The sequence below is a fragment of the Clostridium neonatale genome, assembly GCF_001458595.1.
In the GTDB taxonomy this organism is placed as follows: domain Bacteria; phylum Bacillota; class Clostridia; order Clostridiales; family Clostridiaceae; genus Clostridium; species Clostridium neonatale.
Genome location: NZ_LN890328.1, coordinates 2,724,959 through 2,840,301 on the forward strand (window position 1 = coordinate 2,724,959; position 115,343 = coordinate 2,840,301).

A 115,343-nucleotide genomic window follows, 5' to 3' on the forward strand; every position below is an offset into this window, starting at 1 on the left:
ACTCTATCAACTATCGGATTTGCTTCAATATTTAAAGGATCAATTTTGCTTGTATCCCCAACCAATCCTAAAATTTTAATTTCTTTACCTTGGACCGGACTTATTGTAACACCCTTTGCTTCAATTTGTTTTATTAATCTTTCTACGTCTTGTTCACTTGCTTTTTGTTTTAATATTACTACCATTTATTTTGCCCCCTTGCAATTATTGTTATTAATTATAAAAAAATAGAGCTCATTATATTAATGAGCTCTATAATATATCGAAAAATATTAATTTCATTTATCAAAAAACTTTATAAAGACTAAGCACTCATTAAAAAGGTTTTATTCAGTTTTTTGCAAAATAAATAGCCAGCGCTAAAATAAAAGCCCCAGATTATAAAGTAAAAAAAGCTATAAAATTTTTGCATAACTGTTATTTTATTTCCCTTTTTCATGCTTTTGGTTTCCCTTCAATATATTTTCTTGTTATCATTATAACAAACCCTCATACTTTGTCAATGTTTATTAATAATTTTTTGTTTTTTTATTGTGTTATATAACATTTCAATAATGCTAAAAAATCAATTACATTATTAATCAAATATTCCATTATAATTTCAATTAAAATTACTGTCCCTCTATCATTTTTTGAATAAGCCTCTAAAATTAACAAAACCTATATATTATTAATATTAATTTAGGAGGTAGTCTTTATGAAAAGTTTCAGTAAAAAATTTTTCATCCTAATATTTACTTTACTTTATACAATTACTTTTATACCTTATCCAGCACAAGCTTCTACTTCTAAAGATATCCATATTATTCAGGACTCTGAATCAATCTCAGACTTACCACAACATTTTCGTAAAACTAATAATATAAACGATATAGCTAAACTAAAATCTCTAAATTTAATTGGTATGGATAAACTAAATATTTCAGGAAGCGGACAATTTACTGAATTTAATCTTCCATTAATACAAAAAGAAATAGGTAATGACTTTTCTATAATTGATGTAGATTTGAGAGAGGAATCTCATGGATTCATAAATGGTATTGCTATTAGCTTTGCTAACTCAAAAAATAATGCTAATAAAGGATTAAGCTATGACGATATTATTGCTACAGAAAATAAAAATTTAAGTTCTATAAAGATTAATGAGCCATTAACTATTTTCAATACTAATAAAACAATTACTCCAATTAGGGTAGAAAATGAGAATCAGCTTGTTACAAATAAAAATATCTCATACCTAAGAATTCCTGTAACAGATGGGGAGTTACCTAATGATGATATGGTTAAATATTTTGTTGATTTTGTTAACAATCAGCCTGAAAATACCTGGCTGCATTTCCACTGCAAAGCTGGTGTAGGAAGAACTACAACATTTATGATAATGTATGACATAATTAAAAATTGTAATCAAGTAAATTTAAATGATATTATTGCACGTCAAGTTCTACTATCTAGAATTCGATCTAGAAATGCTGTAGACTTTTTTATAGGCAAAAGATATAAATTTCTTAAAGATTTTTATAATGACTGCAAAAATAATTGTTTAGAAACATGTTCTCTAAATATGACTAATGATTGCATTAATCCAATTAATGAAAATAGTGATATTTATATAAAAAATTCTATAATTCCAAAAACACTTTATATAATTGATGAAAATAATATGACTAAAGCTGAGCAAACTATGATATCAACACTCCAGGGACTTATTGCTTCAAAAACTGACACGCAGATTTATGTTTTGACTTCCAGCGAACCGGACTATAAAATCTGGCTTAATGATTTGAAAAATGATTATAAAATTAAATATAAAATAATAAAAAATCCTTGGAAATTAGTAATGAAATTTAAATCTTACGTTAATGGTTATGTATTATATAGTACTTCAAACCCATCTTCAATTAATAATGCTTGCACACTTGCTTCTTTAGAAGACTCCCTTGCTATTGATGAGTCTATAGAATTGATCTTAAATAATCATGGAATTAATAACTTAGTTAAAGATTGCAGAGATACAGATAAATATTGGGCCTACAACACTCTTTGGAATTCTGGATTAAATCACTCCACAGTAATAGAATTATCGCCAGACAAATATGTCCCTTTAAGAGATTATGCAATGATATCTAAATCTTTAATTTTCTATGAAGATGATGTAACTGATTATGATTTAAGAGAAAAAATATTTAGTTCAATGGATGATAATGGACATATTCTAGGCTGGGGGCCTGATGAACATGGTAATGTTTCACTTGCTTCAAAATATGGCGTAAATATGGTTGCTTCCGATTGGTCTTATAATCTTTCTGTTTTAAGCTCTTTTCCACTTAAATCTCAAACACAAAAGGCTAAAGCAGATATTGAAAAAGATGGTTTTCATTATGTAACATTCATTATGTCTGATGGAGATAATGCACAATGGCTTCTTGGAAGTAATTATAATAATAAAAATTGGTTTGGTTCTCCATATAGAGGCAGATTCAATTTAGGATGGTCTCTAAATCCTTCTCTATATTATCTAGCTCCTACTGTTTTTAATAAATACTATGAAAATGCATCATCTAAAGAATATAATGATAATTTTGTAGTTGCTCCTTCTGGGAATGGCTATATATACCCAAGTAAATTTCCATCTGATGAACTAGATAATTATACTAAAATACTAAACGATTATATGGCAAAAGTTGATCAACATAATGTATTGATCCTTGATGATGAAGCCTTTTATAGAAAAGATTTGTGGGATAAGTACACATCTCATACTAATATAGAAGGCCTTCTTTATCTTAATTATGATAAAAACAACAGTTATGAAGGTAAAATAATATGGTCAAATAATAAACCAGTAGTTTCTTGTAGGGATTTACTTTGGTCCGGATTAGAAGATGAAAATCAGCTTATTTCTAATATAAATAATCGAATTAACTCTGGGTATACTAGCATAAATGATCCTAATTCTTATACATTTGTTTATGTTCATATTTGGAGTAATACTATGGATAATGTTTATGATGTAGTTAATAAGCTAAATAAAAATCCAAAGGTAAAAATCGTAACTCCTGATAATTTTATGAGATTAATTCAAATGAACTTGGCTGAAAGCCAGCCTTTCTAAATATAATACTAATACTTAAACATATTAGAACTTGAACTGTAAGCAACTTATCAAGAACATTATCAATATCTAATCCTAAATATCTAAATTTTACTTTTTGCAACTTACCAACATACTTTAATAAATCTATATTCAAATTCATCACTGCAATTATTTATCTTAATGCTTGAATTTCCTTTTTATATTCACATAATATCTAAATCAAATCATCTGAAGGGAGGATATTCCTATAGAATATATTTTATCAGGAATTTACTTGATTACTTATTCAAAATTTCACAGCTCTTTCTTTCAACTAAAGTAACTGGTATTACATAATTAGCTGAAAATTTCACATCTTTTTCTATAGATGTAATAATCGACTTTGTTGCTATATCTGCCATTTCTACTAACTCCATTTTTATTGAAGTAAGTGGTGGGTTAAAATATTTTGATGCCTCAATATCATCAAATCCTATAACAGAAATATCCTCTGGCACTTTGAGTCCTTCTTCTCTTATGGCCTTGACTGCACCAAATGCTATTTTGTCATTACTAGCGAAAATAGCTGTAAACTTAATGTTTCTACTTAATAATTTCTTAGTAGCATCATATCCACCTTTTTCAACAAATTCACTATTTATGATTAAGTTCTTATTCACTTTTATTCTAGAATCTTCTAGTGCCTTTTTATATCCTCTAATTCTGTCATTGGAAGAAAATTTAGCTGTACCTCCTGTGATATGTGCTATTTGTGTATGATTCATATCTATAAGATATTTTGTAGCATTATAGGCACCATTGTAGTTGTCAGCATTTACTATCATGCACTTGTTGTATACAGCATCATCAGGTTTAATTGACTGATCAACTAATACAACCTTATAACCTCTATAAATTATTGTTTTTATTGATTCATCATCATCATTCTGCCCTATGAAAATACCTCCGGAAATAGTCTTGTTATAAAAACACTCTTTAATTTTCTCGTAACCTTCAACAGTATGTATTATATGAACAAGAACTGTATATCCCATTTCACTGGCAGTTTCTATTACTGAACTAGTAAATTCTAAATAATATGGACTTTTTGTAATTCTACTTTTAAGCCCATCTTCTTTATGTACCAAATCTATAATAAATAAACCGATGACTCTGTTTTTACTTCCAGCAAGCATTCTTGCTGAAGCATGTGGTACATAATCATATTCCTTAATCACCTTTAAGACTTTTTCTCTTGTTTCTTCCGGAACATTTGAATAATTATTTATAACTCTAGATACAGTACTACGTGATACTCCTGCAAGTTTTGCAATTTCACTGCTATTCATAAAAACTTATCCCCCTATTACTCATAAACTCGTGTTTCTACTATAATACTATATTATCTACTTTTGTTTTTCAATATTTTTATTATTTATAAACATAAAGAATTACCTATATTCTAAACACTTTTTCTGCATTTATATATAGGTATCCTTATAAATATATTTATTTATTTAACTTATTTATCATTTAACTGCTTGAACATTTCTATCATTTCTTCAATTAATGATTTAATTGTCTCAGCTGCCATCATTTGATCTTCTGCATGCATTATTATTAATGAAAATTCAACTTTTTCTCCAGCTGCTTCTTTTTGTATCAATGAAGTATGTGCATGATGTCCTTTTACAAGACATTCAGATGCTTCATTCATCTTCTTTTCTGCTTCATCATACTTTCCTTCTCTGACATCTCTTAATGCCTCAACAGCTAATGATTTTGCCATTCCAACATTACTAATTATATCAAAAGCTATTAATTCAATTCCTTCCATTTGTAAATCTCCTCTTCTCAATCCATAAACTTTTTAATTTATTATCCTGATGCAATAAAATTCTTTAACATACTCCATCAGCAGTTATATTATTAGATTGATTCTGCTATTTCATTTTCTGCTTCAACAATTGCAGCTTTATTTGCTGCTATTACAAAAGGTGCATATATTAATACACTCACTGCAAGACATATGAATCCTACAATTAATGCTGTGATATTTCCGCCTGTTCCTAAGAAAGGCATTAATGGTCCTGGAGTTGTCCAAGGAATACCAATTACTACTGGTGGCATAATCTTAAGAACCATAACTGCTATATAACCAATCATTATATTTACAATTGGTGTTAATATAAATGGAATTATATAAATTGGATTTAAAACTATTGGTAAACCGAATATAACCATTTCATTTATATTGAATATTCCTGGTGCTAAAGAAAGTTTAGCTATACTCTTTGATTCCTTTGTTTTACAGAATATTAACATAGCTATAATTAAACCTAATGTACATCCTGAACCTCCATATTCAGAGAAAGCACTTGCTAAACCACTGTATGTTATTGGATAAGGAGCCCCCCATGCAGTAGCGTGATTAGCAACGTATAAAAGGTTTGCATTACCTGCTTCTGAGAACATAGTATCTCTTATTGCTGCTATAGTATTTGGTCCATGTATCCCCATAACCCAAAGTGATTGAGATAAGAATGATAATATAAGTACTGAGAATATGCTTTGACTCATTTTAGTTAATGGAGTTTGGATTATGTTGTAGATTAATTCATGTAATCCACCTGGCGCAACCATCTTAACAAAGTAGTTAATAACTGAGAAGAATATAGTTGTAATAATAATTGGTAGCAATACCTTGAATGATCTTGCAACTGCTGGTGGTACTTGTTCTGGCATTTTAATTTCTAATTTATCAGAATTTGATAATCTAGACATTAATTCACCAACTAATAAGCCAACTAAGATTGCTACAAATAATCCCTGAGCACCTGTATATCTAGTTGTAAGATAATTTACGCCTTCATTGCTAAAATAATCAGGATAGATTATAAAGTAAACAGAAATTCCTGTTAATCCGGTCAATAAATCATCACCCTTAAGTGATTTTGCAAGGTTTCTGGCTATTAAAAATACTATTAGTATTGAGAAAATATCAGCTGAACCTTTAACAACTGGAGCAAATACAGACTGGAATTTAACTATGCCAGGACATATTTTGCCAAATTGTAATATTTTAAACATAAATCCATCTGCTGATAAGAAAACATTATTAAGTAATACCATTAAAGATCCTGCCATAGTTAATGGGAATGATAATATAAAGGCATCTCTTACTGCGCATACATGTCTCTGTGCATTTAATTTTGACGCTATAGGTACTAATATTTTTTCAATAGAACCTTGAAATTTTTCCATAAAACTCATTGTATTCAACCTCTTTTCTTAATTAATCTTGTTTAGTGCATCTTCTAAAATTGCTTTTCCATTCATAGTTCCATATAATCTCATGTCAATTACTTCTACTGGTATTCTGCCATTTACAAGTTTTTCAACAGTTGGTTTTTGGAAACGTACTTGTGGTCCTAAAAGAACTATATCTACACTTTCAACAGCGGTACTGCATTCTGCTACTGGAAGAGCATCTATCTCTACTTCAATTCCTTTTGCCTTTGCTGCTTCTTTCATTTTAGTTACAAGTAAACTTGTAGACATTCCTGCTGAACATACTAATAATATTTTTTTCATTGTTTATCACTCCTTAAATTTTTGTAATTTATATTAATTGATTATGAGCTAAATTTATAATTCTTCTCCATTAGTACTTATAACATTCTTGTACCAATAGAAACTGTTCTTTTTAATTCTCTTTAAATCCTTTTCATCATTTTCATCTCTATCCACATATACGAATCCGTAACGTTTCTGATATCCATTTAGCCAGCTTAATAAATCTGTAAATGACCAAGTGCAGTAACCTAAAAGATCAACACCATCTGTTATTGCTTCTTTACAAGCCTTAAGATGTGATCTTAGATAATTAATTCTGTAATCATCGTTTACAACATCATTTTCTTCAAGCTTATCGAATTCTCCAAGGCCGTTTTCTGTAATAAGTATAGGAAGATTATATCTACTTGTTAATCTTCTTAATCCAATTCTTAAACCTGCAGGATCAATTGCCCAGTCCCAGTTTGTTGTTTCTAAATATGGATTCTTTGCGTTTTTATAAACTCCAGGTAGTCCACTTTCTTTAGTAGTTCCTTTTTTACCTGTATTATTCATACCTTCAGATGCTCCCACTCCATCAAGTGGATTCATTGCAACTGTACTTGTTTGGTAATAATTTATACCTATAAAATCTGGTTTTGCTCTTTCTAATAATTCAAGATCACCCTCTTCAATAGTTGGTGCTATTCCAAGTCTTTCATAATATTTGAATGCGAATGCTGGATATCTTCCTTTGCAGTAAACATCAAGCCACCAGTTGCAGTTTAAATCCTCTGCATTTTCTGCTGATAAAACATCACTTGGATTGCAGCTGAATGGATAAACAGGTCCAAATGCAAAGCTTGGGCCAATCATACCATCAGGCACGTAAGTTTTAAACGACTCAATTACTGTAGCATTAGCTAAGTTTGCAATATGATTTGCATTAAGCATTCTCTTTTGATCTTTAACGCCTGGTGGGTGCATAGCTGTTAAATAACCCAATGTTAAGAATACATTTTGTTCATTTAATGATACCCAGTGCTTAACTTTATCTCCAAATCTCTTGAATAGTGTTATACAGTATTCATTAAAATCATTAATTATTTCTCTTGATTCCCATCCACCGTATAAATCTTGAAGATGCTGAGGTAAATCCCAGTGATATAATGTAATTATTGGTTTAATATCATTTGCTATAAGTTCATCTATTAAATTTTCATAGAACTTTAAACCTTCTTCATTTATTTCTTTTCTTCCATTAGGATATATACGTGTCCATGCAATTGAAAATCTGTAGGCTTTTAATCCCATTTCAGCCATTAAAGCTACATCTTCTTTATATCTGTTGTAATGATCTACTGCAACATTACCATTTGTATTTTTAAAAGTTGTTCCAGGTATTCTTGTGTATAAATCCCATATACTTTCTCCCTTCCCATCTTTGTCCCATGCACCTTCAACTTGATACGCTGCTGATGCTGATCCCCATAGGAAATCATCTTTGAATTTATCTAGCTTTTCGTATATCACTATATCCACTCCTTCACATTAATGTAAATTAATTATTTGATATTAACCTATATATAAATTTATTTTTAAACTATTTCTTTCTGAAACAAAACACTCTATTTTTTTATAGAAGCATTTATAATTGCACCTAATATGTTGGCATCGTTATTGTACTTGCATCTATCAATTTTAGTAGTAATGAAATCTGCTTCAAGATATTCAATGCAGGTCTTCTTATACTGTTCCTCTACTTTATTGATAAACCAATCTTCTTCTGATATTCCTCCACCTATGCATATAACTTCTGGATTATAGAAAACTGTAATTACAATTAATTGAGCTACTATGTTTATTATCCACTCATCTACTGATAATTCAGCTGTTTTGTTTCCATCTAAGTACTTCTTGCATACTTCATATCCATACTGTACCTGCTCATCCATGTCAGCTTTGCTGTTATATATATTTATCAGCCCAGTCATTGATGCATAATCACCCATCTTATCAAGGCCACCTATCTCATCGTTTACAAAAGGCATATTATGAAACTCTCCTGCAAATGCATCTTTTCCATATACAACTCCATTTTCATCACATATGCATCCGCCAGTTCCCGTTCCTATGATTAAAAATGCTGAAGATTTGCTTCCTTTTGCATTTCCTATTTCAAATTCACATAACCCTGCTGATTTTGCATCATTAATTGATGACACTTTTTTATGTGTTCTTTTCTTGATTTCATCGTTTATATTTGTGCCATACATAATGGCTACGTTAGGGGCAGCATATGATTTAACATTTGAATCTTTATCAATGAGCCCTGGTGCACTTATACCGATTACATCAATTTCATCAATTAATTTTATGTTTGAACATATATAGTCATAAAATTCATCTGCAGTATCGTATTTAATAGTTTCAATTTTCCACTTGTCTTTAATGCGGTATCGCTTGTCCATCAAGGCATATTTAATGAATGTTCCTCCTATATCTATTCCTAAATTAAATTTTTCCATAACATCTCTCCTTAAAATAAAGGTCTTATAAATTACCTGCTTATAATACAATAATGAATCAATTTTGTGAACCCGCGTTTATTTTTTGTTAAAAAATAAATCCATACATTCTTTTTTTGATTCGTTTTACTCTTATACTTTTTATTCAATCTTTTAATTCATATAATCTACACGTATCATCACTCTATAGATATTATTTCAATTTATTAATCTAAAAAATCATGAATAATGCTTTATCTTTTATTTATCAACTATATGGTTTAACTGTCTTACATCTGTCTAATAAATGGCTTTCCTATTAATTTATAAATACTATAATCTATAACTCTGTAAGTTATTACTATATGAATTATTAGTTACGCATTTATAACTTTGAATTATATCAGTTTATAATATCTAATATAACTTCATCATAAGTATAACTATAATTTATAAATACTTTTTCTGTAAGATAAAACGCTTAGTGAACTCGTGTTTATATATATAATACAATAAAAACAATTACATTTCAATATCTTTTTTAATTTTATATATTTTAATCCAATTTTTTTTCAAAGCCCTGCCATGCCTTACTTATCTTATAAGTTTTTATTTTTTGTGTCATCAAACTAAGTCCAGTACACTTGCCAGCAAGTCAGGAACTAAATCACTGAAATAAAAATTACTAAATATAAATTAGCATAATAAAAAAGTGGCTGTTATAAAACTAATGTTCCATATGAAAAAGGCTAGGAAGCTTTTTAAGTACCCATTGGTATCTGTAATTATTATAGTAATCCATATAATCATCTATTATTAATTATAGTTGTACAGTTTTTTAAGTCTATCTCATCTTGGTCTTATGTCAATATATTGTACATAAAAATTGAAACTTTTTTATAATGCACTTCTAGCTAATAATTCACATTGATCCGAATTTATATAATTAATTGAAAAGTATGTAAATCATTCTTCAGAAGACTCCCTTGCTATTGATGAATCTATAGAATTGATATTAAATAATCATAGAATTAATAAATTGGTTAAAGATTGCAGATATACAGATAAATATTGGGCCTATAATATGGTAAAAATTGATCAACATAATGTATTGATTCTTGATGATGAAGCCTTTCATAGAAAAGATTTGTAGGATAAATACACATCTCATACTAATATAGAAGGCCTTCTTTATCTTAATTATGATAAAAACAACAGTTATGAAGGTAAAATAATATGGTCAAATAATAAACCAGTAGTTTCTTGTAGAGATTTACTTTGGTTAGGATTAGAAGATGAAAATCAGCTTATTTCTAATATAAATAATCGAATTAACTCTGGGTATACTAACATAAATGATCCTAATTCTTATTCATTTGTTTATGTACATGTTTGGAGCAATACTATGGATAATGTTTATGACGTAGTGAATAAGCTTAATAAGAATCCAAAAGTAAAAATAGTGACTCCTGATAACTTCATGAAATTAATTCAAAGGAACTTGGCTGAAAATCAGTCTTTATAAATCTAATACTAATACTGAAACATATTTTGAATGACGCTGATATTAGGATTACGCATATAATATTAAATTTTAAAAAACCTTAATATATATCTTAATATATATTTAATAGGAATGATTAAACTTAAAACATTTAATCATTCCTATATAAAAAGTATTCGTCTAATATATCATCTTTAATAAAATTTAAGCTTTTTACTTTAATCTCCTATAATAGATTCATGTTATCATTCATATATGCCTATAATCCCAACTAAGCTATAATGTGCTCATATTATTTATAAAAATTATATTAAAAATAGTCCTTTTTCAATATAATCTATTGAATTTTTTCCAACCATTATTGAAACTTCTCCAGGCTCTACTCTATTTTCTAAATTATAATCCCATATAGAAAGTTCTTTAAATCCAAGTTTAAATTCTACATCTACTTCTTCACCTGATTTTATAAATACCTTTTTAAATCCCTTAAGCTCCTTTACTCTTCTTGTTATACTTGATTCTTCATCTCTAATATATAATTGAGCAACTTCATATCCATCAAAATCACCACAATTTTTAATGTTAACATGTATAGAAACTTCTTTACCTTTTAATAAATCCTCTATTGTAACCTCATTATCAACTCTTAATTTATCGTATACAAAATTTGTGTAACTCAAGCCAAAACCAAATGGGAATAATGAAAGACCACTCATATCTAAATAATCTATTTTAGCACCACTATCTTTTGCATTATAATAGCAAGGTAATTGCATTGATGAAACAGGTATTGATACAGCTAATTTTCCATTTGGATTGTTAATTCCAAATATCGTTTCTGCTATTGCTTCTCCTCCCATCTTTCCCGGATACCATGCACATAATACTGCATCACTAGAATCCAATATATTTTCTATTGAGTGAGGTCTTCCTTGAATTAGAACAACTATTACCTTTGTTCCAGTTTTACTTAACTCTCTTACTAGCTCCACCTGTAACCCATCTAAATCTAAATTAGCAAGATCAACATTTTCACCACAATTTACATCTTTTTTAGTATCATCAATCAATGCTGCACCATTATTCTCAAATTTCAGATCAAAATCCCTTGCACTAGATCCTCCAATTGCTACTATTGTATAGTCTGAATTTTTTGCTAAATTAATAGCTTCTTCAAATCCTGATCTACTAATGTCTCGAATACTACATCCTTTTGAATAATTTACAGTTATATTATTGGATTCAAATTTCTTAATTCCGTCTAATACTGTACTAACTGCATTTTTACGTTGTGGAGATGTATAATCTCCAAGTTGATTATATGGTGTATCAGCATTTGGTCCTACAACAGCAATTTTCTTTTTTTCTTTACTAAGTGGTAATACTCCATTATTTTTAAGTAATACTATACTTTCACTAGCTGCCTTCTTGTTTATTATAGATGGATCTATATATGATTTTTTATTTCGTTTTTTCTTATCAAATAAGCCTAATTTAAATTTAACATACAATACTCTTCTAACTGCATCATCTATATACAACTCATCTATTATTTTATTTTCAACTGCTCTATGAAGATTTGTATATATATCATCCCAAAGACTTATATCTACCCCTGCTTCTATAGCTAGTTTCCCTGCTTTTTCTTTATCTCTAGTCATTATAGTTAACCTATCAAGTGCACAACCATCAGCCATTACAATGCCATTAAATTGATATTCATGTCTCAAAATATCATTCAACAGTTTTTTGTTAACATGGCATGGTATTCCATCTATCTCATTGTAAGCTGCCATAAATCCTATGGCACCTCTTCTAGCCCCTGATTCTACTGGCGGCAAAAATATTTCTCTAAGTTCTCTTTCTCCTATATTAGCAGCACCTGAATTATGACCTCCAACAGCCGCTCCTTGAGCACATAAATGTTTTAATACAACACCTACATTATTTTCAAAATTATTTTTTTGATATCCATCAACTATTGCTTCTGTATACTTAGCACATAAATATGGATCTTCACTAAAACACTCTTCTGATCTCCCCCATCTTGGATCTCTGAGTAAATCCAAAGTAGAAACTAGCGCTAAATTTGCACCCTTTTCAGATAATTCATCTGATATACATTCTGAAACTTCTTTTATAAGATCTAGATTCCATGTTGATCCAATTGCTATATTACATGGAAACATTTCTCCATCTAAAGATTGATGACCATGAGGGGACTCTTCTGAAAAAATTGCTGGAATTTTCATTCTTGTATTTTCTTTTATATACTCTTGAATCATATTTATTACTTTAAATGAATCTTCTTTATCTATTCCATTTTCAAAATTAACTTTTGACCAAGGATCTGCCCTAAATAGTCCATAAATTGCTCCAATTCCTCCCCATCTTTTAACCTCTTCTTTAAATGTATCTGTTAATTCATATCCAGTCTTGGTTTTTTTATATATTTCCCATCCATAAAGTCTTTGATTTAATTGTCCAACTTTTTCTTTTAAAGTCATCTTTGATAATAATTCATCTATTTCTTCTTTAAAATCACTTACACTATTCATAATTAGTCTCCTTTTCAAAACGTTATGTTAAGTTATCTAAACATTACTCTTCTCAAACAAAAGAAATACAATGTGTTTCATTAGAATACAACATCCTTTCCATGGAAGGATAAGTTTATATGTTTTTAAAGAACAAGTAATTCTACAAAATGTTAAGCTATTTTTTTCATAGCAGCCTAACAGAATTCGATCTTCATATAAACATTCGTTTTTAGTTTTTAATTAAAAGCTAAAAACGAATAGGACTGTCGCATGGAGAAAATTTTCTACAAGATAATGTGTTTATAAATAATAGATATTTACAACATCTTGTGGGGTTTTCTCTTAGTGCGACAGTCCCATTACTTTTAACAACTATATAAAATATACTAGTATATACCCTACTGTTCTAACAATGTTTCATAAACAAAATTTGCAAACATAGAATTTGACCAAGCGAACCATTCCCTTGTAAATTCATGCGAATCATCACAATTAAATCCTTCATGCATCAACCCTTTGCCTCCATCAGTTGAAATTAAAGTTTTTAAAAGCTCCATCTTCTCTTGCTTACTCTCCGTTGTTAAACCTTGAATTGAAAGTGCAATATGCCAAATATAATTTTCTGGAGTGTGTGCACTACCTATTCCCCTTGCATCTTTTCCCTCATAATAATATGGATTGTCTTTACTTAATATAAACTTCCTAGTATTTTGATATATCTCATCATCATATGTTCTATACTCAATATAAGGAATAGAAAGAAGGCTTGGAACATTTGCATCGTCCATAAGAAGGGCATTTCCTCTTCCATCTACTTCATAAGCATATATCTTTCCATATTTTTCATGCTCAACAACTGCGAATTTGTTAATTCCATCTTCAATTTCATTACTTAACTTCTTTGCACTCTCCGCTAATTTATGATCATAATATATCTTTTCTGCAATTTCTTCAATATACCTTAAAGCTACAACAGCAAACATATTTGACGGCACTAGATATCCATATTTACAAGCATCATCACTTGGTCTAAAACCAGACCAAGTCATTCCAGTATATGAAACTTCATTTCCTAATCCATTATTGTGCAATGTATCTTGATAAGGGCAATTTAGTCTAGTAAATCTATAATCTGACTCTTCAAAGTGTCTTTGCTCTTTTTTGAATTGACTTATGATTGTCTTAAATACATCTCTTATATCTTCATTAAAAAAGCTCTCATCAGAACTCTTCTTCCAATATTTATATATCATTCTTACTGTATAACACATTGAATCAACTTCATATTTTCTTTCCCATACCCATGGACTATCCTTTGTGATATCATTGTCCCACTTATTTCCATTATCTTCAATGTTGAAAGCATTAGCATAAGAGTCTATCTTTATGCAGTGTATGTGCCTATTAATAAGGCCTCTAAACATTTCACCTAATAAAGGGTACTCCTTTACAAATGGTAAATAATGTTCTATTTGTGAAGTTGAATCTCTAAGCCACATAGCAGGAATATCTCCAGTTATCACAAATGTATCATTGTCTCCAATATTAACAGTAGTATCTATTGTATTTACAAAGCAATCATAAAACATATTTTTTAATTTTTCATCTTGTAACTTATCACATAATTTTTTTCCTATTTTATGTATAATCTCTTTTATTTCTTCTAGTTTTATATTATTCTCCATTTTCAACTCTCATTTCTAGTACTCTGAATTTTTTCAATTATTCTTTTAGTTAAAAAATTAACTGCCAAATGGACATGTAATCTTGTGTCCATATCTATTCCTTCTTCACTTACTTTTGCCACTGTTATTTTGTGATCTGCAAGCCTTCCAATGGTTGAACTTCCAACTTCTCCTATATAAACAACAGTAACTCCGTTTATCTTTATATTTTTTACGATATCAACAAGATTTTTAGTTTCTCCACTTTTAGAAAGTATAATAACAAGGTCTTCACTAGTTAAATTTGAAGTTTCAAGGTACATAAGCCAATTATCATCTCTATATTTGGCATCAATATTACACAAGTTTAATTTAACTTCAAGAATTTCGCCTATATAGTTATTCATTCCACTTCCACACACCATTACTCTTCTTGCTTTTAAGATATCATTTACAATATCATCTACATTAATCTCCCTAAGTAGTGATATAGTTTCAAATATCTTTTCTTCCATATAATCTAATGTTTCTTTTTCTTTTTCTCCATCTGGAATTTTATCTCTCTTGGCATATATCAAATCAAATCTAAAATCTTTAAAAGAATCATATCCTAGGTTTTTTATCATTCTAAAAATTGTTGTAGTTGAAACGCTTGTATAATCAGCTATTTTTTGTAGTGTTATATCAGCTGTTATTTGCTTACTTTTTAATAAAGTTTCAAAACAAAATTTTTCTGTTTTTGTCATATATTCTTCATTATCCTGATACTTCTTTAGCAAACTCATATATTCTACCTATCTTCCCATATTATTGAATACTTTAATTATACTAAAATCAGGAATTTATTCAAATTTACCATTGTAAAATATCACTTTTATTATATATATGTTGCAATAATAAAATTTCATTAAAAATATTTATAGACTAAGTAAATACCAGTATATAAAAATGTATAAAAGTAATTGCAACATATATATTCTAATTTAACATATTAATATAGTAACAAAACTTCTATCCTTTATTTCAGGAATTATAATAGTTCCATCTTTCATAGGTAATTCTTCTTTGGGCTCTTCTTTAAGTGTAGATAAATATGCCTTGTTTCCTAGGAACTTAGTTTTAATTTTAATATCATTCAACTTCGTATTTGATGGATTTAATAATCTGATCACGTAGCCATCTTTAGATTCAGCCACTTTAAATGCTATAATCTCAACTTCTTCTCCAATTTCCATTATAGAAGTCTCCCATGGTTTATCTTCATGCTTTTCTCTTGTAAATATATTAAGTTGTCTTGAAGGTACCGGAACTCTTAAGATATTAGCTTTTCTTGTTAATTCTGATATATTTTCTTCATTTCCAAGATAAAGTGAGTACTCAAGTTCCAATTTCTGAATTAATTGAGATGATGGTGCATCCAATCTATATCCTGAGCTTCTTCCCGGTCTTATCAACAAATCAGCTTTTCCAAGTTTACCAACGGATCTAAATAAAGTAAGCGCTATTTCCTTATTGTTATATATCATATATTCACAAGGACCTTGAGTTAAAACTGCAAAAGTATTTTTTGTATTATTTAATTTAACCCATCTTTGCATTGGATAAATTGGTAATTCTTCTTCTGTTGCACCATTTTTTAATCCCACTTGACTTAATATTTCGTTATTCCTTATAATAGTTCCAAAATGATCTTCTGAAATATTTTTAGAACTTTCTTCTTTATCTTCAAAGATTGCTTTAAGTATATGGTCTTTAGCTTTATTATTTATAATAGTTTTAAAATCAATTGTTTTGCTGTTATCTTTTAAAGATACTTCACTTTCAATTGTCCATTCTACTCTTTCAGCAGTTCTCTTGTGATCTACACATTCAAGTGGTGTATTCATATTATATATAATTTTATATTTTATTTCATAAGGTGAATTTTCCATTAATTCAACTATTGGCTTCATATTCTTTGTAACTATTACTTCATCACCAACTGGAGGAGAAAAATTATATTCATCTCCATCATCACCTTTTTCTTCAAAGTAATGTACATTATTATATTCTTCATTATTTTCTTTGTTTAATATATTTAATGTTCCATTTTCATTAATATTTACTCTTAAGAAATTATTTTCGAAAGTTTTATCTTTGATTAATTTTACATTTCCACTTAATTTTCCAGTGTATGGCTTGCCATAAGTCACTTTAAGAACCTTATATCCCATTGTAGGAAGTATATCTGCCTTTATTTTCACTTGAATATTATACTTAGTTCCTTCTAGTATTTCTCCAGCATCGTGGAAATTATTAGAACCATTAAAATCTTCAATTTCAGTATTTATTTCTCTTTTACAATTTACTATTACATAAGGGATTATATTATCATCCTTATCTCTTAAAATAAATTCTTTTTCCTTAGATATGAAACTTAATAAAACTAAATCATCTCTTTTATACGGCAATGTATTAAACATTACTACAGCTTCTTCATTTTCCTTTAATCCTGTAAAATCAAGTTTATCTTTTAGGCTTCTTATATTTAACCATATAAGCTCATTTAAACCATGCCTTAAATTTAATAATCTATTTTTTACAGTCTGATTTATAGAGTCAGGTGATGATGAATAAATGGAATCGTGGAATTGATTTTTAAATATTGTTTTCCAATAATAGTTGGATATATCTTGATCATATTTTCCACCTATTGTTTTGCTTATTATAGACATTGGTTCAACAACTAATGGTAATAAGCTTTCATATTTTTTCATCTCACTTTTAATATCCATTCTAGTTGAAGTAATTCCAGCATGTATTCTTCCAAGGGCTGCTGACTTTGCTTCCCCTTTATATACTTCAAGTGTCCTGCTACTCTTTCTTATACTTTCTTTAACTGCATCAGTGAATATTTCAGGATTTGATTGTTTTATAGTATATCCTTTACCTTCCATATCTGCTTTAATATCTTTTAATGTTTTAGCAATACTTTCTTGTGGTTTAGTATGATCACTTCCACCCATTAAAAGTATTTCTCCATCTTTAAATCTATTTTCAATCTTTTCAGTGAATCCAATAATATCACTAACTGCATTATCTTTATTTTCTGGTAAATATCTGTAGTATCCGTATCCAAGAGGGAAATGAATTGTTAATAGGGAATCTCCATTTGGTGCTTCCCACAAAAACACTGAATCATTAGTATATTCATAGTTAAATCCCCTCCATGCAAATATAGATTTCATTCCTAGTTCTTTAAATATTTGTGGAGTACTTTGTATTTGTCCAAATGCATCTGGTATCCATCCGCATTGCATACAATGCCCTAAATCTTCAGCTATATTACTTCCTATTATAAGATTTCTAAGTAATGATTCACCACTTACTAAAGCTAAATCTGGCTGAGTATACCATGGGCCTATTAATATTCTTCCTTCTTTAACGTATTTACTTATTATTTCCCTATTCTGTGGTCTTATTTTGAGATAATCATCAAGTACAGCTGTTTGTCCATCATAAGTAAAATATTTATATTCATCATTTGATTTAAGTATTTCTATCAACAAATCAAACATATATACAGACCTAATTCTGTAGGTATCTGAACTTCTTAGCCATTCTCTATCCCAATGAGTATGATTAATATAATGTATATTTTTCACGACATTCACCCTACCTAGTATTTTAAAATTTTGTTTTACGCATTCTCTTGTGTTTTATTTTGTTTTAATTGTAAGCTTAAAAATGGTGCATAAAGGAACATATCTAATATGAATAATACTCCATATAATATAACTGGTGACCATCTAAATCCTGCTAATACAAGTACATTTAAAAATACTGGTTCTGCACCTGAATTTAAAACTACCAAAGGAGTAACCAAACCTGAACTAATTGCAAAATATGCTACTACAGCATTAATAATTGGTACCATAACAAATGGTAAAAACATAGTTGGGTTTAAAACTATTGGTAACCCAAATGATACTGGCTCATTAATTCCAAATAATCCTGGTATTAATGCAACTTTTCCTACTGCTCTTTCTGATGATCCCTTAGGTGCCATAATAAGCATTAGCACTACTAATGCAAGGGTCGAACCAGATCCTCCTATCATTGCATAAACATTACTTAAGGTATTTGGAGCAACATGTGTAATTGTTTCCAAGCTTCCTGTTTTCATATATATATCAATATCTTTCATAAATATTGGCATCCAAATTACTGAAATTAATCCCCACATAATTGAGAATCCGTGTATTCCAAAAAACCAAAGTAATTGCATTATTAATATTACAATAATTACTGCAGGCAAGCCTGTACCAACATTAGATAAAGGAGCAACTATAAATTGAGCAATTAATTTTTGAATTGATTCAAATCCAAAAGATTCAACTACTACTCTAAGTGTTGAAAATATTAATAATACTCCAGAAAATGGTATGATTGCTTTAAATGAATTAAATACCATTGGTGGCACTGTATCTGGAAGCTTAATTGTGAATTTTGATTTCATAAACTTTGCATAAAGATATGTTGTTACAAGTCCTACTATAAGAGCTGTAAACATAGCTTCATAATTGAAAAAGTTTATTGTATATGCTGATGCTGACTCTGATCCAATAGTTATCTTATCTGGAATTGTTACAAAATAAGTTACAAAAGCTATTATTGAAGCAGTCATTGGCATAACATCTTTATTGTCCTTAGAAAGATGTTCCGCATAATAATATGATGATGATAAAACTATTATTACTCCAACTAATCCCATGGCTACAACATTTACATTTCCAAATATATTTAATATTTTTCCTAATATACCATCTAACGAAACTCCCCATTTAGCAAACCAAAAGTCTCCTTGTGATTTAACAAGACCAGTTAATGATCCTACAACTGTAAATGGCATACTTAAAATGAAAGCATCCTTTATAGCCATCAAGATGTAATTTCTTGATACCATTGCTGCTATAGGTGATAAATATTTTTCTAACATGTCCAAAAATTTTTTATACATTTCATATCATTCCCTTCACTTTTTTATGTCCTAATTATATTTGATATCATTTACAAAGTGAATTACTAAGTACGTAAAATTTATACTTTAAGCTACACATAATCTATTGCAAAACATTCCTTTTTTATTAATTAATATACAAAAAATAGTAGTGTAATGTTATTGTGTAACATTACACTACTATTTAAAATTATTAATTTCTAATCTTATTCTATTTACTTCATCAGCGATTTCTTCAATAATATAAATTACTGGAACTTGAGTTGCTGAACTAAAATAGAATTTATCACGCTTACTTGGAACATAATAGCCTATACTATAATCTGCCATTTTTGCTGATTGAGAATTTTCGCTGTTTGAAATAACAACAACTTTAACCCCGCTAGCTCTTAAATTTAAAATAACTTTATTAGTTTCTTCCGTATCTCCTGATACAGTTAATATAATTGCTAAAGTTTTAGAATCATAAATATCTTCTACCCTCCAGCTTATATCATCAATAAATGAGCTCCTTATTCCTTTACGATTTAATAGTAAAGCTCCATATTTAGCCAATGCACCTGATAAGCTTAATCCAAAAAATAATACTTCATCACTATCAACAATTTCTTCTGCAATTTTTTTTATTACTTCTGATACTTTTTCACCTTTTGCTCTTTGAAAATAATCTAATAAATATGCTATCTTATCATATTTTACATCATTACTTTTAGATTCATTAAATCTTAAATGTAACTTATATTCACTAAATCCATTAAACCCAAGCTTCTTGCATACACGAGTGACCATTGCTGGTGATACATGTAGTTCTTCAGCTGCTTCTTTAAGTTTTAAATTTCTTATTTTATTCTTATCTTGACTTAAGTATAAATATATTGAATATTCTAATTCATTTAGTGTTTTTATTTTATATAAATTATCCATTATAATTAAATTTCTCCCCGATTATTTAATGATATAAAATATTATAATAGTACATCTATTATAAACTAATAAATATTATTTTAAAAATTATTTTTTGATTTTGTTGATATTATATTAAAGCTTATAAAAATAAACAAGCCCTATTATGTTTATTTACAAAATTAAACATAATAGGGCTTGTTTGTAATATATTAGTCTTTATGAAGTTTTAAGTTTTCTAACCATAAATCTTCTTATAATTTGCTAAAGCTCCAATTAAATTAGAATCATTAAAGTATTTACAATTTACTATGTTTACTCTTGGAATTGGTATAGGCATTTTAGAGTAAAATTTATCTAATGATTTATTTATATATTCTATTAATATAGATTGCTGACTTATTCCGCCACCTATTGCAATTTTGTCTGGATCAACAGTTGCCTGTATATTCCATAGTCCCATAGCTAAGATATCACAATATTCACTTAAAGCCTTTAATGCCTTTTGGTTTCCTTCATTACAGTATTTAAAAGCCTGTGGTCCATCTAACTCTTCTTTAGTTATTCCCAACTCTTTAGCTATCATTTCTATTAAATTAAATGCTGCATTCTCAACACACCATTTACTGTTAAAGCCTTCATAATCCTTCCATTTTGTTGATAAGTAGCTAAATTCACCTGCAAAGCCATGGCTGCCTGATAGAACATTATCTCCTAGTGTTATGCCTCCTCCAATTCCGCTACCTATAATACAAACTGCACCTACACTTGTACCTTTTAAACTTCCATATATCACTTCACAAAGTGCTGCACATTTTGCATCATTTTCAATTGTAAATCTATCTGTAGTTACAGATTTTAACTCTTTCAATATATCTACACCTAAATTATACTCTAGTTTTCCAGGAATCTGCATTTTATTTGTCTGTTTGTTTATTAATCCCGGCAGTGACATAGCTATACCATCAACTTCATCTTTATATTTTTCATAGATATCCTTTACAACGTTTTTAAAGCTATCTAATGAATCCATTGGTGTCTTTACACTTGATTTTTCTATCATTTCTAATGAATCATTCATTAGAGCATACTTTATAGCACTTCCTCCAACATCCATAACCAAATAATTCATATCCAAAATCTCCTTATCCATAAATAATTTACAAGTATATTTTAATCAAATAACTGTATTATATCTAGTCTTTTAACAAATTGACCAAATGATATTCTAATCAAAATCAAATTATATATTAAGATTAATAGTATAAATCAAATGCAATATTTAATCATCTGATCTATACTATTATATTATTTTCTAAGCTGCTATTAATTTGCTCTTAGATTTATATTTAATTACTCTTGTACCTGAAATAACATCATGTATGGCTCTTCTTGATTTTAGTAAAATAACTAAAATTATAGAAATTGCGGTTATAAAAAGGCCAATTCGACTATATATAGTTGTAATCTTAACTCCAGAAAATACATTAAGCACTTGATGAAGCATATTGCTTGAAGTAAATAGGCTGCCTTCTAAAAGTAAAATTACTACAAATTGTCTTATGAAAACCTGTCTCCTTGAAGCTTTTAGGTTATCATTACTCATAATCTTTAAACTAGCTATCTTTTTCCCAAGTGTCTGCCCTTCATAAATATACATTGGTACAAGTACATAGTAAAAGACTGCAACCATGAAAGATAGTAATCCTACAATAATATTCAACGGATATTTAAATATTTCAATATTTTGTGGAATTATTGTAACATTATCATTATTTATCATATATATGATTATTAATGGTAATGAAGCTAATACACCACCTATATACCAATCAATAATGTATGCTACAGATCTTCTTAAAAATCCCACATCATTTGGTTTATCTAGTTTTAATTTTATTATAAATTCTTTCATGGCTCCACCTTCTTTTACTTACTATCTCTTATAATTCCTCTCCATTTGAAGCAATAACTTTTTTATACCAATTAAATGACTCCTTACGTGCTCTTCTTAATGTACCTTGACCTTTATTATCTTTGTCTACATGTATAAAACCATAACGTTTTTCCATTTCACCAGTACCATAAGAAACTACATCTATACATCCCCAAACAGTATATCCAATAAGATCTACTCCATCTTCATCAACTGCTTTTTTTAATTGTTCAATGTGCTTTCTTAGGTATTCTACACGGTAGTCATCATGATATTTTCCATCTTCACTTAATTTATCATAAGCTCCAAATCCATTTTCAACTATAAATAATGGAACTTGATAACGTTCATATAATACATTTAATGAATATCTAAGTCCAACTGGATCTATTGGCCATCCCCAATCACTTGCTTTAATATATGGATTAGTTACACAGTTTTGAACTCCTGCTCTAACTTCTCCATCTCCGAATTTAGTTACTGATGACATGTAGTACGATAATCCTATGTAGTCTACACATCCATTTCTTAAAATTTCTTCATCACCAGGTTCCATAACAATATTTAAATTATGTTTTTCCAAGTACTTTTTAACATATGATGGATAATAACCTCTTACCATAACATCAGTGAACATATATCTTTGATGCATTTGTTCTACAGACTGCATCATATCATCTGGATTACATGAATATGGATATATTGGAACGCAAGCAAGCATACATCCTATTTTAAAATTAGGATTAATTTTATGGCCAGCTGCAACTGCAAGTGCACTTGCAACAAATTCATTATGCACAACTTGATACATTAATTCTTCACGATTGTCATCTTCCCTAAAACGTACTCCTGAACATGTATATATTCCAAATTCATTTTCGATTGCTGTCTGATTATTAATTTCATTAAATGTCATCCAGTATTCTACTTTATCTTTGTATCTTTCAAAACAAGCTGTTGCAAATCTTACAAAAAAATCTACACATTCACGGCTTCTAAATCCATCATATTTTTTTGCTAAGTAGTATGGCATTTCAAAATGAGATAATGTAACAACTGGCTTAATTCCATATTTAAGCATTTCATCAAATAAATCATCATAGAATTTTAACCCTTCTTCATTTGGCTCTAATTCATCACCATTTGGAAATATTCTTGGCCATGAAATAGATGTTCTGAAGCATTTAAATCCCATTTCAGCAAATAATGCTACATCTTCTTTATACTTATGATAAAAATCTATTGCCTCATGGTTTGGATATATTTCGCCTTCAATTATTCCATCTGTAATTCTTCTTGGAACTCCATGCGCACCAGCAGTCATTACATCAGTTATTGATAGACCTTTTCCGCCTTCTTTATATCCGCCTTCTAATTGGTGAGCTGCAACAGCTCCTCCCCATAAAAATTCTTTATTCATTATTCTGTTTCTCCTTCTACTTGTGCTTCTTCTACTGCTCTAGAGTTTGCCATAACGAATGGCAAGTAAATTAGTGTACTTACAGCTAAACAAACAAATCCGATAAATAAAGCCATAAAATTATTAGCTCCTGATCCTAAGAATGGTATTAAAAATCCTGGTGTTGTCCATGCTACAGTATATGCAATAGGTGGAATAATCTTAAATACCATGATACATAAATATCCAATAATATTACATACAATAGGTGATAATATAAATGGAACAACAAATATTGGATTCATAACAATTGGTAAGCCAAATACTATTGGTTCATTAATATTAAATAATCCTGGTAAGAATGACATCTTACAAATTTGATATTGAGCCTTATTTCTACGTCCAGCAATAAATACAGCAATAATAAGCCCCAAAGTTGCTCCTGAACCTCCAATATTTCCAAAGGCATCATTAATTCCTGCCCAAGTTACTGGATAAGGAGCTCCCCATGCAGTACCATTTGCTACTACATATTCAAGATTAACTAATCCCTGTTCTGTAAACATAACAGATCTTAATGCACTTAATGTATTTGGTCCATGTATACCTAATACCCATAAGAATTGTTGAACAACTACAAATGTTAATATTGTTCCCATTGAACTTCCTAATGATACTAAAGGTGCTTGTATAGCATTATAAATTAATGATTGAATACCATCTGGTGAAATTTTTAATATAAAGAAATTAAGTAAGCCAGATAAAGCTAGTACTATCATAATTGGAAATAATATATTAAATGATTTAGCAACTGCTGGTGGTACTGTATCAGGCATCTTAATACGTAGCTTTTCATTATTTCCCATCTTAGTAAGTAACTCAGCAACAATTAAACCAATAAATAATGCAACAAATAGTCCTTGAGCTCCAAAGTAAGAGCTAGTTAACCCCATGCCACCGTTTTTAAATTCTTGTGCAGCTGGATACAAAATAAAGAAGGATGCCATAGATGTAATACCTGATAACACTTCATCTCCTCCCATAATTCTAGCTAGCTCATAAGCTGTAAGAAATGCAATTATAATTGCCATAATATTAGTGGTTCCGTTTACAATAGGATTAAATATTTCCTGATATTCAACTAAATTAGGTATAAATTTATCTAAATGTAATATACTCGCAACAAACCCATCAGGTGATAAAAATACGTAGTTAATTAAAACAACCAAAGATCCTGCCATAGTAAGTGGGAATGCCAATGTGAATGCATCACGCACAGCAGAAACATGTCTTTGAGCATTAATTTTAGTAGCTAAAGGTACAAAATAGCGCATCATTAAAGCTTGAAATTTTTCCATAAATATAATTCCTCCTAATAATTTTCAAGTAAAATTCTAAAATACGTTTGGCCAAATATAATCGTATTTCTAGTAATCGCTTTAAATAGTTCATGATTATTATATCAAGTTGAAATTATATTTAAATAGGTTTACAAGTTTTATAAAATGTGTTCATTTTATGTTTTTTGTAAAAAATAAAAAACACATTGTTTTTAATATGTTTTAGATAAAAAAAGTATAGTAAATCAAAATAATTACTTAGTTTTAATTTGCTATACTTATATATTTTTATGAATTTTTTATCTTGATATAATTCTACTTAGATTTTCTAATATTGCAATTGCTGGTATCTGTGTCGTTATATCAATTTCATCATCATATACAGATTCAATATAATATGGTATTGTCACATCTGATATTCTCGCTAATGTGCTATTTTCTGTTGTTGTTATAGCAATAACATTACATCCAAATTTCTTACTATCTTCAACTTCCCTAATTATTTCTGGAGTTTCACCTGATATAGATAGAACTATCATTACGCAATCATCTTCAAGCTTTTCAATCCTTAAATAAGGATCATTTATTACAAAAGAAAACCTTCCAATACTTGAAAATAATCTTGCTCCATATTGAGCAACCATCCCTGAATTTCCTATTCCAATAAAAATTATCTTATCACTTCTATCTATAATATCTGCTGCTTCTTTAAATCTATTTTTATAAGTATCCGAATCAAATTTATCTAGGCATTGTATAATTTCTTTGAAATCATATTTAGCATCTTTATGTATTACTTTCTCTTCTTGAAGTTTATATTCATATTTAAAGCTGCTATAATTCTCATATCCTACTTTTTTAACAAAATTTAAAACTGTTGTTGTTGATACTGATACAGAGCTTGCTAATTCTCTTATTGTCATATATGGAACTTTAACTGCATTTTTACTTATAAATTCATATATCCTCATTTCTTTCTCATTAAAAGATTTTATTATATCTGATTTTATCATTATTTAATTACTCCTAAATAATTGTATTATTACTCTTCTTAATTATATCGTAATTATATATTTCTTTAAACGTTGATGATTTTAACCTTTTTACTGAAAATTTTATCATATTACAAATAGCCTCTCAATCAGGGTGCAAATCCAAATTCTTACAAAACTCTTCTATTTCTATAGATGCCCACAATATAGCTACAACTTTATCTTCTTTAAGAACAGGAACACTATAAATATTCAATTTAGTTGAATCTATTTAAGATTCAACTAAATTGCTTACGTAGGATTTTCCTTCAATTGAATAGTAAAAATAATCTCTATCTGAGATATTTATCACTTTTCCGTATTGAGATAAGATGCTCCATCTTGAAAAGAAATACTTGACCAAAGATTATTATCTCTCTATATAAATTCTATTTCTATTAATTTCTTTAAAAATTGGTATAAAAAAGCACCTATCTTATGATAAATGCTATTAATTATGTATATCAACTCAAACAGACTTATTTATTATGATAATTTTAAAGGTATTTAGTAGATATTAATTAAAATTGAAAAATTCATCTGTTAAATCTTGTGGCGAAAATGAAATAAATGCAATATCTAAATTTTCGATACTATTAACATATTCTAAAATACTTTCCTTATAATATCTAGGATCAACTAAATAGACTTCTGAACATACTGTTGACATAAAGGCTGCAAGTGGAACTGCTAATGAATCTTTTATAAATAATATTTTAGGACCATTTAAATTATCTTTATTAACGATATGAACTATTCCTCTATTTCCAAATAGATAAGAAGAATATTTATCAGCCTCTAATGAATAAATTCCTTTTTCAGTTCTAAAAGGAGACACTGTTAACAATGCTTCTTCAAATCTACCTTCCAATTTCATTTCCTGACCATTTGTTTTAGAATAATATGAATATGAAGTTTTAAATTTAGGATAGATAAGCGTAAAATCATCAATTCCACCATAAATTATTCCTGTTTTTCTTCCCATAGAACCTATATACGAATTAGGATATTTAATGAAATTATAATTTTCCTTATTTGTATAATAATCTGTTTTGTCTAAATTCATACCATAATATTTATTTAATTTATTAACTAATTGTCCAAATTCCCAAAAAACAGTTTCAGTTTTCCAATGATGATCTGTTTTATAAAATAAATCTTCTGATGGTATTCCACTACTTAACAAATTTTCTCTTAAATCTATTGTATCAATTCCTTTTTCCTTCAAAAGTTCTATATAATCATCTGCTGTTTCATTTGCATAATTATATGGAATTCCTGTTGGTAATTCTGTATATCCTTTAATATATTTGTCAGGTGTCATCAAATATATTAATTTAGTGTTGCTATTTTTTATATTGTTTTTAAAATCTTCTGTTTTATTAGATAAGTCATATACGGGATTCGGCTGATGTGCTATAAATGTATAATGAAGAAATCCATCCTTATCTTTAACAACTTCAAAATTATTCTCCTCATTTTTGTCCATAATCTTTTGTATAAATCCATAGCTCTCTACAAATAAATATTTACCATAAACATTCTCATTAATTGTATTTTCAACCAATTCTATTACATTATCAATATTTTTTATATTAATTGGGTTATCCTCTAATACTTGCTTAACATACTTATATGACTTAGTAAAATTAAAAACAGAAAATGTTAAAAGAATAACTATGAACATTATTGAAGTTACTATCTTTTTCTTAAAAAAAATTTCCATGTTTAACACCTTTCCTTATTTCTCTTAGAAATTAAAGTATATGAACGGATTATATGTTCCCTTTACCAGATAACATACACATATAAAAAATAATCCTATGATAACTGCTGGATAAATTATACTCACTTCTCTATATAAATAAAATTTATCAACTAAAAACTTATTGGCTTTTTTAACAATTGGAGTAGAAAATATAATTGCTAAAATCCAAAATACTATATTTTCTTTTATAAACATATATGTATAGTCGCTCCAAAATCCATTATGATTAAATCCAAACATGTTTGAAATATATTTTCCTGCCTCTATTAAATCTTTTGATCTGAATAATACCCATCCTAAATTTATAATAAATAGTGTATACAGGTGCTTAACTCCTTTACTGATATTTAATTTATCAAATATCAAAATTTTCTCAATCGCAATAAATATAAAGTTCAAAAACCCCCATATAATGAATGTCCATTCTGCACCATGCCATATACCTGTTAATACCCATACAATAAATAAATTACGTATTATTTTATCTTTGTTTTTTACTCTTGAGCCTCCAAGAGGAAAATATACATAGTCTCTGAACCATGATCCTAATGATATATGCCATCTACGCCAAAATTCAGTTATTGATTTAGAGATATATGGATAATTGAAGTTCTCATCAAATTTAAATCCAAACATTAATCCAAGACCTATTGCCATATCTGAATAACCAGAAAAATCAAAAAATATCTGAAATGTATATGCAAACGATCCAATCCACGCAATACTTATTGGAATATCTATATTGCTATTCATTGTAAAAATTCTATCTACAATAATAGCCATATTACTTGATATTAGAACTTTTTTCCCCAATCCAACAATAAATCTACAGCATCCTATTCCGAATTTTTCCCATGATTCCTGTCTATATCTAATTTGATTTTCTATTGTTGAATAACGTACTATAGGGCCTGCCAATAGTTGTGGAAAAAATGATATGTATAACCCTAAATAAAAAATATTTTTCTGTACTTTAACCTTATCTTTATAAACATCAATAACATATGATAATACTTTAAATGTGAAAAAGGAAATACCTATAGGTAAAATTATCTTTGGTATTTGTATTTTATAAAATGGTAGTGTTTCATTTATATTACGTATAACAAAACCTAAATACTTAAATACAAATAATATTCCCAAATTGCTTATACAGGTAAAAATTATTATAAACCTTGCTTTTAATTTATCTTTTCTATACTTGTCAACCATAATTCCTAAAATATAATTTAAAATTATAGATAAAAGCATCAATAATACATATTTTGATTCTCCCCATGTATAAAAAATCAAGCTAGAAATAAGCAACAATATATTTTGAGCAGTTCTTGAAAATGATAGTGCATAGTATAAAATCAATACTATAGGCAAAAAATAAAAAAGAAAAACTATACTCGAAAAAAGCATCCTGTCTCCTCCTTTGTCCTTAATAAATATGGTTTTAATTCTCTAGAAGACTATCTAATATTTTTTCATTCCATAAATCATTTTTAACATCATAAATTCCAAATTCAGAACATAACTCCCAATATCCCCAGCTAAATCCATATTCTTCTGCTTCCTTTCGCACAGCTTGTGTCCAATTTATTCTAGTAGTTTCAGGAGCATTTTTATTTACTCCAAATTCACCTAAAAATATTCTCACTTTATGATCTTCTGAATACTTTTTAGCAATTTCAAATCTGCTCTTTAAATATTGAATCTCTAAATTTGTCCCTGTCCATTGATTATCCTTTAAATTTTCAAATCCTTTATGATTTACACTTCCCTGAAATGTAACCTCATTTGGTTCATAGTAATGAAATGATACTACTATATTCTTATCTTGTGGAATCTTCAATTTTTCAAGACTATAAACAGAATAATAGTTATCAGGACCTACTATAATAGTTCTTTTGGGATTACTTTTTCGTATTATATTTACTCCTTCATCTATAAATTGGTTCCATAGTTCTCCACTTAAATTATCATTTGGCTCATTTAATAGCTCAAACATAAGTTCTTGCGGATAGTCCTTATACCTTTCCGCTACTTGATCCCATATTTTTAAATAACACTCCTTATATTCATTAGGAAATTTCATTATTTCAATAAAGTGATGAAAGTCTAATATAATAACAAGTTTTTTACTCAATGCATAATCTATATAGTAATCAATCTTTTTCATGAAACTTTCATCTAATAAATAATCTTTATTATCTTTAGCATAATCTGAAAATCTTACCGGAAGTCTTACACAATCAAATCCTGCTTCTTTAATTTTATCAAAATATTCTTCATTCATCTCTACATCCCATGATAAATCTTTTGGTGCTTCAAGTGCATTTCCAATACTAATGCAAGAAGTAAATTCTATTTTAGGAGTGTTAATGGCTTTTAAAAAAAGAAATACTACAAAAAACGCTAGAAGAATTATAGTTATAAAAGTGCACTTTTTATGATCCATAAAATCCATCCTCAATCTAAAATTACTTTCTTTTTAGATTATTTTTCCATTTAATATATAATACTACACAGAATATTGAAATAAATACTATAAAAAATCTTATTATAATAATAAATCTATTAATATAAATTTCATCTTTATCATCTAATATGCTTCTGACTTCATTTTCTTTAGGAATACTCTTTTTTGTTCCATCTACTTCTTTTTCAGTAAGAGTCCAAGATTTTAGCAAATTAACTTTAAGATTTTTAACTATAGTATCATTTATAACAGATTCAATTTCAATTTCCTGCGGAGATATATCTGGATGTATTGTAAGTCTTCCATCCTTACTAATATTAACACCATTAACATCTTTCTTCATTTTAAATTCAACTACTGTTCCTTTTTCTAAAATATCTTCATTTTCTACTGTATCAATTACTTTATAGTCCGAAATACCTTCTCCTACTACTGGTATTTCTACCTCTTTATCTCCTGTTATCTCCAGATTATATTCAAAATATTTCTTTAAATTTGATCCACTTTTTATTAATCTAAAATCCCCTACTAAAAAATCTTTATTCTCATTTTCCGCTGCTGTTGCCACAATCCCCCACGAATCTATACCAGCAACTTTAATAACTTCATTCAAAACTTCTTCTTTTTCTCTCATACTATTAAATGGTATATATATTTCTCCATTAAAATCTTTCGGAATTTCAACGGTTCCATATTTTGGATTGTAAATTTCCAACTCTTCTCGATCAATATTTTTTAACATAACAACATTCTTATCTGGAACAGATAATACTTTTCCATCTCTAGTCTTTATGTCTAAATTTATTCTTATAGAACTGCTTGATTTATTTTCAACTTTAAATTGAAAACCTTCATAATTTGACCAATCATCACTAGAATTTACATATATATATGTAGTATAATATCCAGTTTTTAATCCTGACGTATCCATATTTAATTCATACATATTGCTCTGCAATTTTGATAAAGTTGCATCTACACCATTACTAATCTGTTCAATTTTATCAGGAACATACTCCACCAGTTCTTCCTCATTTAACGCATAAACAGTAGTAAAATTAGATATAAAAACTACCAATAGAAAAATTAAAATTCTCTGCATTTTATACACCTTCATACTTTTCACCAACTCAAACATCTATAAATATTCCATTTCATTAAAGACATCTTCATCTTCCAATTTTATTTTTTCATTTTTCTTTCTTTTCATATAAATTTCATACTCTTTAATCCATTGATTAAGTATTTCTGCGAATTCTTCATTTGCAGATATTTCTTCGTAGTTATCAACCTTATATAAGTATGTATTTTCTTCTATCTTCGCACTCGAAGTATCTGTCAATATAAATTTAATATCTATGCAATCATTAATTTTTAAAATTAAACTATCAAATACCTTATTTGTTTTCAATACCGCATACTCATAATTGAAATTAATAATTTTAACTTTTCCATGCTCTTTTGAATATAGTTCTTTGTTCAAATTAACACGCGGAAGTTTTCTATTAAATTTAACTTTCTGCTCTCCTCTTTTTAAAACATTTATTCTAATATCATCAAAAATGCTATTATTCATCTCCACTATCTTAGGTAATTCTGGAACTCTATCATAAAGTATTCTCAATAATTGTTTTAAATTATGATCATCAATCTCCTGTATTTCCATTGCATATTTCCACTGCTCTCCAACTTGTCCAACATGAATTATTTTTGCCACAAATTGAGCTTTATATCTATCAGTTTGTAATAAAATTCTTATTGATTCTTTATATGGTATAAATTCAGGTTTTTTTAATACTATAGATAATCCATTTTCTGAAATATCATTAGTAGTACACTTTAATTCTTTCTCATGAAAACTTACTATGCAATCAATATTTATTGGAAATCTCTCTGCTCTTCGTAAAACCTGTCTTCCAAGCATAAAGAATATTGACATTACTATATTATACAAATTTATAATGAGCCAAAATATTAGTACAATATAGACTGGAGTTCCTGTTATAAAGGTGAATTTAACACAATTTATTATTCCTATTATAGAAAGAATTGATAAAATTATATGTGGAATTGCCTTCTTTATCTGATAATTTTTATCTTCAATAGCTCCACCTTTTCTTGTTACATTAAATTTTTTCTGAGAAATCCCCAAGCTCTCCAATATAACAGATACTATTAATGATGGAAAAAGTATAGTTTCATAAACATTTGTCCATTTTACTGTTCTTATTTTTCTTGAAACTAATTTCAGTGATTTAGAACTAAATATATACATAGGCAACCAGAATATTAATACTTCTAAAAGAGTACATTTTACAACGACTACTCCAAATACAGAAAAGAGAATTGGTGCCATAATATAAATTAACCTTTTAAGACAGCCATACCAATATGTTATTGCTGAAATATAACTTAACTTTTGGCTTATATTAAGCCCTTTTCTAAATAAAATATTTAGTTTTCTACCAGTTTGTATGCATCCTCTAGCCCACCTTTGTCTCTGTTTAACTAATCCCTTTAAATCTTCCGGTGCGAGACCTGATGCATGAACTTCATCAATAGCATAGCATGTATAACCATTACTTTGAATAAGTATTCCAGTTGCAAAATCTTCTGTTATCACTTTTGTGTAAAATCCACCTATCTCATCTAATGCTTCTCTCGAAATTACTGTATTAGTTCCTCCATATATTACAGAATTACTTTTATTTCTTGATATTTGTATATCTCTATAGAAATAATCCTGTTCATTTGGTATTCTAGTTTCTGAAAACAGATTATATTGAAATAAATCAGGGTTATAAAAACTTTGTGGTGTCTGAATAAATCCTATTTTTCCCTCTCTGTTCTTCCTTGCTTCTTTACCATCTTTTTTTTCTATTTTTTTTGCATTAGTTAAATCTTCAACAAAATACGGAACTGTTGACATTAAAAAATCATGCATTGGTATCATATCTGCATCAAATGTTACAACAAGTGGAGAATCTGTTTTCGCTAGTGCATTATTAAAATTTCCTGCTTTAGCATCTTTTCTTTCAGTCCTTGTTATATAATTGATATTCATTTCTTCTGCTAACTTTTTCATTTCAATTCTATTAGAATCATCACAAATATAAATATGAACCTTATTCTCATCTGGATATTCCATATTTATACATCCATTTATTGTTTTATATAACAATTCTACTGGTTCATTGTAAGTTGCTATAAATATATCTACATCAGGAAATTCACTAAAATCGGCTTTAGGAATCATTGGATATTCAATATTTGTCATATTATTGTAGTGTACTACCTCTTCAAGCATACCCACTATTTCCACTATGAGTAAATACATTCCAGAAATTAATGCTATAATTCCCTCACCAAAAGGAATTGTAAAAAATATACGCCATATTAAATAAATTATCGAAGTTACTACAGTTCCTGTAATTAGAGCTTTATTTCTAATTGTCTCAATTCTCATATTAATATACCCCCTCAAATTTATATAATATATGTTATTGAATAGTTTCTAACATTTATACTATCCTAAGCAAGTTCACTTTCCGGATTTTATAATATGCTTTTTCCTCTCTCCAATTTTTAATATTTAAACCATATTATAATAATAAGCTTCATGATATATTTGCATTTTTATTCAGATTATTGTATTTCAAAAGAATTGCCTATTTTATTTTTATAAAATTTATTTATTAAACAACCTATTATTATATAAAATAATATCTTTCTTGCGCTTTTTTTAATATTTATTAATAGTAATAATTCTTTTTGGTTAATAAATACTTATATACATATATTATACAACTTACACCTAGATAACAATATTATTTATCAATTTTATACATTTTTTATTTTATATATTATTTTTTGATTTATTAACAAATAATGGACTATATTAATATAGTCCATTTTGTAACCTCACATGAAACGTTATAATATTTTAAAGTATAGGTGATACCAATCTTACTAAAGATTCTTTTATTCTTAATGACAAACTTCTATTATTATGAATCTCTAAAGTAATTTCAGTTGAATTTCCAATATCCTTAATAACTTCTTTTTCATATTCTTTAGCAATTCTATCGTCATAAATTAATGCATTAACTTCAAAGTTAAGCTTAAAGCTTCTAATATCTAAATTTGCTGTTCCTATACTTGTAGCAAGACTATCAACAACAATTGTTTTTGAATGAATAAATCCAGTATTATAATGATATATCTTAACTCCTGCTTCTAATAATTCACCTACATAAGAGCTTGCAACCCAGGGCATAAAAAAATGATCTGGCTTACCAGGAAGTATTATTCTTACATCAACTCCAGATAGTGCCGATATTTTTAATGCTTCTAGTATTGGTTCATCAGGCACTAAATATGGTGTCTCTACATAAACATTTCTTTTAGCATTATTTATAAGCTTAATATATGAGTTCCTAATGTATTCTTCTTTATGGTCTGGTCCACTAGTAATTATTTGTATTCCAACATCGCCAATATCATTATCTTTTTCACTTATATATTTAGAATATTGAATTATTTCTTCTCCAGATGCATGACACCAATCAAGAAGAAATCTTTCATTTAAATCATCAACTGCATCACCTTGTATTCTTACATGAGTATCTCTCCAAAATCCAAATTCCCTATCTCTATTTATATATTCATCCCCAACATTAAATCCTCCTACGTAACCATATTTGCCGTCTATAACAACAATTTTTCTATGATTTCTATAGTTTATACGTGTATTTATATGTGGAAGTATTCCTGGAAAAAATATAGAAAATTTCCCACCTGCACTTAAATATTCCCTTAAATGCTTTTTTATTAAGCTTCTTGATCCCATTGCATCTACCAACAGCCTAACTTCAAGTCCTTCATTAAGCTTCTTAGTAAGTTCTTTTATTATTTTCTTGCCAAGATTATCACTTCTAAAAATATAATACTCAATATGTATGTATTTCTTTGCATTTTTTATATCTTCAATCAGTTGTTTAAATTTATCCTCGCCATTTACATACACATTAACACAATTATTAATAGTATATTTTGCACCACAACTCTTATAATTCATTATTCTAAGATCTGAAAATCTTTCGCCACCATCATGAATGTTATCATTATAACTATAATTCTCATTAAGTATTTTTCTTTTATTAGTATCCTTTATTATTTTCTCCTTAAATATCTTTTGCCTACTTAAATTTTGACCAAACATTAGGTATAATATAAATCCAAATCCAGGTAGTATAAGTAATATTAATAACCACGCCCATGTTGTCGTAGGATTTTTTCGTTCTATAAATATTAATGATAAAGAAAATATAATATTTAAAACTAAAATTATAATACTTAAACCTAATAATATACTCAAATCAAATCACTTCCTTGTTGCTTAAGTGTAGAAAAATCTATTTTTTCTAAAAACTAAATACCATATTAATTAAATATATCATATTTTTAGTATTTTATCATTCAATTTAATCTTACTTTTCTAATAATAAAAGAGCTGTTGCATTAACATGTTTAGATATCTGATATAATTTATTTTTTATTCTTTAAATTTATTTATTATTTTTTGTTTAGACTATTTTACCTATTCAAAAAATAAATTAAGCTTTTGTTAAGGTGACCATATTATACTAATTAATGAAATAATAGAGAGAGGGAAGTATAATGAAAATCTGTTTTTTACTATTTTTTCATTATGCAAGGTGAAATTATGAAATTAACAACTTCAAAGAAACTAGGGTTAGATTTAGTACTATTAATTCTTATGATTCTTTTATATCAAAAAAATATAATCTCAATGAGCTTTCATGAGATAGGTGGGCTTGTTCTATTTGGCTTATTTATAATCCATTTATTATTTAATCGAAAATGGATTAAATCAATAACAAAGCGCTTATTCGATAAATCAATTCCTATAAAAACTAGAATAAGCTATATTCTAAATGTCTTATTAGTTATTTGTTGGTGTTTAGTCATTATTAGTGGAATTTTTATATCCAAAGTAGTTTTTCACTTTTCAGTAGGTGGTCCATGGAAATTAGTGCATTTTTCTTGTGCGGCATTTGCTTTAATTTTAATAGGTATTCATATTGGATTACATTGGAATTTAATTTCTAATTCATGTAAAAAGCCATTAAAATTATTGGATAAATTTAAAAAACCAATTAGTATAATATGTATCATATTTGTACTTATTAGTGGAATTTATAGCATGAAAAATACAAATTTTATAAAATGGATTACTATGCCATTTAGTGTAGATACTATGTCAGATTCCGAAAATCATATTAGAGGAGCAGAAAATAATAAACCAGATAATACGAATTTAAATAAAGAATTTAATGGTCAAAAGGAAAAAGGTAACGAAAACTTTAGCTTTATGAATGTATTAAAATTGTTATTAAATTATGGTTCTATTATATTGATGTTCTCTATATTTACACACTATATAGAATTAGTTTTTATTAATAAGAATAAGACTTTACTAATATCAAAGCATTCGAAATGATATAAAATTAATATTATATTTTTCTATAAAATATTTTCTTAACGAAAACATTTTATAATAAATGCTAAACTCAGTGAGGTTTAGCATTTATTTTTTCAAAATGAGATGTCGCACTAATTATTTAGTGCGACAGTGCCTATTAAAAAATCTTATTAACATTTCTCATTTCTATGCCTAATTATCAAATAATATTTATAATTTTTTCATATAATTCTTTAATATTTTTAAATATATATTCAGGTTTAAATATCGTTGTTTCAATATCTTCTTTTTTAGCTTCTCCTGTTAAAACAAGTGCAGTATCAATATTACTATTTATGCCACATGCTATATCAGTATATAACCTGTCGCCAATTACCAAGGTCTCTTCTTTAGTAAATCCACTTTTCTTTATACAAAGATCACCTATTATTTTATTAGGTTTTCCAATAAAAATTGGCTCTCTATTTACTGCAAGTTTTATCATTTTACAAATCGCTCCACAGTCTGGAACAAATCCAAATTTAGTTGGGCATACAAGATCAGGATTTGTAGCAATATAATCGATATTTTTTTTGGTTGATAGCAATTCACATATTTTTTCTATTTTTTTGTAAGTAAGTTCATTATCATATGCAACAACAGCACATTGTATATCTTCTTCTAAATCCTCTGTAGTATTTATATTAAAAGATTTTAACTCTTCAATAAATGATTTTGTTCCAACTACAAAAATCTTTTTCTCTTTATAATGTTCTTGTAGGTACAAAGCAGTCGCATACGACGCAGTTATAAAATTAGTTTCATCTACTTTTATACCAAGGCCTATAAATTGTTCTACATAGTCCTTTATACTTTTAGTTGAGTTATTTGTTATAAAAATATATTTGCCACCTATATCTAAAACATAATTCATAAAGTTTTTGGTTCCATCAATTAAAATGCCATCTATAGCAATTGTTCCATCAATATCTAGTAAAAATAATTTTTTATCCTCTAACATAAATATTACTCCTAATTCTTTATTAATTCCTAGATTATTATTGTTTCATATTATTAATTATAATATGTTTTTCCCAAAAAGTAATATTCATGATTATATATAATTAAGTTAAGTGAATATACTTTATAAATATCCTCTCAAATATATAAGAATTAATGTATGAGGTAAACGAAAATCCAAATAGTATATATAATATTAAAATATAAGAAAAATAATGCCCTCCAAATAAATATAAAATTAATGGAAGCATATTAACAGCTATGATTACTATTGTTAGTAAGATATGTTTAATAGACATGAAAAAAGAATTTTTTATATAATTAATGATTGTATTATCGAATTTAGAAATCATAGGGAATATATAACAAAATATCATATATTGAACTGCTCCAAAAATAAAAAATATAACTTTAAAATAAAGCTTATTTTGTCCATCTAAAAATATAGATAAACATTTTATATCAATTATAAATACTATTCCGCACAAGACAAACAAAATCCATACAATTGTAGCTGGTTTGAAATTCTTCTTAAATGCTTCAAAAAAACCTCTTAATAAATATCCCTCATTTTTAATAAGCTTCATAGAAACACTATACATAGCACTTATAGATGCACCAATTGTTATTATAGGTAGGCAGCAAATTATAAATATGAGGTTTAAAATCATTAAATCTCCTATTGTTCCCATAAAACTAAAAAATTTATTATTTAAGTCTAAAAATCCTTCTTTCATATTATAAGCTCCTATTGATTATTTATATCCATATAAATATTAAATGTATATGGATATAAATAATATTGTTATTTTAAATATATAGCCACTGCTTTCATATTTTCTGATGCATTATATATTAATTTATTATTTTCATAAGTAATATCACATTCAGTATCAGAATACACTTCACATATACTAAAATCATATTCTTCTGGAATTTCTATTTCTAATTTTTCTTTAACTTTACCATTAAATACATGATATATAGCCACTGCTTCTTTATTTTCGCCAATACGTAATATCCCCTGCCATCCTTCTGGATTCCTGTAACTGCTGATTTCATTGCCATAACGATAAGTATAACCATTTCTAATTATAGGTGAAATTTTCTTATAAAAAGCTATACCTCTATCAATTAAATCCCATTTTTCTTTTTCTAAATCAAGTACATCTCCTGAAAGACACATTCTTCCTAAGAATGTATTAATTATAGAATATGCTATTCTTTTTAAAGAATCACTATTACGTATTACAGCCCATATTTGGCTTTGTCTTGGTAAAATTACTCTATGAAGATTTGCCGCTATAATAGGTATTTCTTCACATTCATGCGCATCTGAGAAAGATGCCATACTGCACATAGACATCATAAGTGGTTCTAATTTATGTCCACCTGAAGCACAGTTTTCAAGAATAATCCCTGGTACTTCTTCTTTTACTTTTTCCAAAAACTTAATTGATGCTTCTGCATTTTTTCTTAGTCCTTCTCCAAGAGATTCTGCTCCATCAGAGCCCAATCCGATTGTGTCATTATAATCTATTTTCATATAGTCAAACTCGTATTTCTTTAAAGTTCCTATAACTTTATTGGTTAAATATCCTTCTACCCATTCATCTGTCATATCCCAAAAACGTCTCATTGTAGTTGTTAATACACGTCCATCTCTTTTTAATAAATGTGCTTCTTCATTATATGCTTTTGATGCACTTCCTACATTCTCTATTTCGAACCATATACCTGGTTTAAGATTAGCTTTCCTTATAATATCTACTGTTTTCTCAAGCCCTTCCGGAAATAAATCTTGTGATGGATTATAATCCCCCATTGATATATCCCAAGGAACATCCTTCTCCTTATACCATCCACAGTCAATAACAAAATAGGTAAATCCTTTATCTTTTATTTTTTCTACTATATTACTTATATTTTCATGAGAAGGGCATCCCCATGTTGTACAATACTCATTAAATATAATTGGAAGATCTTGTTCAACTTCTGGGCCTTCATCTACAAATCTTTCTATTGAAGAAGTTAATCTTTGAGAAATTTTATCTATTCCTCCACCACTGCAAACAGATATTATAGCTTTTGGAGTTATAAATTTTTCATTTTTATTTAACTTTTTCATCCAACTTCCAAACTCTCTATCAGCTAAACCTCCTGATACTGCCAAACAATCATCTTTCCTATATAATTCAATCTGCCAAGAAGCATTGTGAGCTACTTGAGCTCCCCAAAAGATATCATTTTTCATATCTTCTACTGCTACATATGGAAAATATCGATTAACAGGCATAGATCCAACTTGACCAAAGCGCTCTGCTCTTATAGCATGATCAGCCCAGCATGGTTCCAATTGTAAATCCTCAACACTTCTTGTTTCTAGCCTTCCTTCCATGCTCCATACGCTTCTTAGTCTATGAACCTTCAATGTATCGTAAGCATCTTTTTCAACAAATGGAGTAATTCCACCTAAAGAAAAACTTGAAATCATTTCTATTGATATTTCATCATTGCTCATATTTTCTATAGAAGTATATGTTTCTAAACTCTGTGAATTTAAAAACCATATTAAGTGATGCTTTATTATATAACCTCTACTGTCTTCTAATACTGTAACAACTTCCTTTTTATCATCAAATGAAAAATATTCTTGATTCTTGTAGGATAATCTTGTTGTTGATTCTCCTTGACGCATTGTGCTTCCACCAGCATATCCGCCTGGATAAATATCTCCTGCTAACTTCAATTGTACAAGACTATCAATTGAATGTTTTTTATTATTCACTATCTTATCCTTATAGTTGTCTGGTATAAGTTCTAGTTCAACATTCTTTGAATTTTCATCTATATAATATAGTGCAATCATATCTCCAAATTTATATTCTTTTAATAATGATATATTCATAAGTACACCTCCACATTAACCTTTTACTGCACCAACAGTCATTCCTTTGATAAAATATTTTTGTAGACTAATAAATAAAATTGCGATTGGAAGTACAGAAATAACAATTGCAGCAATAGCTGTTAAGTAATCACTAGTCTGAGCTGAGAAAAGAGACTGTATAGCTACAGTTAAAGTTTTTAATTTCTTATCACTTACATATAAACTAGCTAATAAGTAATCGTTCCATATTTGAAATGCCTGCATTATTATTAAAGTTGCCATTGCAGGCTTAAGTAATGGCATTACTATTTTAAAATAAGTCATAAATACAGAACATCCATCTATTCTTGCTGATTCTTCTAACTCAATTGGCACTGTAGACATAAAACTTGTCATAAGGAATACACCAAATGAAATTCCTGTTGCAACATACATAAATATTATTCCATACCTTGTATTAATTAAATTTAATTTATGTCCTATAATGTAAACTTGTAAGAATAATGCTTGATATGGAATTAAAATTCCGATTATAAAGTATATATAGCAGAATTTAAAAAACTTATGTTTACATCTAGCAATTGCCCATGCTGTTGTTCCACATAAGACTGCTAAAATTAATACACTGACTGCAGTATATAGTAATGTATTCGAGAAAGTTGTTACCATATCTAACTTATTGAATGCTTTAATATAATTATCGAAATTAAATGAGTTGGGCAAAGATAGTGGACTTTCCATATATAATTCTTTTTTTGTCTTAAAGGAATAGTTAATTATAACAAATACAGGCACTAGAAAAACTGCTGCAATAATAGTCATTATAACTTGAGTATAAAAAGTATTTTTAGTATACTTGCTTTTTGTTTCAATATCTTTTTTCTTCTTCATTATGCCTGCACCTCCCTCTTTCTTAGGCCTTTAACTTGAATAAGTGCTACTAATAATAGAACTACTATCATTGTAATTGACATGGCAGAGCCATATCCATATTGTCTTCCATTTATTGCTGTGTTATAAGTTTTATATATGATCGATGTAGAAGCATGTCCTGGGCCTCCATGTGTAGATGAAACCATTAAATCATACACTTTCAATGATCCAGTTGTAATTCCAACAATACATATAGTTATTGAGGGTGCTAACATTGGAATAGTAACATTGAAGAATCTTTTTATAGGGTTAGCTCCATCTACCTTAGCTGCTTCATATAATTCTGCTGGTATTGATTGTAGCCCTGCAAGATAAATTAGCATCCAGTATCCTATCCATTGCCAGTTATTAGCTATTAATAATCCTCTTAATACAGTACTACTTTTACCGAAAAAAGCAAAATCTATATTAGTTCCTAATATATTATTTATTTCAGGTAATACATTTGTAAACATACGAAGCCATATAAACCCTACAACAACTGAACTTATAAGACAAGGTAGGAAAAATGCAGTTCTATAAATTTTTTGTCCTTTAATTCCACTATCAAGTGCTATTGCAAATAAAAGTGCTAAGACATTTTGTATAACAGTATTCCATAAAGTAAACTTTATAGTGAATACCCATGCAGATTTAAATTCAGCATCTTTAAATAAATTTATATAGTTCTGAAATCCAACAAAAGTTTTTTCTGCGCTCATTCCATCCCAACTTGTTAGTGAATATCTAAATGCCATAATCATAGGAATAATTAATCCAATAGTAAAAATTATAAGTCCTGGAATTACCAATACCAAATATTGATTGAACATGGCTTTTTCCATGCTGTTTTTTCTTATCTTTTCCATATATAATCACCGTCCTCCTAATATAATGAGGTATCACACTAAAAATATTTTCTATAACAATATATCAATTATGTAAAAACAAACTTCATACTGCATCATTGCATATTTTTTAATAGTGCGACAGCCTCATAGAATGATCACTTTACATTAAATTATCTGACTTTATAATTAATTACTATCTCCGCTACGTTCAACCCTTGAATCTGATGCAGCAAGAGCATCTTCAAAAGTTTCATCGCCTAATAGCCAAGCTGATATATCTTTTGCATTTTCTTCTTGGAAACCATTCCAAACAAGTTGGTTATTTCCTAGAGTAACATCCACAATCATATTTTCTTCTGCATATTTATCTATATCTACTTGACTTGGATTTTTGAATGTAGGTGTAACATCCTTAAGCATTGGTGCTGTTTTTGTAAAATCATAAATTTCAACAGCTAAATCTTTATCACTAGTTAAAATGTCCAAAACATTATTTACAGCATCTTGATATTTAGTTTCTGCGCTTGTCATAATAGTAATATTAGGTTCAAAAATTAATTTTGAATCACCAGTTTTATTGGGAAATGGGAATATACCCATATTAAAATCTTCATCTATATCAAGGAAGTTTTGAATTGACCATGATCCAGATACTTTCATAGCTGCTTGTCCATCAACCATTCTTGCATCACATTCAGTTTGTTCTAATGAGAATGTATCATCAAATGTATTATCATAAATTAATTTATTATATTTATACACATCTTGCATTTCTGTGCTATTTGTAAATGAAACTTCTCCTTTTCTGAACTGATCTCCCCAGTTTGGATTTTTATTAAATATATCATTCATAGCAAATTGCATAGTTACATTTCCAATTGACCATGTATCTGCCATATGACTAGCAAATGGTACTATTCCTTTTGCCTTGCAGTCTTCAATTATTTTATTTAAATCATCTTGAGTTTTTGGTACTTCCCATCCATTTTCCTTAAACATATCCTTGTTATAATAAACACCTTGATATAATGCATTATATACTAGACCATATGTTTTTCCATCAATAGTTACGTTATCACTAGCTGCATCAAGAAGTCTGTCTGTATAAGTACTATCAATTTCTTTAAAAATTCCTTGTGGCGCATATGCTCCAACGTCCTGAGCTTTACCTATTATTATATCTGGCATTCCAGTCTGCATATATTGCTGCATCTTAGCTTGAAAATCGCCGCCCCAGCCAACGCATTCCCATTCTAATTTTATATTAGGATATTTTTTCGCTAGCGCTTCATCGATCATATCTTCAATTCCAGCATCTGTTGTTGATTGCCCAGCTAAAACTTTTAAGGTAACCTTTTCATCCCCTTGGCCACTACTGCTTTCTGCTTCTGGACTAGAGCCACATCCTGCAATCATGCTCACCATCATAACTGATGTTAATATAACTCCTAATATTTTTTTGATTTTCATAAAATACACCCCTCTTAAATTTATAGTTAATCTTTACAGTTATAATTTACACTATAATAATCATTACCATATAGGACAAATTTGAAAAAATCACTTGTACTTTTTTGAAAACGTTATCTAAGTGTTGGGGTTATTTCTATAATCTCTTGGACTAATTCCTTCAATTTTACGAAAGACTCTGTTAAAATATGCATAGTCATCATATCCTACCATAAATGCTATATCCGTCAATTTTATATTAGGATTTTTCATATGTTCCTTAGCTTTATCCATACGTTTCTTTGCAATGTATGACATTAAATTAACACCAGTTTCCTGCCTAAATACTTTAGAAAAATAAGAATGCTCAACATTATATTTATCTGCAATTGTATTTAAAGATAATTCTTCTGAATAATTATCATCTATGTATTTTATAGCCTTGTGCACAGATCCAACTATTGAATCAGCTGAAACAACATTATTTAAATTAACAATATCTTCAAGTATAATTTCTAATATTTCAATTAGCCTTTTCTCATCCAAATAATCTATGCTCTTATTCAATTTTGCAATATTTCTTTGAATATCTTCTGTATTCTTATCTTTTAAATCCTCACTTATAAATTCCATTATTATATCACAAATTTTCTTAATAGTCTGATTAACTTCTAAATACGTCCAGCTATTTTCATCGCAAGATGCTAGACCTATTTTTTCTAATATTATTTTTTCTAATAAGCTTTTATTGTTAATACGAAGTAATTTTTTTATATTTTTTTCATCTTCTTCAGTTATATGATTAGTTACTTTTATCTTTATATCTGCCTCCTTACTAATCATTAATATTTCACTTTTTTTATTATATTTGCGTGTCATAAGTTTAGAAATTATATTGTTATATGCACTATTTAAATTATCAATTGAATATGAAGGTTCAGTAATAAGTAAACTCAATGGTGACTTAATTATAGATTTGAAATATGCTACTATTTTATTTGCAAAGCCAACTAATTCCTTATGGTTTACATCTGTTATCACTATAAATTGATTAGAATAATGTATATAATTAAATATAATCACATCATCACGTCCAATAATATCCTTAATTTTCTTTTTAACATTATAAGATAACATATTCATATCATAATGATAGTACTGTATTAGATCGTCTAAATTATGAATTACAAAAACCACTATGCTATATTTAGCAAAATAAGTATTATCATCTATATTCATAACTGTTCCTATTTGATTGTCTTCTCTTTCTAATATAAAACTAAGCTCTCTATCTTGAATTAATGAAGATGCTTTTAAGCTACTTAATCTTTCTTCTTCCTGTTTTATCTCCTGCATCTTTCTATTTCCAAGAATCTCAAGAGCTTTTGAAAGTGTAGATACTAAATCTACCTTTGTTATTGGTTTTAGCAGATAATTAATAGCGCCTGCAACTAATGTATCTTTAACATAACTAAAATTACTGTACCCTGATATTATAAATATTATTATATCTGGATATTTTTCTTTTATTAATCTAACTAATTCAACTCCATTTATAAAAGGCATATTAATATCTGTAATTAATATATCTGGTCTATATTCTTCTATTTTATTTAAAACATCTTCACCATCTTTTGCTGGCTCTAATAATTCTAACGAATAATTACTCCATTCAATCATATTTTTTATTTTTTCTCTTATCCAAAATTCATCATCTGCAATTAATACCTTATACATTATCTTGTCCATCATTATCTCTCCTCATTTTAGTTTTAGGTGTTGTTAATATAATTCTGCTTCCTTTATCTTTATTACTTTCAATAAACAACCCAAATCTATCCCCATACAATATTTTCATTCTGGAATTTATATTTATTAATCCTATAGATGAACTATCATTAAAAATATCTTTCTTTGAATCCTTTAGTTTTTTGTTCATCATGACAGAATCCATACCTACTCCATTGTCTTCAACAATAATTTGTAATACATCATTAGATTCATGTGCTCTTATATAAATTTTTTTCTCACCACGTTTATTCTTAAGCCCGTGCTTCAACGCATTCTCGACTAGTGGTTGGATAGATATTTTAGGTAAAGAATAATCTAACACTCTATCATCAATATCAAAATAGTATTCTACTTCCCCATTCATTCTGACATTCATAAGAAATATATAATTCTTTAAATGAAGTATTTCTTTTGAAATGGTAGAATAGGGATTTTTTATATCTAAACTATATCTAAATATATTAGAAAGCGAATGACACATATTGCTTACATTATCACAATTCTGTATACTGGCAATACTCCCCATTGTATCTAATGTATTATATAAAAAATGAGGATTAATCTGTGCTTGAAGTGCAGCATATTCAGCTTTGTTAAGTGATAACTTTGCTTCATATTCACTGCTTATAAGCTCTTCAATTTGATCAAGCATCTCATTAAAATTTTCAGATAAGATACCAATTTCATCATTTTTGTTATACTCTGCTCTTTCATCTATATGTCCTTTTTTTATCTTATTGATAGCTATCGTTAGCTGTTCTAAAGGTTTAGTTATCCCCCTAGATACTAATATTGATAAAATTATTATTACTATACTCATACAAATAACAATAATAATTAAATAATTGGTCAATACTCTTTGATTTTCTTCAAGATATGATTGAGAAATAATTGAATATGCATCTAGATTATATTCTTCTTGAGATACTCTAAAGATAACTTTATTTCCTCTAACTGAAACATTAACATTGTCTATTGAACCTTCGTTTATTTTCTCAATGTTATCATAATAATAGTTTTCACTTTTTTCTTCTAAATTTCCAATAGATATAATTGGTCTATCTCCTAAAGGTTGAATCCACATGAACATATCATTTTCGCTACAGTATTTTTTAACAATAGATGTAATATCCTTATTTGTTATATCACAAACCAAAGATCCAATTACTTTCTTTTTATTACTGCTATCATATATTTTGATTGCAAATCTAACTATACTCTCTTTTTTACTTTCATTATAATAACTTGATATAAGCATCTCTCTACTATCTTGCAATAAGTATTCTTTTAGTACTTGAGAATTATATTTTCCCTCATCCTCATAAATATTTTTAGGATAATTATTACGGGGTGTATTTAACCTTCTATAGCTACTAATTAAATTAGAGTTTCCATCATATATGTATATAGCCATTACATTAGTTGATAGCGGCATTTTTTCACAATTGAATCTAGTTGCTTTGTCTTTGTATTTTTTTCTAAGATATTCTGTTGACTTATCGCTTTCTAAATCATATAAAAAGTCCTGTTCATTATAAATTTTTATCAAATTACGTTCTACAGATTTTATATAAGTATACACTTCACTTTGCATACCCTTTAATTTATCAACAGTTGCAGCTTTAGATTGTTCATAAATAATTTGTGACGATTTACGTTCAAAAATCAGTGCCTGTAAAACTAATATAAATAATGTACTGCTTAGAAATAACACTAATATTTTCATTCTCATTTTCATAAATATATTCCCCCTTTATAAGCTGAAATTCAATTATACTAACCTAAAAAAATATACTTACAAATTAAAATCTAGCTGCACTTTATGTTTACGTTATCAAAAATTTTCTATGTAATGCTTTGTTTATAAACATATAGTTACAAACAAAATTTATAAAAATATATTCACATTTTCTTTAATAACGCTGCATGAAAAAATTTGTATAATGTTGACCTTAATATAAATTACAAAGTAACTTATTCTAATACATCTTGTTTTTATCTTGTACGTACATTATTATAATATATTATCGTTTAAATTTTTTCTACATAATATCCATAAAAGTTTATCATATTAAATGCGTTTTCATCATCACTCTTTTTCAATGCAGCAAGATCTCCTGCACTTACCACGACAAAATCACATATAATCCCAATAAGAATCAAAAATAGCAGTGACATATAAATTTTTAAATTATTAAAATTACTTATAACTGCACAAGGCAATATTATATTTAATACAATCCTTGATATAATTACCAAATCGCTTATATTAATCACCATAATTTTATCATTATCTTATACAACTTAATGGTAATATTTCATAATCATGTATTTCAAAAAAACAATTTAATCAAAGAAAATAAAAAAACAATGGTCAAGCTCGCAACCTCGTAGCTTTTCCATTGTTAGTGTACATTTTGTTATTTGATTAAATCATATTGTTTGTGATTTATTTAGTTCTTATAACTTCTACCTTATATCCATCGGGATCAGTAACAAAGTAATAATCAGCTGGTCTTCCTGGCAGTCCCTTCAAATCTGTAACTTCATATCCTAAAGCAATATGTTTTTCTCTTTCTTTTTCTATATCCAGAACACCAATTGCAGTATGACTAAATCCATTTCCAAGTTCATATGGCACTTCTTGATCATAATTATAAGTTAATTCAATTTCATATCCACCTTCTTCATTTGACAAATAAACAAGAGAAAATTTGTATTCTGGATAATCAATTCTTCTTGTTTCTATCAAGCCCAATGCATCCTTATAAAATTCCAATGATTTTTCTAAATCCTTTACTCTAATACAAGTGTGTAACATTTTTACTGACATATTCTTCAAACTCCTAACTTTTTCTTATACTTTTCCATTCATTATAAAAACTATTATTTCTTTTTTCTTCACCTATTGTACTGCTTTCATAATGGCCTGGGTGAATCCTAATATTTTCATTTTGATTTTCAATTAAATTAATTATTGATTTTTTTAATAAGTTTAAATCTCCGGTTGGAAAAATCCATTTTCCAACTCTTCCCTTAAATAAAGTATCACCTGTATATAAATCATGGCCAAATTTATAGCATACTCCCCCTATAGTGTGACCTGGAGTATATATTACTTGTATATTTTTGTCTCCAATAGGAAAAATTTTTGATTCATTAATTTTTACAATATTAATATCTTTTAAATCATATGTTTTTTCTTTAAAAACATTTTTATAATTTTCTTCTAAAACACCATACTCTTTCTCATGTATATATACAGGCACTTTAAAAGCATCTATTGCTCCTATATGATCCCTGTGTCCATGTGTTAAAAGAACCCCCATTACTTCCCAATTGTTATCCTTAACATATTTAATAACTTTTTCTTTTTCATATCCTGGATCAATAATATAGCATTTCCCTTGATTTTCAATAAAATAGCAGTTTACATCCATTTCCCCTGATAACAATAATTTTTTCATATTTTTTATAATTCACCTCCCACCGAATAAAATTTTTTGTATTCACATTATAACATTTTTCTTTAAATCTAAATATTCATTTAAAATTTAATTTTCTTCTTGTCTTAAATTCTTCTTTACAACTCTTATTTTTAATCTTTATTAATATTTTAAATTCCTAAACATTCATTATTAGTAACATTGATGTCATCACTATAATACTAAAAATTATTGAAGATGAATTTATTGCACTAGCTAGTCCGACATCTCCATTACATTTTTCAGTAAAAGCGATTGATACTGCAGAAACAGGTGCAAATACAATTATGGCTAATACCTGACGCACTTCTAATGAAAACGGCAAGAATATAAAAAATATAAATGCCATTATAATTGATATTCCATACCTTATAGAAAGGGTTTGTACAATTTTCCCTATCTGACTTCTTTTTAGATTTAATTCTAATCCGACTCCAACCATAAGCATGGCTAAAAATCCATTTCCAGCTCCAACTGTATCAGTAAACATTATAATTGGTTTTGGAATTTGGAAATTAAAATATGACACTATTAACATAATTATATATGTATTTAATGGTATTGACGAAAATACCTTCTTAATAAAACTGCTTAAAGTTGTCTTTCCATCAGTTTTGGCAACAGCACTGGCTATACTATATGTTCCACCTGTACAGAGAAGTGAATTTCCTGCATCAAATAAGCAAGTAGCTACAACCCCAATTGGTCCCAAAAAGTTTTGAACATATGGCATGGCAAAACATCCTATATTATATCCAGAAAAGTTTATCATATTAAATGCTTTTTCATCATCACTCTTTTTCAATGCAACAAGATATCCTGCACCTACAGTAACAAGATTACATATAATCCCAATAAAAATCAAAAATAGCAGTGACATATCAATTTTTAGATTATTAAAATTACTTATAACTGCACAAGGCAATGTTATATTTAATACAATCTTTGATATAATTCTGAAATCACTTGCTTTAAAAAATCCCTTTCTTTTTAATAAATATCCCATAACAATAATTGCTATAAAGACAGTAGCTTTTGTTAATACTTCAATCACTTTATAACACGTCCTTTATTTTATATTTGCCCTATAATATAAAATATCAATCTATACATCGTGAAAAATTAAATGATCCATTTCTAGTTTTCCATAATCAAAAAACTTAATTTTAGCCATTATATTTTTCCATTTCTAATAATTTTTCTTTTATATCTAATCCACCAGCATAGCCAACTAGTTTTCCATTTGCTCCAATAACCCTGTGACATGGTACAAATATAGCTATTGGATTTCTATTATTAGCCATTCCAACTGCCCTAGATGCCTTCTCATTTCCAACCTTTATTGCTATGTCTTTATAGCTACAAGTTTCACCATATGGTATTTCTCTTAATGCACTCCAAACCTTAAGCTGAAATTCTGTGCCCTGTGGTGATAAAGGCAGCTCAAATTGTTCTCTTTCTTTATTAAAATATTCGTTCAACTGATTATAAGCCTCTTTGATTAATTTTGTTTCTACTATATTTGAATCTTCTAAATGAACTTCTCCAAAATTCAAGTTTGTTATATGAGTCCCATTATCAGAAATTGTTATTTTTCCAATCAGTGTTTCATAATAAAATGTATTTTTCAAATCTATCACCTCTCTATATAAGAATCTTCTATTTTAATAATATCAAAAATATAACACAATTTATATTATTTTAATGTGTATTTACACTTTTTATTTAAAAAATAATATAATTGAAACGTTAATTTTTATTGATTTAAATAATCTCCAATACTTAAATATTATAATCAATAGACTTTTAAAGATTATAAATTTTTAAGCCTTCCCCTTAAATACAACAAATACAGGAATGCATATATATCAAAATATGTATTCCTGTATTCTTATATTTCTAAATTCTTTGACATTAATCCATTAAAGAAATTTTAAATTCTTCCCCAACCTTTTTAAAATCATGGCTCAACTGCCCACTCTCTTCTGGAAACTTTACTGCATATGGTGTTAAAGTTAATTCTTTAGCATTTTCATCTAAGTTTCTATCAATATTGTTATATCTAAGTATCATAGAATCCTTTGAACCTCTTGTTAAACAAAATTCCACATTATTTCCTAAATCATCAGTTCCTTTTAACATAACATCATAGCTTTCATTTTTGTTAGAGTTTTCAACTTTACACATAATATTGTGTCCTAATGCATTTGATGTATATTTTTCTAATATTATTTTTTCTCCATTTTCTAGCGTAAATGAATTATTTAATTTTATTTCTTTTGTATCTATTTTTAGTGCATCTCCATTAGACTTAAATTCAAATACCCATTTTCCTCTTTGAGGATTTTCATAATTTACTGTAACTTTTGAATATACTATTTTAATATCAAGCTCTCCCGTCAAATCAACATCTTTCAATGCAGTCAAATCATATTCAATTACTGATTGTGATGAATAATCATCCAGATTTCCACTTGATCCAATTGAACCTTCAAATTTTACCTTCTTATTATTAATGTAAACTGTTTTATCAGCATCATATGATTCATATTCTTTTAAGGCTTTTTGTGAACTTATAGTATCTGATATTATTAATTGCTTTTGTGATTCATCTAGTATAACTTCATTAAGCTGAATTGTTATTCCATTGTCAGTTATACACTTATTTACAACTGTATTATAACTGTCAAGATTTTTCTCTACTCCAATTGAACTTGCAATACTTTCACTTACCTTTGCTAAAACTTGTGCTCCTGCATCAGTTCCAAATAACCCTACACTTACTACACATGCTACTGCTACAGCAGCTGCTATACTTCCTTTATTTAATCTTTTCTTATTTATAGACTTTCTGACCTTGTTTTTTAATCTTTTCTTTTCTAACTCATCAAAATCTTCTTTCTTATAATCTTCTATATTTATATCAGCTTCATTAAGCATCTTATATATATCTCTTTCCATATCCTAATATCCTCTGCTTTCTTTTACTTTGAAAATATCCCTTATTTTCTTTTTAGCTCTAGACACTCTGTTATAAATAGCATCTCTTTTCATTCCTGTTTCTTCACTGATTTTATTTACTTCTACTTCTTCAACATATAATTTATAAAATAAATCTCTATCCTTTCTATTTAAGCAATTCAACATTTCTTCTACTTCTAAGCTTAATTCATTTTTTAAGATTTCATATGTTGAATCTGATACAGATATATTTAAATCATCTATATTTTCATACTCTAACCCTTTCAAATATTTTCTTTTATAATCTATAGATTTAAATTTAGCTATTCCAGCTACCCAGTTTTTAAAATCACTTTTGTTTTCATCAAATGTATCAATGTTATTCCATATCCCCATGAGTACATCATTAATACATTCATCTTGAACACTTTGTAAATTATAAAGATGTTTTTTTACAATAGATTTAATAATCCATCCGTAATTATCTATAACATAATCTAATGCTTTTTCATTTTTTCTTCGTAGCTGAATAATAAAATTTTCCTCATTAATCTTCATTTTTAACCTCTTTCTAAGCAAGCTTGCATAATTAATTATCCCTTACAACTTATACTTCGTAACCATTTATATGATATCTATCAAAATTCTAAAATAAAATTTCTGTTTACGTCTTCATATACTTAAATTTCAAAATTATAACCCAAATATTAGTTTAAACTAAATAAAGGATATAATAAAAATTCATACCTTTGAATCTTATTATATCCTAATAAATTTAACTATTTTAAATCCCCAAAATTTGCTTAATTTCTTTTACATGTGATCTGCTCACAGGCACTTCAGTATTTTCTTTATCATCAATTATTAATTTATAAGTCCCATTAAACCACGAATATACTTCTTTTATTCTATTAAGATTAACTATATAGCTTCTATGACATCTAAAAAATTGTGTTTTCTCTAATAATTCATATAATGTCTTAGAAGTATAATATGTATCTTTATCTGTTTTTACATAATTTTTTTCATCCTCTGAATAACAAAAATAAATTTTATCTATATCTATCAAAATTATTCTTCCGTTATTTTCACATGGAATCTTATTTACAATACTCTTTATATTTTTTATATTTATATTATTAATAGTATTATTATTAATCCTATCGCAAAGAGTAGATGCTGCACAATTTAAAGAATCTTTTATTCTATTTTCATCATATGGTTTTAAAATATAATCATAAACCTTAAGCTCAAATGCTTTGATTGCATACTTATCGTATGCTGTTGAAAAAATTAAAATAGTATCTGGTAACATCTTTTTTATTTCTTCAGCTAATTCTAATCCATCTTTTCCTGGTATATTAATATCAATAAATACAATTTCAGGCTCTTCATCTTCTATTATTTTTAATGCGTTTACTCCATCATATGCCTGTGCTACTACATTAAATCTCTCATCTTTAGATACTATGTATTTAAGTTCATAATTTGATATGGTTTCATCTTCTACTATTACTATTTTGAATTTATCAATTACTTTCATACTGCTTCCCCCATGCATATAAAAATAAATATATGGTTATAATTAAATGTTTTTAGGAATATAAAAGCTCACACTGCTTCCTTTATTTGAACTAATTATATTAATATCATACTTTTCTCCATACAGTAACTTTAATCTGTTTCTTACATTTTTTAATCCTAATCCTGTCGATACTGAATTATTTGCATTTTCGAATCCAATTCCATCATCACATATTTCAACATATACATCATTTTCTTTATTACTAACTATAACTTTCACTGTTCCCCCCTCTATCTTTTTTAATATTCCATGCTTTATTGCGTTTTCTACAATTGGTTGAATTATAAGTATAGGAAATTTTATATCTAATAAAGTATTATCTATAAAAAATTCGACCTTCAATCTATTTGAAAATCTAGCCTCCTCTATTGACACATATGCTTTGACCAATGACAATTCTTTTTGAAGAGTTGAGAAATCTCCTTCTATTTCTAATGTTCCTCTAAAATAATCAGATAGGTTAAGTATAAGATTTCTCGCCTTCTCACCATCAGTTCTACAATATGCACCTATAACATTAAGTGAGTTAAATAAAAAGTGCGGTTCTATCTGTGCTTTCAAAGCTTTCAATTCAGCAATTTTGTTTTCCTCTTTCAATTTAACAAGCTTTACTTGTCCATCAACTAATTTTTTTGATCTGTCAACTACCATTACTATTAAAAACACTCCAACTGAATTGATAATAATCATTGATGCCGCTATTTTCTCTTCAAGGAGTATTGCTGTTTCTAAATCACCTGAAAAAATCAAAATAATAATCATTTGTGTTATTTCAGAAACAACTGCTGATAATCCTGCTATAATAGGGCTTAACCCCTTATCTTTAAATATTCTTCTAAAGCCTGCCCCAATAGCTCCTTCAACCACTGTTGAGATAGAACATGCAAGTGCTGTAAATCCACCTAATGTATATCTATGTAGTCCACTTATTATTCCAACTGTTACCCCAACAACAGGGCCACCTAAATATCCAGCTACAATGGTACCTATTGGCCTGCTATTAGCTAGAGAGTTATCTGTTATATATATACCAAAGTACGTTCCTGTAATAGATAAAATCGTAAATAAAACAATCATTATTATTTTATCCTTTTTATCATACTCATCCTTAACAAGATGTTTAATAATATCAGTTTGGAATATTATATATGTAAATATTGTTATAAGTGACATTCTTTCTAACATATCCAGCATTAACATACTATCACCATCCATAACTTTCCTAATATTCTTCTATTTGATTATACTCCTTTAAAAAGCTTTCTTAAATTATAAATTTCTCTTATAAAAGTCAGTGTTAGTCACCTGATTTTTTTGTATGTTTACCCTAAAAATATTGTATTTCACCTGTAAAATATGTTTTTTTATTGCTTGTACTGATAAATTATAGATACAGTAAACATTTACATACTAAAAAGGGGATGTTAATATGAATTCGATTGTTTTAGTAATAGTAGGAGCTTTAGTACTTATACTTGGATACAGACTCTATGGCTGTTTCATTGCTGCAAAAGTACTTGCATTAGATGAAACAAGAAAAGTTCCTTCAGAAGTATTTGAAGATGGTAAGGACTATGTTCCTACTAACAAATGGGTCCTACTTGGTCACCACTTTGCAGCTATAGCTGGTGCAGGCCCTCTTATAGGTCCTGTATTGGCAGCTCAATTCGGCTATCTTCCTGGTACATTATGGATCTTAATTGGTTCAGTTGCAGCAGGTGCAGTTCATGACATGATAATGCTATTCGCATCAGTTAGATTTAATGGTGAATCTATAGCTGAAATTGCAAAACACACTCTTGGTAAAAAAATTGGTTTTATAACTTCTATTTCTGTTATTTTTATTCTTATTATTACTATGGCAGGACTTGGCTTACCAGTTGTTAACTCACTTTATAATAGTCCTTGGGGTACATTTACAGTAGGTGCAACTATTCCAATTGCAATATTTGTAGGTATTTATTTAAGATATATTAGACCTGGTAAAATAGGTGAAGCAACTATTATAGGTATGGTATTAATATTACTAGCAGTCATATTCTGGCCACAAGTTCAAGGCACAGCACTTGGAAATTTCTTAACTCTTAATACAAAGCAATTATCAGTAATTTTAGTTATATATGGCTTCTGTGCTGCTGCATTACCAGTATGGTTATTACTATTACCTCGTGATTATCTAAGTACTTATATGAAACTTGGTGTAATTGGTATTTTAGTTGTAGGTATATTAATAGTAAGACCTCAATTACAAATGCCAGCTTTAACACAATATATACACGGTGGTGGTCCTGTAGTTTCAGGTAAGGTATTTCCATTCTTATTTATTACAATTGCCTGTGGAGCATTATCTGGCTTCCACTCACTTATAAGCACAGGTACTACTCCTAAATTGATAAAAAATGAAAAAGATATTCTTCCAATAGGTTATGGTTCCATGCTTCTTGAAGCTTTTATCTCATTAATGGCTTTAATAGCAGCAACTGCATTACCAACTTCTGATTACTTTGCAATTAACTCTTTACCAGAAGTATTTAATAAATTGAATCTAATTCCAAAAGACTTACCAATGCTTCAGACACTTGTTGGCGAACAATTAACTGGAAGGCCTGGTGGATCTGTATCATTAGCTGTTGGTATGACATACGTATTTCACAATATTCCTGGATTATCTTCAATAATGTCTTACTGGTATCATTTCTGTATAATGTTTGAAGCTTTGTTTATCCTTACAACAATAGATTCAGGTACAAGAATAGGAAGATATTTATTACAAGATCTTTTTGGAAAAATGTATAAACCTTTAGCAAATAAAGACTCAAAGTTTAATCTTATATTCTTTAGTGCTTTAATGTCAGTTACTTGGGGTGCATTGTTATACAGTGGAAATATCTCAACAATATGGCCATTATTTGGGGTAGCCAACCAAACACTTGCTGCTATTGCTTTTGCTATTGGTACATCCGTTCTTATAGAGATTGGTAAAAAGAAATATACACCTATAACAATACTTCCTATGATCTTTATAGCTATAACAACAATGACTGCCTCAATTGAAAATATCTTTGGTAATTATATTCCAAATGGAAAAACAACACTAACTATATTATCATTCATAATAATGATAATGCTTGTAGTCATCGTTGTTGAATGTGTAAAATCTTGGAGGAAGAATTGGAATAAAAATTTTGATTCTGAACTTTTAAATACTAGTAATTCCATAATTTAATCCATAAATTATTTTAAAAGGCATAGTATAATTTTCATTCAAATTATACTATGCCTTTTTCTTATTATTTGAGTAATCCTTTTTCTAAAAGAAAGTCATGCGCTACATCTTTAGCATCCATACCATCAATATCCACTTTACCATTTAAAGTAGCCATTGTTTCTTCATCAAGAAGTCCATCCATCTTAGCTAAAACTGATTCTAATTCTGGATGCTTATCTAATACTTCTTGGCTTACGAAATTTACTGCATAATATGGTGGGAAAAATTTAACATCATCTTCTAATGGTACAAGACCTAGCTTTGGTAAAAGTGCATCTGTTGAGAATGCATCTACAACATCTACTTCACCAGAATCTATTGCTTCGTAACGAATTGCTGCATCCAATCCACTTACACTTTTAAACTTACTATTAAAAGTCTTTTCAAGTAATGGAAGACAGTCTTCTCTTTGTACAAATTCAACTGTACATCCAAGTTTAAGCTGATCTGAAACTTTCATAAGGTCAGATAATGTTTTTAAATTATATTTTTCGGCAAGCTCCGGCTTTACACTCATTACATAAGTATTGTTAAATCCTAATGGTTCAGATACATGTATGTTATGTCTTTCCATCATTAAATCTTTAACCTTATTATAAACTGTATCTGGATCATTTTCTATTGGTTCATGAAGCATATCTGAAAGTGCTGTACCAGTATACTCAACAAACATATCAATACTGTCATTATTTAATGCATCAAAACAGAAACTTCCACCATTTAAATTAAACTTTTGATCGACTTTAAGGTCTGTATTGCTTTCAATTAAATCTGTATACATATATCCAAGAATAATAACTTCAGTAAAATTACTTGTGCCAATAACTATTTTATCATCATTTGAGCTAGCAAAAGTTGCACTTAAACTAGAGAATCCAGGAACTAATATAAGCACTGCACATAAAGCAAATACAACTGCTCTTTCTCTTAATTTAGCTTTTTTAGAAACGTTCTTTATTTTTTCAGCTGGTTGTAATCCTTCTGAAGTAATAGCATGTTCTAATCTTGCAAGTATGAAATCAATAGCTAAAGCAAGAATTGATGCAGGTATAGCACCTAATAAAACAAGTCCAGGATTTCTTGAATTTAATCCTAAGTTTATAAACCATCCAAGACCACCAGCCCCTGCAAAAGCTGCAATAGTCATTGTTCCAACTGCTGCTACTGCTGATATACGAATACCTGCCATAATAAATGGCATAGCAATTGGCATTTCTATCTTAAATAATCTCTGCCATTTAGTTAATCCAAGCCCCTTTGCAACTTCAACAGTTTTTGAATCTATGCTTACTATACCTGTATATGTATTCTTTATTATAGGCAATAGTGCATATACAATAACCATTAAAATGGCTGGTTTACTTCCAATTCCTACAAAAGGAACAGCAAATGCTAAAAGTGCTATACAAGGAATAGACTGCATTACATTAGCGATTCCTATAACAATTTGTGATGCTAGTTTATTTCTTGTAATTAATATAGCAACTGGCACTCCTATAAGAAGTGATATAAAAACTGCTATTGTTGTCATATTCAAATGTTGAATGAATAATTGTAAAAGCTCACTTTTCTTATCCATAAAAAGATTTATAAAATTAAGCAATTATACCACTCTCCTCTACTCTAGAACCATATGGTGCAAATTGTCTGCTTAGTGATGCCAATAGAGCACCTTTTGTTAAATAACCTTGTACATAATTTGAATGGTCAATTACAGGAATAATTCCAGACATATTATAATCAAATGTTGTTATTATCTTTCTTAAATTTGTATCTGTAAATGCATATGGGTATTCTTTCGAAATATATTCTTCAATTGCTCCTGTGTAGTTTTCTTTATCAATTATATCCTCAAGATATAAAACTCCAAGTAATTTACTTTCTTCTGTTACAAGAATACTTTCAATATTATGGTTACCCATAATCTGAATAGCTTGTACCACAGTTCTTTCTTTTGAAATTTCATATGGTTTTTTAAGCATTATATCTTCAGCTTTAACAAACTCTGGATTACTCCATAATTTATTTTTTCCTACAAAGTCTTCAACATAACTGTTAGCTGGATGTTTTAAAATATTTTCAGGTGTATCACATTGAATTACAGTTCCCTCTTGAATTATGCATATTCTATTAGCAAGCTTTATAGCTTCATCCATATCATGTGTAACAAATATTATTGTTTTATTGAAACGTTTCTGTAACTTAAACACTTCATCTTGAAGTTCATTTCTTGTTACAGGATCTAAAGCTGAGAAAGGTTCATCCATTAATATAATATCTGGATCTGCTGCAAATGCACGTGCAACTCCAACTCTTTGCCTTTGTCCACCACTCAATTGAGATGGATACAAGTTGCCATAAACATCTGGCTCTAGATCTACCATTTGTAACATTTCATCAACTCTTTTGGATATTTTACCCTCAGATTCATTAATTATATTTAATGTAAGCGCAATATTATCTGCAATTGTAAGATGCGGGAATAAACCACCTTCTTGAACAACATATCCAATTTTCTTTGGCAAATCAGAAGGATTTAAATTAGCAACAGATTCCCCATTAATTATAATATCTCCACTATCTATATTATGTAATTTGTTTATACTTTTTAATAATGTAGTTTTCCCACATCCACTTGAACCAATAACAACAAAAAATTCTCCAGTTTGTATTTCAAGACTTATATTTTCTAGTACTTTTTTATTTTTAAAGGATTTTGATACATTCTTTAACTCTATCATCTCTTTCATTCCCTTCTAGAAAACTTATATTTTAATTTTAACTTATCCTTTTAAATCGGGTTCATTTTTTGAACACCTTTATATTATCAGTGTTCATTGTTCATTACAATATGTTCAGATAAAATTTTTTAAAAAAGAAAGATCAATATATGTTATTGATCTTTCTCCATTATTACTTTTCAATTTTTAACAAATTATAAATAACTTGTGCTGTTTGCCCATTAGTCATATTACCTTTTTCATTAAAGTTTCCATTACTATCGCCTTTTATAATATCTAATCCATAACATATTGCTGCATATCCCTTGTAATCATTACTTACATTATCTTTGAAAGGATTTACAAATATCTGTGAATTCTTAGCTATTGGCTCATAATTTAAGTATCTTACAACGTATTTTGCAACTTCACCATTAGTCAAAATATGATCAGGGGATTTTTCTTCAGATTTAATTATTTTATTTCCTATAAGCATCTCATACAATTCATCTTCATCATAATAACTCATATCTGGTGTATATAAATATTTAAAGAAGTTTGCTTGAGTAATATAACTGTCTGGATTGAATTTATCACCTTCAAGATAATATCCATTATTTAATAGTTCTTTTATTACATTTTCATAAGCATGTCCTGTTATATCTGTATATGTTGGCAGATTATTTTCTTTATACTTCTTTCCATCATAACCTATACGTACTCCTGTCATTGGATCTAAAAGATATTGTTCTTGTAAATTGCTAAAATTATAGATTAATGATACTTTATCTTTATCAATTTTTTCATATTGAAGGTCAAATCCAATATCATCACTTATCTTATCAAACACTATATCTTTTGATATTACATTATTAAGACTTGGAAAAGTTATATTTGTAAACCATTGATTTTCATAATTTATTATTTTTCCTGTAGTTTTATCTATTGATATAGATAGATAATTATTTGTATATTCATATCCGTTCACCATACGAACATATTTAAATGTATAATAATTACCTTCAGCATTTTCTTCTTCTGGAATATATTTTACTTTTTTATACTTTTCAGCAGCTACCTTCTTCAAAAAACTATCACATTTATTTTTAGCCTCTGAATAAGAGATGTTATTTTTTACTTCTTCATTGTTATCATAAAAATAAAAGGAAAGTAATTCTCCTGTCTTAGCATCCAGGCTTCCATTTCCATTTTCAAAAGAAATATTCCAGATATATTTATTATCAACGTAATCACTCTTTTCCAATGATGCGTTGTTTACTTTATCATTGGTTTTTAATGAATCAAAATTGTCTTTAATAACTTTCTCAGCATTTTCTTTAGATATTAATTGTGCTGTCTTTTGAATTTCATTGATTTCCTCTTTAGTTAAAGTACTTTCCTTACCATCTGAAACTGCAGCATCTTCTGTCATTAATTTAGATGAATTATTTAAGCCTCTATTTAAAATATTATCTGAATAAATATTTACTACTTCTGATGTCTTGGCATCAATCCCTTGAAGTTTATCTTGTTTTATTGAGTAAGCTGGAAAAACATTCAACTTTTTATTTTTATAATCATATCTAGAATAATACTTTAAATCTATTCCTATTTTCTCTAAATAAGCTTTCTTAGCTGCTTCTTTATTTATTATTGAATCTTTAGATGAAAATATATAATCTTTAACATCGTTGTTATTTCTTATAAGCGATGTTACTTCCCCATTATATTTATTTATACTTAAATCAATAGTATTAAATGAAACTGGAATATTATTTACAAATTGACCAAATTTAAACTCATAATCACTACTTTGAGACAAATTTGATCTATCATCAATAATTTTTATTGAACCTTCTTTAAACTTTACTGACTTTTGCATGAATTTTTCCGCAATAGCTTTTGCGTCTTCTTTTGATATCTTAGCTAGTCCACTTGAATCATTATTAGAATCAAATTTATGATATTCAAGTATATTCCCATTATCATCAACTTGTATCGATATACTTTCTCCATCTTTGTTAGACCAATCTAAAGTATAAGCTCCACTAGACTCATTTTCTTCTGTATTTTCATTATAATAATAAGAAAAATCTGAATATTCCTCTGGAATAGTTATAATGTTTTTTGCACTAACAATTGCTTTTTCGAGATTACTTCCATCATTTTCTGATGCAAATGCGACTACAGAAGTAGATATTGTTATACACATTGCTAATATAAGACTTAATAATTGTTTTCTTTTCAATATAAAAACCGCCTTTCAAAAATTGATAGATATGATCTAATAAAAAAATAACCATGGTAATATTTATTATTTAAGAATATATTACCATGATATTGTATAAAAGGCACATCTTATATATTTCTTTAAGATTAATTTAATATTAGATCAATAGAAATAAAATAATTTGTTGCTATTGACATCAATCTAATTTCTATTCATATTCTAAATATTATAATAATTTTTCATATTTTCTAAAAAGTATTAATGATACTATTGATGCAGCTATCTCAGAAATAGGGAATGAAACCCACACCCCATTTACACCTAAAACTCTTGATAATATTAGCGCTAATGGAACAATAATTATAAATTGACGTACTAAAGATATTATAAGAGATAATTTCCCATCACCTAATGCTTCAAAAGTTCCAGATAATATAACACTACCTGAGGAAATAATAAATCCTATACTAATAATTCTTAGAGCTGTACTCCCCATACTCATCATATTATCATGTGCATTGAACATCATTAAAACTTTTTCTGGGAAAAATACTGATATACATGTACCAATTATCATAATTATTGATGTTAGCATAATACTTATTTTTATAGTATTTAGTACTCTATCCCTTTGTTTCGCACCATAATTATAGCTTATAATTGGGCGCATTCCTTGTATAAGTCCATTTGTAGGCATATATACGAAAGTTTGAAGCTTATAATATATCCCAAGTACTGCAACTGATACCTCTGATATGCTTGCAAGAATCCCATTTAAAACGCTAATTAATATTGATGGCATTGAAAGCATGATGGATGAAGGTAATCCTACAGCATAAAGCTTTCTCACAGTACTTTTATCAAATCTAAAATTTTTAAAGTTCATTTTTATATCATAATTTTTCTTTCTAAATATAAAGATATATATTATAAATACAGTTATTTGTCCAGTTATGGTAGAAATAGCTGATCCTAAAACTCCAAGTGCTGGAAAACCAAATTTTCCGAAAATCATTATCGGACAAAGAATTATATTTATAATGCATCCTAGTGCCTGCATCATCATTGGAATTATCATATTGCCTACTGCTTGAAACATTTTTTCCATAGAAAGCTGAAATAATAATCCAAATGAAAAACATATTACAACTGTTGCATATTGGTGGCCATATCTTAGTATTTCTTCATCATTAGTAAATATTCTTAAAAATGGATCTACCAAAAATAACCCTGCTACAACAAAAATCAATACATGAATTAATGTAAGTACCATTCCATGTGTTGCTGCTTTATTTACATCTTCATTGTTCATAGCCCCAAGGCTTCTAGCCATGCATGAATTTATTCCAACTCCAAAACCAATAGCTACAGCTGAAACTATATTCTGAAGTGGAAACACAAGTGAGACAGCTGTTAGTGCATTTTCACTTATTTGGGATACAAATATACTATCAACAATATTATACATAGACTGAATTAGCATAGATATCATAGTTGGTACAGACATAGAAATTAGTAGTGGAAATATAGGCTTTACTTTCATTGGATTTTCAATTTTATTCATTATAAGTCTCCTCTCCAAACTGCTATTATATTTCTGAACAAACAAAAAAAGCTATAAATTCTTCTGTTTATATCAGAAACAGAAAAATTTATAGCCTTAGGCAGTCATTATTATTTTTTTATAGTATATCAAAACTATTTAAATTAATCAACTTTTTAGAAAATCTAAATTATGAACTTATCCATCTCATTTTTTATTATATTTGAGTATTCTATTGATTCTCTTACATTAGATAATACTAATTCTGACTTATCATGAATATCTGTTGATTTTTGTGCAATATCTGTTGTGCCTTGTGCACCTTCACTTGCTGTTTTAGCAACTTCATCAATTGCGGACAAAACATTATCTAGCGATGCAGTTAACTCTTCTGCAGTAGCGCTAAAATCAGTAATTAGACTCTCTACAAAAGTTGCATCATTTTCATATTCATTTGCTATTATTATAAATTTGTCATAATCTTTAGTTACATCTTCTTTAACAAAATTTAATAGCATATTAGAATTATCTGATAGTGAAGTTACAGCATCTGTAACTTCTTTAGTTACTATTTGAATATTTTCAACTGCCTCCTTAGATTGCTCTGCTAATTTTCTAATTTCTTCTGCTACAACCGAAAATCCCTTTCCTGCCTCGCCTGCTCTAGCGGCTTCTATAGCTGCATTTAATGCTAATAAATTTGTTTGCTCTGTTATACCTAAAATCACATCTGCTAATACTTTAATCTTATCCACTACTTTTGCACTCTTAAGAGCTTCTTCTAATTTATACTGTATTTCATTACCTAATTTATCAGCTCTTGATTTAGATTCAGTTGCTTTTTTCTTTGTAGTCTTTGCACGTTTTGTTATCTCAATAGCCTGTGTTGCTCCTTCTTCTGATTTCTTTGCTATAGAAGCTGATGCTGCATTTATTTCATGTGTTGATGCAGACATCTCTTCTGATGATGCTGCACATTCTTCCATTCCTGCCGCTAGTTCTTCTGTTACTGCTGAGACACTTTCTATATCTTCATTTAATACACTAATATTTTCACCTATCTTTTCTGCCATTGCATTATTTCCATTTGCAGCATTTTTAGCTTCATATATCAAATTTCTAATTGCACTATGCATATTTTCAAGGGATTTAGCTATTATTCCAAAATCATCTTTTCTATTTAAAAGCTTCTCTGGTATTTCTTCTTTAAAATTTCCAGTAGCCATGATTTCCAAGCTTTTAATTATAGATTTAAATCCATTTAAAATCTCTTTACTTATTATGATGGTAAGCACAATTGATGCTAAAATAGCTACAACTACTATAATGAAAAATTTACTAATATTATCTGTTACTATGTCATTTAGTTCTTTTTTATTTTCATTCACACTTTTGTCTATATCATCTGTATAATTTCCTGTTCCTATAACCCATTTAAATGGTTCAAATGCTTGGCTATAAGATCTTTTAGGTGATGCTTTTGTTTCACCTTCCTTTGGAAAATAATAATCTGTATACCCTCCTCCATTCTTCCCATTTTTTATTATATCTGCAACCATCTTATATCCGTTAGCATCTTCAGTGTTAATTCTATTGGTTCCTTCTGTATCACTCCCTAAAAGAACAACGTTATCTCCCTCATATGTATCAATCCAAAAGTATCCATTTTCACCATATCTCATTTCTCTAACTAAATCAGCCGCTAAAAGTTTTGCTTCATCTTCTGTGTATTCCCCATTTTGATAGTCCTTATAAATTTCATTTATAACGCTAATAGCAGCACCGACTTGATTTTTAATTTCATCATCATAATCACTTCTCATAGCTTTTTCTAATGAATTCAAAGAGTCAGTACTTAATTTTCTTTCTTGATATATACCTACAATGGATGTTATAAGTATACCTACTACTAATAATGATGCCATTCCTATAATCTTTGTTTTGATTTTAAAATTTTGTAGCATATAATCTCCCCCTTAAAAAGCAATTTTGATAACGTTTTCTTGATTTTATTATATACTTTTTTATTATATATTTCAAATTTATTAAATTTTGGTAAAATAACAATATAGGACCAATGCTTCATATTTACTTAATTCTACTTATTTTAATAATATTTTACAATATATTCTTTTAAAAAATATATTTGTTATATAATACACCCAATTCCATACAAGATATTATTCTAAAATAAAAGATTGAGATTTACTGAATTTCTATATTCTTAGCAAACCTCAATCTTATATTAATTTTAATATTCTATTTTAACAAATTTCCTTCTCTTATTAAGCTAAATAATGTATTTATATATTAGAATAATTTATTAATTTTATTTTATTATCTTTTATATATTCTTTTATTTCTCTACTGGTTAATGTTGATAACTCTTTAGTTCTTTCTAGCAAATAAGAACTTGAATTTAATATTTTTTCATCTAAATATGCTGGATGACACATTATCTCTAAAAATTCTGTATCTTTGTTCTTAATTAATAAATTTATAAAATTTTTATATTCTATATTTTCTTTACCATAAAACTCTTCTGTAAATATCATTCCTTTATTTAATTTTTTTAGTTTCTCTATACTCTTATCATTTACTTTTCTTATTGGCAAGTTATATTTTTTTGAAAACTCCATAACTACTTCAAATACCATAGGTTCCTTGTGTACATGATGATGGCTATCAATATGGGTTGGTTTTATTCCAAATGAAAGAAATTTTTCAAATTGAGCATTAAACTCTTTTCTTATATCCTCAATTTTAGCTATCTTCATTATTAAACTATTACTTTTGAAATTCCCATTCTCATCTACTAAGGATTGTACATCTTTTGATAATGGCTTTCCTGCAGTTAATACAAAATGTATCCCTACTCCAAGATCATTATAATTCTTGGATAAGTTTGCAGCATATTCTGCATCTTCCATGTTACACATAAGAGTAGTTGATTTAACAATACCATTTTTGTGTGCTTCTAATATTCCAAGTGTTACAGCTTTTGATATTCCGAAATCATCTGCATTTACTATTAATTTCATTATACTATCCTCCATATGTCATACATCTAAAATAGACTTTTCATTAATAAATTAAAGCAACATCTTACTATATTGTAAAACAACTGTAACGTTACACATTAATTTGCATAACGTTACTATACTTGTCCATAATAATATAATTATTATTTTCTTTAATAATTATTTAATATAGACTATTCTACATAATCCTTTCCAATAGAATTAGCTGTTAAAATTGCTGCATATACATCCTTTGCAGATACATGAAATGGCATATTATGAATTGACTCTCCTTCTGCAGTAGCAGCTTTAGCAACTTCCATAATTTCTTCTTCTTTTATTTCTGTAATTCCAAGTTGTTTTAATGTTACTGGAAGTCCCACTCTACAACAGAAATCTATAACCTCTGCAATTTCTTCTTCAGGTGCATCTTCTAGTACAAGTTGTACTAATGTGCCAAATGCAACTTTTTCTCCATGATACATATGGTGACACTGTGGAAGAACTGTAAATCCATTATGAATTGCATGTGCTCCTGCAAGTCCACCACTTTCAAATCCAATTCCACTTAATAATGTATTAGCTTCTATTACTTTTTCTACTGCCTTTGTGCATACATTATTTTCTACAGCTTTAATAGCCAGCTCACCTTCTGTTATTAAAGTATCATAGCAAAGTTCTGCTAGTGCCATAGCTGCAAGAGTTGGTGTTCCAAATGCACAAGTTTGAGAACCTGATGCATTGCAAGCTCTTGCTTCAAAATATGTTGCAAGTGCATCTCCCATACCAGATGCCAGAAGTCTTGTTGGTGCTTGTGCAATAATATCAGTATCTACTAATACTAGATTTGGATTTTGCTTTAAGAATAAATATTTTTCAAACACACCATCCTCTGTATAAATAACTGATAAAGCACTACAAGGAGCATCAGTTGATGCTATTGTCGGAACTATAACAACCGGCATATTCTTACAATAACCTACACTTTTTGTAGTGTCTAGAATCTTTCCACCTCCAACACCAATTATAACGTCTATATTATTATTGTTGCATATCTCCATTATACGGTTAATCTCTGTAGTACAACATTCACCGTTAAACTTTTCATATATTATACTGCATTCGTTTTCAGAAAAGCTTTTATCAATTGTATCTTTTACTCTCTTGAATCCTCCTTCTGTTAAAAGACATAATGCGTTCTTTCCTAATTCTGAAACATACTTTGATAAATTTGCAAGCTCTCCACTTGCTTGTACATATTTATTTGGTGCAATAATTATTTTAGCCATACCTATTCCTCCTTAATAAATATTTTATCTCTCAACTTTATTGTAACTAATACAAATTTAATATCAAGTTAAAATTTGAATTTTCTGAATATTTTATTTAAATGCATTCTTTAACGGTATTTTGGCTGAATTTCTACAATATGATCCTTATATTTCTCAATTCATTTGAAACATAAATATACTTTTGTTTTGAAATTCACATTGCAGTATATCTTGCTCTTCTTATTATATAAAATAACTTTAATGAATAATCCACAATATTTTTATTAAGATCCCAATTGCAGCATAGCTGCTCTTTGGCATATAATGCTTGGTGAGGCACGAGCCTAGCAGTATAGCCCATCTTCATCTACTGATGAAGATGTTTCCTTAACCAGAGAGCCCAAATCTTGCATTTGGTACGAATCGATTACACCTACAAATGCATATGAGCAGGCGTTCCATTTAAAATAATCTATTATAAATACATATAAAATTAAGCATAAGATCCGAATTACAGCATAACTGCCCTTTTTAGCGGTGGAATTCTTAGTTTAGTGCGTTGGCAGCTATTAAATTCTTTTTCTTAATTTTATAGTTTTTTAAGATCCGAATTGCAGCATAGCTGCTCTTTTTATTAAGATCCGAATTGCAGCATAGCTGCTCTTTTTATTAAGATCCGAATTGCAGCATAGCTGCTCTTTTTATTAAGATCCGAATTGCAGCATAGCTGCTCTTTTTATTAAGATCCGAATTGCAGCATAGCTGCTCTTTTTATAGGTGTATATCTTTTCCCTCCACAATTTGTTATAATTAGTAGCGAATTAATTTATTTTTGATAAAATTGGCAATAATTAAAATAAAAACGAGGTGTTCTTATGAAAACTAATTATAAAAATACAGAAAACAAGTTTGAGGTTAAAGATAACATTACATTAATGACAGTATTAAAAAAGAATGGTTCTGAGATTACAGCTAAAATAGATACTACAGATTTAGATAAAGTTAAAAATGCGGGTGTTTGGTTTGCAGAATGGAATAAAGATTCTAACAGCTATACAATTCAAAATATCAGTACAACTGCTGTTAACAAAAAATCTAAGCCATTAAAGCAAAGCTTACAAAACTTTGTTATGGATGCAAATTCCAATACACCAATAATACATATCAATAAAGATACATTAGATAACAGAAAATCTAATTTAACTTTGTTTGATAGAAAAGAAAAGAATGAAATTGAAAAATTAGATAATAATACAATAGCTATTCTTTTAAAAGATAGGAATGGTAATGTAACTTCAAAAGCTTTAATTTCTGCTGAAGATTTAAATAATGTTGTAACAAACGAATATACTTGGGTTAATCACAAAGTAAAAGGCGAACCTTGTGTTATCGCAAATACTCCAAATGGAAGAATTCATTTAGACACAGTAATTATGGGTACTTCAGAAGGTGAAAAAATACATCATATAAATTTAAATCCATTAGATAATAGACGAGAAAATTTAGAAATTAAAAGTGAACCTATTGAGTTTTAAAATACATCTAAATTAAAATTTTAGATATATTTTTATAAAATCAATATTCCTTTACGATTTTAATGGTTTTTAAAGATATATTGATTTTTTACAAATTTTAATATATAATAGTTCTAAAATTGTATATGGCGTTGATTAGAAGTAGTAATAATTATTATATCTTAAGAGAACTATTGGATGGTGTAAAATAGTGTTATATGATTATGAACTTGTCTATGAGCTTACTTGTTAGAAGCAGGTACGGGTAATCCCGTTATAATGTCGAGTGAAAAGATTTAGTTTATCTATTTCTTTTAATAAGAGTGGTACCACGGAAATTACGCTTTCGTCTCTTAAATTTAAGAGATGAAAGCTTTTTTATTATATTTAAGAATAAATTCATTACAATTGACAATTAACAATGACGGATTAAATAGCTAAAACTATTTATGGATTCTATATATTGCATATAACTTTCCTTAGGAAAGTTAATCACTTATAGTAATTTTCATAAAAAATCACTATATAAAATTCAAAAGAAATTACGAAGTAATTTCCTCCTCAATTGTGCATTGTGAATTGTGAATTATAAATTGATAAAATTTGGAGGTTTAAAATGTCAAATTACAGTACTAAAATCGATGAAAAATGGCAAAAGATTTGGGAAGAAAACGAAACATATAAATTTGATGATACAAAGCTAGATAAAAAGCTTTATACTCTTGAAATGTTCTCTTATCCATCTGGAGCTCAATTACATGCTGGTCACTGGTTTAACTATGGACCAACAGATACTTGGGCAAGACTTAAAAGAATGCAAGGATATAATGTATTCCAACCAATGGGATTTGATGCCTTTGGTTTACCTGCAGAAAACTATGCTATAAAAACCGGTATACATCCTGAAGAGTCTACTTTAAAGAACATTGAAACAATGGAAAAACAATTAAAATCAATGGGTGCTATGTTTAACTGGGAAAATGAAGTTGTTACTTGTCTTCCTGATTACTACAAATGGACTCAATGGTTATTCTTAAAATTATATGAAAAAGGTTTAGCTTACAGAAAGAAAGCGCCTGTTAATTGGTGTCCATCTTGTAACACAGTTTTAGCTAATGAACAAGTTGTTGAAGGTGAATGCGAAAGATGTGGAACTGAAGTTACAAAGAAAGATTTAACTCAATGGTTCTTCAAAATCACTGATTACGCTGATGAATTATTAGATAAATTAGATGGCTTAGACTGGCCTGAAAAGACTAAATCAATGCAAAAGCACTGGATTGGAAGATCTTACGGTGCACAAGTTACATTTAAGGTTAAAGATTCTGACTTACAATTTGATGTATTTACAACAAGAGTTGATACATTAAATGGTGTAACTTATGTTGTTTTAGCTCCAGAAAACAAATTAGTTGATGAACTTACAACTCCGGAAAACAAAGCTGCAGTTGAAGAATATAAAGAAGCAGCAGCTAAGCAATCTGATATAGAAAGACAATCATCATCTAAAGAAAAGAGCGGTGTATTCACTGGTTCATACGCTATTAATCCTATAAATGGAAAAGTAGTTCCAATATGGATTGCTGACTATGTATTAGCTACATATGGTACTGGATGTGTTATGGCAGTTCCAGCTCATGATGAAAGAGACTTTGCATTTGCTACAAAGTTCAATTTACCTATAGAAAGAGTTATTACTGATAAAGTAGGAAATGAACCTGAACTTCCATTCTGTGAACATGGTATACTTGTTAACTCAGGAAAATTTGATGGTTTAACTACTGATGAAGCTAAAAAATCTATAGTCGCTGAACTTGAAAAAGATAAGCTTGGTGAAATGAAAGTTAACTTCAGATTAAGAGACTGGCTTGTATCAAGACAAAGATACTGGGGTGCCCCAATTCCAATCATCTACTGTGACGATTGTGGTATAGTTCCAGTTCCAGAAAAAGATTTGCCAGTAAAACTTCCACATGATGTTGAATTTACTCCAGACGGTAAATCACCACTTAGTAAATCTGAAAGTTTCATAAAAACTACTTGCCCATGTTGTGGTAAGCCAGCAAAAAGAGAAGCTGATACTTTAGATACATTTGTATGTTCATCTTGGTATTACTTAAGATATGCAGATAATAAAAATGAAGATGCACCTTTTGATCCAGAAAAAATCAATAAGATTTTACCAGTAGATAAATACGTTGGTGGTCCAGAACATGCATGCATGCACTTATTATATGCAAGATTTATTACTAAAGCTTTAAGAGATATGGGATACTTAAACTTTGATGAACCATTCTTAAGCTTAACTCACCAAGGTTTAATATTAGGACCAGATGGACTTAAAATGAGTAAATCAAAAGGAAATACTATTTCTCCTGATGATTATATTAAGCAATATGGTGCCGATGTATTTAGAATGTATCTAATGTTTGGTTTCGGATATACTGAAGGCGGAGCTTGGAGCGATGACGGAATTAAATCTGTTGGTAAATTTGTTGATAGAATTGAAAGAATTTTAGAACTTTCTAGAGAAGTTATAAATTCATCTGAAAATACTAAGACTACAATAGATGCACCTGAAAAAGAATTAAACTTCTGGAGACATACTGCAATCAAAGGTGTAACTGAAGATGGTAACAAGATGCAATTTAACACTGCAATTGCAAGACTTATGGAACTTACAAATGCGCTTAACAAGTACCTTCAAGAAGGTGTTAAAAATCCAGCCTTCTTAAAAGAAACTGTTGTTGATTTCATCAAACTATTAGCATCATTTGCACCTCACTTTAGTGAAGAACAATGGAGCTTACTTGGATACAATACTACTGTATTTAATGAGAGATTACCAGAGTTCGATCCAAATGCATTAGTTAAAGATGAAGTTGAAATAGCTATTCAAATTAATGGTAAGATTAAAGCTAAAATAATGGTAGCTTCTAATTTAGATGAAGAAGGCATTAAAGCTGCTGCATTAGATAATGAAATAATAAGAGAAAATACTAATGGTAAAAACATTGTAAAAGTTATTGTTATTAAGGGAAGACTTGTTAATATAGTTGTAAAATAAAAAAGGGCATATGCCCTTTTTTATTTTTCAAAATCCTTATACATCAAGCTTGGCTGAACACCTGTATTATTTTGATATTTCCCACTATTATAAAGATCATATTCTCCATGAATATCATGATAATAAATCTGACATATATCAACATTAGGATATACTTTTATTGGCTGAACACAGAATATTTCAAGTGTCCAATATCCTGCAAATCCTATATCACCAAAACCTGCAGTTACATGTATAAATAACCCTAGCCTTCCTGTAGAAGATCTTCCTTCAAGCATAGGCACGAATTTCTCTGTTTTGGTAAACTCATTAGTTCTTCCTAAATATAATTTTCCTGGCTCTAATATCAATCCATCTTCTGGTATTATTATTTTTTTAGTTTCATTAGGTTTTTTCATATCTAATAAATTATCTTCATACACTAATAATTCATTATGTAGAGATAAATTATAACTATTAGGATTGATTTTCTTCTCATTAAATGGCTCTATTATTATATCTTTTCCAATGTTTTTTAATATTTCTTTTCCTGAAAGTATCACTATTTTTCCTCCTTTAAAATTGAAAAATTAATATTACTGTTACTAACTATATTAAATTATAATTCATTTAATATAGGTTTAAATTCCATAAGTATACTAGTGGCTAACTCATCATCTAATGGCTTATAACTTTTCATTAGTCCACACATATCCATTGACTCATATGCCTTTTTACTCATCTCAACCCATATCTCTGGGATAAAAATCCATAGCAAATCATCATATTTACAGCTTAATAAAAAATGTTCAACTCCCCAAAATGTGTATTCTTCAATCTCATGCAGAGCATTAAATTTTTTATAATCTTCAACTACTTTACTTGTTATCTCATATCCATATATATCTACAAAGAAAAAATCAAACTTTTCTCTTTCTGCTTTATATGCATCTTTATTAATTATTCTTATTTTAGGATTATCCTTAAAGTGTCTATTATATACGTCTATTATTTCCTCACTGATTTCATATACTATAATTTCATCTACTCTACTATTCTTAGCTATCTCTTGAACTGCATATCCAAGTCCAAGCCCAACTACACCAACTTTTCCTTTGGCAAATTTAATAGAATGATATGAACCTTGTATCTCTCTTGGGGATATCTCCATTATAAATTCGTTATCTTTAAAAAGCTTTATTCTAGTAAAAATTTCTTCTTGATTAATTTTGCACATATAGCCATCAGCTTCCTTAAAGCTGATTTCATCTTTGCATACAGAACATCCTTCTAATTTCAACTCATCTATTATGCTATTATATTTCTTCATCTCTTCTTGTATAAATTCATAATTATATGGCTTCATGTGTTTATTTCCCCTTTTTAAAATAGTTATTCCTCTAAGCTTACCTAACTGCTTTTTATTTTAAATCATATGTGTTATACTCTTAGTACGACAATAGTCAAATTTTTGAATAAAGTAGGTGTTAATATGAAAAATGTAACAATTAGTGAAGAAGCTTATAACGAATTCAAAGGTTTCTTAGAAGAAAATAGCATATCTGATTTCAACATTAGAATAAATTTTGCTGGTTTCGCTTGTAGCGGCCCTATCTTCAATATCTCTGTATCAAAAGCTACAGATGAAGATGATGTTGAAACAATAAATGATATATCATTCATATATGAGAAAAGCTTAATTGACCAATTTGGTGGATTTATCATCCTTTCAAGTGAAGAAAACGAAGGTAATGGCTTAAGCTTAAAACCTGTAATAGAACCAGAAGGTGGATGTGGCGGATCTTGTAGTGGATGTCACTAATTAAAAGAAGAAGAAGAAATTCTCTAATGAATTTCTTCTTCTTTATTTATATCCTTAAGAATAAATTCATATATTTAATAATGTTTTATTTATACCAAAATGTATTTCTTAAGTATTCAAATCATCCTCAACCATTTGAATCTTCCACTCTACATCAACATAATCATCACTTATTCCATATATACCTTCAAGTATATCTATCCAATAATGCTTTTTTATAACTTTTTTCTCTTTTTCAACTCCTGTACTTCCTTTAAGTATATCCTCATTAAATGTATTAAAATAATTATTTATTTTTTCGGCCATATTATACATAGCTTCAAAACAAGACTTATCTTCATTTACCAATATCAAATTACTTTGTTCATTTTTCATTTCATTATTCAATGTACATATAATATACTCTTTAATTTGTCCATGTATATCATTTTCAATAATTCTATTTGTATCAATTATTTTTGTAAAAATATTTAACTCATTTTGTGAATATGATGCGTATCTCTGCCATAATCCTATTATATCTCCAGCAATCACATCATAATTCTTATATAATTTTAATAGTTCTTCATTTTTTATCTTTCCATTCTTCAACGATTTAGAAAGTATCTCTAGATTTCCTTCATTTCTCTGCCTAATCTCTTCTATGTAATTATACGCCTGTTGTCCTAGCTTGTATTTATAAGAACTAACCTTATATGCTGAATAAACATTTAAAATTATACTTATTATAAGAATTGAGACTATGGCTACTGTATGATCTTTTTTATTAAACTTATTTTTCATAACAATAGTCCTCCTCTTCATTGTTTATTTTAACATACAACATTATTTTAAACTACTTAAAATTATTCACTTTATTCTACTTAATTAAAATAATAATGACATTTATATTAATAAATATTCAATATAACGACTTATCTCGCCCAATCATGTATAGCTTCATTTACCATTTGTAATCCTAGATTTCCTTCTATAACTTCAATTTTATCAGAATTTATTCTTTTAATATCCCCATAAGGATTCTTTAATGATAATTCTTTATCCCCTGAAATTATCCATAATGTCTTTTTGTTTATGGGCTTTACTTCTAATTCTTCTTCTCCAACTCCATCAGTAAAATAGATTAATATCACATTTCTTAAATTGTTATCGCTTATATATTTAAATACTGGGGAAAATTTAGTTGAACCATTATCCTTGCTTCTTTTTCTAATATCATTTTTATTTTTTAATTTATAAACTGCTCTTATTTCATTATCACACTCAATAATAGTTACCTCATTCTTAGTAGTATTCGTTATTGCAAGTATCTCTATCAATATTTTTTCTATATCTTCATCACCCATACTGGCACTAATATCTATAGCTACTATTACGTTGGTATCATTCTTAGGCAGTCTTCCTCGTATATCTAATCTTTCTGGTTGTCTTCTATCTCTTCTTGTAATAGTCCTTTTATAACCATATTTAACGCTCGGAAGCATATTCTTCAATACAATCTGCCACGGTATTTCTGGAGCTTTATTATATGATAATATAATATTTTTTAATGCATCTGGCATTTTATCATTATATGCACTGATTGCAGTCTTTTCTGTTAAACTTTTAATATCTTCTTCTGATATGTTTATCTCATCCCAAAGTTCATGAGATTCTTGCATATTTATTTCGTGTTTATCTTTATCTGAAGTTATTTTCTCTTCTTTCAATCTAGATTTAATTGATTTATCAATTATTTCTGCATATTCTTCAATACTTCTATTTTCTTCAAGTTCAATATTGTATTCCATATTAACACTGTGAAGTCTCTTACTAAATCCTGGTAAATTTTTTATATACTGATTTATGGAAATGTCCAAAGCTGTAGTTATAGCTTCATTACAAAAAACATTTTTCATAGTCTTCGCTCTTTGATAATGTAAATTTATAATATGATAAATCTCATGCTTTAATAAAGCTGCCATTTCCTTCTTATCAATCATTAAAAAAAGATATGGATTAAAATACATATTAAATCCATCTAATTTAGGTATAGTCCCAACTGGATACCCTATATCTATTCTTATATTTCTTTTTACTTTAAGTAAAAATTGACCAAAGAATGAATCTTCACTTTGCAAAAGAAATAAGATTACATCTTCAATAAAATCGAAAAATCTACGTTCATAGTCGCCTTTAAAATCTTCTATCTTTTCAAATTTATAACACTCATTTAAAAGTAATTCACGTTTTTCATCAAAGTTCATTTTTTACACCTCACTTAAAGATATTAAAAAATGCTTCTAAAAATTCATCATTATCTAGGAGTTCTTCATATAACTTATCTTTGTAGTCTCTTTTTATCTCTTTCATTATTCCAAGTCTTAAATCTCTTGGATACAGATTTAAAAATTCAGAGAATAATATCATATTTCTTTTACTATTATTTTCTTCAATGTAACTTAAACATTTTTTACATAGTATATATAGTCTAGAATGATTTTCCTTTGATATTTTTTCTTTTAATTCACTACTTAATATCTCATATTCAAATATTTCTTCTACCTTAATTAGTGGATCACCAATATTCATAATAAAATTTCCAAAATCATTTGCTATATCAATACCAACATTACCCTTTACAGCATTTAAAAATATATTTAAAGGATACTTATCTTTATTTTTTAAATACACATTATATGCTTTTGATACTCTTTCCCAGCTTCTTGGCGTTGCTTTTACAGTAGACGTAGAGTCTGGTGTATGTAAATATTGAGGAAAATTTGATAAAAATTCTATAATATGAGTATGTATTTTCCCTTCATTACTCATTCCCCAATTAATCCATTCTTTTATATCTGAATCTAGATTAATCCATACAAAACGATCTTCTTGAGCTGGATCCATATCAACAACTTCATATTGACTATTGTAATATCCATCATTTTTATTTGATGGATTCATTGCTGCTATAACTTTTACTCTTTTATCTAACACATATCCATTTATTTCTCTGTTTAAAATAAGATTCATAAGTTCCTGTGCAACTGTATGATCACATCTATTTAATTCATCAATAAACAAAATTACATTCTTATATTTCTCTTCCTTAAGTACATTATTAATCTCAATTAATTTATAATGTGTTGCATATATAGTTATATCATTTTTAACTACTGGTAATCCACCTATTTCTCCTTCTTTTAATAAGTTAGCATCTATATTAACCAAATAATAATTATTTTTTTTAGCAATAGATTTAACTAAAGATGTTTTTCCAATACCACTTTCTCCAATAATTAATGGCACATCATTAGTTTCTAAAATTAGCTCTACTGTACTTATACATTCTGAATAATTCATTACGTCACCTCTTCCCACTACATTGATAATTTATAATCAACTAATATTTTTTTAGCTTTTTTACATCCATACTGTCTAATAAAATTGATTTTATCCATTTCTAATATTTCTAAATCTATAAAATTTTTAATATATTTTTCATCTATATTTTCATCTTTAACTTTGTCAACTAAAACTTCCACCACAGATTCTACATCTATACTATCATATATATATTTAACTACATTTATATTTTCACTTATAAATATTTTAAGTTCATCTAAATCGTAACTTGAAATATAATTTATTGCCTCTTCATTCGCTTTAATTGCTTCTATTTTTGCTTTTAATGTAGGATTTTTTATAAATTTAATTGCTGAATAGTAACTATTTATAGCTTCAATTTGTATATCCTCAGACGGATTTTCCATATATTTTATTGCATCATAGTCATTTTTTACAGCTAATCTTTTAAGCTCTTCACTTGGATTTTTTACAAATTGTATCGCCCATCCTTTTGATTTTATTGCCTCTCTAATTGTTAATTCACTTGGATTTTTTATAAATTCCAATGAATTCCACAACCCTTTTACTGATAATATAGCAGCTTCTTCACAAGGTTCTTTTATATATTTAATACTTAATGGCGTATTTTTTATTGCTTCAATCTGTATTTCCTTATCTGGATTTTCTAAATACTTAATGTTATTTCCATTATTTTTAACCATATATAAAAACATTTCTTTTGTAGGATTTTCTACTTTATCTATATATGAAGGATCATTTTTTAATTTTAAGATTATATCTTCTTTAGTCATTTTACTCCTCCTAAATTATTTTATCTATTAATAATACTTATTATCTAATAATATAATTCTATCATATTATATAAGAAAAAAATATGCAGGTAGAAATACATCACCCACATATTTTTATTCTTTATATTTTTCTATATCACGATTTATTGAAAACAATAAGCTATTAAGCTCCCAAACTTCACCTTCATCAATTAATTTATTTAATATCTTTTGATATCTTGCGGCTTCTGCATTTTTTCCTAAAGAGATAAGTGTTAATAATGAATTCATAATGCTTGAAATTAAATGCGATTTTACTTCAAATAATTTTTGTGCATCTTTAATTTCATCTTTTATTTCCAACATTTCCTCATCTAATCTAAATGCGGCATCAGCAGAGCTTTTAAGCTTTTTCTTTAATTTATCTGGTATATTTTGCTTATATTTGTAATTTAACGAATGTTCTATTGTTGCCCAAAAATTCATAGCTAATGTCCTTATTTGAAATTCCGCTAATATTTCCACTTGTCCTTCAGCCATATTAACTGGATATTTTATTATCATATGATAACTTCTATATCCACTTTCCTTAACATTTCTCACATAATCTTTTTCATAAAGTATCTTCATATCCATACGTTTTCTTAAAATTTCTACTACTGTATCTATATCATCAACAAATTGGCACATAATTCTTATGCCAGCTATGTCTTCTAATTCATATCCAATTCTATCTATGGGAATCTCAAACTTATTTGCTTTTTCAAGCATACTTGATATTTCTTTTACTCTCCCTGTTACAAATTCTATTGGAGAGTATTCATTTTTCTTTCTATATTCTTTTCTAATTGATTTTAATTTAACCTTTAGTTCATCTACCGCTTGCTCATAAGGCATTAAAAAAGTTTTCCAATTATTTATTGCCATATAAATATTCTCCTTTAATTAAATCATCTTTATTATTATATCAGAAACTTAGAATTATGTATAAGACAACACACTAAATTTATAAAAATAATTCCACATATATATCATATGTAATTAATTTCTGTGATATAATGAATTAGAAATATGTATATTTTTACATTGGATAATTTTTTATTATAATACGAGGTGCATAATAATGTATGAAAATATGAAAGATCATATCTTCGATAAAAGTGTAGTTTGTCCTGTTTGTGACAACCACTTCAAAACAAAAGCAGTAAAAACTAAATCCCCGAGAATCCAATCAAAAGATTCTGATTTTTTTATAAGATATACAGTAGCAAATCCTTATTTTTATGATGTTTGGATATGCAATTCTTGTGGTTATGCTGCAATGAAATCTGATTTTGAAAATCTTAGATCATATAGACAAGAACTTGTTCGTAGTAATGTTACTCCTAAATGGAAACCACGTGAATATCCTACAATATTAGATGAAAATATTGCTATTGAAAGATATAAATTAGCATTACTAAATGCAGTTTTAATAAAAATGCCTTCTAGTACTAAAGCTATGATTTCTTTGAAGATTTCATGGATGTATAGAATGCTTGATGATTCAGAACATGAAAAAGTTTTCCTGGGACAAGCATTGGAAGGTCTTAACGATGCCTATATTAGTGAACCTTTTCCCATCTATGGCCTTCAAAGAGATTCCTTAATGTATCTTATAGGAGATCTTAATAGAAGAGTAGGAAATGACGAGGAAGCACTTCGCTGGTATTCTAGAACCATAATAAGTACAAATGCTACTTATAGAGTCAAAGAATTAGCACGTAATGGAAAAGAGCTTATAAAATCAAAAAATAATTAGATTTTCTTATTGGGAGGTATAAATATGAACTTATTTAAAAACAAAAATATTGATCCTATTAATAATGAAGTAACTAAACCTTCTTTGATTGGTGATAGTTTAAATAACACAAAAAATGATTTTAGAGAATTAAAAGCTATAGGTAAGAATATAAATAACGATATTAATAATATTGATTCTTCTGTTAATTCTTTACTTTCATCTAGTACCACTCAAACTAGTGAAGTAAATACATCTAAAAATATACTATCTGATTTCAGCTCTAATATGGAAGATTTAGCACTTAATATTACAAATGTTCATATAAAAGTTTTAGATACAGATAAATTAGCTGACACAGGTCTTAACACACTTAATAATTTAAATACATCACTAAGTGATCTTGAAAATGCTTTTGGAATCTCAACTACAACAGTAAATGCATTAGTTTCTAAATTAGAATCAGTAAATAGTATAACTGATTCAATTAGTCAAATAGCAGCTCAAACAAACTTATTATCTTTAAATGCTGCAATTGAAGCTGCTAGAGCTGGTGAAGCTGGTAAGGGTTTCTCAGTTGTTGCAGGAGAAGTAAGAAAATTAGCTGAAAACTCCAAAGAAGCTGTTCAAAGCATAACTAAAATTTTAGAAGAAATCAAAATTGATATATTGAATGCTTCAAATGCAATGAATTCTGGTAATTCCGCTATATCAACTCAACATAACTCAATAGAAGATGCTAAAAGTAATTTTTCTGAAATAAAAACCTCTATAGAAGAAGCCACTGACGAAATTTTGACTTGTATAGATAATCTTACAACTGCATCATCTAAGAAAGATGATGTAATAACATCTGTTAATAATTTAAGTTCTTCATTTCAGGAAAATGAGACTATAGCTTCATCATTATCATCTGAAGTTAAGTCAACTATTCATGATATTGATTCACTTAATAAATGCATATCAAAATTAGATTAATAATACCTAAAATAAATAATGGACGTAGAATCAGAGTTTAGTGGGAAATAACCGAAATTCAATATATGATATGCTCGATTGTAGGGAAATTTCAGCTTTTAAATTCTAATGGCAGAGGCTGTTCCAAAGAATTTAAAAGCTGAAATTTCCAATACAATACTACGCATATTCATATATTGAATTTCTTTGTTTTTCTCTAAACTTATTATTTAATGCATATAAGTTTCAATAAAGTTACTTCATATTGAGCCATATATTTTTTGGGGTTTAGGTCAGATTTTAATACGGATTCTTAATTAGAACATATATAATTTATATTTTGATAAATATCCAATACTTAAAAATATAATTTTCTATCAATATATAGGAAAAGTTCCGAATTACAGCATAGCTGCCCTTTGGCATATAATGCTTGGTGAGGTACGAACTTAGCAGTATAGCCCCTATTCATCTAATGATGAATAAGTTTACTTATAAGTGCACATTCATAAGGATTTATATTTTGATATTTATAAATCTATATCTTTTTAAAAATGGTAAAATATTAACTTTTTAAATCTTTAATATCTATAAATAACTATTCCTTAATTTAAAAATTTATTTATGTATAGTAACAATAATACCACTACTCTGAATTTAGATGAAACAAAGAAATAAAGCTCTTATGTTAACGGTGTCTTGCATTCAAAAATGACGCTTTAGAATTCTTCATGTAGACTTGTTCCACAATTGTTTGTCCAATTTTACATTGGAGCAAACATTTGTGGGTACAATGTCTGCATGTTTGAATTCTTAGCGTCATTTTTGTAGCAAGCGAGCCACACATAAGAGCTTTATTTCGGTTATTATCCTCAAAACTCGGATTTTACAGTATTTTTATAGGATTAAAATCTAAATAATCAGCAGACGTCAAAATGTATTCAACTCCATCTATATTACCTTCAAATAATTTTCCATATAAAACCGGGCCATGTAAATGTCCATATATGACTTTCTCAACATTAAATTCTTTGATTACTTTAATAAATTCTGATTCTTCAAATTTTTCATTTGTAGGAGGATAGTGCAACATAACTATTATGCTATTATAATTATCTTTTTTAGCAGCCTCCAATGAAAGTCTAAGCCTTATTAATTCTCTTTTATAGATTTTTTCATCCTTTGAAGTGAAACTATTAGCCCCTGGACATATCCAACCTCTTGTTCCACATATAGCATATTCTTTATAGGTATAATAATTATTTTGAAGAAATTTTGTTTTCTCATACATTGAATTTAATTTAGATATACTAGTCCACCAATAATCATGATTTCCTTTGCTAATGATTTTATTACCTGGCAGTTCATTAATCCAATCTAAATCATATACACTATCTTCTGCTTTTAACGACCAAGATATATCTCCTGCAATAAGAATTGTATCTTCATCAGTTATTTTTTCAAGCCAATTATTTTTTATTTTATCACAATGATTTTTCCATTTATCTCCAAATATATCCATTGGCTTTTCAACATTAAATCCTAAATGTAAATCTGAAATGGTATAAAGAGCCATTTTTTTCACCTTTCTATATTATAACTATCTTTTGTATATAAAATCTTATTATAACTTTTTATCTAAGTCAGTAACAAACGCTATTACATGTGCTACTGCTTCATATAGTTCTGTGGGAATCTCATCCCCTACATCAACATTACAAAGTAAATCTGTTAATTCTTTATTATACACAATTGGCACATTATTTTCTTCTGCTCTTTCGAGTATTTTATCAGCAATATGCCCCATACCAGATGCTGCAACTATTGGGGCGTCACTATTATATTCATATTTTAATGCCGCTGCTTTTTTTCTTTGATTCATATGTTCTGCTACACTCCTTGCATATCTATATATTCTCATTCCCTCTATTACAGCAATCTATAACTTTTCTTTTAATTGTACAATGTACTTTTAAAGTTGTAAATTATTTTATACTCTAATATCAATATTAGAAATACTCATATCATTAAAAAATTCTCTACAAGTTACTATATTAGCTGGATTTTCTTTAGATGATACAGTAACAGTAACATAATTACCAGATGCTGATAAACCTTCTATTAATTTATCCTTATTTTTATTTAAAATACGTGTAAATTCATCTTCACATTTCAATTTTATATTTATTTTGTTAGGAATCATAGTTATATACCCATCAATTTCACCTAAATTTATAGTTTTTACACTAACAACCATCTTAGCATTTGTACTATCAATTTTCTTTCCATCTTTTCTATTGTCCTTAATAATTAACTGACATGGATACTCCTGAAAATTGCTTTGTATTGGAAAATTCACATAATAATACTCATTATTTATAGTATTAAATACTTTTATATCATTTATATTTTCTCTTATTAAATTTGTTATTTTATCATACACATTTTCATTTAGTTCTGTATGTGATAGTAGATTTTTCACAATATCTGCTACATTATTTATTCTTTCCTTTATTTGAATTTTTATATCATTCTTATCATTTAATAATAGTTTATCCAATTTATCAATTTCAAAATTTTTTATTTCATTAATTTCCTTACCTGTCTGGATATCTTTTGGCATAGAATCTGTTTTTACTACTTCATTTTCATTAAATTTTCTATTGATGAATTCGGTTAATTGTTTAAATTCATCATTTGTTAATGTAACTTTTCTACCTTCCTGATTCGATAAAAGTTGTTCTACCTTAGCCTTTGCAGAACCATCATTATTTTTTTCTGCTTCATTATTAACCATTTCCTTTATAAACTTATCTTCATCAATTATATTTTTTATTGTCCTAACTATATCCTTATTAGACTCTAGATTTTCTAATAGTTCTTTAGATAAATTTACGTTTTCTTTTTTATTAAAATCGATTTCCTTAGGTAAAACTGTCTCATTTTCTTTATTCTCTTGCCCGGCTAATGTTCTTAGTATATCTAATACATCCACTTTCTTACTTGATGGATCATTTTCATTATATATTTTAGTAGCCAGTGTACTTACATTATCTGATGAACTAGATGTTAATGTAGCCTGTGTACTATTTTCTATATTATTGGATAAATTATTCCCAGCACTAACATCCTTAGGAGATAATTCATTTTGTTTTAGATTTTCATTTAGCTTAATCAAAAGCTTTTCTATTGTAAAATCTTCCTTAAAAAGCCTATTAAAGCTTTTTATATTCTCTTCAGATAACTCAAGATTATTTTCAATGAATGCTAGTATATCATCTGCTGTCATGTTTTTAAATTCATTGAAAAATTTTGTTAGAAGTTCCTTTGCATTCTGTCCTTCACGACTATTTATATCTATATTATTACTTTCTAAATAATTTTTTATAAAGTTATTTATTTCTTCTGTATCAGAATTCATTAATTGACTTAGTTGAATTAGACCTTTCATCTGATTTATATTTTCTCTTGTTAATGGTATATTATGCTTCACCATATTTTTAAGTATACTTATATCTTCCTTTGAGAGTCCTTCTTTTTCTATAATCTCTTGGAAGTTTTCATCTTCAGTTGTGACTTCTTGTGCATTTCCCTTTAAAATTTTTAATTTCAGTTTTCCATTCTCAAAGCCTTCTACTTCAAATTTTAAAAGTTTTAATTGTTCTATATCAACCTTATCATCAGTTTCTGCAATAAACTGCCATCCATCAGATAATCTAATAGTTATATCTTTTCCCTCACCTTTATCAACTACTCTTCCTGTAAATTTTTCTCCTACTTCAAAAGTTAATTTACTAGAAATCTTTTTATTATTATTTGCATATCCGTTATTAATATTATAAATTCCAGGCATAGCTTTTCAACTCCTAAGTATTACTCTTATATACTTATCGGATATGAAAACAATAAATTAATATTTATAAATTTTAAAATATATATTTATAAATTTAATAAAATACTGTTAAAGAGGTTTATCATTGTTATTTAAACAATGATAAACCTCTTTAAAATTTAATTAATACACTATTATTATATCATTGCGCCATCCGCTCCAACTCTATAACCATTAATAGTTGTGTTATATACCATAGAACCATTGCTATTTAAATAATACCATTTATCTTTAACATAAACCCATCCTGTAGCCATTGCTCCATTTTCTTTTAGGTAATACCAATCATTTGATTCTTTTATCCACCCAGTTGCCATAGAACCATTGCTATTTAAATAATACCATTTATCTTTATCATTAATCCATCCAGTTTTCATAACTCCATTTCCATCCAAATAATACCAATTCGAATTATCATTTAACCATCCTTTTATAAGGCTTGAATCTGAATTAACAAATGACCAAGTTCCACTTTCATTCTTAATCCATCCTGTAATTACATTTCCATCTATTAAATTTTCAACCTTTTCAATATTCTCACTTAAAGCTTGGCTATTGTCTTTAGGCGCTTTATTTATTATTGAATATCTTTCTGCCTCTTCATCCCAAACTAACATATTATTTTCATCATACACAGATAATCTAGTCATTGACCCATCAACTTTATATACCTTTATCCAATCTGTTGCTCCATTATATCTGTAGATGTATCCACCATCAAGTCTCCATAAAACACCATTTACATCTATAGCATGGTCACTATATTCTTCTGCATCAGCTTTTTTTATTCCAACAGTATTGACTCCAGCTTCACTCTTTAATGATATTCCTTGTGCTGATATTGTTCCATTTTCGTTAATCTTACAGGCAATTATCTTTCCTTTACTTATACTATATGTTGTATCATCACTTACATCAAATTTTACTTTAGTACCATTTGATTTAGAAAGCATATAAGTTGTTACATTTTTAGCATATTTAGCCCCATCTATAGTTTCTGATGATTGTTCTTTTGATATTTTTTGGATAACATCAAAACTTATTATATTATTCTCTTCATTCATAATAAATACGGATTGATCTGTAGATGTTTTTGGAATATCTATCCCATTAATTTTATTTATTGTTTCATCACTTTTAACTGTCATAGTTGCTTTTCTATAAATATAGCTGTTATCATGAGTAATTACTTTTGCATTAGAAACACTTACACTTATATTTTTTTCTGTATCATCGGTATTATTTAAAGTAGCTATCTTATTATCAGTAACCACTTTTATTTTTCCAACATTATAATCTGCATCTATGTATTTACCTTCTTTATTTGTATAAACAGTTAACTCATCTGCATCTCCATTTGTTATTTGTTCTGGAGCAAATGTTGTTTCATACCATTCTTCTCCAAAGTTATAATTTTTAAGCTTAGTTAAGCTCTCTCTTGAAATATCATGATCTGAATATCTATCATCAGCTTTATTTCTAATATTTTTTCTTAAATTTACCTTAGTATCATCTATATCATCTTGTTCTAGATCTTCATCTACTGATTCACCACTAGACAAGTCTAAATAAATATCTCCTGAATCTATATTTAAATATTTGGCTCCATATGGCTCTACTTCTGATCCTGTATCTAAATCTGTAAGTTTAGTATATTTTCCATCACTTAGATAATAAACGCCTTCGTTATCAAGTTCTTCAAGTTGTCCATCAATATAAAATTTACCATCTTTATAAGTAACAGCCTCATACACACTTCCTTCTTTATAATCTATTCTCTCATATTCAGCTGCATTTACTCCTGTCATTGAAAGTGAAGTTATGGAAGTCATTGCTGCCATTAGTGATGTAAATTTACTTAATCTTTTTATCATATATACCCCCTATTGATAATTATTTTCAATTAAATTTCATTATCTATAATATCATTAAGATTAAGTTTTGTGAATACAATTTATAAATAAACTATCATTATATTTTTTCAATATTATCAGAAGCTGTTTTAAAATAAAATAAAAGATGAAATAAAAGCCTAATATGAGCTTCTATTCCATCCTTTCTATTAATTAATTAATTATTTATTTAATTAATTTCAATTTTATTATAATTCTTTTTACCTCTTTTAATTAAAGCAACATTATCTTCAAAGTCTTCTTCACCTAATAATCTATTGACATCTTCAACTTTAACTCCATTAATAGATAATCCACCTTGTTCTATTAATCTTCTACCTTCTTTCTTAGATGGTACAATCTTAGTAGTCGCAAGTACATCTAATAATGTCTTACCAAGATCTTCTTTAGTTATTGCAACTGTAGGAACATTAGACATATCTGCTCCACCTGCAAATAAAGCTTTAGCTGCATCTTCTGCTTTCTTTGCTTCTTCTTCACCATGAACAAGTTTAGTCACTTCATATGCAAGTACTTCTTTAGCTTTATTTATTTCAGAACCTTCAAGTGATCCAAGTCTTCTTACTTCATCCATTGGTACAAAAGTTAATAATGCCAAACATTTTTCTACATCTGCATCATCAACATTTCTCCAATATTGGTAGAAGTCAAAAGGTGATGTTTTATTTGGATCAAGCCATAAAGCTCCTCCAACTGTTTTACCCATCTTTTGTCCTTGACTATTAGTTAATAGTGTGCATGTCATAGCCATTGCTTGACCTTGAGCTTTTCTTCTTACAAGTTCAACACCTGCAATCATGTTTGACCATTGGTCATCTCCGCCTAATTGCATTTTACAATTATATTTTTGATTTAATTCATAGAAATCGTATCCTTGCATTAACATATAGTTAAATTCTAAGAACGATAATCCTTTTTCCAATCTTTGCTTAAAACATTCAGCTGTTAACATTCTATTTACTGAGAAATGTACTCCAACTTCTCTTAAGAAATCAACATAATTAAGGTTTAATAACCAGTCTGCATTATTTACTAATATAGCTTTATCATCTGAGAAATCTATAAATCTAGACATTTGCTTCTTTATACTGTCAACATTATGTTGTATATCTTCCTTAGTAAGCATTTTTCTCATATCTGTCTTACCACTTGGGTCACCTACCATAGCAGTTCCACCACCAATTAATGCAATTGGTCTATGTCCTGCTCTTTGCATATGTGCCATAAACATCATTGCAATAAAGTGTCCTACATGTAAACTATCTGCTGTCGGGTCAAACCCTATATAAAAAGTCACCTTTTCTTCTTCTAATAACTTTCTAGTTTCTTCTTCATGAGTAAATTGTTTTATGTATCCTCTTTCTAATAGCTCATCTAATACACTTGCCATTATAAAACCTCCTAAGTTTGCTTATATAAATAAGTTTTATTTGTACTTAAATTTAGTATCTTAATATATAAAAATCATTGTGATTCAGCACAAAATCTCACAATTATAGTATATCCTTTAGTTAACTCTTAGTCAATTTCTATAAATTCACATCTCATAATATGAAATATGCATAAATTAAATATCTCATAATTGTTATTATTAACTTCCTAAACACCTGGAAGTATAACTTTAAAACTATGCTCTACCCTTGAATTAACAAATCTAACTTTTCCTTTACCTTTAAATCCATTTTTTATTCTATAAAAGCCTCTTCCATTATTTAAAAATCTATCTTTCTCATCTATTGTCATCAATTTTTCATATAACCAAATGTTTCTCTTATTATAATTTGTAGTTTGACCTTTTATATTATAATCTATAAACTCACCAGGACTACATACAACTATATTATTTTTACTTATACTTATTTCAATTATTCTATTTAAATCAAAATATTCTCTATATAACACTGCATTTTTTACAGCTTCAATAATAGACTCAATATAATATCCTTTTGGCATTATTTTTTCTATTATTTCTTCTGTCTTATCTATCATAGATAGGAGACTTCCTTGAACAATATGAACCTCACCATATTCACTATTTAACTTATCAACTATCTTAATCATATTATTAGGTATGCATAAGAAATTCTTATCTGAAAATACTAATAGTCCCCCATAAGTACATCTTAGCTTTGATTTTTCTTTATCTTCAAATAATATTCCTGTAGTTAATAATAAGAATTTTTTATTTTCTTCATTTATTTGTATTCCCTTTTTTTTAAAATAAGTATTTACAAGCTCCATATTTAACATACTATCATCACTTCTCATAACTGGGCATGTTTCTATAGTTAAATTTAGATTTTCTTCAAATGCTGCAATAAGCTCCTGTTTTCTCATAACATCGGTTGTAGAACCTCTTCTTATATAAAATGCTCCATTTTCTCTAACTTGATATGGCTTTTGCTCACCATCATAAATGCATATAACACAAATCTCTTTATTTTCTATTTCTACAAAGTTTATTTCTATCGGGATTGGAGGTTCACATCTACTTGTTATTATCTGCTGTATTTGTTCCTCCTTAAATTTATCTGAATCTTCTATTCCAATAATTCTTTTTGTTTTATCTTCAATTCCAACAATTATATATCCTCTTCCACCATTTGAATTTGCTATAGCACATACATCTTTAGCAAGTTCTTTTTTCCCTGTCTCATTCCATAGTTCAAGCTTTAATTTAAAATCTAATTTAGTTCCTTCTTCTCTTTTTAATATTGATCTCAGTTTCTTTATATCCATAGATATCCCCCATTAGAAATCATTTACTATAATATATTATCATGAATATATTATTATATACTATTAAAAATATAATAAAATTCAAATCACTTAATTAAAATAAATATAGAAGCTATCTCTATTTAGATAGCTTCTATATTTTAACATAATAATGTTTTAAACTTTTCATCATGAGCACTTATCACTCTATTTTTCCCTAAATTTTTCGATTTGTACAGTAAGTCATCTGCAATTTTTATTAATTCATTAATGTCTCGCGAATTCATCGGAAAATATGCAATTCCAAAGCTAGCAGTTACTGATTTCTCTTTTCCTTGAAAACTTACTACGGACCCCTCTATAGCTCTTCTTACTATATTCATCTTATTATATACGCTCAATTCATCATCAAAATCAGTAATATATAATATTATTTCTTCCCCGCCATATCTGGCCATCAAATCATTATCACCAAGCCAGCTTTTAATTATTTTTCCTGTATTAATAAGAACCTTATCTCCAAATTGATGTCCAAAATTATCATTTATTACTTTAAAATTATCAATATCAATCATTACAATTGCACATTTATCATAATTTTCTTGTTGAATTACTTTTTCCATATAATCAAAAAAATATTTTCTATTATATATATTCATAAGTGGATCTGTCTGGGAAAGCCTTTCTAGTTGTTTATACAAAAAGGAATTTTCTATAGAAATTGCTATTTGATTTGCAATAGATTTTAAAAATAATTTTAATTCTACCGTCATGAAATTGTAAACCTTGTGTTCTACAATTATATACCCCATAAACTTATCCCTTAAAAATATAGGGACTCCCATAACCGAATGAATATCTGAGCAATTTGATCCCACCTGTTTTATTGGATCTTTAGAATTAATCAAAAATTCCTGTTCACTATAAACATATTTTATTTCCTCTGAAGTCAGATTTATTTTAGAATCTTCTATATTTGTTGCCTTAATTATAAGTTCATCATTTTCCATTAAAAAAATGGTTGAATTTGCTACACCTAGTATTCCTATTATCATATCATTAATCATTGAAATCAAATTATCATCACTAAAGAATGTATTTATATATTTACTAATCTCTACAATATTAAATAAAGAATTATTTGAATTTTCTAATTTAACATTCACTTCACATAGTTCCTGTATATGCTTTTCAGAGAACCTTTGGTATGCTTCATATTCACATTTCAAACTATCATAAAGTTTTTTATAATCTTGCATATTATATCACCACTTTCAACTAAGTCATCAAGTGTTACGTCATTTAATATAAAAATAAACTAATACTATAATTATACTATATTATTAATAGAATTATAATATATATTTTTCCATATACCAATAAACATATATTATTACTAATACTACCTTATTATGAAAATGATGATAATATTTAATTGGGTAGATTTACTGCATACTAGTTATTAAACGAATAATGTTTTGCTTTTAATAAAACTGCTGTAAGCGGCAATGCTATTACTGTTCCAGTTGTAACTTGAATTATATTTCCTACTATATCTTTAGCCGAATAAGCTATCCCTTGAATTAATCCAATCTTATCAGTTAAAAATCCTGCTATAATTATGCCAGCAAAGAAGTAACCAACAACCATGAATATTCCACTTATTATAAATGCAGTAAGATATCTAACAGTGTCATTAGCCTTATCTTCCATAATATCTAATATATATCCGGCAATATAAGCCATTGTTCCTTTAATTATGAATGTAAATGGTGCCCATAAATAATATCCACCAAGCACATCAACTAAAAGCATACCAAAAGAGCTTGCCACTGCACCTTTTTTCTTTCCTAAAACAACAACTGATAAAAACACCATACAATCGCCTATATGAACAAATCCTCCTACTGACGGTACCCTAATTATGCTACCTGCTAAGTATACTAGAGCTATCATAAGTCCAACCAAAACTAATTCTCGTGTAGCTAAATTTTTATTTTCATTCATTAACCTTTCCTCCTATATTAATAACATTAATATAATTATACATAGACTTTAGCATCATTCAAAATGTACCCATTCAATTTTCTATTATAAAACAAAAGATGCATCAAACTATTATACAAATTTGATACATCCTAATTGTACTATTCTATATTTTTTTATAAAAATCCAATATATTTTCTACTGAACCAGTGTTAATTTCAAGCATTGGTGCTGATAACACTGCTGCATCAAAATACTTAGGGTATTCTTCTAAAATATTTACTCCTATAACTCTTCTTATGTTATACATTTTTACATATGCAAATAAATCTTATTGATATATTCAAAATTTTTCTCTAAAGAATAATTATCTTCAACAAATTTTCTTGCTGCTTTTCCCATTTTTATTCTTAAATCTTTATCTCTTACTAAGATATTTAGCTTTTCTGCTAAATCTTCAACTGATTTCTTTTCAACAACAAGACTTGTTTCATTTGGTTTAGTTGATTCCATAAGTCCACCTACATTACTAACTATAACTGGTGTTCCACACGCTTCTGACTCTACAGCTGCAACGCCAAAGCTTTCACTATCTAAAGTAGATGGAAATACTGATATATCAAATCTTTGAAACTCCTTTATAACATCATCTGGTTTTACAAATCCCAAAAATGTAACGTCATTTTCTATATTTAATTCCCTGCAAAGATTCTTTAAGTAATCTTCTTGACTTCCTTTTCCGCCAATTCTCAACTTAATATCTAAATCTTTATTTTCTTCCTTTACTTGTTTAAATGCCTTAACAAGGTATTGAACTCCATACTTTTCTTCTAATGTTTTAATTGTTCCTATAATAATTTCATCACTTTCAACTTTATTAGGATAAAATTTATTTATATCAACACCAAATGGAGTTACCTTTATCTCTTTATTAGTATACTTTTCTGTCTCTTTTTTCATTACATTGCTTGTTGATAAAATATAATCTGCCTTCTTTAAATTATATTTTATAATCATTTTATGTATTGGGGATTTTATTGGAAAATCATAGACATCACTTCCCCATACCGAAATTATGTATGGATGATAATTAGCTAAAGCCCCTAATAATCCATAACTACTGGCATAATGTGCATGAAGTATATCCGGTTTTATTTCATTAATTAATTCCTTTACTTTTTTTATCTTTTTTAAATATCCAACTTTACCTTTTTCTGATTTTCCTTTCATCACATTATCTTCTATATCCAAAGAATGTACTTTAACACCATTATATTCGCCTTTTCCAAGAGAAATAACATGAATATCATATCCTTTTTTAACAAAATAATTTAAAAATTTATGAGTATGAGCACTGTTTATATCTGCTAAATAGCATATTTTCATAATTATTAGCCTCCAAGCTTAAAATAATAAGTTTTTAAAATTCTCTTATGTTATTCTACCACAAAAGTATAGAGATGTATCAAAATTATTATGCAATATTAACATCATGTATATCTGTATTTTTATCTAGGCTTTTAACTCAACAGTAAATTTACCCCTATTCATAATAACATTGATCTCATTAACTATTTTGCTAGATTCCTCAATATTACTAATTAGATTATTAATATTTTCATTTTATCAATAGTAAGACTTATTAATAAAATAAAGGTTATATCAAAATTAATTATTTTAATATAACCTTTATTTTTTCAATTACTTTATATTAATTTTCCCATGGTTTAGATTCTAAGTACTTTATAAAATCTTCTCTTAATTCATCTTTTTTAAGAGCAAATTCTATAGTTGCTTGTAAAAATCCAAGCTTATCTCCAACATCATACCTTTTACCTTCAAAATTATATGCATACATTGCTTCTTTATTTATTAAAGTTTTTAATGCATCTGTTAATTGAATTTCTCCACCTTTTCCTGGCGCAGTATTTTCTAAAATATCAAATATCTGTGGTGTAATTATATATCTTCCTAAAATTGCAACATTACTTGGTGCTTCTTCTAATGATGGTTTTTCAACTAAGTCCTTAACTTTATAAACCCTATCTTCAATATGAATTCCATTAACTATACCATATTTAGATACATTTTCTTCTGGTACAGTCTGAACTCCTAAAATAGTTGTGTTATATTCATTAAAACAATCTATTAGCTGCTTAAGACAAGGAGTTTTACTATCAACCACATCATCACCTAATAAAACTGCAAAAGGTTCATTTCCTACAAACGTTTTAGCACAATGAATCGCATGACCTAATCCCTTTGGTTCCTTTTGTCTTATGTAATGTATATCAACCATTTCAGATATATCTCTCACTAATTCAAGTAAATCCGATTTTCCACTCTTCTCTAACTCTAATTCTAATTCTATAGATTTATCAAAATGATCTTCTATACATTTTTTATTTCTTCCTGTTATAATAAGGATTTCTTCAATTCCTGAGGCAATTGCTTCTTCAATTATGTACTGAATAGTTGGCTTATCTACTATTGGTAACATTTCTTTTGGTTGAGCCTTAGTTGCTGGTAAAAATCTTGTTCCTAGACCTGCAGCAGGTATAATAGCCTTTTTAACTTTCATAACTATATCGTCCTCTCATTAAATATTTAATTACCTATATAAAATTTTAACATTTCTAATAATTTAAATCAATTTAGCTTAAAGAAATTATCTCTTTATGTGCAGGTGACATTATTTAATTTTTTATTATAAATATCTAACTTTTTAATAATTTTTTAGATTTACTTTTCATAATAAGTAGAATATTGGTTTTTTATGTTGATAGTTTGATAATTTTATGATAATATTTAATCTAGTTATTTTCCATTAAATTTTTCATTATTTAATGTTTTTTTATTTTATATCTTTCATGAATCATTTAATCTAATTTCATAAATTGAAATTAATCATATTATTATACAAAGCTTTTGAAATATTTCTTATTCTAAGGAGAGATTTTATTATGAAAAAAAATATTAAAGATATCATTGTTATAGGGTTCGCTCTATTTGCTATGTTTTTCGGTGCTGGAAATCTTATATTTCCACCATTTTTAGGTCATGAACTTGGAAACAAGTATATAATTGGAATAATAGGGTTTGTTTGTACAGGTGTAGGAGTACCGCTGCTTTCTATATTAGCAGTTACTAAAGAACATGAAACCTTTGAAAACATGGCATCTAAAATCGGTAAAAAATTTGCCCTTATATTCTCCACTATATTATTTATTGCCATAGGACCAATGCTTGCAATCCCTAGAACAGCTGCAAGCACATATGAGTTAACAATAAGCCCAATATTCCCAAATATATCCGCATTAACATGGATGATTATATACTTTGTAATTAATCTATTTTTTGTTCTAAAAAAATCATCTGTTATAGATACTATTGGTAAATATTTAACTCCATTATTATTGGTAATACTAGCATTTATAATAGTTAAAGGAATTTTATTTCCTATTGGAGAAATAACTAATACTAACTATACTTCTGCATTATCATCTTCTCTAATTGAGGGATATCAAACAATGGATGCTTTAGCTGGATTATTATTTGCTTCTATGATTGCAAACTCAATAATAGAAAAGGGCTATCCTAAAAAAGAAGTATTTAGCATGACCATTAAATCAAGTATTTTAGCAATAGCAGGTCTTGCTTTTGTTTATGGAGGTTTAATGTTCTTAGGAGCTCAAACAACAGCATCATTTAATGGTGAATTGACTAAAACAAGCCTACTTTTATTTATCTCAAAGAGTATTCTTGGAGATTTTGGAACTATAGTAATTGGTATCGCTGTAGGTCTTGCTTGTTTAACAACTTCAATTGGATTATTATCAGCAGGTGCTGAATTCTTTGAAGAAATATCCAATGGAAAACTTACATATAAATTTAATGCAGTTGTTATTTCTATAATAAGTGTACTAATAGGGCAACTTGGAATTGATAAGATAGTATCATTATCTGGTCCAATACTAAATATATTATATCCTGTAGCAATTACATTAATAGTAACAAGTCTATTAAATAAGTACTTAAATAATATAAATGCTGTACGTATTGGAGTATATACATCATTAATATTTAGTATCCTTAGCTTAATTCCAATTATTGATTTAAGCTTTATACCGCTTGCTAATGATGGATTTGCTTGGCTAATTCCAACAATTGTTGTAACATTAATATGTCAATTTATACTTCCCAAAAACTCTACTAATATAGATAATTAAGCTTAAAAACCACATAAATTATTATACAAAAAAACGTACATACATTTTAAAATGTATGTACGTTTAAATAATTTTATTATTTTCTAAATTCTATTCTTCCTTTGAAATCTATCTCCATATCAGTAGTTTTGAAATCTGTAAATGGGAATTGAACTGGCATTCCTGTTTTTCTTGATTTATATGCTGCAAGTATAATTGACATTGCTTTTTTACCTTCTTCGCCAGATACAAGTGGTTCTCTATCATCATTTATAGCATCAATTAAATCTTTAAATAATGGTGTATGACCCTTTCCATAAACATTATCTATCTTAACATTTACTTCTTCTTTTATAGCTTCTTCATCATCGCCTTCAAATCTCCATGTTTCAAGTTCATTGTTGGCAAGACCTCCAATAGCTACTGCTCCATTCTGACCAAAAATGCTTAATGTCTCTTCAAGGTTTTTTGGATAAACACATGCTGAACCTTCAACAATTCCAATTGCTCCATTTTTAAATCTTATTAGTATAGCACCAAAATCTTCACCTTCAATATCTCTTAAGAAAGTATCACATTCAGCATATACCCTCTCCACTTCTCCGCCCATCATCCATTGAAGTAAATCTATATTATGAATACATTGATTCATTAATGTTCCACCATCTAAAGCCCAAGTGCCTCTCCATGGTGCTTGCTCATAGTATCCCATATTTCTATTCCAAAGTATTCTTGCAGTACCATTTACTAATTTGCCAAATTTACCTGCTTCCATAGCTTCTCTTAATTTTTGTACTGGCTTATTAAATCTATTTTGATGGCATACACAAAGCTTAACATCATTTTCTTTAGCAACTTTAATCATTTCATTAGCATCATCAATAGACATTGCCATAGGTTTTTCTATTAAAGTGTTTATTTTATGTTTCATAGCATATATAGCAATTTCTGCATGATACCCACTTTCTGTAGCTATTGTAACAACATCTAAATCTTCTTTTTCAATCATTTCTTTATAATCAGTATATGTACGTACACTTTCTGACCCAATATTCATGGATTCTATGTATTCGCTCTTTTTTGCTTCAGCCTTTTCTAAAACAACATCACATGTAGCAACTAATTCAGCTTCTTCTTTATTATTTACTAAAGCTTCAACATGCTTATAAGATATTCTTCCACAACCGATTATGGCAAATTTTAATTTTTTCATCTTTATCAACCCTTTCTACAATTCATAATTCAAAATTCACAATTCACAATTAGTGATGAAATCCTTACAGGATTTCTCTACATTAATTGTGAATTGTACATCTTGAATTGTGAATTGACTAAATGCATTTTACTATTGTTTTAAGTATTATATAAATATCAAAAAATACATTGCTCTTATTTATATATTCTAGATTCAAAGCCAGCTTATCTGGCATTATAGTATTTATATACATATCATCTGGATCCTCTGCAGTACCCAATAGTTCATTTTCATCTCTATATCTTATTGATGCTAAATCTGTTATCCCTGGCTTAACATCTAAAACTTTTCTTTGTTCTTCATTATACATTTCAACATATCTTGGGACTTCTGGTCTTGGTCCAACGAGACTCATATCACCTTTAAAAACATTAATAAGCTGTGGAAGTTCATCCAATTTATATTTTCTTAAAAATCCACCTATTTTTGTTATTCTATTATCATTTCCAACTGTAATCTGACGTCCCATCTTTTCAGCATCAACTACCATAGTTCTATATTTAAGTATTTCAAAGTTCCTTCCCTTTTCCCCTACTCTTATCTGCTTAAAAAATACTGGACCATCAGATTCTTTTTTTATAATTAAAGCAATTACAATCAGTATGGGGCTCAATACTATTATTCCAAGTCCTGAAGCAGTTATATCAAATATTCTCTTAATTACTCTGTTAAATATATTCATAAAATCCCCTTTCTGCAATTTATTTAAGTGCATTTAAGAATTTTTCAGCTAATGGATGGTACATATGATTTTCTAAAACATATTCTTTTCCTTTTTGTCCCATTTCTCTTTTTTCTTCATCTGTTAAATTCTTAATCTTAATTACAGCTTCGGCTACCGCTTTTGGATCTTCTGCTGGTACAGTTATTCCACACCCACAATCTTTTACTGGATCATTTGAAGCCTCAACAGCATATATTACCGGTCTTGCAGCCATCATATAATCAAATAATTTATTTGGACTTACTCCATAATTAAATAAATTTTGTTTCTTTAAACTTATAAAACATACATCTAATAATTGAAGAGCATTATCCATATTATCCTTTAATATAGGATCTAAAAATTCTACATTAGTTACATTATTAGATTTTGCATATTCAATAAGCTCATCTTTAACATTTCCGTTACCTATTAATATATATTTAACCTTTTCATCAGTAGTATTCTTTCCTGCATCAATTAATGTATCTAATACATTAGCAGGTGAATGATTTCCTGTATATCCTACTAAGAAGTATCCTTGTTCTTTTAATTCTTGTAATCTTTCTATTGTCTTTTCCATAGGTGGATTTTTTTCCTCATCATTTACTATTATTCCATTTGGAACATAAACAAATTTATCTGTACTAAATCCTCTTTCTTTTATATGTTTATCCGCATCTGGAAGTATTGAAACTATAACATCTGAATTTTTAAATGCAAAATCTTCTGCTCTTTGAAGTACAATTATTGCTGGGTTCTTTTCTGAAAAGCCTCCAATTTCCATTGGACTTAATGGCCATAAATCATGTATCTCAAAACATAATTTAGCATTACATCTTTTTGCAATTCTATGTGCTGGATATATATCTAATGGATATGTTGATGATGCTATAACTGCATCTGGTTTATATTTATCTGCTATCTTTTTATAATTGCATCTTAATTTCCACATAAATGTAGATATGTTCTTTATTCTTCCTACTCCGTTACCTTTGTATTCTGGTGTTTTTACCCATACATATGTAATTCCATCTATTATTTCTTCTTGAAAATCTTCTTGTACAACTGGATTCTTTTTTCTTAAGTGCGAAAAATCTGCTCCAAGTATTGTTACATTGTGTCCCATACTTTTCCATTCTCTTGCCATATAGTATGGTCTAAATTCCATTCCATGATAATCAGAACCTGCGTAATGATTAATAAGTAAGATATTCATTTATAATTTCTCCTCTTTAATTAAAAGTCTACTTATTCCATAGCAATCTACTTACTTTTAGTATAAATAAATTCTATAATTAAAATACATCTTTTATTTTAATCTTTAACTTATTAATTATATCACAGAGAAAATTTAAAATCTATATAAATGACGGGCTAGGTTTAATGAGAAATAACCCATAATAAATGTCCCAGATTTCACTCACTTTTCTATAAAAAATTTAACAAATAATTTGGGGATAATCAATGACATAAAAATTCTAAAGTTCAAACTTTCTTATGTTTTTTTATCCAAACAGAAACATTTCCTCCATCAACATGAAAATATCCATATCCTTCACTATCTATTAAAACTTCTTCCCTTATGCCTCCTATGCAATCGTAAAATATTTTTCCCGAAAACTGTTTCCCTATATACATTCTTTTACTTCCACCACAATTATCAGTCATAATAACAGCTAATCCTGAGTCTTCATGTTCATAATCGCCTTCTCTTGTCCATCCAATTATATTGCAATCATCAAAATAATCATTTTGCTTGCCATAAGCTTTATATTTTCTCATTTTTAAAAGTATATCTAATTTATTTCTAATTTTTGATTTATTATTTTTAGTTCCATAATAATCCCCATAAAACACACATGGATATCCTTCTGCTCTTAGCAAAATTAATGCATATGCCAGTGGCTTAAACCATTCTAATACATCTGACTGTAATGATTGTCCAACTTGGGTATCGTGATTTTCCACAAATGTAACAGCTTTGCAAGGATTTCTTTCCATTAAAGTTCCTTTCAATATATTACACATATCGTAGTTTCCATTACTTCTTGATGCATTGTAAAAGTTAAAATGCAATGGTACATCAAACAATGAAAATTCTCCTCTAATTTCGTCTATGTATTTTAAAAGCACATTTATGTCTGAGTTCCAATATTCACCTACTGAAAATAATTCCATTCCACTTTCTTTTCTTAGTATAGATATTAAATACATTAAGAAGTTATAATTCATATGCTTTATTGCATCTAATCTAAATCCATCAACATTAGTAAAATCAAGATACCATCTGCTCCATTTTTTTAGTTCGCATATTACTTCCTCATCTCTTAAATCTATATCTACTCCCATAAGATAATCATAATTTCCGTTTTCACTATCAACTCCATTATCCCATGATTTATCTTTAAACCTAAATATTGCATTTCTTTTACTTAGTTCATCATAATCTACTCCATCAAAATTATTATGATTCCACTTAAAAGATGAATATTTATTATTTCTTCCATTAAAATTAAATTTAGTCCATGCAAGTATTTTTTCGACTCCACTGACTTCCATGTTTCTATTACTTGGATCTTCTTCTATTACTTCAACTTCCTCTACTTCATCTGCTCCTATCATATGATCTAAAGAAATATCTGCATATACTTGTATGTTATTTTTGTGTAATATTTTTATTGCTTTCAAATACTCATCTTTTGTTCCATATTTAGTTGAGACAGATCCTTTTTGATTAAATTCTCCTAAATCATATAAATCATATACTGCATATCCTACGTCATTATTTCCATCCGCTCCTTTATAAGCTGGTGGAAGCCATACTGCTGTAATGCCTATATCATTTAAATGCTTTGCTTCATACGAGACTTTATTCCATAAGGCACAATTTCTTGGCAGATACCATTCAAAGTACTGCATTATTGTTCCATTTATTTTTATTTTCTTTCCCATCCTCTCATCCCCATAACCATTTGTATTTTTAATATTACTTATATAATCTAACCATATTCATTTTTTACATACAATATTTAACCTTCTTTATTAATAAGCTCATATTAATTCTATACTTCATATATTTTCATTATATGACAATATAATATCACTTTAAAGCATAACTAATTTATTATAATTGTGAAAAATAATTTTATAGTTATCAATATTGATAACTATATCACTATTGATAATTGTATCAACAATGTTATAATATTTGTAGATTATAATATATTTGGAGGATTTATACATGGAGAAAATAGCATTAATAGTTGACAGTGCTTCTGATATAAAGCAAGATTTTGCAAAACTTAATAACATTACTATTGTACCTTTTAAGGTCATATGTTCAGATAAAGAATATATTGATGGTGTTGACATCAATTCTGATACTCTTTATGAGTTATTAAAAAGAGAGGTTCCATCAACTTCTCTTCCAAGTGTTGATAGTTATGCTTCTGCCTTAAAAACTGCAATAAAAAACGGCTATACACATGCAATAATAATTACAATTTCAAGCGGTCTATCTGGTAGTTTTAACTCAGCAAGATTAGCTGCTGAAAGTGTTCCTGATATTAATACTTTTGTCCTTGATTCTATGACACTCACAATGTCCCAGGGTGCAATAGCTCTAGAAGCTTTAAATATGATAAATTCTGGCAGACCTTTTAATGAAATCATAAAAATTCTTCCTACTTTTATTGATAAAGTCGATGTATTCTTCACTATGGAAACATTAGAGTACCTAATTAAAGGAGGCAGAATCGGAAAGGTTTCTGGTACTATAGCCAGTGTTCTTAACTTAAAGCCTATAATTACAGTAGGTACTGATGGAATATATCATACAGTTTCTAAAATAAGAGGTATTAATCAATCAATATCAAAATTAGCATCAATATTAAAACCTTACACAGATGAAGGTCCATGCAAAGTTTGGATCATGGATGGTAATGCTCCTGATAAAGCACAAATGCTTTATGAAGCAATAAAAGATTATGATAATTTAGTTGAATGTAATTTAGGTGGATGCATCAGCCCTGTCCTTGGTGTCCATACTGGTCCAGGCTTAATTGGATTAATAGTAGAGAAACTTTATTAATTTAAAATTCAACATATAAATAAGGGATGTAGAAAGTTTAGATTGGAATAACCGAAATAAAGCTCTTATGTGTGGCTCGCTTGCTACAAAAATGACGATAAGAATTCAAACATGCAGACATTGTACCCACAAATGTTTGCTCCAATGTAAAATTGGACAAACAATTGTGGAACAAGTCTAAATGAAGAATTCTAAAGCGTCATTTTTGAATGCAAGACACCGCCAACATAAGAGCTTTATTTCTTTGTTTCATCTAAATTCAGAGTAGTGGTACTATTGTTGCTATACATAAATACATTTTTAAATTAAGGAATAGTTATTTATAAATGTTAAAGATTTAAGAAGGTAATATTTTATCATTTTTTAAAAGTATAAATTTATAAATATAAGGATATATATTCTTAAGAATGTGCACTTATAAGGAAACCTATTCATCATTAGATGAATAGCGGCTATACTGCTAAATTCGTACCTCACCAAGCATTATATGCCAAAGAGCAGCTATGCTGCAATTTGGAACTTTCCTTATTTATTGGGTGATGCAGGGGAATAAGTAGTTCCATAAATTATTATAAGTGATTGAAAAATATATTTTTAGGCATGAAATATTCCTAAAACATAAATTATATCTAAAAAAGTTAGATATCTATGATTTTAGAGAAAAACAAAGAAATTCAATATATGAATATGCGTAGTATTGTATTGAAAATTTGAGTTATTAAATTCTTAGACAGAGGCTGTTCCAAAATTGTTTGTCAAATACTTGTTGTTGGAGCAAACATTTTTGGGCACAGCCTCTGTCTGTAGAATTTTTAACTCAAATTTTCCTACAATACGAGCATATCATATATTGAATTTCGGTTGTCATCCACTAAACCATGATTCTACGTCCCTTATTTATGTTGTGCTTAAGTTTGTATATATGATAAAATGATTTTATATTTATTAAGTAAAACTTAAGGAGGCAATCTCTATGAAAATATTAACTGTCATAGGTGCGAGACCACAGTTTATTAAAGCTGCTACAGTTTCAAACAAAGTAAGAAGAAATGGTAATAGTGAAATATTAGTTCATACTGGTCAACATTATGATAATAATATGTCTGATATCTTTTTTGAAGAATTAGGAATTCCAAAACCTGACTATAATTTAAGTATTGGTTCTTCTAATCATGGCCATCAAACAGGAAGCATGTTAATTGCTCTTGAAGATATATATTTAAAAGAGAAACCAGATATGGTTTTAGTATATGGTGATACAAATTCAACTTTAGCGGGTGCATTATGCGCAAGTAAGTTATTAATTCCAGTTGCTCATGTCGAAGCAGGACTTAGAAGCTTTAATATGGCAATGCCTGAGGAACAAAATAGAATACTAACAGATCACATTTCTAATTTATTATTTGCACCAACACAAACTGCAATTGATAATTTATCTAAAGAAAACATAACAAAAGGTGTTTACAACACTGGAGATGTTATGTATGATGCTATTAATCTATTTAAAGAAAGAGCAAAAGAAGTTTCTACAATAACACAAAAATTAGATTTAGCCCCAAACAGCTATATTTTATCAACTATACATAGAGCTGAAAATACAAACAGCATTGAAAGATTAACTTCAATAATAAAAGCTTTGAGTGAATCTGGTAAAAAAATAATATTGCCACTTCACCCTAGAACCAAAAAATTTATAAATGAATATAATTTAAACGTTGGAGACAACATTAAAATAATTGATCCTGTTGGGTACTTAGAAATGATTTCTCTTCAAGAAAATGCATGTAAAATTGTAACAGATAGCGGCGGAGTTCAAAAAGAAGCTTACTTCTTAAAGAAACCATGCATTACAATGAGAGATGAAACAGAATGGATTGAAACAGTACAAAATGGATGGAATATAATAGTTGGAAGTGATTCGAGCAAAATACTAGATGCAATTGAAAACTTTAATCCTACCGGTACTCCAGCATCTGCTTTTGGTAATGGAGATACCTCTTCAATCATTACTGATATAATAGAAAAATACTTAGGCTAATATAAATTTAAAGAAATGGGATATGTACTAATAAAACTAGTATATATCCCATTTCAATATTATTTATTACCATTCCCTACCTGGATCATCTGCCATATTATTCCCCGTTCCCTTAGGATACAAAACAGAATAGTGATCTAACACAAGATCATTTTCACCATTTTGGGATTCTTTAAATACAAATAAAATCTTAAATTCAGCACCTGCCGTATAACCTATAATTTGTTCATTGTCATACTTTGAACTATATGCTGGTTCTCCTAACACTTTCTTTACATTAGAAAGTGATAGTTCTCCTAACTTACTATCAAATGACCTAGCTTCAAAAATTTGATCTCCTTTATTACATCCAAAAGCTACATTAGCCTTAGAAAAAGTATAATACACCCCTTTAGCTTCTGATACAAAGTCAGATGTGTCAGCCTTTCCAAGCTTTTCTTCTACATCTTGAATAGTTGTAGACTTAACTTGAAATTCACTATTAATTATTTTCCCTTTCTTTGCTAACTGGGTAATATTATCAATTAATTCTTTTTGTGAATTTTCCTCTTTTGAATTATTTTCTGGATTAACTTTTCCTCCTTCACTATTTGAAGAAGTTTTATAATTTGAAATTATATTTCTCTTTATTTTAACTTTTAAAATTCTTTCTACAGATTTATTTATTCTTTCTTCTGAAATAGTTCCATTTTTTACGCATTCCAATAAATTATCATATACATTCTGAAAATCTGGTGTCATAAGAAGTACATCTGCGCCTGCATTGATTGCCATTATTGCAGCATCTTTTGGTGAATAATAGTTAGATATGGCTTTCATATTAAGCGCATCAGTAGTAACAATATTTTCATATCCAAGTTCTTTTCTTAATAAATCAGTTATTATTGTTTTAGATAACGAAGATGGAGTATTATCCCCTGTCACATTAGGTGCAGAAATATGAGATATCATTATAAAATCCACATCTTCTTCTATTCCTGATATAAAAGGCAAAAATTCTGTTTTTCTCATACCTTCTAAAGTTTGTGGTGTGTAAGAAAATTCATTATGCGAATTTGCCTCTGATCCACCATGTCCTGGGAAATGTTTTAATGTAGCTGAAACATTATTTTCTTGTAGTCCTTTTACAACCTCTTTTACCATATTAGCTACAACTTCAGGGTTCGAACCAAATGCTCTTCTTCCTATCTCTGTATTATTCGGATTTGTAATAACATCAGCTACTGGTGCAAAATCTAAATTAAAACCAAGTTCATGTATCTCTTTCCCTATTGTACTTCCTACAGCATAAGCTCTATTGTAGTCTTTCTTTTCTCCTATATCAGCCATATTTTCAAATTTAGTAACTCCTATTGATGGTATATCAGATAATCTTGATACTATTCCACCTTCTTCATCTACTGAAATAAATAAAGGTATATTACTATTATCTTGAATATTGTTTATCAATAATTTTACTTGTTCTCTATCTTTAATATTATTTTGAAATAATATTATTCCTCCAACATTATATTTATTAATATTTTCTTTTATAGATTCTGTAAAGACCATACTTTCCAATCCATTATTTACATCTTCTAAATTTACAATAAATAATTGACCTATTTTCTGTTCCAATGTCATATCAGTCATTATCTCTTTTGCTTTTTGATTTAAAATTTCTTCTTCTGATAGTTCTTTCTCTTTCTTATTATCAATAATATCATTTTTATTTGAACCAGATGGCTCCTTATAATTTTCTGCTTTATAAACAGAGCAACCACTTGTAGTCAATAAAAATATAGAAATAACTAAAAAATAAATCATTCTTCTCATAACCATTCATCAATTCCTTTATAATTTTTCACTCAGATTTTAATATTTTCATATGACTTTTACTTTCAAGTATATCCTATTCCCTATTATTCTATCAATATTCCATGGAATATCTTTTTAAGATAAACTTAATATTAATTCAAAATTCATTTATTTTATTATAATCTATTAAAAGTAAAAAATGTTTCAAAGAAAAATATAAATTTTTCTTTGAAACATTACTTAATTCTTAATAAAATTTAAATTCTTTAAAAGTTGTTCTATTAAAAGAACCTGTATCTTCTTTTCTATAAACTTGTATACACGCTATAGAAAATGCAATTAAAAGCCAATAAGAAAATACGTATGTTATTGAACTTGGTCCAAAACTTGCTGGTGCAAATGCTATAAGACCAGAAACTGCTGCAAAGCACATTACACTTTTTTTCTGTATTCCAATAACTATATTAGATATTAATAAGTATAAATAATAAACTCCATATAATATTACACCTGGAACACCAAAGTCAGCTAATATTTCAATTGGATAACAATGAGGACTGAATACAGTCCCTGTATTTCCTTGATTTCTTACATATTGTTCAACATTTCCTACACCATATCCTAAATAATTCTTATTATGTATTAATCCTTCAACTAGTACATCTTTTATTATTGTTCCTCTTACATTTACGGACCCTTCTCCACCTTCTTCAAATTGCATCTCTTCTAATGCATGAATTTTATCCGAAAGTGTAATATTCTCCACTTTTTCTCCATCTACCGGGGCAACCTTAACTAAATATCCACTATAATTATAAGCTATGTAAAATCCTCCTATTAATATAAGTGGAAATATTATCTGTTTTACGCCTAATCGTCTTATACTGCATATTGAATATATTATATAAACTATAAATCCAAATATAAAGGCAAAAGACCCAGTTCTTGAAGTAGTTACAACTATTAAGCCAAAAGCTGCAATAGACACTATTATGAACCATACTTTTAATATTATATTTTCGAATTTATAAATTGCATAAAAACATAATGGAGAAAGAATAGCTAATGTTGCTGCTAAGTTATTTGTATTAAATGAAAAGGCTATTGGTCTTGCATTAATCATATTTCTATGTAATTGTGATAAATTTTCAAATGAATCTGCATAATGCTTAACTGGAAGCTGATGTCCAAGTAATACTTCAACAAATCCAACTAATACAGTTAATGATATTATCCCCAAAACAACTTTAATTGTAGTTTCTAATCTTTTTCGATTTATGTTATAGATCATTAAATCTACTATAAACGCAAACATCATAATATATATTGCTATATATTTTACTGCTAAACTTTTATTTAAAGCCCATGTTACACTTATACACATATAAATAAACCATATTACAAAAATACATAATATAACTTTATTAATATTTTCCCATACTTCATGCTCTCTAAAAAATTTATAAAGTGACATTAATGTAAATATAGCTAAAACTATATGAAACATATATACACTTTCTATTCCTGGCACATGTAACACATAATCATAACACAATGAAATTAAAAGTATTGCATATAATTGATCATATATTTCTTTTTCTCTCATTATTATGCTTGCCAAAATAACTGTTCCTATATACATTCCTGAAACTAGATAACTCTTATTCAAAACTCCTAATATTGCAGCTATTCCACAAACAATTAATGATAATATTATTGTAGATTTATTTTCTCTCGTCATATTTACTCCTTATCTGCATTTTCAGCAGCTACCTCATCTTCGTTTTTATAGTGATATGTTGGCACTATTAACTGCATCTGTCGTTTAAGTTCTTTTATGTCATCAACTTCTAATAATTTACGTAATTGTTCAAGCTTTATTGTCAAACTATTCATATCTTCAAATGTTGGTTTACCTACATGAATTTTTTTATGAACTGTGTCTTCTAAACCTTCTTCACTCATTAAAAGTTCTTCATATAATTTTTCTCCCGGTCTTAATCCTGTAAATACTATTTTAATATCTCTGTTAGGTTCAAGTCCTGAAAGGCGTATTAAATCACATGCCAAATCATAAATTTTAACAGGTTTACCCATATCTAATACAAATATTTCTCCACCTTTAGCAAATGCACCTGCTTGAAGTACTAGCTGAGCTGCCTCTGGAATAAGCATAAAATATCTTATTATTTTTTTATGAGTGACTGTTACAGGCCCACCATTAGCAATTTGTCTTTTAAATAACGGAATTACGGAACCATTACTTCCTAGAACATTACCAAATCTTACTGCCACAAATTCTGTTTCTGATTCTTTATTTACAGCTTGAATAATCATTTCACATAATCTCTTAGTCGCACCCATTATATTAGTTGGATTAACTGCCTTATCAGTAGAAATCATTACAAATCTATCAATCTTCGCTTCACTTGCTTCAAGTGCTAAATTTAATGTTCCAAAAACGTTATTTTTAATAGCTTCTTTAGGACTATCTTCCATTAAAGGAACATGCTTATGTGCTGCTGCGTGGAATACAACATCAATATTATTTTTCGTAAATATTTCATGAAGTCTATTTCTATCTCTAATAGATCCAATAAGTACCTTAAGCTCTAGATCAGGGAAGCTGTCTTTAAGCTCGTTTTGTATATCATATGCATTATTTTCATAAATATCAAATATGATTAATTTTTTAGGATTAAATACAGCAATTTGTCTACAAAGCTCTGATCCTATGGACCCACCGCCTCCAGTAACTAAAATAGTCTTTCCTTCTATGTACTCTGCTATTCCTCTATTATCAAGCTGAATAGGGTCTCTTCCAAGTAAATCTTCTAAATCTACATCTTTAATTCTACTAACTGTAGCATCACCATTAATTATTTCATACATTCCTGGTATAATCTTAAGCTTACAGTTTGTTTCTTTACATATATCTATTATTTCTGCTTTATTTTTATTATCAAGAGAAGGAATAGCAATTAATATCAAATCAATTTCCTGTTCTTTTGCAATGTAAGGAATATCATGTCTATTACCTTCTATCTTTATTCCTGAAATTCTTCTTCCAAGCTTATCTCTATCGTCATCAATAAGAACAATAGGATTATATTTAAGCTCTCTTCTTGAAAGTATTTCATTTATAATCATTGTTCCTGCTGATCCTGCCCCAACAACCATTACTCTTTGCTGATCTGCCGAATATTTGTATGGTACATATAAAAGAATTCTTCTATAGACTCTATAAAGAATTCTATATCCTAAAACAAAGAAAATTGCAAGTAATGTACCAACCACACATACGTTTAATGGAATTGTTGCTCCAAACCCTCTAGTATATGCTATAGTTAATATACTAGCTAGAATATTACCTCCGACTCCAAGCAAAAATTCATCAGTACCTGTTAAGTGCCATAAACTATCATACATTTTAAATAAATAGAAACATACTAAGTATATTAAGCTTAACACTACTACATCTTTTGAGTAGATTCCTGCAATTTCAGTAAATGAACCTAACTGAGTTATATTTATGGCAAAAAGGTATGCCATATTAACCATAAATAAATCAATTATCATAATAGTTAGTGTTTTCCAAATCCTCATAACGAACTCCTTACTCACTCTACAATGAATAAATTAAATCATCGATCATTGTTCAATTAAATAATAATTATTTTTCTATCTTAAAACATTAAATATCTTTAACATTAGTTTTGGACAATATCTTATACTTTTACACTGAATAAAGTATCTTATATTATTTTTATCAAATCTTTGAATTTTATAATTCTCAAGATACTTTTTAACATCTGTCTTATTTAAAAATTCAAATAAAGCTTCATAAAAATCTTTATTTCTTGAAAATACAGAGAATATATGTGAAATGGAGTATGGAATTTTAAATTCAACTAAGAATTTTTGAATTTCTTTATATTCTCCACTTTTTCTTACGTATTCAAGTAAATCAACATATGAATTATAGCAGTCTAAATGCTTCAAAGATACATTTTGTGTTATTGAATTTTCCCAAATAACATAATATGCCAATACTTCATTTACTGATATAACTTTTTTTGAATGCATTAAAGCCTTTACTATAAAGATCATATCTTCTCCATATTTTCTATTACTATCAAAAAACAAATTATTCTCTTTAATTATTGAAGCTTTATATATTGCACTTCTCATCCCTATTGTAATATCATCGCTTAACTGCTTAAATGCAGCACTCTTACCATCTATGTAATTTTCTAAATAGTTTGTTCTATTCTTAACTAAAGTGTCACCTTCAGAATTTACTTCACTATAATCACAAAAAACTATATCGCATTCTGTTTCTCTAGCCTTATTATACATATGCTCAATAAAGTTTTCATGGAAATAGTCATCCGAATCTAAAAATGTTATGTATTCACCGTTAGCTTCCTCTATACCCTTATTTCTTGCAACACTTACTCCAGAATTTTTTTGTGTTATTATTCTATAATTAATATCACTATTTTTAAGTAATCCTTCTGCAATTTCAATACTTTTATCTGGAGAACCATCATCTATAAGAAGTAATTCAAAATTTTTATCTGTTTGATTTATTATTGATTTTATATTTCTTTCAATGCATTTCTCTACATTATATACGGGAGTAATTATAGATACATTTATCAATGTCATACGCTCCTTATTCATCAGTTGGTAGTTAATCATTGACGGTTTATAGTTAAAATTTATACTTATTATCTAAAATTTTTAACGCTTAATAAAAATTACACTAATCCCAAATAAACAAGATACATCTATATAACTTCAAATGTCAATTGTAAACTATATAACTACTTTGAATTATACTCACATTGCATTTTATATGCAATATATAGTCATATTTATTAAGTAAATTTTCATATTCATTTTTAATTATCCTTAATTAATATTCTCTTAATTAATTAAAGATTTATGAGCTTTAATTATTTTAGCATGCCATTGTCTTTCTTCTTCCTTTGGTAAGGTCATATAATCTCCATATAACTGTGTTAATATTGCATCTGGATTTTTAGGCGCATAAAAATATTCACCTTCAAACTCTAATTTACTAACCTCAAAAAAATCTTCCTTCTTATATATATATTCATCCCAAGGTGTATCAACGCCATATGCCATGTAAGGAGAATTTACATCGTTCCATTTGATTAACTTATAAAATAATCTTTGCCTGCCTTTATCTTTTAATACATTCACAACTATTTTATAAATAGCATGAGTTATTTTATTTTTTAAAGTTAATTTTTCTGGCATTTCACGCATTCTTACAAAACTTTTTATTATATTATTACTGATTTTTCTTTGAATTTTATAAACAAACTTACTTTTTGGAAGACTGTCATAAGGTAAAACATCAATATATATTCCATTATGCATATCAGGATTTTCTGCAATTACTTTTTGTATAAATAATGTATTATTATATCTTATCTTGCACGGAACTTGATATATATCATAATTTTCATCACTATCAAATGTTTGCAAAAATAAATTATCTGGTAATTCTTTTTTTGCAATTTCTAAAAATTTTCTATAATCTTCCCTAAGCATTCCTATATCTAAATCATCATCCCAAGGAATAAACCCCTTGTGTCTTACTGCCCCAATTAAAGTTCCGGCATCTAGAAAATATTTTATATTATGTTTTTCACAAATTTTATGTACTTCTTTTAAAATTTCTGTCATTAACTTTTGCGCATCTCTAAGCCCTAAATCAACATATTCATCATCATTATATAAATTTTTATTCATAAATTAACCTCACTTTTAAATTATCAATTGTCACTTGTCAGTGATCAACTAATGTTGAAACTCCATAAGGAATTTCTGAAATTTATTTTAAAATTTTGCTTTGCAAAATTATCCCTAATCTCACTCCACACGCCCATAGATAGAAAAAATTTGATTATTTCATTAAGTGCTTAATTTATTTTTTCAAATAATACTTTTCTACAACGTTAGGACTCATAAGTATTATCTTACTTAATACTAAATATTTTAATCTATCTTTTTCAAATCTAACCATTTTATATTTTCCTAAAGCATTTCGCACTTCTTTTTTATTTATAAATTCATAAAGTTTTTCACGCAACTCATCCTTAACACAAAAGGCTGCAAAAATATTTACTATTCCGGCTGGAATTCTATTTTGAATCATAGCCTTTTCTAATTCTAAATTTTTTATTTTATCTCTTATGTATTGTAACGTTTCAATATTTGAATAGTAAACATCTAAATAATTTATAGAAACAGTATTCATGGCTGATTGCTCCCACTTCACATAATGAGCATAAATATTATTTAAGCAATATATCTTCTTAGAATGCGCATATGTTTTTATCATAAAGGAAATATCTTCTGCAAATTTTCTATTTTCATCAAATTCAATATTATTTTCTATAAGTAAAGATCTTTTAAACATATTTGCCATAATATGAGTGTATGAGATTCCATAAGCTAATCCAATTGAACTTTCTATACCAGAATATATTCCTTCTTTTAAATCATTCTTATTATCAGTTATTGGAGTACCATCATTATTTTCAAAAACATATGAAGAATATATTACATCAAAATCTTTCTCTTTAAGTTTAGTATAAAAATCTAATAACATATTTTTATCTATGTAATCATCTGAATCCAAAAATTGAACATATTCACCTTTAGCTTCTTTTATTCCAAGATTTCTTGCTGAACTTACTCCGCCATTTTTCTTTTTTATTATTCTATAATTCACGTCACTATCTTTTAAATATGCATCTGCAAATTCACTACTGTCATCTGGTGAACCATCATCAATAAATAGAACTTCAAATTCCTTAAAAGTTTGTTCTTTTAAAGATTCCAAAGTTCTGATAATTCTATCTCTTACTTTATATACAGGCACTATTACGCTTATTTTATAATCCATAAAAAATCCTGCCTTTCATATTTTCATAAATATCCGTTTATATTATATCATAATAATTATTTAAATAGAAAAATACAATAGCATTTCACCTAAAATAAATAAAGGACGTACTAAGTTTATATGATAACACCCGAAAAGAAGCTCTCATGTTATGCTTGATTGCTACAAAAAATAAGCTAAGAATTCAAACATGCAGACTGCATCCACAACTGTTTGCTCCAATGTAAAATTGGACAAACAATTGTGGAACAAGTCTACATGCAAGAATTCTAAAGCTCATTTTTTGAATGCAATTCTCCGCACAACAAGAGAGCTTCTTTTCTTTGTTTCATCTAAATTATAGTATCAGTGTTATGTTGCTATAACTATAATCATATTAAGATTAAAAAATAATTATTTATAGATGTTAAAGATTTAAAAAGTTAATATCTTATCCTTAAAAAAATGGCATATCATAAATAAATGAAATACCTACTCATATATATTCGTAGGCATAAGCGATTCACACAAAATCATAGATTTCGGCTCTCTGCTTAAAAATTTGCACTTATAAAAAGAGTAGCTATACTGTAATTTGGATATTTTATTATTTATTAGGAAACAGATGACTTTTCTAAGTAGTTCCATAAATTATAACTAAAAAAAGTTATATGCCTATGATTTTAGAGAAAAACAAAGAAATTCAATATATGAATATGCGTAGTATTGTATTGAAAATTTGAGTTATTAAATTCTTAGACAGAGGCTGTTCCAAAATTGTTTGTCCAACACTTGTTGTTGGAGCAAACATTTTTGGGCACAGCCTCTGTCTGTAGAATTTTTAACTCAAATTTTCCTACAATACGAGCATATCATATATTGAATTTCAGTTGTTATCCACTAAACCATGATTCTACGTCCCTTATTTATATTATTCTTTAACTCCAGTATCACCAACACCTTGCATAAACCACTTTTGAGCCACTAAAAATAGTATTAATAAGGGTAAAACTGTTATGGTACTTGCAGCCATTATTTCTGGCCACTTGATCCCGTATGCTCCCCCTTGAATAAAGAATTGTCTAAGTCCAGCTGAAATCAAAAACTTTTCTGGGCTCTTTGTTATTAATGAAGGATACATATAATCATTATAGTAAGTCACAAAACTTATTAGTCCAAAAGTAATAAATGTAGGCTTAGTTAATGGAAATACTATCTTCCATAATATTTTCCAATGACTGGCACCATCTATTCTGGCAGCTTCAATTAGACTTTTATTAATTTGCAAAAAAGCCTGTCTCATTAGAAATATTCCAAATACATTTCCAAGATTACTAATTATAATTCCTGTCAGTGTATCTATTAAATTAATTTTAGACAAAATCATATAACACGGTACATAAGTAGCTGCTGATGGCAGCATATATGTCCCCATTATAATTGCAAATAATATTTTTCTCCCCTTAAAATTAAATTGAGTAAGTGCATATGCAATCATTGCACTTCCTATTATTTGAAAAGCAACAATTATTGTTGCCACAAAAAAACTATTTCCAATATATACTTCAAAAGGCGCTTCTTTGAAAACTTCTAGAAAATTGCTCCAGTTAAATACCTGTGGTAATAATTTAGGTGGAAATTGAAATATTTCATCTTTAGTTTTTAATGAACTAGTCATCATCCATATGAAAGGAAAAAAAGTAACTATACTTATACAAATAAGCATAATATGCCTAAGACTTTCACATATTATTTCTTTGTTAGTTTTCTTTCTTGGTATATATAATTCTTCGATTTCTTCATTTTCTTTAATATTCCTAAATGGACTTGTTGTTATATCCATTTTAATCCCACCTTATTATTTAATAATGTACCCATTTCTTTGATGCTCCAAATTGCAATATTGCTAGTATTGCAACAATAATTAACAATACAGTTGCTATTGCTGTAGCTTGTCCTGTATTAAAGTTTTCAAATGCTGTTTGATAATACATATATAAAATTGTTCTTGTACTTCCTGATGGTCCTCCTTGAGTCAAAACTCTAATCTGATCATAAGCTTTAAGAGAATCTATCATTAAAATTATGCTTAAAAAGAAAGTAGTAGGTGATATAAGTGGTAATGTAATACTTTTAAATTTTCTCCATTTACTTGCTCCATCAACATCACATGCTTCATATAAACTCTTCGGAACCTTTTCTAAAGCTGTTAAGTAAAAAACCATAGCCCATCCTACTTGCTTCCATACTGTTACTATAATTACTCCAACCATTGCTGTACTTGAACTTTGTAGCCATTGTGACTTAGGTAGACTTAATAGTTGAAGTATATAATTAGCAAGTCCTGTTTCTGGCTCAAAAATCCAACACCATACTATTGAAATTGCAACTGTTGGCGTAATCCATGGA

The 115,343-nt window shown here is 27.9% G+C and carries 90 protein-coding genes, 1 pseudogene and 1 other annotated feature (2 of these 92 running past the window's edge); of the genes and pseudogenes, 13 read left to right on the plus strand and 78 right to left on the minus strand.

Annotation, left to right across the window (positions count from 1 at the left end; all coding sequences use genetic code 11):
• A protein-coding gene (gene aroF / locus BN2920_RS19125; RefSeq protein WP_058296555.1) for a 3-deoxy-7-phosphoheptulonate synthase crosses the window boundary here: on the minus strand, nucleotides 1-185 show its 5' portion. Its footprint begins 829 nt before the window's first position; only the first 185 of its 1,014 coding nucleotides appear in the window; it begins with the start codon at nucleotides 183-185; its stop codon lies off the left edge, out of view.
• A gap of 512 nt (nucleotides 186-697) precedes the next feature.
• On the opposite strand from aroF, the gene BN2920_RS19130 reads away from it, so the two are divergent.
• Nucleotides 698-3,115, plus strand: coding sequence for a GxGYxYP domain-containing protein (locus BN2920_RS19130; protein WP_058296556.1), 2,418 nt, complete (start codon nucleotides 698-700; stop codon nucleotides 3,113-3,115).
• A gap of 260 nt (nucleotides 3,116-3,375) precedes the next feature.
• On the opposite strand, the gene BN2920_RS19135 is transcribed toward BN2920_RS19130, so the two are convergent.
• From BN2920_RS19135 to BN2920_RS19160, 6 genes are all read right to left on the minus strand, one after another.
• A complete protein-coding gene (locus tag BN2920_RS19135) occupies nucleotides 3,376-4,425 on the minus strand; it encodes a LacI family DNA-binding transcriptional regulator (protein ID WP_058296557.1) in 1,050 nt (349 codons plus the stop codon).
• Between the two features lie 173 nt (nucleotides 4,426-4,598).
• Nucleotides 4,599-4,913 carry a PTS sugar transporter subunit IIA gene (locus BN2920_RS19140; protein WP_058296558.1) on the minus strand — a complete coding sequence of 105 codons (315 nt, stop codon included), beginning with the start codon at nucleotides 4,911-4,913 and terminating at the stop codon, nucleotides 4,599-4,601.
• 92 nt (nucleotides 4,914-5,005) lie between these two features.
• Nucleotides 5,006-6,349 carry a PTS sugar transporter subunit IIC gene (locus tag BN2920_RS19145; RefSeq protein WP_058296559.1) on the minus strand — a complete coding sequence of 448 codons (1,344 nt, stop codon included), beginning with the start codon at nucleotides 6,347-6,349 and terminating at the stop codon, nucleotides 5,006-5,008.
• Nucleotides 6,350-6,367: 18 nt separating this feature from the next.
• On the minus strand, nucleotides 6,368-6,670 hold the full coding sequence (locus BN2920_RS19150; protein ID WP_058296560.1) for a PTS sugar transporter subunit IIB: 303 nt from the start codon (nucleotides 6,668-6,670) through the stop codon (nucleotides 6,368-6,370).
• 54 nt (nucleotides 6,671-6,724) lie between these two features.
• Entirely contained in the window at nucleotides 6,725-8,164 is a 1,440-nt protein-coding gene (locus BN2920_RS19155) for a glycoside hydrolase family 1 protein (RefSeq protein WP_058296561.1), read from the minus strand.
• Nucleotides 8,165-8,259: 95 nt separating this feature from the next.
• Nucleotides 8,260-9,159: an ROK family protein gene (locus tag BN2920_RS19160; RefSeq protein WP_058296562.1), complete on the minus strand. Its 900-nt coding sequence runs from the start codon at nucleotides 9,157-9,159 to the stop codon at nucleotides 8,260-8,262.
• Between the two features lie 928 nt (nucleotides 9,160-10,087).
• Between BN2920_RS19160 and BN2920_RS22205 the strand changes: the two genes are divergently transcribed.
• Both BN2920_RS22205 and BN2920_RS21160 read left to right on the plus strand, forming a co-directional pair.
• Nucleotides 10,088-10,291 carry a hypothetical protein gene (locus BN2920_RS22205; RefSeq protein WP_338132753.1) on the plus strand — a complete coding sequence of 68 codons (204 nt, stop codon included), beginning with the start codon at nucleotides 10,088-10,090 and terminating at the stop codon, nucleotides 10,289-10,291.
• Between the two features lie 12 nt (nucleotides 10,292-10,303).
• A pseudogene (locus BN2920_RS21160) lies at nucleotides 10,304-10,663 on the plus strand (GxGYxYP domain-containing protein); the annotation flags it as partial.
• Nucleotides 10,664-10,947: 284 nt separating this feature from the next.
• On the opposite strand, the gene BN2920_RS19165 reads toward BN2920_RS21160, so the two are convergent.
• The 17 genes from BN2920_RS19165 to cls form a co-directional block, all read right to left on the minus strand.
• Nucleotides 10,948-13,200, minus strand: a complete 2,253-nt coding sequence (locus BN2920_RS19165; protein WP_058296563.1) for a glycoside hydrolase family 3 N-terminal domain-containing protein — start codon at nucleotides 13,198-13,200, stop codon at nucleotides 10,948-10,950.
• A gap of 380 nt (nucleotides 13,201-13,580) precedes the next feature.
• Nucleotides 13,581-14,867 carry a glycoside hydrolase family 125 protein gene (locus tag BN2920_RS19170; protein ID WP_058296564.1) on the minus strand — a complete coding sequence of 429 codons (1,287 nt, stop codon included), beginning with the start codon at nucleotides 14,865-14,867 and terminating at the stop codon, nucleotides 13,581-13,583.
• A gap of 2 nt (nucleotides 14,868-14,869) precedes the next feature.
• Complete coding sequence (locus BN2920_RS19175; protein WP_058296565.1) at nucleotides 14,870-15,631, minus strand: MurR/RpiR family transcriptional regulator; 762 nt, start codon at nucleotides 15,629-15,631, stop codon at nucleotides 14,870-14,872.
• Nucleotides 15,632-15,829: 198 nt separating this feature from the next.
• Nucleotides 15,830-18,490, minus strand: coding sequence for a glycoside hydrolase family 38 N-terminal domain-containing protein (locus BN2920_RS19180; RefSeq protein ID WP_058296566.1), 2,661 nt, complete (start codon nucleotides 18,488-18,490; stop codon nucleotides 15,830-15,832).
• 35 nt (nucleotides 18,491-18,525) lie between these two features.
• Nucleotides 18,526-19,845 (minus strand): PTS sugar transporter subunit IIC, encoded by a 1,320-nt coding sequence (locus BN2920_RS19185; protein ID WP_058296567.1) that lies wholly within the window; start codon nucleotides 19,843-19,845, stop codon nucleotides 18,526-18,528.
• A 180-nt stretch (nucleotides 19,846-20,025) separates the two neighbouring features.
• The gene (locus tag BN2920_RS19190) at nucleotides 20,026-20,769 is read right to left on the minus strand and encodes a MurR/RpiR family transcriptional regulator (RefSeq protein WP_058296568.1); all 744 of its coding nucleotides are present in this window, start codon (nucleotides 20,767-20,769) and stop codon (nucleotides 20,026-20,028) included.
• Between the two features lie 217 nt (nucleotides 20,770-20,986).
• Nucleotides 20,987-21,880 (minus strand): ROK family protein, encoded by an 894-nt coding sequence (locus BN2920_RS19195; protein WP_058296569.1) that lies wholly within the window; start codon nucleotides 21,878-21,880, stop codon nucleotides 20,987-20,989.
• 183 nt (nucleotides 21,881-22,063) lie between these two features.
• Nucleotides 22,064-22,663: an RDD family protein gene (locus tag BN2920_RS19200; protein WP_058296570.1), complete on the minus strand. Its 600-nt coding sequence runs from the start codon at nucleotides 22,661-22,663 to the stop codon at nucleotides 22,064-22,066.
• Nucleotides 22,664-22,691: 28 nt separating this feature from the next.
• On the minus strand, nucleotides 22,692-24,104 hold the full coding sequence (locus BN2920_RS19205) for a 6-phospho-beta-glucosidase (RefSeq protein ID WP_058296571.1): 1,413 nt from the start codon (nucleotides 24,102-24,104) through the stop codon (nucleotides 22,692-22,694).
• Nucleotides 24,104-25,441 (minus strand): PTS sugar transporter subunit IIC, encoded by a 1,338-nt coding sequence (locus BN2920_RS19210; protein WP_058296572.1) that lies wholly within the window; start codon nucleotides 25,439-25,441, stop codon nucleotides 24,104-24,106. The genes BN2920_RS19205 and BN2920_RS19210 overlap by 1 nt, the downstream gene beginning before the upstream one ends.
• A 281-nt stretch (nucleotides 25,442-25,722) precedes the next feature.
• Entirely contained in the window at nucleotides 25,723-26,436 is a 714-nt protein-coding gene (locus tag BN2920_RS19215; RefSeq protein ID WP_058296573.1) for a MurR/RpiR family transcriptional regulator, read from the minus strand.
• A gap of 535 nt (nucleotides 26,437-26,971) precedes the next feature.
• Nucleotides 26,972-28,180, minus strand: coding sequence for an alginate O-acetyltransferase AlgX-related protein (locus BN2920_RS19220; RefSeq protein WP_058296574.1), 1,209 nt, complete (start codon nucleotides 28,178-28,180; stop codon nucleotides 26,972-26,974).
• A gap of 24 nt (nucleotides 28,181-28,204) precedes the next feature.
• Nucleotides 28,205-29,629 (minus strand): MBOAT family O-acyltransferase, encoded by a 1,425-nt coding sequence (locus BN2920_RS19225; protein WP_058296575.1) that lies wholly within the window; start codon nucleotides 29,627-29,629, stop codon nucleotides 28,205-28,207.
• A 34-nt stretch (nucleotides 29,630-29,663) separates the two neighbouring features.
• Nucleotides 29,664-30,668, minus strand: a complete 1,005-nt coding sequence (locus BN2920_RS19230; RefSeq protein ID WP_159116871.1) for a glycoside hydrolase family 5 protein — start codon at nucleotides 30,666-30,668, stop codon at nucleotides 29,664-29,666.
• Nucleotides 30,669-30,690: 22 nt separating this feature from the next.
• Nucleotides 30,691-31,827 carry a carbohydrate binding domain-containing protein gene (locus tag BN2920_RS19235; RefSeq protein WP_172437908.1) on the minus strand — a complete coding sequence of 379 codons (1,137 nt, stop codon included), beginning with the start codon at nucleotides 31,825-31,827 and terminating at the stop codon, nucleotides 30,691-30,693.
• Nucleotides 31,828-34,155 carry a glycosyltransferase gene (locus BN2920_RS19240; protein WP_058296578.1) on the minus strand — a complete coding sequence of 776 codons (2,328 nt, stop codon included), beginning with the start codon at nucleotides 34,153-34,155 and terminating at the stop codon, nucleotides 31,828-31,830.
• A gap of 477 nt (nucleotides 34,156-34,632) precedes the next feature.
• Nucleotides 34,633-36,066, minus strand: a complete 1,434-nt coding sequence (gene cls, locus BN2920_RS19245) for a cardiolipin synthase (RefSeq protein ID WP_058296579.1) — start codon at nucleotides 36,064-36,066, stop codon at nucleotides 34,633-34,635.
• Between the two features lie 348 nt (nucleotides 36,067-36,414).
• Between cls and BN2920_RS19250 the strand changes: the two genes are divergently transcribed.
• On the plus strand, nucleotides 36,415-37,212 hold the full coding sequence (locus BN2920_RS19250; protein ID WP_058296580.1) for a DUF4405 domain-containing protein: 798 nt from the start codon (nucleotides 36,415-36,417) through the stop codon (nucleotides 37,210-37,212).
• A 181-nt stretch (nucleotides 37,213-37,393) separates the two neighbouring features.
• Here BN2920_RS19250 and BN2920_RS19255 read toward each other — a convergent pair whose 3' ends face one another.
• The 17 genes from BN2920_RS19255 to BN2920_RS19335 all read right to left on the minus strand — a co-directional run bounded on the left by BN2920_RS19255 (nucleotide 37,394) and on the right by BN2920_RS19335 (nucleotide 55,332).
• Nucleotides 37,394-38,194 (minus strand): HAD-IIA family hydrolase, encoded by an 801-nt coding sequence (locus BN2920_RS19255; protein WP_058296581.1) that lies wholly within the window; start codon nucleotides 38,192-38,194, stop codon nucleotides 37,394-37,396.
• Nucleotides 38,195-38,297: 103 nt separating this feature from the next.
• Nucleotides 38,298-38,930 carry a YesL family protein gene (locus BN2920_RS19260; RefSeq protein ID WP_058296582.1) on the minus strand — a complete coding sequence of 211 codons (633 nt, stop codon included), beginning with the start codon at nucleotides 38,928-38,930 and terminating at the stop codon, nucleotides 38,298-38,300.
• Nucleotides 38,931-38,998: 68 nt separating this feature from the next.
• Nucleotides 38,999-41,101: a glycoside hydrolase family 36 protein gene (locus tag BN2920_RS19265; protein WP_058296583.1), complete on the minus strand. Its 2,103-nt coding sequence runs from the start codon at nucleotides 41,099-41,101 to the stop codon at nucleotides 38,999-39,001.
• Nucleotides 41,102-41,116: 15 nt separating this feature from the next.
• Entirely contained in the window at nucleotides 41,117-41,974 is an 858-nt protein-coding gene (locus BN2920_RS19270; protein WP_058296584.1) for a carbohydrate ABC transporter permease, read from the minus strand.
• Nucleotides 41,974-42,864: a carbohydrate ABC transporter permease gene (locus tag BN2920_RS19275; RefSeq protein WP_058296585.1), complete on the minus strand. Its 891-nt coding sequence runs from the start codon at nucleotides 42,862-42,864 to the stop codon at nucleotides 41,974-41,976. Before BN2920_RS19275 ends, BN2920_RS19270 begins: the two co-directional genes overlap by 1 nt.
• Before the next feature lie 168 nt (nucleotides 42,865-43,032).
• Complete coding sequence (locus BN2920_RS19280) at nucleotides 43,033-44,316, minus strand: ABC transporter substrate-binding protein (RefSeq protein WP_058296586.1); 1,284 nt, start codon at nucleotides 44,314-44,316, stop codon at nucleotides 43,033-43,035.
• A gap of 117 nt (nucleotides 44,317-44,433) precedes the next feature.
• Entirely contained in the window at nucleotides 44,434-46,044 is a 1,611-nt protein-coding gene (locus BN2920_RS19285) for a response regulator transcription factor (RefSeq protein WP_058296587.1), read from the minus strand.
• Nucleotides 46,025-47,824 (minus strand): sensor histidine kinase, encoded by a 1,800-nt coding sequence (locus BN2920_RS19290; RefSeq protein WP_058296588.1) that lies wholly within the window; start codon nucleotides 47,822-47,824, stop codon nucleotides 46,025-46,027. Before BN2920_RS19290 ends, BN2920_RS19285 begins: the two co-directional genes overlap by 20 nt.
• Nucleotides 47,825-48,117: 293 nt before the next feature.
• Nucleotides 48,118-48,366, minus strand: coding sequence for a hypothetical protein (locus BN2920_RS19295; RefSeq protein ID WP_058296589.1), 249 nt, complete (start codon nucleotides 48,364-48,366; stop codon nucleotides 48,118-48,120).
• 169 nt (nucleotides 48,367-48,535) lie between these two features.
• Nucleotides 48,536-48,919 carry a lactoylglutathione lyase gene (gene gloA, locus BN2920_RS19300; RefSeq protein WP_058296590.1) on the minus strand — a complete coding sequence of 128 codons (384 nt, stop codon included), beginning with the start codon at nucleotides 48,917-48,919 and terminating at the stop codon, nucleotides 48,536-48,538.
• A 13-nt stretch (nucleotides 48,920-48,932) separates the two neighbouring features.
• Complete coding sequence (locus tag BN2920_RS19305) at nucleotides 48,933-49,553, minus strand: MBL fold metallo-hydrolase (protein ID WP_058296591.1); 621 nt, start codon at nucleotides 49,551-49,553, stop codon at nucleotides 48,933-48,935.
• 157 nt (nucleotides 49,554-49,710) lie between these two features.
• Nucleotides 49,711-50,625, minus strand: coding sequence for an AEC family transporter (locus tag BN2920_RS19310; protein ID WP_058296592.1), 915 nt, complete (start codon nucleotides 50,623-50,625; stop codon nucleotides 49,711-49,713).
• 112 nt (nucleotides 50,626-50,737) lie between these two features.
• On the minus strand, nucleotides 50,738-51,202 hold the full coding sequence (locus BN2920_RS19315) for a methylated-DNA--[protein]-cysteine S-methyltransferase (protein ID WP_058296593.1): 465 nt from the start codon (nucleotides 51,200-51,202) through the stop codon (nucleotides 50,738-50,740).
• A 283-nt stretch (nucleotides 51,203-51,485) separates the two neighbouring features.
• Nucleotides 51,486-52,532, minus strand: a complete 1,047-nt coding sequence (locus BN2920_RS19320; RefSeq protein WP_058296594.1) for a DUF4179 domain-containing protein — start codon at nucleotides 52,530-52,532, stop codon at nucleotides 51,486-51,488.
• Nucleotides 52,533-52,535: 3 nt separating this feature from the next.
• The gene (locus tag BN2920_RS19325; RefSeq protein WP_058296595.1) at nucleotides 52,536-53,090 is read right to left on the minus strand and encodes a sigma-70 family RNA polymerase sigma factor; all 555 of its coding nucleotides are present in this window, start codon (nucleotides 53,088-53,090) and stop codon (nucleotides 52,536-52,538) included.
• A 226-nt stretch (nucleotides 53,091-53,316) separates the two neighbouring features.
• Nucleotides 53,317-54,075 (minus strand): LytR/AlgR family response regulator transcription factor, encoded by a 759-nt coding sequence (locus BN2920_RS19330; RefSeq protein ID WP_058296596.1) that lies wholly within the window; start codon nucleotides 54,073-54,075, stop codon nucleotides 53,317-53,319.
• A 42-nt stretch (nucleotides 54,076-54,117) separates the two neighbouring features.
• Nucleotides 54,118-55,332, minus strand: coding sequence for a LytS/YhcK type 5TM receptor domain-containing protein (locus tag BN2920_RS19335; protein WP_242868436.1), 1,215 nt, complete (start codon nucleotides 55,330-55,332; stop codon nucleotides 54,118-54,120).
• 214 nt (nucleotides 55,333-55,546) lie between these two features.
• Between BN2920_RS19335 and BN2920_RS19340 the strand changes: the two genes are divergently transcribed.
• Nucleotides 55,547-57,343, plus strand: coding sequence for a carbon starvation CstA family protein (locus BN2920_RS19340; RefSeq protein WP_058296597.1), 1,797 nt, complete (start codon nucleotides 55,547-55,549; stop codon nucleotides 57,341-57,343).
• Nucleotides 57,344-57,407: 64 nt separating this feature from the next.
• Here the strand turns inward: BN2920_RS19340 and BN2920_RS19345 are convergent, their stop codons facing one another.
• The 7 genes from BN2920_RS19345 to BN2920_RS19375 form a co-directional block, all read right to left on the minus strand.
• Nucleotides 57,408-58,964, minus strand: a complete 1,557-nt coding sequence (locus BN2920_RS19345) for an ABC transporter permease/substrate-binding protein (protein ID WP_058296966.1) — start codon at nucleotides 58,962-58,964, stop codon at nucleotides 57,408-57,410.
• A 16-nt stretch (nucleotides 58,965-58,980) separates the two neighbouring features.
• The gene (locus tag BN2920_RS19350; RefSeq protein WP_058296598.1) at nucleotides 58,981-60,126 is read right to left on the minus strand and encodes an ABC transporter ATP-binding protein; all 1,146 of its coding nucleotides are present in this window, start codon (nucleotides 60,124-60,126) and stop codon (nucleotides 58,981-58,983) included.
• A gap of 172 nt (nucleotides 60,127-60,298) precedes the next feature.
• Complete coding sequence (locus BN2920_RS19355; protein ID WP_058296599.1) at nucleotides 60,299-62,353, minus strand: YcdB/YcdC domain-containing protein; 2,055 nt, start codon at nucleotides 62,351-62,353, stop codon at nucleotides 60,299-60,301.
• Nucleotides 62,354-62,561: 208 nt separating this feature from the next.
• A complete protein-coding gene (locus BN2920_RS19360; protein WP_058296600.1) occupies nucleotides 62,562-63,899 on the minus strand; it encodes an MATE family efflux transporter in 1,338 nt (445 codons plus the stop codon).
• A gap of 164 nt (nucleotides 63,900-64,063) precedes the next feature.
• Nucleotides 64,064-65,842 (minus strand): methyl-accepting chemotaxis protein, encoded by a 1,779-nt coding sequence (locus tag BN2920_RS19365; RefSeq protein WP_058296601.1) that lies wholly within the window; start codon nucleotides 65,840-65,842, stop codon nucleotides 64,064-64,066.
• A 339-nt stretch (nucleotides 65,843-66,181) separates the two neighbouring features.
• Nucleotides 66,182-66,919: a chitin disaccharide deacetylase gene (gene chbG, locus BN2920_RS19370; RefSeq protein WP_058296602.1), complete on the minus strand. Its 738-nt coding sequence runs from the start codon at nucleotides 66,917-66,919 to the stop codon at nucleotides 66,182-66,184.
• A gap of 173 nt (nucleotides 66,920-67,092) precedes the next feature.
• The gene (locus BN2920_RS19375) at nucleotides 67,093-68,187 is read right to left on the minus strand and encodes a glycerol dehydrogenase (RefSeq protein WP_058296603.1); all 1,095 of its coding nucleotides are present in this window, start codon (nucleotides 68,185-68,187) and stop codon (nucleotides 67,093-67,095) included.
• 857 nt (nucleotides 68,188-69,044) lie between these two features.
• Here BN2920_RS19375 and BN2920_RS19380 point away from each other — a divergent pair.
• Both BN2920_RS19380 and leuS read left to right on the plus strand, forming a co-directional pair.
• Complete coding sequence (locus BN2920_RS19380; protein WP_058296604.1) at nucleotides 69,045-69,704, plus strand: hypothetical protein; 660 nt, start codon at nucleotides 69,045-69,047, stop codon at nucleotides 69,702-69,704.
• 122 nt (nucleotides 69,705-69,826) lie between these two features.
• Nucleotides 69,827-70,040: a binding site (T-box leader), on the plus strand.
• 259 nt (nucleotides 70,041-70,299) lie between these two features.
• On the plus strand, nucleotides 70,300-72,750 hold the full coding sequence (gene leuS / locus BN2920_RS19385) for a leucine--tRNA ligase (protein ID WP_058296605.1): 2,451 nt from the start codon (nucleotides 70,300-70,302) through the stop codon (nucleotides 72,748-72,750).
• Nucleotides 72,751-72,770: 20 nt separating this feature from the next.
• On the opposite strand, the gene dcd is transcribed toward leuS, so the two are convergent.
• A complete protein-coding gene (gene dcd, locus BN2920_RS19390) occupies nucleotides 72,771-73,292 on the minus strand; it encodes a dCTP deaminase (protein WP_058296606.1) in 522 nt (173 codons plus the stop codon).
• A gap of 56 nt (nucleotides 73,293-73,348) precedes the next feature.
• Nucleotides 73,349-74,095 carry a polyamine aminopropyltransferase gene (locus tag BN2920_RS19395; RefSeq protein ID WP_058296607.1) on the minus strand — a complete coding sequence of 249 codons (747 nt, stop codon included), beginning with the start codon at nucleotides 74,093-74,095 and terminating at the stop codon, nucleotides 73,349-73,351.
• Between the two features lie 126 nt (nucleotides 74,096-74,221).
• On the opposite strand from BN2920_RS19395, the gene BN2920_RS19400 reads away from it, so the two are divergent.
• Nucleotides 74,222-74,551, plus strand: a complete 330-nt coding sequence (locus BN2920_RS19400; RefSeq protein WP_058296608.1) for a HesB-like protein — start codon at nucleotides 74,222-74,224, stop codon at nucleotides 74,549-74,551.
• 108 nt (nucleotides 74,552-74,659) lie between these two features.
• Here the strand turns inward: BN2920_RS19400 and BN2920_RS19405 are convergent, their stop codons facing one another.
• From BN2920_RS19405 to yjbM, 5 genes are all read right to left on the minus strand, one after another.
• Nucleotides 74,660-75,334: a hypothetical protein gene (locus tag BN2920_RS19405; protein ID WP_058296609.1), complete on the minus strand. Its 675-nt coding sequence runs from the start codon at nucleotides 75,332-75,334 to the stop codon at nucleotides 74,660-74,662.
• A 131-nt stretch (nucleotides 75,335-75,465) separates the two neighbouring features.
• On the minus strand, nucleotides 75,466-76,797 hold the full coding sequence (locus BN2920_RS19410; protein ID WP_058296610.1) for a vWA domain-containing protein: 1,332 nt from the start codon (nucleotides 76,795-76,797) through the stop codon (nucleotides 75,466-75,468).
• A 10-nt stretch (nucleotides 76,798-76,807) separates the two neighbouring features.
• Nucleotides 76,808-77,893 (minus strand): AAA family ATPase, encoded by a 1,086-nt coding sequence (locus BN2920_RS19415; RefSeq protein WP_058296611.1) that lies wholly within the window; start codon nucleotides 77,891-77,893, stop codon nucleotides 76,808-76,810.
• 17 nt (nucleotides 77,894-77,910) lie between these two features.
• Complete coding sequence (locus tag BN2920_RS19420) at nucleotides 77,911-78,690, minus strand: DUF4116 domain-containing protein (protein WP_058296612.1); 780 nt, start codon at nucleotides 78,688-78,690, stop codon at nucleotides 77,911-77,913.
• Between the two features lie 114 nt (nucleotides 78,691-78,804).
• Nucleotides 78,805-79,596 (minus strand): GTP diphosphokinase, encoded by a 792-nt coding sequence (gene yjbM, locus BN2920_RS19425; protein WP_058296613.1) that lies wholly within the window; start codon nucleotides 79,594-79,596, stop codon nucleotides 78,805-78,807.
• Nucleotides 79,597-79,792: 196 nt separating this feature from the next.
• Here yjbM and BN2920_RS19430 point away from each other — a divergent pair, with 196 nt between their 5' ends.
• Nucleotides 79,793-80,470: a DUF2225 domain-containing protein gene (locus BN2920_RS19430; RefSeq protein WP_058296614.1), complete on the plus strand. Its 678-nt coding sequence runs from the start codon at nucleotides 79,793-79,795 to the stop codon at nucleotides 80,468-80,470.
• Nucleotides 80,471-80,494: 24 nt separating this feature from the next.
• On the plus strand, nucleotides 80,495-81,427 hold the full coding sequence (locus tag BN2920_RS19435) for a methyl-accepting chemotaxis protein (RefSeq protein ID WP_058296615.1): 933 nt from the start codon (nucleotides 80,495-80,497) through the stop codon (nucleotides 81,425-81,427).
• 865 nt (nucleotides 81,428-82,292) lie between these two features.
• Here BN2920_RS19435 and BN2920_RS19440 read toward each other — a convergent pair.
• The 11 genes from BN2920_RS19440 to galU all read right to left on the minus strand — a co-directional run bounded on the left by BN2920_RS19440 (nucleotide 82,293) and on the right by galU (nucleotide 94,496).
• Complete coding sequence (locus BN2920_RS19440; protein WP_058296616.1) at nucleotides 82,293-82,982, minus strand: metallophosphoesterase; 690 nt, start codon at nucleotides 82,980-82,982, stop codon at nucleotides 82,293-82,295.
• A gap of 48 nt (nucleotides 82,983-83,030) precedes the next feature.
• A complete protein-coding gene (locus BN2920_RS19445; protein ID WP_058296967.1) occupies nucleotides 83,031-83,288 on the minus strand; it encodes an EscU/YscU/HrcU family type III secretion system export apparatus switch protein in 258 nt (85 codons plus the stop codon).
• A 108-nt stretch (nucleotides 83,289-83,396) separates the two neighbouring features.
• A complete protein-coding gene (locus BN2920_RS19450) occupies nucleotides 83,397-85,259 on the minus strand; it encodes a hypothetical protein (protein ID WP_058296617.1) in 1,863 nt (620 codons plus the stop codon).
• Between the two features lie 176 nt (nucleotides 85,260-85,435).
• Nucleotides 85,436-87,172: an N-acetylmuramoyl-L-alanine amidase family protein gene (locus BN2920_RS19455; RefSeq protein ID WP_058296618.1), complete on the minus strand. Its 1,737-nt coding sequence runs from the start codon at nucleotides 87,170-87,172 to the stop codon at nucleotides 85,436-85,438.
• A gap of 208 nt (nucleotides 87,173-87,380) precedes the next feature.
• Nucleotides 87,381-88,601: a tyrosine--tRNA ligase gene (gene tyrS / locus BN2920_RS19460; protein ID WP_058296619.1), complete on the minus strand. Its 1,221-nt coding sequence runs from the start codon at nucleotides 88,599-88,601 to the stop codon at nucleotides 87,381-87,383.
• Nucleotides 88,602-88,810: 209 nt separating this feature from the next.
• Entirely contained in the window at nucleotides 88,811-89,950 is a 1,140-nt protein-coding gene (locus BN2920_RS19465) for an AlbA family DNA-binding domain-containing protein (RefSeq protein WP_058296620.1), read from the minus strand.
• Nucleotides 89,951-90,090: 140 nt separating this feature from the next.
• The gene (locus tag BN2920_RS19470) at nucleotides 90,091-91,188 is read right to left on the minus strand and encodes a sensor domain-containing diguanylate cyclase (RefSeq protein WP_058296621.1); all 1,098 of its coding nucleotides are present in this window, start codon (nucleotides 91,186-91,188) and stop codon (nucleotides 90,091-90,093) included.
• Nucleotides 91,189-91,384: 196 nt separating this feature from the next.
• Entirely contained in the window at nucleotides 91,385-91,936 is a 552-nt protein-coding gene (locus tag BN2920_RS19475; RefSeq protein ID WP_058296622.1) for an ECF transporter S component, read from the minus strand.
• Nucleotides 91,937-92,081: 145 nt separating this feature from the next.
• Entirely contained in the window at nucleotides 92,082-92,225 is a 144-nt protein-coding gene (locus BN2920_RS21585) for a hypothetical protein (protein ID WP_157065798.1), read from the minus strand.
• A 2-nt stretch (nucleotides 92,226-92,227) separates the two neighbouring features.
• The gene (locus BN2920_RS19480; RefSeq protein WP_058296623.1) at nucleotides 92,228-93,301 is read right to left on the minus strand and encodes a glycosyltransferase family 4 protein; all 1,074 of its coding nucleotides are present in this window, start codon (nucleotides 93,299-93,301) and stop codon (nucleotides 92,228-92,230) included.
• 325 nt (nucleotides 93,302-93,626) lie between these two features.
• On the minus strand, nucleotides 93,627-94,496 hold the full coding sequence (gene galU, locus BN2920_RS19485) for a UTP--glucose-1-phosphate uridylyltransferase GalU (RefSeq protein WP_058296624.1): 870 nt from the start codon (nucleotides 94,494-94,496) through the stop codon (nucleotides 93,627-93,629).
• Between the two features lie 382 nt (nucleotides 94,497-94,878).
• On the opposite strand from galU, the gene brnQ reads away from it, so the two are divergent.
• Nucleotides 94,879-96,144 (plus strand): branched-chain amino acid transport system II carrier protein, encoded by a 1,266-nt coding sequence (gene brnQ, locus BN2920_RS19490; RefSeq protein WP_058296625.1) that lies wholly within the window; start codon nucleotides 94,879-94,881, stop codon nucleotides 96,142-96,144.
• Nucleotides 96,145-96,220: 76 nt separating this feature from the next.
• Here the strand turns inward: brnQ and BN2920_RS19495 are convergent, their stop codons facing one another.
• The 4 genes from BN2920_RS19495 to BN2920_RS19510 all read right to left on the minus strand — a co-directional run bounded on the left by BN2920_RS19495 (nucleotide 96,221) and on the right by BN2920_RS19510 (nucleotide 101,036).
• Nucleotides 96,221-97,336, minus strand: coding sequence for a Gfo/Idh/MocA family protein (locus BN2920_RS19495; RefSeq protein ID WP_058296626.1), 1,116 nt, complete (start codon nucleotides 97,334-97,336; stop codon nucleotides 96,221-96,223).
• 118 nt (nucleotides 97,337-97,454) lie between these two features.
• Nucleotides 97,455-98,060 (minus strand): sugar transferase, encoded by a 606-nt coding sequence (locus tag BN2920_RS19500; RefSeq protein ID WP_058296627.1) that lies wholly within the window; start codon nucleotides 98,058-98,060, stop codon nucleotides 97,455-97,457.
• Between the two features lie 19 nt (nucleotides 98,061-98,079).
• Nucleotides 98,080-99,300 (minus strand): glycosyltransferase family 4 protein, encoded by a 1,221-nt coding sequence (locus BN2920_RS19505; protein ID WP_058296628.1) that lies wholly within the window; start codon nucleotides 99,298-99,300, stop codon nucleotides 98,080-98,082.
• 269 nt (nucleotides 99,301-99,569) lie between these two features.
• Nucleotides 99,570-101,036, minus strand: a complete 1,467-nt coding sequence (locus BN2920_RS19510; RefSeq protein WP_083498867.1) for an alpha-amylase — start codon at nucleotides 101,034-101,036, stop codon at nucleotides 99,570-99,572.
• 289 nt (nucleotides 101,037-101,325) lie between these two features.
• On the opposite strand from BN2920_RS19510, the gene BN2920_RS19515 reads away from it, so the two are divergent.
• Complete coding sequence (locus tag BN2920_RS19515; protein ID WP_058296629.1) at nucleotides 101,326-102,174, plus strand: DegV family protein; 849 nt, start codon at nucleotides 101,326-101,328, stop codon at nucleotides 102,172-102,174.
• A gap of 973 nt (nucleotides 102,175-103,147) precedes the next feature.
• Complete coding sequence (wecB, locus tag BN2920_RS19520) at nucleotides 103,148-104,212, plus strand: non-hydrolyzing UDP-N-acetylglucosamine 2-epimerase (RefSeq protein WP_058296630.1); 1,065 nt, start codon at nucleotides 103,148-103,150, stop codon at nucleotides 104,210-104,212.
• A 66-nt stretch (nucleotides 104,213-104,278) separates the two neighbouring features.
• Here the strand turns inward: wecB and BN2920_RS19525 are convergent, their stop codons facing one another.
• The 8 genes from BN2920_RS19525 to BN2920_RS19560 all read right to left on the minus strand — a co-directional run.
• Nucleotides 104,279-106,027 carry a glycoside hydrolase family 3 N-terminal domain-containing protein gene (locus BN2920_RS19525; RefSeq protein WP_159116950.1) on the minus strand — a complete coding sequence of 583 codons (1,749 nt, stop codon included), beginning with the start codon at nucleotides 106,025-106,027 and terminating at the stop codon, nucleotides 104,279-104,281.
• 229 nt (nucleotides 106,028-106,256) lie between these two features.
• Nucleotides 106,257-107,750: an O-antigen ligase family protein gene (locus BN2920_RS19530; protein WP_058296632.1), complete on the minus strand. Its 1,494-nt coding sequence runs from the start codon at nucleotides 107,748-107,750 to the stop codon at nucleotides 106,257-106,259.
• Nucleotides 107,751-107,752: 2 nt separating this feature from the next.
• Nucleotides 107,753-109,615 carry a polysaccharide biosynthesis protein gene (locus tag BN2920_RS19535; RefSeq protein WP_058296633.1) on the minus strand — a complete coding sequence of 621 codons (1,863 nt, stop codon included), beginning with the start codon at nucleotides 109,613-109,615 and terminating at the stop codon, nucleotides 107,753-107,755.
• A gap of 75 nt (nucleotides 109,616-109,690) precedes the next feature.
• The gene (locus tag BN2920_RS19540; protein ID WP_097919253.1) at nucleotides 109,691-110,674 is read right to left on the minus strand and encodes a glycosyltransferase family 2 protein; all 984 of its coding nucleotides are present in this window, start codon (nucleotides 110,672-110,674) and stop codon (nucleotides 109,691-109,693) included.
• A gap of 267 nt (nucleotides 110,675-110,941) precedes the next feature.
• Nucleotides 110,942-111,796 (minus strand): LicD family protein, encoded by an 855-nt coding sequence (locus tag BN2920_RS19545; RefSeq protein WP_058296635.1) that lies wholly within the window; start codon nucleotides 111,794-111,796, stop codon nucleotides 110,942-110,944.
• Between the two features lie 175 nt (nucleotides 111,797-111,971).
• A complete protein-coding gene (locus tag BN2920_RS19550; protein ID WP_058296636.1) occupies nucleotides 111,972-112,955 on the minus strand; it encodes a glycosyltransferase family 2 protein in 984 nt (327 codons plus the stop codon).
• A 910-nt stretch (nucleotides 112,956-113,865) separates the two neighbouring features.
• Nucleotides 113,866-114,777, minus strand: a complete 912-nt coding sequence (locus BN2920_RS19555; protein ID WP_058296637.1) for a carbohydrate ABC transporter permease — start codon at nucleotides 114,775-114,777, stop codon at nucleotides 113,866-113,868.
• A gap of 19 nt (nucleotides 114,778-114,796) precedes the next feature.
• Nucleotides 114,797-115,343, minus strand: partial view of a carbohydrate ABC transporter permease gene (locus BN2920_RS19560; protein WP_058296638.1) — the 3' portion only. It continues 347 nt past the right edge of the window; only the last 547 of its 894 coding nucleotides appear in the window; its start codon lies off the right edge, out of view; the stop codon is at nucleotides 114,797-114,799.

What these genes read in the sequence shown, in the direction of transcription:
- BN2920_RS19340 (WP_058296597.1), top strand. Translation starts at nt 55,547, where the DNA reads ATGAATTCGATTGTTTTAGTAATAGTAGGAGCTTTAGTACTTATACTT.
- BN2920_RS19220 (WP_058296574.1), bottom strand. Translation starts at nt 28,180, where the DNA reads ATGGAAATTTTTTTTAAGAAAAAGATAGTAACTTCAATAATGTTCATA.
- BN2920_RS21585 (WP_157065798.1), bottom strand. Translation starts at nt 92,225, where the DNA reads ATGTATAACATAAGAAGAGTTATAGGAGTAAATATTTTAGAAGAATAC.
- BN2920_RS19255 (WP_058296581.1), bottom strand. Translation starts at nt 38,194, where the DNA reads ATGTTAGAGGATAAAAAATTATTTTTACTAGATATTGATGGAACAATT.
- BN2920_RS19530 (WP_058296632.1), bottom strand. Translation starts at nt 107,750, where the DNA reads ATGACGAGAGAAAATAAATCTACAATAATATTATCATTAATTGTTTGT.
- BN2920_RS19275 (WP_058296585.1), bottom strand. Translation starts at nt 42,864, where the DNA reads ATGGAAAAGATAAGAAAAAACAGCATGGAAAAAGCCATGTTCAATCAA.
- BN2920_RS19270 (WP_058296584.1), bottom strand. Translation starts at nt 41,974, where the DNA reads ATGAAGAAGAAAAAAGATATTGAAACAAAAAGCAAGTATACTAAAAAT.
- BN2920_RS19170 (WP_058296564.1), bottom strand. Translation starts at nt 14,867, where the DNA reads ATGGAGAATAATATAAAACTAGAAGAAATAAAAGAGATTATACATAAA.
- BN2920_RS19475 (WP_058296622.1), bottom strand. Translation starts at nt 91,936, where the DNA reads ATGAATGAAAATAAAAATTTAGCTACACGAGAATTAGTTTTGGTTGGA.
- BN2920_RS19240 (WP_058296578.1), bottom strand. Translation starts at nt 34,155, where the DNA reads ATGAGAATTGAGACAATTAGAAATAAAGCTCTAATTACAGGAACTGTA.
- BN2920_RS19330 (WP_058296596.1), bottom strand. Translation starts at nt 54,075, where the DNA reads ATGAAAGTAATTGATAAATTCAAAATAGTAATAGTAGAAGATGAAACC.
- BN2920_RS19290 (WP_058296588.1), bottom strand. Translation starts at nt 47,824, where the DNA reads ATGAAAATGAGAATGAAAATATTAGTGTTATTTCTAAGCAGTACATTA.
- BN2920_RS19465 (WP_058296620.1), bottom strand. Translation starts at nt 89,950, where the DNA reads ATGGATATAAAGAAACTGAGATCAATATTAAAAAGAGAAGAAGGAACT.
- BN2920_RS19405 (WP_058296609.1), bottom strand. Translation starts at nt 75,334, where the DNA reads ATGAAAAATAAGTTTAATAAAAAAGATCATACAGTAGCCATAGTCTCA.
- BN2920_RS19295 (WP_058296589.1), bottom strand. Translation starts at nt 48,366, where the DNA reads ATGGTGATTAATATAAGCGATTTGGTAATTATATCAAGGATTGTATTA.
- BN2920_RS19210 (WP_058296572.1), bottom strand. Translation starts at nt 25,441, where the DNA reads ATGGAAAAATTTCAAGCTTTAATGATGCGCTATTTTGTACCTTTAGCT.
- BN2920_RS19505 (WP_058296628.1), bottom strand. Translation starts at nt 99,300, where the DNA reads ATGAATATCTTACTTATTAATCATTACGCAGGTTCTGATTATCATGGA.
- BN2920_RS19410 (WP_058296610.1), bottom strand. Translation starts at nt 76,797, where the DNA reads ATGAACTTTGATGAAAAACGTGAATTACTTTTAAATGAGTGTTATAAA.
- BN2920_RS19140 (WP_058296558.1), bottom strand. Translation starts at nt 4,913, where the DNA reads ATGGAAGGAATTGAATTAATAGCTTTTGATATAATTAGTAATGTTGGA.
- BN2920_RS19325 (WP_058296595.1), bottom strand. Translation starts at nt 53,090, where the DNA reads ATGAAGATTAATGAGGAAAATTTTATTATTCAGCTACGAAGAAAAAAT.
- BN2920_RS19185 (WP_058296567.1), bottom strand. Translation starts at nt 19,845, where the DNA reads ATGTATAAAAAATTTTTGGACATGTTAGAAAAATATTTATCACCTATA.
- gloA (WP_058296590.1), bottom strand. Translation starts at nt 48,919, where the DNA reads ATGTCAGTAAAAATGTTACACACTTGTATTAGAGTAAAGGATTTAGAA.
- BN2920_RS19230 (WP_159116871.1), bottom strand. Translation starts at nt 30,668, where the DNA reads ATGGATCATAAAAAGTGCACTTTTATAACTATAATTCTTCTAGCGTTT.
- galU (WP_058296624.1), bottom strand. Translation starts at nt 94,496, where the DNA reads ATGAAAGTTAAAAAGGCTATTATACCTGCTGCAGGTCTAGGAACAAGA.
- BN2920_RS19335 (WP_242868436.1), bottom strand. Translation starts at nt 55,332, where the DNA reads ATGGATGGTGATAGTATGTTAATGCTGGATATGTTAGAAAGAATGTCA.
- BN2920_RS19280 (WP_058296586.1), bottom strand. Translation starts at nt 44,316, where the DNA reads ATGAAAATCAAAAAAATATTAGGAGTTATATTAACATCAGTTATGATG.
- BN2920_RS19480 (WP_058296623.1), bottom strand. Translation starts at nt 93,301, where the DNA reads ATGAAAATATGCTATTTAGCAGATATAAACAGTGCTCATACTCATAAA.
- leuS (WP_058296605.1), top strand. Translation starts at nt 70,300, where the DNA reads ATGTCAAATTACAGTACTAAAATCGATGAAAAATGGCAAAAGATTTGG.
- BN2920_RS19440 (WP_058296616.1), bottom strand. Translation starts at nt 82,982, where the DNA reads ATGGCTCTTTATACCATTTCAGATTTACATTTAGGATTTAATGTTGAA.
- BN2920_RS19525 (WP_159116950.1), bottom strand. Translation starts at nt 106,027, where the DNA reads ATGAGAAGAATGATTTATTTTTTAGTTATTTCTATATTTTTATTGACT.
- BN2920_RS19550 (WP_058296636.1), bottom strand. Translation starts at nt 112,955, where the DNA reads ATGGATTATAAAATAAGCGTAATAGTGCCTGTATATAAAGTAAGAGAT.
- BN2920_RS19165 (WP_058296563.1), bottom strand. Translation starts at nt 13,200, where the DNA reads ATGAATAGTGTAAGTGATTTTAAAGAAGAAATAGATGAATTATTATCA.
- BN2920_RS19235 (WP_172437908.1), bottom strand. Translation starts at nt 31,827, where the DNA reads ATGTTTGAGTTGGTGAAAAGTATGAAGGTGTATAAAATGCAGAGAATT.
- BN2920_RS19435 (WP_058296615.1), top strand. Translation starts at nt 80,495, where the DNA reads ATGAACTTATTTAAAAACAAAAATATTGATCCTATTAATAATGAAGTA.
- BN2920_RS19160 (WP_058296562.1), bottom strand. Translation starts at nt 9,159, where the DNA reads ATGGAAAAATTTAATTTAGGAATAGATATAGGAGGAACATTCATTAAA.
- chbG (WP_058296602.1), bottom strand. Translation starts at nt 66,919, where the DNA reads ATGAAATTAATAGTAAATGCAGATGATTTCGGAATATCAAAAGCTGTA.
- BN2920_RS19400 (WP_058296608.1), top strand. Translation starts at nt 74,222, where the DNA reads ATGAAAAATGTAACAATTAGTGAAGAAGCTTATAACGAATTCAAAGGT.
- BN2920_RS19195 (WP_058296569.1), bottom strand. Translation starts at nt 21,880, where the DNA reads ATGAATTATTTGGTTATGGATGTTGGAGGAAGTGCTATAAAGTATGCT.
- BN2920_RS19345 (WP_058296966.1), bottom strand. Translation starts at nt 58,964, where the DNA reads ATGGATAAGAAAAGTGAGCTTTTACAATTATTCATTCAACATTTGAAT.
- BN2920_RS19515 (WP_058296629.1), top strand. Translation starts at nt 101,326, where the DNA reads ATGGAGAAAATAGCATTAATAGTTGACAGTGCTTCTGATATAAAGCAA.
- BN2920_RS19545 (WP_058296635.1), bottom strand. Translation starts at nt 111,796, where the DNA reads ATGAATAAAAATTTATATAATGATGATGAATATGTTGATTTAGGGCTT.
- wecB (WP_058296630.1), top strand. Translation starts at nt 103,148, where the DNA reads ATGAAAATATTAACTGTCATAGGTGCGAGACCACAGTTTATTAAAGCT.
- BN2920_RS19375 (WP_058296603.1), bottom strand. Translation starts at nt 68,187, where the DNA reads ATGGCTAAAATAATTATTGCACCAAATAAATATGTACAAGCAAGTGGA.
- BN2920_RS19455 (WP_058296618.1), bottom strand. Translation starts at nt 87,172, where the DNA reads ATGATAAAAAGATTAAGTAAATTTACATCACTAATGGCAGCAATGACT.
- BN2920_RS19145 (WP_058296559.1), bottom strand. Translation starts at nt 6,349, where the DNA reads ATGAGTTTTATGGAAAAATTTCAAGGTTCTATTGAAAAAATATTAGTA.
- BN2920_RS19265 (WP_058296583.1), bottom strand. Translation starts at nt 41,101, where the DNA reads ATGAATATATCATTATTAAAAGAATATAAATTTGGAGATATGATTGCA.
- BN2920_RS19205 (WP_058296571.1), bottom strand. Translation starts at nt 24,104, where the DNA reads ATGAATAAAGAATTTTTATGGGGAGGAGCTGTTGCAGCTCACCAATTA.
- BN2920_RS19470 (WP_058296621.1), bottom strand. Translation starts at nt 91,188, where the DNA reads ATGCAAGATTATAAAAAACTTTATGATAGTTTGAAATGTGAATATGAA.
- tyrS (WP_058296619.1), bottom strand. Translation starts at nt 88,601, where the DNA reads ATGGCAAGTGTATTAGATGAGCTATTAGAAAGAGGATACATAAAACAA.
- BN2920_RS19215 (WP_058296573.1), bottom strand. Translation starts at nt 26,436, where the DNA reads ATGATAAAATCAGATATAATAAAATCTTTTAATGAGAAAGAAATGAGG.
- BN2920_RS19135 (WP_058296557.1), bottom strand. Translation starts at nt 4,425, where the DNA reads ATGAATAGCAGTGAAATTGCAAAACTTGCAGGAGTATCACGTAGTACT.
- BN2920_RS19260 (WP_058296582.1), bottom strand. Translation starts at nt 38,930, where the DNA reads ATGAAAGAAGGATTTTTAGACTTAAATAATAAATTTTTTAGTTTTATG.
- BN2920_RS19175 (WP_058296565.1), bottom strand. Translation starts at nt 15,631, where the DNA reads ATGAGTTTGCTAAAGAAGTATCAGGATAATGAAGAATATATGACAAAA.
- BN2920_RS19285 (WP_058296587.1), bottom strand. Translation starts at nt 46,044, where the DNA reads ATGGACAAGATAATGTATAAGGTATTAATTGCAGATGATGAATTTTGG.
- BN2920_RS19430 (WP_058296614.1), top strand. Translation starts at nt 79,793, where the DNA reads ATGTATGAAAATATGAAAGATCATATCTTCGATAAAAGTGTAGTTTGT.
- brnQ (WP_058296625.1), top strand. Translation starts at nt 94,879, where the DNA reads ATGAAAAAAAATATTAAAGATATCATTGTTATAGGGTTCGCTCTATTT.
- BN2920_RS19395 (WP_058296607.1), bottom strand. Translation starts at nt 74,095, where the DNA reads ATGAAGCCATATAATTATGAATTTATACAAGAAGAGATGAAGAAATAT.
- BN2920_RS19225 (WP_058296575.1), bottom strand. Translation starts at nt 29,629, where the DNA reads ATGCTTTTTTCGAGTATAGTTTTTCTTTTTTATTTTTTGCCTATAGTA.
- BN2920_RS19350 (WP_058296598.1), bottom strand. Translation starts at nt 60,126, where the DNA reads ATGATAGAGTTAAAGAATGTATCAAAATCCTTTAAAAATAAAAAAGTA.
- BN2920_RS19365 (WP_058296601.1), bottom strand. Translation starts at nt 65,842, where the DNA reads ATGCTACAAAATTTTAAAATCAAAACAAAGATTATAGGAATGGCATCA.
- BN2920_RS19445 (WP_058296967.1), bottom strand. Translation starts at nt 83,288, where the DNA reads ATGAATCAAAGAAAAAAAGCAGCGGCATTAAAATATGAATATAATAGT.
- BN2920_RS19415 (WP_058296611.1), bottom strand. Translation starts at nt 77,893, where the DNA reads ATGAATTATTCAGAATGTATAAGTACAGTAGAGCTAATTTTAGAAACT.
- BN2920_RS19190 (WP_058296568.1), bottom strand. Translation starts at nt 20,769, where the DNA reads ATGGATAATTTATATAAAATAAAAACACTAAATGAATTAGAATATTCA.
- BN2920_RS19305 (WP_058296591.1), bottom strand. Translation starts at nt 49,553, where the DNA reads ATGAAAAAATTATTGTTATCAGGGGAAATGGATGTAAACTGCTATTTT.
- BN2920_RS19510 (WP_083498867.1), bottom strand. Translation starts at nt 101,036, where the DNA reads ATGGGAAAGAAAATAAAAATAAATGGAACAATAATGCAGTACTTTGAA.
- BN2920_RS19380 (WP_058296604.1), top strand. Translation starts at nt 69,045, where the DNA reads ATGAAAACTAATTATAAAAATACAGAAAACAAGTTTGAGGTTAAAGAT.
- BN2920_RS19500 (WP_058296627.1), bottom strand. Translation starts at nt 98,060, where the DNA reads ATGAATATATTTAACAGAGTAATTAAGAGAATATTTGATATAACTGCT.
- BN2920_RS19150 (WP_058296560.1), bottom strand. Translation starts at nt 6,670, where the DNA reads ATGAAAAAAATATTATTAGTATGTTCAGCAGGAATGTCTACAAGTTTA.
- BN2920_RS19495 (WP_058296626.1), bottom strand. Translation starts at nt 97,336, where the DNA reads ATGAAAAAATTAAAATTTGCCATAATCGGTTGTGGAAGAATATCTTAT.
- BN2920_RS19320 (WP_058296594.1), bottom strand. Translation starts at nt 52,532, where the DNA reads ATGGAAAGAGATATATATAAGATGCTTAATGAAGCTGATATAAATATA.
- BN2920_RS19360 (WP_058296600.1), bottom strand. Translation starts at nt 63,899, where the DNA reads ATGAATAAAATTGAAAATCCAATGAAAGTAAAGCCTATATTTCCACTA.
- BN2920_RS19535 (WP_058296633.1), bottom strand. Translation starts at nt 109,615, where the DNA reads ATGAGGATTTGGAAAACACTAACTATTATGATAATTGATTTATTTATG.
- yjbM (WP_058296613.1), bottom strand. Translation starts at nt 79,596, where the DNA reads ATGGCAATAAATAATTGGAAAACTTTTTTAATGCCTTATGAGCAAGCG.
- BN2920_RS19250 (WP_058296580.1), top strand. Translation starts at nt 36,415, where the DNA reads ATGAAATTAACAACTTCAAAGAAACTAGGGTTAGATTTAGTACTATTA.
- BN2920_RS19450 (WP_058296617.1), bottom strand. Translation starts at nt 85,259, where the DNA reads ATGCCTGGAATTTATAATATTAATAACGGATATGCAAATAATAATAAA.
- BN2920_RS19200 (WP_058296570.1), bottom strand. Translation starts at nt 22,663, where the DNA reads ATGAAAGAATTTATAATAAAATTAAAACTAGATAAACCAAATGATGTG.
- BN2920_RS19130 (WP_058296556.1), top strand. Translation starts at nt 698, where the DNA reads ATGAAAAGTTTCAGTAAAAAATTTTTCATCCTAATATTTACTTTACTT.
- BN2920_RS19420 (WP_058296612.1), bottom strand. Translation starts at nt 78,690, where the DNA reads ATGACTAAAGAAGATATAATCTTAAAATTAAAAAATGATCCTTCATAT.
- BN2920_RS19555 (WP_058296637.1), bottom strand. Translation starts at nt 114,777, where the DNA reads ATGGATATAACAACAAGTCCATTTAGGAATATTAAAGAAAATGAAGAA.